The following is a 113,772-nucleotide window of genomic DNA, read 5'->3' as shown; positions in this document are numbered from 1 at the left end:
GCCCCCGGAACTGACCTCGGAGCGGTACCTGACCGAATGGCGGCCGGACTGGTTGTGGGTGGCGATTATTATCACCCTGGCCGTGACGTACCTGATTAGTGCGGTGAAACTGCGCCGCCGCGGAGACAAGTGGCCGGTGCTGCGCACCGCGTGCTGGCTTATTGGCCTGATGGCCCTGGCCTACATCACCTCCGGGGCGCCTGCGGTCTACGGCATGGTCCTGTTCAGCACCCACATGCTGGGGCACATGGCCCTGACCATGGTGGTGCCCCTGTTCCTGGTGCTTGGCGCGCCGGTGACCCTGGCGCTCAAGACCCTGGCCCCGCGCCGGGACGGCACCCGCGGGATCCGGGAATGGATCCTGATCGGAGTGCACTCGCGCTACTCGAAGATCATCACCAACCCCATCTTCGCGGCCGTGAACTTTGCCGGGTCCATTGTGATCTTCTACTACTCGGACCTGTTCGGCTTCGCCCTGCGCGAGCACGTGGGCCACGAGCTGATGGTGATGCACTTCCTGCTCACCGGCTACATCTTCATCCTGACCATGATTGGCATAGACCCGCTGCCCGCCCGGGCGCCGTACCCGCTGCGGCTGGTCATCCTGCTGGCCACCATGGCCTTCCACGCGTTCTTCGGCGTGGCCGTGATGGGCGGCACAGCGCTCATCCAGGCCTCCTACTTCGGCAACATGGCCCGGGAATGGGGCTTGTCGGCTCTGGCAGACCAGCAGCTGGGCGGGTCCCTGATGTGGGGCATCGGTGAAATCCCCACGCTTTTCGTCGCCATCGGGGTCGCTTACCAGTGGTCCAAGAGCGACGCACGGGAGACGCGGCGCTCCGACCGTGCGGCCGAGCGGAATAATGACGCCGACCTCACTGCTTACAACAACATGTTTGCAACACTGGCCCAGCATGATGCCAGGACCCAGGACCAAGGAGATCGTTAATGACTGAAACCGTGCGCGCCGGATACCGGGTGCGGGCCTCCGAGCTGGAGGGCCGGAACTGGCTGAACACCGGCGGCCGGCAGCTGAACCTTGAGGATCTGCGCGGCAAGATTGTGCTGCTGGATTTTTGGACCTTCTGCTGCATCAACTGCCTGCACGTGTTGGATGAGCTGCGGCCCCTCGAGGAGAAGTACTCGGACGTGCTGGTGACGGTGGGAGTCCACTCACCCAAGTTCGAGCACGAAGCGGACCCGGTGGCCCTGGCCGCGGCCGTCGAGCGCTATGACATCCACCACCCGGTCCTGGACGACCCCGAGCTGCTGACCTGGCAGGCCTACACCGCCCGCGCATGGCCCACACTCGTAGTTCTCGACCCCGAAGGCTACATCGTGGCGCACCTGTCCGGCGAGGGCCACGCAGCGGGCCTGGAATCGCTCGTAGCCGAGCTCGTGGCCGAGCATGAGGCCAAGGGGACGCTGCACCGCGGCGACGGTCCCTACGTGCCCGCAGAGCCCTCCGCCGGAGACCTGCGCTTCCCGGGCAAGGTAACCGCCCTGCCCGGCGGCACCTTCCTGGTGGCCGACACAGGCCACCACCGGCTGGTGGAGCTTGAAGCCGACCTGGCCACGGTCCGCCGCGTGATCGGCGAGGGCACCAAGGGATGGCGCGACGGCGACGCTGGCGCGGCACGCTTCAACGAGCCCCAGGGTGTGGCCCTGCTGCCCGCCGATGTGGCTGCGCAGGCCGGGTACGACGTCGTTGTGGCGGACTCCGTGAACCACCGCCTGCGCGGGGTGAATATGGCAGCAGGAACGGTCACTACGCTGGCCGGCAACGGCGTGCAGCGGCTGCTGGACGCCGGGAACCAGTCCAAGGCCGGTGCCGCCGAGGCGGCCACCGCAGAGGACGCGGCTGGGGCAGGCAGTGTTCCGGCAGATGCTTCCGACCTGCTTGGCGCTGATCCGCTGAATGTTTCGCTGTCCTCTCCGTGGGACCTCGTCTGGTCCGCGAAGCTCGGCCGCCTGGTGGTGGCCATGGCCGGTACGCACCAGATTTTCAGTTTCGACCCCGCGACCGGCGGGGTAGCCGTGCTGGCGGGCACCGGATTGGAAGGACTGCTCGACGGCGCAGCCACGGAGGCCTGGTTCGCCCAGTCCTCCGGACTGGCCGAGGACGCCGACGGGAACATCTGGGTGGCTGACTCTGAAACCTCGGCCCTGCGCCGGCTGACGGTGGACGCCAACGGCAGCGTTCAGGTGGACACCGCCGTCGGCGCCGGCCTGTTCGACTTCGGGTTCCGCGACGGCGAGGCGTCCGAGGCCCGTTTGCAGCACCCGCTGGGCGTGGCGGTGCTGCCGGACGGTTCGGTGGCCCTGGCGGACACCTACAACGGCGCCGTGCGCCGCTATGATCCGGCCACGGGCACCGTCTCCACCCTGGCCCGGGGACTGGCCGAGCCGTCGGACGTCCTGGTGGACAGCAGTTCCGCCGAGCCGCTGCTGATTGTGGTCGAAGCGAACCGGCACCAGCTGGTCCGCCTGCCTATCCCGAAGGACGCCCAGTCCGTGGACGAAGGTGCCCGCCAGACGCAGCGGCCCAAGACCGCCGTGGCTGCCGGCCCCCTGGCTCTGACCATCCGCTTCGCCGCCCCCAAGGGGCAGAAGCTGGATGACCGCTGGGGCGACCCCACGCAGCTGAAGATTTCCGCCTCCCCGGAGGAGCTGCTGGTCTCCGGCGGCGGCACGGCCACCGGCCTGACCCGCGAGATCGTGCTGTCGGACCAGGTGAGCGGGGGAGTCCTGCACATCACCGCCCGCGCGGCGGCATGCGACGGCGAGCCAGGCGGTGAAATCCCCGACCACGCTGCGTGCCACATGTACCAGCAGGACTGGGGAATCCCGGTTGAGGTGCAGGCTGACGGCGAGTCCGCGCTGGTCCTGGACCTGCGCGGCCTGGACTAAGTCAGTCCACCTGGGGGGTTACGGACACCTCTTCGCCGTCCACCCGCAGGGCAGCGTTGAAGGTGAAGCCCTCCTCGGCCACCAGCGGGCTCTTGGCTCCGGTGAAGAGGTCGATCTGGGTGGCCGTGACCCGGGCCGTGCCGGTCAGCGGGCTCAGGACCCAGCGGCCCTCGGTCTGCGTCAGCTTTACCTGGGGGTATTGCGCAATGCTCCACTTGATGGGCTGGTCCACCCGGTTGTTGGTCAAGTGGTAGAACGGACAGCCCGGGGGAGCCAGGCGGTCCGCGGCGGTGCACTCGTCCAGGAACGCGCGGATGCTGGTGTCCACCTTGGAGATCAGGTCCTTGGTGGCCTCGGGGGCCAGATTCAGCTGTTCCTCGGACTCCGCGGTCACCACCGTGTGCTGCTCGGGGGCCGCCAGATACGGGCTTTCATAGGAGGCCGCCACCCGCGAGAGGGGGAAAGCGGCAAACGTGTTCACGCCCTCGGGCAGCGTTACCCGTACACCGTTGAGGTTCGCTTCCCGCAGTGCGGGGGCATTGACCTGCACCGTGGGCAGGGCTGACGGGACAAACTCCCATGTGTCGAAGAACATCCAGTGTTTTCCGGCGTTCTCGAGGACAAACCCGGTGGTGCCCTCCGTGCCGTCGTACGCATAACGCACCGGAACCTGGACGCGGTCCTCGCCGAGGTCTTCGGGTTCGCCGACCTCCAGCACCTCCAGGCCCTTGACCGAGGCACGGAGTCCATCGTTGTCCAGCAGTGCGGCATTGGCCTCGGGGACCGAGGCGTGGAGCAGCCCCAGGGCCTGCCCGCCCTCGCCGTCGGCCACCGTCTGCAGATAGGCGCGGATTTGGTGTTCCGGGCCGTACGCCTTCGCGTTCACGAAGTAGACGGCGACGACGGCGGCCGCAATGGTGAGCATGAGGGCAAGCAGCCAACTGGCCACTGCCTTGATTACCGGTGATGTTCCCTGCACCGGTATTACGTTACCTGCCCGAGGCAGCGTTGGCCGGATCGGTTCCCCGGTCCGGCCAACGTGTCAGGCGCTGCCGCAGCGCTCTTATGCAGCCCTGCGGGGGCAGCGGGAGGTCAGGACGCGGCGGGAACGTCCTCGCGTGCTGCGGCAATCTCCTCGGCACGGGCGGCGTTGGCTTCCTCGGTCAGCTCCGCACCGGCGGCGGCATCCCGGGTGAGGTTATCGCCCGTCTCGGGATCGAAGAGATGTACCTTGCGGGTGTCCAGCCACAGTTCGGCGTCGCGGCCGCCGCGGATCCTACTGGCGGCGTCGAGGGTGACCACCACCTGCGGCCGGAGCTCGTCGGCGTCCATGTCCCGCGCCAGGGCGTCCAGCAGTTCACGCACCTCGGGCGTGGGATCGAAGTGGATGTACCCGTACTGCTCATTGCCCAGCCACTCAGTGTGCGTGATGGGCGCGGTGAAGGTGGAGCCGTGCTCCAGTTTGTGTCCCTCCACAAGCGACGCATCCTCGAAGAACTCCGGGCGGATACCGACCAGGACAACCTTCTTGCCTGCTGCCTTGGCTGCCTTCTCTTCCGGAATACGGATATCGCCGACGGCGGTGCGCAGCACCCCGTTCTCCAGCGTGGCGGGCAGGAAGTTCATGGACGGGGAGCCGATGAACCCGGCCACAAAGAGGTTGATGGGCTGTTCGTAGAGTTCCCGCGGGGATGCCACCTGCTGCAGGATGCCCTTCTTCAGCACTGCCACCCGGTCCCCGAGGGTCATGGCCTCGGTCTGGTCGTGGGTCACATAGATGCTGGTTACGCCCAGCCGGCGCTGCATCTGGGAGATCTCCGAGCGCATCTGGCCGCGCAGTTTCGCGTCCAGGTTGGAGAGCGGCTCGTCGAACAGGAAAGCATCGGCCTGGCGGACAATGGCCCGTCCCATCGCCACCCGCTGCCGTTGCCCGCCGGAGAGGTTGGCCGGCTTGCGGTCCAGGTGCTCGGTCAGCTCCAGGGTGGCGGCGGCATCGGTGACGAGCTTCTTCACCTGCTCGTCGTTGTACTTGCCCTTGTTCAGGCGCAGCGGGAACGCAATGTTTTCGTACACGGTCAGGTGCGGGTACAGGGCATAGTTCTGGAAGACCATGGCCAGGTTGCGGTCCCGCGGCGCCTTGTCGTTGACGCGCTGGCCGTTGATCAGCAGGTCGCCGGAGGTAATGTCTTCCAAGCCCACGATCATGCGCAGCAGGGTGGACTTGCCGCAGCCGGACGGGCCCACAAGGATGACGAACTCGCCGTCGGCAATATCCAGGCTGACGTCGTTGACGGCCGGGAAACCGTCGCCGTACTTCTTGACGAGGTGGTTAAGAGTAATAGATGCCATGGTTGGGATCCTTTTCTTTCATCCGGGTACCGAAGGGACTAGCCCTTGACGGCGCCCTGGGTTAGGCCGGAGACGATTTGGCGCTGGAACGCAAGCACCAGGACAACTACGGGAATGGTGACGATGATGGCCGCCGCCGAAATGGCTCCTGTGGGCTCCTCGAACTGGGAAGCGCCGGTGAAGAACGCCAGGGCGGCGGGAACCGGCCGGGCTGCTTCGGTGGAGGTCAGCGAAATGCCGTACACGAAGTCGTTCCACGCAATGAAGAACGCGATGATCGCCGTCGTAAAGACGCCGGGCGCCGCAAGCGGCACGATGGCCTTGCGGAACGCCTGCCACGTGGTGGCACCGTCCACCTGGGCGGCCTGTTCCAGTTCCCACGGGATCTGCCGGAAGAACGCTGCCAGGGTCCAGATGGAGATCGGCAGGGTCAGGGACAGATAGGGAATGATCAGCCCGAGCCAGGTGTCGTAGAGGCCGATGTTGCGCCACAGGTTGAACAGCGGGGTCACGATGGAGATCACCGGGAAAATGGATACGCCCAGTGCCGTGGTCAGCACGAGGCGCTTGCCGGGGAAATCCAGCCTGGCAATGGCGTACGCGCACAGGGTGGCCAGGATGACGGCGACGAACGTGGCAATGAGGCAGATGCCGATGGAGTTGCGCAGGGCACTCAGGAACAGGCCCTGCGCGTCGCCGACCAGGATCTGCTCGTAGTTGGTGGTTGACCAGGTGTTGGGCAGGAACGTCCCGGAGGTCAGGTCGCTCGGCAGCTTGAACGAGGTCGCAAAGATGGAGGCGACGGGGAAGAGCGCGTACAGGATGACCAGCACCGAGATGATGCCCCAGATCCACCGCCGCTTGGTTGGTGAGGATTTCACTAGTTACCCCCTCGTGCACCGGTAAGGTCCACCTTGAACAGTTTGATGGCGATGAAGCAGATGATGATCACGCAGACGAACAGCAGGACCGATACTGCCGAACCCATGCCGATCTCCAGGCGTGTGATGGAGGTCCGGTAGGCCAACAGCGAGAGCACTTCGGTGCCGTAGGCGCCGTTGGTCATGATGTAGACGTTGTCGAAAATGCGGAACGCGTCCAGTGCCCGGAACAGGACCGCCACCATGATGGCGGCCTTCATGTTGGGGATGATGACCTTGGACATGCGCTGCCACCAGGTTGCGCCGTCCACTTCGGCCGCTTCGGTCAGTTCTCCGGGCACCTGCGCCAGGCCGGCCAGCAGGAGCAGTGAAATGAACGGTGTGGTCTTCCAGATTTCCGATGCCATGATGACGAACAGCGCCGTCCAGGTGTCGGCGAACCAATTCAGGTCCGCGTCGATGCCCGGCACCCAGCTGAACCAGCTGTTGATGTAGCCCGAGTTGATGTCGAAGGCGTAGAACCAGGCAAAGGCGGAGACCACGGTGATGATGCCGTACGGCACCAGGATGGCGGTCCGCAGCCAGCCGCGGACGGCCTTCAGGGCGCTGTTCATGACCAGGGCCAGGGCAAAGCCGAGGATCAGTTCCACAACCACGGTGATGACCGTGATCAGGACGGTGACGCCGAGGTCCCGCCAGAACAGGCCGTCCGAAAGGATGGTGGCGTAATTGCCCAGCCCCACGAACTCACGGTCGGCAGGCGCGGTCAGGCGGTACTTGAACAGCGATTCCCACAGGGCCAGCAGGATGGGGTAGGCCGTGACGGCCAGCATGATGACGAACGCGGGCCCGGCAAGCCACAGGCCCAGCCGGCGTTCGGCTTTGGCCCTGTCGCTGAGGGGCTGCTTGACGGGACGGGTAGGTGCCGGGGCTTCCCGGGCTGCTTCGACGGAAGTGCTCACAGCAGTTTCTCCCCTCTAAGGACCTCGATGATGAACTCCTGGCTGGTGGCCGGTGTGGAATCCGGGTTTACGTCGCTCGGCGGTGTCCAGGTCTGCTGGATGCCGGTGGAGATTTCGTTGTAGTACGGGGTCTGAGGACGTGGCTTAGCCAGTTCCAGGGAATCCCTGATGGTGGGAGCCATCGGGAAGGTTTCCGTAACCGAGGGGTCGTTGTAGGCGTCTTCATTGGACGGCGGATTGCCGTTGGTGGCGAAGTACTGGGCCTGGTTCTCCGGGGAGACGATGCATTCAATGGCCTGGTAGGCAAGGTCAGGGTGCTGGCTGTTCGAGCCCACACCCAGATTGATGCCGCCCAGCGGAGGCGCGGTTTCTTCGCCTTCCGTCATGGCCGGATACAGGGTCCAGCCAATGTCGTCGATCAGCGTGTCCGGCAGGGCCCCTTCTTCCACCGACGCGTTGGTGGCCGGCCAGACGAAGGGGTAGTTGACCATAAAGGACCCCTGGTCACCCTGGAACTGGATCATGGACGTGTTTTCCGTCTGGGTGGGCAGCCCGGGCCCGCCGAGGCCCTCCTTGCCGATGGTGGAGACCACCTCTGCTGCCTGCTTGCCCGCTTCGGTGTCCAGGCCGAGCTTGAGTTCATCGGCCGGGGCGTCCGGGTTCTCCACGATGGTGCCGCCGGCCGATTCCACCAGTGCGTTGACCCAGACCGTCATTGATTCGGCACGGGCGCCCTGGACGCCGATGTACTTGTCCTGGCTCTTGGCGGCCTCGATGATCTGGTCCCAGGTCACCGGCTTGCTCATGTCCAGCCCCGCAGCTTGAGCGACCGACTTGCGGTACCAGAGGATCTGCGTGTTGGCCCAGAACGGCACGGCCACCACTTCGTCCTTCCACTTTGCGCCCGCGAGGGCGCCTTCAAGGACGCCCTGGGTGGTGCGCTCGGCGACGTCGGCGGGCACCGGGGCAAGGTAGCCCGGTTCCGCGTACTCGGGCACGTTGGGCGGATCAAGGCTCATGATGTCCATGCTCTTGTCGCCGGCGGCCAGGCGCCGGGCCAGCTGCTCCCGCTGGGACGCAGCATCGTTGGGCAGGAGGGACGTTTCAATCGTGTAGGCACCGCCGGATGCTTCGGTGCATTGCTTGGCCAGCTCCGCCTGGCCGCCGGCATCCGGGTTGATGTACCAGGTCAGAGTGGGTGCTGCGCCCTCATCGGTGCCGCAGCCGGTCAGGAGGGTCGCGCCGAGTGCCAAGGCAACGCCGACAGCGGCCCGGGCCCCTTTCCGGGTGCGCCCCCAGTGTCTTGCATCCTTTGGCATCGGTACTGTGCCTCCACCTCGTTGTAGGCGCGGGCTGCAGTACGGCCCGCGTGGCTGTGACTTGCAAACGAACTCTAGGAGTGACTCCCAGCAAACACTAAGCAGCAAGTGCTTTGACCATAGGCCTAGATAGTAATTTACGCCACAAAGAAACGTGCCAAAGCGCGTAGAACCTCAGGTCAGGAGGGCAGCGGCCAGCACCAGGACGGGCAGGGAAGCGACGGTGGTAAGCAGGACGGTGTCCTTCGCGACCAGCACCCCCTCGCCATACCGCGAGGCGGCCACAAAGACGTTTTGGGCCGTGGGCAGGGCTGCCGTAACGACGACGGCGAAGAGCAGGTGGCCTTCCATGCCGAGGGCAAAGCGGGCCAGCAGGTAGGCCAGCATCGGCTGCAGCAGCAGCTTGAAGCCCGAAGCGAGGATCACGTCGGCACGCCGCCCACCGCCGGCATCCAGCGGACGCGAGCCCACCAGGGACAGGCCAAAGGCCAGCAGCATGGCCGGCACCGCTGCGCCGGCGATCAGGGCCACCGGCTCGTGGATGATTTCCGGCAGCCGAAGGCCGGTGGCGGCCAGGAACAGGCCGATAAGCGAGCCCACCACAATCGGGTTGCGGATCACCTGCCCGGCGAAGACTGCCACCGAGGTGCGCCGCCCGCTGGTGGCGGAATCAAGCATCATCAGGAAAAACGGGGTGAAGAAGGCCAGCTGGAAAATCAGCACCGGGGCAATGTAGGCGGCGTCGCCAAGGACATAAACACAAATTGGAAGTCCGAGGTTCGCCGCGTTGACCAGGGACGAGGACATGGCTGACACCAGGGTTTCCGGCAGCGGCCGGCGCAGCCACCAGCGGGTGGCGAGGACGTACAGTCCGCCGGTGGCCAGGGCGCTGGCGGCAGCCACCAGCAGCGGCAGGGAGAAAACCGTGGGCAGGTCCGCGTCACTGAGCGTGGTGAGCAGCAGTGCGGGGGAGGCGACAAAAAACGCGAGCCGGCTCAGGACGGTCTGGGCGTTGTCGCCCAGTACCTTGAGCCGGCCGATGGCATAGCCGGTAAGGATGATGATCCATACAACGGCGAATCCGGTGAGTACCCCCAGCACCCGAAGCTGTTATCCCGCTTGGGCGGCGGAGCTCACGTTGTCGCCCGTGAGCTGGCTGTTGTCCAGGGCGAGCGGCGGACGCTCGGTGCCCTCGGTGACTGCTTCGGCCGGATCCGTGCCCAGCTCCAGGATGCGGTTGGCGGAATTCACGTGGACCACGGTGGGCACGAAGCTGCGGGCTTCTTCGGTGGTCATGTCGGCGTAGGTAATCAGGATGACGGTGTCGCCCACGTTCACCAGGTGGGCGGCGGCACCGTTGATGCCCAGCACGCCGGAGCCCCGCTCGCCTGCAATGGTGTAGGTCTCCAGGCGGGCACCGTTGGTGACGTCGACAATCGAGACCAGCTCGCCGGGCAGGATGTCCGCTGCTTCGAGCAGGTCGAGGTCGACCGTCACCGAACCCACGTAATGCAGGTCGGCATGGGTCACCGTAGCGCGGTGGATCTTGGACTTAAACATTTTCCGGTTCATCGCGGACAAGTCTACGCCGATTGCGGCGGACTTCGAGCCCCGGGGTTGACGGGGGCTCACAGGCAGGGAACGGAACGGACCCAAAGGGAGCGGGCGACGGGAATCGAACCCGCGTATCAAGCTTGGGAAGCTAGCGCTCTACCATTGAGCTACGCCCGCAGCGCCCGGAAGAATCCGGTGCAGTCCCTAACTCTACATGGAACCGCACGGTTGCCGAATTCGCAGTGCGGGGCTCTCACGCCTCGCGTGCGGGGCCGGTGTCCTGCGCTGAAGCCTGCGCAGCAGCGGAGTCGTCCGGACCGCCGCTGCGGGCCCGCTCAACGAGTTCACGCCACCGGCCCTTGACCTCGCGCTCGGGAATCGTGACGGCCTCCGGACCCACCGAGATTTCATAAATGAAGCGGTCCGGTTCACCGTCCACGGCTTCGGGCGGGTCCTGCAGGAGGGGCAGCCAGCGTTCCTGCGCCTCTTCAGGGGTGACCTGCGTGCTCCAGGTGCGCTGCATGCCCGCGAAGCCGCCGCTGCGCACTACAACCAGTCTCATACCATGACGTTAACCTCTTTCCATGCGGCCTGCACAGCAGAAGTTTCTTCGGCTCCGGCCCCGTACCGTTTTTCGGCAGCGGTAATCGTGGCTCCGGCGAAGACCGCGAAAGTGGCGTCCGGCGGGAAATTCCGCTCCGTAATGGTGTCGAACCAGATCTGGCCGGCACGCTCCCAGGCGTACCCGCCAAGTGCCGCAGCAACCAGGTAGAAAGCGTGGTTGGGGATGCCGGAATTGACATGCACTCCGCCGTTATCGGCCGTGGTGGATACATAGCCGTCCATGGTCCCCGGCTGCGGGTCCTTGCCGAGCACGTCGTCGTCGTAGGCAGTGCCCGGAGCCTTGAGGGACCGCAGTGCCTGTCCGCCCACCTGCTCGGTAAACAGTCCTGCACCCACCAGCCAGCTGGCTTCGGCCGCTTCCTGGCCCAGCAGTTTCTGCTCCACCAGGACACCGAAGACATCTGCCACGGATTCGTTCAGGGCGCCCGCCTGGTCCTGGTAGGTGAGCTGGGCGGTGTACTGGATCAGTCCGTGCGTCAGCTCGTGCCCGATAACGGTGAGGGATTTGCTGAAGCGCTGGAATACCTCGCCGTCTCCGTCGCCGAGCACCATCCGGGAACCGTCCCAGAAGGCGTTGTCGTAGTCGTGTCCGTAGTGGACGGTTGCCTCCAGCGAGCGGCCCGCGCCGTCAAGGGAGGAGTGGCCGAAGGCGTCGTTGAAGAGACGGTAGGTGGCGCCCAGCCCGTCATAGGTTTCATCCACCGCCGGATCGGAGGTGGGCGGCTGTCCCTCGGAGCGCACCACGGTACCGGGCAGTTCCTCCAAGCCGAGGGCGTCTGCAACGCTGCGGCGCAGTGAAGGGGCGAAGGCTGTTCCCGCTCCCCGGGCCGGTACCTGGTGCGGGATAGAGCGGACCGCAGCGATATTTGATTCGGCGGTGAGGGTGCGGCGTGCCGCCGCGGCCGCCGTCGCCCGGGCAGGGTCGTCGGCCGCAGCGAGGCGCTTGAGCATATAGGGCGGAACGATGGAACAGATCGAATGAGTAACGCTCGGCTTGGTCACGGTACAGCCCTCCATCTGTTGTGAGGTTCCCAAGCGTAGGCTCCACCACCGACACTGCAAGGGCTAGTACCGCAAAATGACCATCAAATGGCCGTAACGCAACCCAATCCGCCTAATTCGGGTCCGTCCGGCCCGGATTTAGCCCTCCGCTGACGCCTGCCGATCCGAACCGTCTGCATCTTCATCAGCCAGTTCGGACGCTGCGACCAGGGACGCAACAACGTCCGGACCGATTTCCAGTCCCACCTCATGGCCGGGGTTGACCGACATGCCGTATCCCGGGGCGATGCTGCGGATGGTCGCCTCGCCACTGGCCTTCACCACCACGGGAGCCGCTTCGCGCAGCTGCTGCGGAATCCGGTCGGCGGACGTGAAGGTTGCTGCCACCGAGTACTCCGCGTCCGGGGCTTTAAGGACCACGGCCTGGAAGGTGGCCGGGTCGTCCTCCTTGGCCAGGCGTCCCACGCTGAGCAGCTCGGAGGTCCAGATGACGGACATTACTTCACGGTTGCTGAGCCGTCCTTCACGGCCAGCGGTGATGGCCTCTTCCAGTGCTGCGCCGGGGGCCGGGGCATCCTCATGGGCAAGCGGCATCGCCGGGATTTCTGGGGTGTTGTCCGGTTCCATGGAAACTCCTTGGGAAGATCGGGGGGCAAAAACCCAAGTCTGGCATATCCGCCGGTTACCGTGGTGGGCATGGAACGCAATGAGAACACCCGCAGCCTCGAGCCCGGCATTGAACGCGATTTCAGCGACAAGATGAGCTACGGGTCCTACCTCGCCCTGGGCCAGCTGCTCTCGGCCCAGCACCCGGTGAGCCGGCCGGAGCACCATGACGAGATGCTGTTCATCATCCAGCACCAAACCTCGGAGCTGTGGCTGAAGCTGGTCCTGCACGAACTGCTGGCCGTCCGGACGCGGCTGCAGGAGGATGACCTGCGCTCGGCCATGAAGGGAATTGCCCGGATCAAGCACATCCAGCGCTCGCTGACCGAGCAGTGGTCGGTGCTGGCCACCCTGACCCCGTCCGAATACGCGCAGTTCCGCGGCGACCTGGGTGCTTCCAGCGGGTTCCAGTCCTACCAGTACCGGGCCGTGGAGTTCCTGCTGGGCAACAAAAACGAGGCCATGATCGCCGTCTTCCAGGCAGATCCGGAAGCACAGGCGCTGCTGTCAGGGCTGCTGACCCAGACCAGCATCTATGACGAGTTCATCCGCTGCCTGCACCGCCGGGGCTACGCCGTGGACCCGGCGCTGCTGGACCGGGACGTCCGCAAGGCCCACGTCTACAACGAATCACTGCTGGAGATCTTCAAGTACGTATATGAGAACCACGAAGCGAACTGGGACATCTACGAGGCCTGCGAGGAACTGGTGGACTTGGAGGACAACTTCCAGCTGTGGCGTTTCCGACACCTCAAGACCGTGGAGCGGACCATCGGCATGAAGCGGGGCACGGGCGGTTCCAGCGGTGCCGGCTTCCTGCGCCGGGCGTTGGAACTGACGTTCTTCCCCGAGCTGTACGCGGTGCGCACTGAAATCGGCCGCTAGGGGCATGCGCTATTTTTGAAGAGTGCTGATTTCTGACCGCGATATCCGAGCCGAGATTGCCGAGAACCGGATTGCCCTGGACCCGTATGACCCCGCGATGGTCCAGCCTTCCAGCGTTGATGTGCGCATCGACCGCTTCTTCCGGCTGTTCGACAACCACAAGTACGCCCACATCGACCCCTCGCTGGACCAGTCTGAGCTGACCCGGCTGGTGGAAGTTGACCCGGACGAGCCCTTTATCCTGCATCCGGGCGAATTCGTGTTGGGTTCCACCTATGAACAGGTGACCCTGCCGGACGACATTGCCGCCCGCCTGGAAGGCAAGTCCTCCCTGGGCCGGCTGGGGCTGCTCACGCACTCGACCGCCGGCTTCATCGACCCGGGCTTCTCCGGCCACGTGACGCTGGAGCTCTCCAACATGGCCACCCTGCCGATCAAGCTGTGGCCCGGGTCCAAGATTGGCCAGCTGTGCTTCTTCCGCCTCAGCTCCCCGGCTGAGTACGCCTACGGCTCCGGCCGGTACGGCAACCGCTACCAGGGCCAGCGCGGCCCGACGGCGTCGCGCAGCCACCTCAACTTCCACCGCACCGACGTCGGTGGAACCGACGGCGCCGCGGCGGAAGCCGCCGCTTCCTAGCCTGCCTGCCCCGCCCGGTCTCCGGACCGGGTGCGGGGGCCGGGGGAGCGGACCGGAAGCAGGACCAGCAGTCCCAGCAGCAGCACGGCCACGATGCCGATGATGCCGTAGCGCTGAGCACCGAAGATCACGATGCAGGCGGAGAACAGGGTGGGGGCCAGGAAACTGACGGCCCGTCCGGTGGTGGCGTAGAGCCCGAAGAGTTCCCCTTCCTTGCCAACAGGTGCCAGCCGTGCCAGGAACGCACGTGAGGCAGCCTGTGCGGGGCCTACGAACAGGCACAGCAGCAGGCCGAAGATCCAGAACGTGGTGTCCCCGCTCCACTGCAGCCCCAGCATGTCCTGGTTCCCCGGTCCCAGCACCACAACGGCGGTGCCGGCCAGGATCAGCCCGATGAGGGCCCCGATGATTACCGGCTTGGGTCCGGCCCGGTCATCGAGGAAACCGCCGATCACGGATCCGACGGCGGCAATTACGTTGCCGAAGATGGCGAACATGATCACCTCGGAGAGCTCCCAGCCGAATGTTCCCGCAGCGATCACGCCGCCGAAGGTGAACACGGCAGCGAGTCCGTCACGGAAGACGGCGCTGGCCAGCAGGAAGTAAATAGTGTGCCGGTCGGTCTTGTACAGGGCCTTGATGCGCCGGAACAGGAGCTTGTAGGAGGCCAGGAAACCGATCCGCGCCACGGCGTCCTGCCGCGGAACCTCCGGAACCGCGAACATCAGCGGAAGCGCGAAGAGCAGGAACCATACCGCGGAGAACAGGGCTACGGAGCGCAGGTTCAGGCCGTTCTCCGAGGTGACGCCGAACCAGCCGACCTCCGGCTGGACAAAGCCCACCAGCACCAGGGCCAACGCGGCGATGCCGCCCACGTATCCCATGGCCCAGCCGAGCCCGCTGACTTTGCCTACTGAGGCGGGAGTGGACACCTGGCTCAGCATGGCGTTGTAGTTCACGCCGGCGAATTCGAAGAAGAGGTTGGCCACTGCAATCAGGACCACGCCGAGGATCAGGTAATCGGGGGAGGGCAGCACCAGCCAGCACGCCGCCATCAGCACGCAGGTCAGCAGCGTGTTGACGGTGAGCCAGGTGCGGCGCCGGCCGCCGGCGTCGGACCGCTGTCCGGTAATGGGTGCCAGCAGCGCGACCGCGACGCCGGCAACGGCCAGCGCTGCGCCGAGCACCGCGGAGTTGTCATCCGTGTCCCCGAAGGCATTGGAGGTCAGGTAGACGGTGAAGACAAAAGTGGTCATCACCGCATTGAAGGACGCCGAGCCCCAGTCCCAGGCGGCCCATGCCGCTACCTGCTTCCACCGGGCGGCTTTGGAAGCGGGCGCCGCCCCCGCGGGCTCTTTATGTGTTCTGACACTCATGCGCAGAGCCTAACGGCAACCGGCATTTTCCCCGGCATTCCACGCCGCCGTGCGGCTGCTGGGTGTAGCGCCGGCGGACCCGAATAGGAAGGGATGTGTATGCCATGGGTAGAATGTATGTACGACCTTGACCGCCCCCTTGATAACTACAGCGATCACTACAGCCTTTAGCGCTGCACAATCGACGAGAGAGTCCGGGAGATCATAGTGCTTTTTGTGCTCACCGTTATGTTTACGGTGGCACTGGTTGCGCCCATATTTTTCCGGAAGGCTGGCCGGTCGGCGTTCTACGTGCTTGCCGCCTTCCCCGCGGCTGCGTTCGCCTGGCTGATGGCCACGTTCCCGCAGTACACCGGCGCCAACCAGACGCTCGCCTCGGGAGCCCCCAACGCCCCGCCGTCCGTGACCATCCCCTGGATTCCGGACCTGCAGGTGGAACTGGCCTTCCGGATGGACACGCTGTCAGCTGTGCTCTCCATCCTGATCCTCGGGGTAGGTGCGCTGGTCCTTTTCTACTGCGCCCGGTACTTCCGCCCCAATGATCCGAAGATGGGATCCTTCGGGGCCCAGCTGCTGGCCTTTGCCGCAGCCATGTTTGGCCTCGTGACGGCAGATGACCTGATCCTGCTGTTCATTTTCTGGGAACTGACCACCATCCTGTCCTATCTGCTCATCGGGTACGCGGCCCAGCGCCTCTCCGCCCGCCGGGCAGCGCTGCAGGCCCTGATCGTCACCACCTTCGGCGGCCTGGCCATGCTGGTTGGCATGATCATGCTCGGCTCCGCCGCGCATACCTACCGGATCTCCGAGATCATGGCGCAGGCACCGGAACTGGTGGGCTCGGGCATGCTGGTCAACGTCGCCGTCGCCCTGATGCTGGTGGGCGCCGTGTCCAAGTCAGCCCTGCTGCCCTTCCACTTCTGGCTGCCCGCCGCGATGGCCGCACCCACTCCGGTCAGTGCCTACCTGCATGCCGCCGCCATGGTGAAGGCCGGCATCTACCTGACCGCCCGGCTTGCTCCCGGCTTCTCCGAAACCGCGTTCTGGCACCCCATAGTGCTGGTGCTGGGCCTGGCCACCATGCTGCTGGGCGGCTGGCGTGCCCTGCGGCAGTACGACATCAAGCTGATCCTCGCCTACGGCACTGTGAGCCAGCTCGGTTTCCTGACCCTGGTGGTTGGCCTGGGCAGCCGGGAAGCAGCCGTCGCCGGGATGGGCATGCTGCTGGCCCACGGCTTCTTCAAGGCCACGCTGTTCCTGGTGGTCGGGATCATCGACCACAAGGCCGGCACCCGCGACATCCGCAAGCTCTCCGGAATTTTCCGGGCCGCACCGAAGCTGGGCGTAGTCGCCGTGATCGGTGCCGCGTCCATGGCGGGTGTGCCGCCGCTGCTGGGCTACGTGGCGAAAGAATCCATCTACGAAACCTTCGTGCACTACGGCGAACAGCAGGGCAGCTTTGCGGCCTGGCTGCTGCTGGCCGGCATTGTCGCCGGCTCCATCCTGACCTTCGCCTACAGCGCCCGCTTTGTGTGGGGCGCGTTCGCCGTCAAGAACGACTGTGCTGCCACCCCGTTCAAGGCCGTGCCCTGGTCCTTCCTGGGGGCTCCCGCAGTGCTGGCCGCCGCCACCGTGGTCTTCGGACTGTGGCCGGCCCCGCTGGATTCGGTGGTGTCCTCCTATGCCGGGCTCTTTCCGGCGGACGGGAAACCGACCCACCTGGCCCTGTGGCACGGGCTGACCCCGGCACTGGGACTGACCGTGCTGACCCTGGCCACCGGTACAGCGCTGTTCCTGCTGCGCCGGCAAATGGAGTCCTTCCAGCGGGACGTTGCCTCCCCGATTGACGCTGAGCGCTCCTACCGCGGCGCCATCGGTGTGCTGGACGACGTCGCCGTCTGGGTCACGGGCCGCACGCAGCGCGGTTCGCTCACCTTCTACCTGTTCGTCATCCTCATCATGGCGATCCTCACGCCCCTTTCGGCGCTCATCCTCCGCTCCGCGCCCATGCCCGAGAGCTTCCGCTGGTTCGACAACCCGCTGCAGGCCGTGATTGGTGCTGCCGTCATCATCGGTGCGGTAGCCGCAGCGCGCGCCAGCAAGCGTTTCCTGGCGGTGCTGATGGTGTCGGTGAGCGGCTACGGCATTGCCCTTATTTTCGCCCTCCAGGGGGCCCCGGACCTGGCGCTGACCCAGATGCTGGTGGAGACAATTGTGCTGGTGGCCTTTGTGCTGGCCCTGCGGTCCCTGCCGGCCCGGCTGTGGAAGCGCGAGCCCAAACGGCACCGTTTCCTGCGGGCCCTGCTGGGCATTGCGTTCGGTGCCTCCATGATTGTCTTCGCGATGTCAGCCATGGCGTCGCGGGTGGCCACCCCCATCTCCCTGGATTTCCCGCAGCTGGCGTACGAGGGCGGCGGCGGATCCAATATTGTCAACGTGACCCTCGTGGATATCCGTGCCTGGGACACCTTCGGCGAGATTTCCGTCCTGGCCATCGCCGCCACCGGTCTGGCGTCCCTGATTTTCGTCCGCGGACGCGGCGATAAGCGCCGCCGCGCCGAGGGCGTGGCCTCCGGTTCCGTGGACCGCGGCCGGGAGCAGTTCGCCTCCACCGGGCGCCGGCAGGCAACCTTGGCCCTGGCCCGCAAATTCTCCAGCGTGGGACGGGATGCCTGGCTGGTGGCCGGCCGGACACTGGCCCCGGAACGCCGCTCCATCATCTTCGAGGTGATTACCCGGCTGCTGTTCCACTCGGTCATCCTCTTCTCGGTCTACCTCCTGATAGCAGGCCACAACGCCCCCGGCGGCGGCTTCGCCGGCGGGCTCATGGCCGGGCTGGCGCTGACCATCCGGTACCTCGCCGGCGGACGGTTCGAGTTGGCCGAGGCGAGCCCCGTGAGCGCCGGAGCCCTGCTGGGCGGAGGCCTGGGCCTGGCGGCCCTGTCCGCTGCCGCGCCCCTGTTCTTCGGCGGGCAAGTCCTGCAGAGCGCCATCCTCAAGTTCTCCTGGCCGGTGTTTGGGGAGGTCAAGTTCGTCACCTCCACGATTTTCGACATAGGCGTGTACCTGGTGGTGGTGGGCCTGGTGCTTGATGTCCTCCGCAGCCTGGGTTCGGAAATCGATGAACGCAGCGAGGGCGACGACGGCGAAGACGAAGACATAGTGGAGGAACCGCAGATCATTGACCTTGGCCAGCGGCTCGACGGTGTTCCCGGCACGGGATCCCGGCCCGAAGAGGAAGAGGTGGCCCGGTGACCGTGAATATAACCCTTCTCCTGGTGATGGGTGCCCTGTACGCCTGCGGCATCTACCTGCTGCTTGAACGGAGCCTGACCCGGGTGGTGCTTGGCCTGGCCATGCTGACCAATGCAACGAACATCCTGCTGCTGGCAACCGGCGGCCCGGCAGGGTTGGCTCCCATGTTCAACAAGGACCTGGCCGCAGATGCCTACAACGACCCGCTGCCGCAGGCGTTCATCCTCACCTCGATTGTCATTTCGTTCTCCGTGACGGCCTTTATGCTCGGGATCATTTACCGGTCCTGGGTACTGGGCCGCCAGGACGAGGTCCAGGACGACATTGAGGACCGCCGCGTCGCCAGCCAGAGCAGCTTCGACGCGGAAGACGACGCCGATGTACCGGAGGACACCACGGAATTCACCCCGCCCGAAGAAGCCGAAGAGGCTCCCGGGTCCCAACGCGGCAACGCAGAGAAGGACCCGGAGGTGAACCGATGACTACAGCAAGCCTCGCGCCCCTGGCCGTCGTGCTGCCGCTCCTCGGCGCGGCCCTGGCCTTCATCCTGATCCGGCACCAGCGTTCCCAGCGGGTGGTCAGCGTCAGCATCCTGTCCGTGACGCTGGCACTGGAAGTGATTCTGCTGCTCTCGGTCTGGAACACCGGTGCCGTGGCGGTTAACCTCGGCGGCTGGCTGCCGCCGTTCGGAATCACGATGGTGGTGGACCAGTTCTCCGCCCTGATGCTGGTGGTCTCCTCGGCCATCAGCCTCGCCGTGCTCATTTACGCCGCCGGCCAGGGTATGGCCGACGGCGATGAAGACGGCCCTATTTCGATCTTCCACCCGACCTACCTGATCCTGGTGGCCGGCGTCTCCAACGCCTTCCTGGCCGGGGACCTGTTCAACCTCTATGTAGGTTTCGAGATCCTGCTGACGGCCAGCTATGTGCTGATGACCCTGGGCGGCACCACGCCGCGAATCCGGGCCGGAGTCACCTACGTGGTGGTCAGCGTGGTGTCCTCGCTGCTGTTCCTGATTGCCATTGCCATGATCTACGCGGCCACCGGCACGGTGAACATGGCGGATCTGGCCTTGAAGCTGGGGGAGCTGGATCCGGCGACGCAGCTGATGCTGCACCTGATGCTGCTGGTGGCGTTCGGCATCAAGGCCGCCGTCTTCCCGCTGTCCTTCTGGCTGCCCGACTCCTATCCCACCGCCCCGGCACCGGTGACGGCCGTGTTCGCCGGCCTGTTGACCAAGGTGGGCGTCTACGCCATGGTGCGGACAGAGACCCTGCTGTTCCCGGGAGACCGGATAAATACGCTGCTGATGGTGGTGGCCGGGCTGACCATGCTCGTGGGTATCCTCGGTGCCCTGGCCCAGACGGACATCAAACGTATGCTCTCCTTCACCCTGGTCAGCCACATCGGCTACATGGTGTTCGGCCTGGCAGTCGCATCCGTGGTCGGCATCGGCTCCGCTGTGTTCTACGTGGTGCACCACATCACCGTGCAGACCTCGCTGTTCCTGGTCACGGGCCTGATTGAACGCCGGGGCGGGACGGCCAACATGGACCGCCTCGGCGGGCTGGCGAAGCTCTCCCCGCTGCTCGCCGTGCTGTATTTCATCCCGGCAATCAACCTGGCCGGCATTCCGCCGTTCTCCGGGTTCCTGGGGAAGCTGGGCCTGATGCAGGCCGGCGTCGAGCTGGGCACCCCGCTGGCCTACGTCCTGGTAGCCGCGAGCGCCGCCACCAGCCTGCTGACGCTGCTGGTGATGGCCCGGGTATGGAACCGCGCCTTCTGGCGGACCCCGGAAGACGCCGTCCATCCGGATCCGATCCTGCTGGCCGTCGGGCCGGACGGTGCCAGCCTGCGCAAGTCGCAGGACGTCAGCGAACACACCACGGGCCGGTTCGCCCACCGGGACTCGGTGGACCTGCTGCCGCGCACCATGGTCTATCCCACCGTGGGCCTGGTTGCCCTGGGCGTCAGCCTGACCGTGCTCGCCGGGCCGCTGTTCTCGCTCAGCGACGGTGCCGCCCGGGACCTGCTGGAACGTACTCCGTACATCGAAGCGGTACTCGGGGAAGGAGCGGCTGACCAATGACGAAGGAAGCGCGCATGCGCAACCGCGCCCGTATCCCGCTGCTGCAGGAACTGCCGCTGCTGATCTGGCTGGTGTTCCTGTGGGGTGCCCTCTGGCAGGATTTCAGTGCCGGCAACCTGCTCTTCGGCACGGTGATCGCGTTTATCGTGGCGAATATCTTTTACCTGCCGCCGGTGGAGCTCAGCGGCCGGTTCAACCTGTTCTACGGCCTCGTCTTTGCCGGCCGGTTCTTCTACAAACTGGTGCAGGCCAGTTTCCATGTGCTCTGGCTGGCGGTTGTCCGCGGCCCGCGGATCCGCAACGGCGTGATCGGGGTGAAGCTGCGCAGCCGGTCGGACCTGCTGGTCACGGCCACGGGCCACGCACTGTCCCTGATTCCCGGCTCGCTGATTGTCGACGTCGACCGTTCCACCTCCACCCTGTACCTGCACGCCCTGGACGTGTCCACGGCTGAGCAGGCGGAGAAGGTGCGCGCCGACGTCCTGCAGGCCGAGGCGTGGCTGATCCGGACCATGGGCACCAAAGAGGAACTGGCTGCCCTGCGCGCCGAGAGTGATGAAACCCGTCAGCGGAAGATTGGAGGCAAGGCATGATGAACGTTGCCGTGGTGGTGGTGAGCCTCATGCTGGCCGTGGCCGGCGCGGGGGCGATTTACCGGATTGCCCGCGGGCCGTCGATCCTGGACCGGGTGCTTGCCTCGGACGTGCTGCTGGCCATTGTGGGCGGCGCCCTGGCCGTGGACATGATCGTCTACCGCAACTTGGACTACTTGGCCTTGCTGGTCGCCATTTCCCTGGTCGGTTTCATCGGGTCGGTAACGGTTGCGCGCTTCGTGACGGACAGGCGGTAGGGCCATGGACGAAACCGTGTACGACGCGATTGTCGCTGTCCTGATGTTCGGCGGGGCACTGATGTCCCTGGCGGCGGCCATCGGCCTGATCCGCTTCCCCGACCTGCTCAGCCGCATGCACGCTGCGTCCAAGCCGCAGGTGCTCGGCTTGCTGCTTTTCCTGCTGGCCATGGCCGTGGAGTTCCGCAGCTGGAAACTGCTGCCGGTCCTGGCCGTCGCATGGATCTTTATGCTGCTGACGGCACCTGTTTCCGCGCACATGGTGGGCCGGGCCGGGTACCGCACCAAGCACCTGCGGCCGGAACTGCTCGTGATCGACGAACTGGACGACGTCGTCGAGCGCGCCCAGCGATTGCTCCAGGACGCTGAGGCGGAGGCGCTCGAGGACGAAAACGAGGACCCGCGCGTGGACGACGATCCCGGCGAGGAGGAACCGGCCTACACCGGGGAACTGGACGACGACGAACTGCTGGCCGGCCGCGAACGCGAGGCCGGGTTAAGCAGCGGCGCCCAGCACCCGGGAAAGAATCCCGAGGGCTGAGCGCCGCAGGCGGTGCTTGGGCCGGCAGGCCGGGTCAGACGACCTCAGGGGTCTTCTGGTAGCGCTGGATGGCCCGCTGCGTGCCGCGGGTGGTCAGGACCCGGATGACCGAGCTGACGGCGCCGGACACCACGGCGAAAGCCACGGCAGCGCGGAGGCTGTTTTCCAGGCTGCCCTCGGCGTCCTTGGGCGGCTCGTTGCCCGTGGCCTTGGTCCAGACGAAATCCAGTACCTTGGCGGCCACGATTCCGGACAGGATACTGGCTCCGGTTCCGAGCAGTTTGAGGATCAGGTTCATGGGTACTCCTAGCTTCGGGCGTTTTTCCTAACCCTACGGTATCCGTTCGGTACCCCTGCGGGGAGCGGGCACGCGTGTGTAGAGTGGTACCGCAAACACACGACAGGGGAGCGCCCCCTCCGCACGGCCTTCGGGCAGCGGAGACAAGGCGCTGAGAGTGCGGACATCCGCAGACCCTCGAACCTGATCCGGTTAGTACCGGCGAAGGGAGTCGAGAGCTCAGGGAATTCCCGCCACGTCACGGCACCCGCCGGGGCACGGCAGGAACGGCACCGGCATTGCCGGCGCGCCACTACCCTCCCCTCCTGCTATCAGGAGGATATTCATGAACCGCTTTACTTCTGCTGCGGCACCGTCCGCAGCCAAGCCCGCAGCGCCGGCACGCACATGGCGTGTGGTGGACATTGTTGTTGCGTCCGTAGTGGCCGTGGCCGTGGGCGTCATTTTCTGGGCCTGGTCCCTCGGCTACGCCGGGATCAGTGCGCTGACCGCCGCGTTCCCGCCGCTGGCCGGCCTCTATACCGGCGGCTGGCTTATTGCCGGTGTGCTGGGCGGGCTGATCATCCGCAAGCCGGCGGCCGCGATCTACTGCGAAGTGCTGGCCTCGGCCGTGTCCGGTGTGCTGGGCACCCAGTTCGGCCTATCCGTGCTGCTCTCCGGCTTCCTGCAGGGCCTCGGTGCCGAACTGGTGTTCCTGCTGTTCCTCTACCGCCGCTTCTCCCTGCCCGTGGCATTGCTGGCCGGGCTGGGTTCGGGCCTGTTCCTGGGACTGAGTGAAAACGTTCTGTACAACGTGGAGTGGGCAGCTCAGTGGAAGCTGTTGTATGTCCTGCTCACTGCCTTCTCCGGTGCGGTCCTGGCCGGCGGACTGTCCTGGCTGGCGGTCCGGGCATTGGCACGGACCGGCGCTCTGGCACCCTTCGCGTCCGGACGGACAGGCAAGGCATAGCGGTGCGGTTTTTGAACGCCCGCCGCCGGGCTCCCGGCGCGGCCGCACCCCGGGTGCTGCCTTCCGCCGTCGCGCGGCGCAGCAGTCCCGCCGCCGTTACCGCCCAAGGCTGGGGGTGGCGGCACGGGGGCAGGGCCGGTGCCGCAGTGTCCGGACTGGACCTGTCGGTAGCGCCGGGGGAGCGGGTGCTGCTGCTCGGGGCCTCCGGCGCCGGAAAATCCACACTCCTGCATTCCCTCGCGGGCGTGCTGGGACCGGATACCGGTGGGGAGGAACAGGGCAGGATCTCAGTGGACGGTGTCCATCCGGCGGATCCCGCAGCCCGCGGCCGGACCGGACTGGTGCTGCAGGATCCCGATGCGCAGACCGTGCTGTCCCGTGTGGGGGATGAAGTTGCCTTCGGCGCCGAGAACCTTGCGGTCCCGGCCGGGGAGATCTGGCCCCGGGTGCGGGCCGCACTGGCCGACGTCGGACTGGACGTGCCGCTGGAGAGTTCCACTTCCGCTCTCTCCGGCGGGCAGAAGCAGCGGCTGGCCCTGGCCTCCGTGATGGCGATGGAACCCGGACTGCTGCTGCTGGACGAACCCACCGCCAACCTGGACCCGGCGGGCGTGGCGGAAATCCGCGACGCCGTGGTGCGGGTGCTGGACCGCACCGACGCCACCGTCATTGTGGTGGAGCACCGCGTGGAGGTCTGGGCGGACGTGGTGGACCGCGTGGTGGTACTGGCTGCCGGCGGCGGCGTCCTGGCCGACGGATCACCGGAGCAGGTGCTGGGGGATCCGGTGCACCGGAAAACCCTGGCCGCAGCCGGGGTTTGGCTTCCGGGCGCCCGGCCGGAGATTCCCGGCGGTGCGTGGGCCCCGGCTGCCGGCGGGAACCGGCTGCTGGCGGCCCGCGGGCTGGCTGCCGCCCGGACGGGCCGCGGACCTGCCGTGGTCACCGGGGCGGACCTGGCGCTGGACGCCGGAACCGCCGTCGGCATTACCGGACCCAACGGTGCCGGCAAATCCACCCTCGCCCTGACCATGGGCGGCTTGCTGCGGCCGCGGGGCGGAACCATCGCCGCCGAACCGTTGCTGGCCGGCACCGCTGCGCCCGAACCGCACCGGTGGACGTCGGCGCAGCTGGTGAGCAGGATCGGAACCGTGTTCCAGGAACCGGAGCACCAGTTCCTCACCAACACCGTGCTGGACGAACTGTCCTTCGGCCCGCGCCGGCTCGGGCTGGAAAAGGAGTCCGCGGCCCGGGTGCGGGAGCTTGCCGAACGGCTGCACCTCGACGCCCTGCTGGATGCCAACCCCTTCACGCTCTCCGGCGGGGAGAAGCGCCGGCTGTCCGTGGCAACCATGCTCGCCACGGCGCCGTCCATCCTGCTGCTCGATGAGCCGACGTTTGGCCAGGACGCCCGAACCTGGGCGGAACTGGTGGCCCTGCTGCGTGCCCAGCTGGACGATGGCCGGTGCGTGGTGTCGGTGACCCACGACGCCGGCTTCATCCAGGCGCTGGGCGCGCGGACCCTGCAGGTGGGCGGCGGAACGGTCCGGGACGCCGCCGCCGAGCCGGTGCCGGACCCGGCAGCAGGGCCGGCCGCGGACAATGCAACCGAGGTGCTCCGGTGAGCCGGGCGGAGATCTCGGCCGCGGAGTCCGGTGGAACGGCGCCTGGAGAAGACGCGGGCGCGCCCGTCCGCACCGCCGTTACTTTCCTGGCCCGCGCCAACCCGTTGTCCAAGCTCACGTCGGCGGCCCTGCTGACCCTGGCGGTGCTGGTCACCGTGGACTGGGTGAGCGCCGCCGTCGTCCTGGCCCTGGAACTTCTCCTGCTGCCGCTGCTGCACATCCGGGCGGGTACGCTCCTGCGGCGCATCTCGCCGCTGCTGGTGGCCGCGCTGATCGGGGCCTGGGGTACGGCGCTGTTGGCGGAGAAGACCGGGGCGGTGCTGTTTGCAGCGGGACCGCTGATCTTTACCTCCGGTTCCGTGGCCGCGGGTATTGCCATTGGACTGCGCGGGCTGGCCATAGCCCTGCCCGGGATCTACCTGCTGACCAGCACCGATCCCACCGACCTGGCCGACGCCCTGGCGCAGAAGCTGCGGCTGCCGCACCGCTTTGTGCTGGGCGCACTGGCGGCCATGCGCCTGGTGGGTTTGCTGGTCGAGGAATGGCGGACCATCGGGCTGGCCCGCCACGCGCGCGGCGCGGGGCCCGATGCCGGTGCGGCGGCCCGGCTGAAGGGTTTCGCCGGGCAGGCACTGGCCTTGCTGGTGCAGGCCATCCGCCGGGCCACGCGGCTGGCCGTGGCCATGGAGGCCCGCGGGTTTGGCGCGGGGGACCGGTCCTGGGCACGGACCTCAACGTTCAGCAGGATCGACGCCGCGGTGCTGGCCACGGGAGTGGTCGTGTCAGCCGCCGCGGTGGCAGCGGCGCTGGCGGCCGGCACGTTCAACTTCATCCTGACCTGAGCATCGGGGGCTGAGTGCTCAGAGTGCGGTGTCGGCCAGCTTCGCGAGTTCGCTGTTCAGGCTCTCGGAGAAAGGCAGCTCGCGGCCGTCGATGGAACGGACCGGAACCAGCAGCCGGATGCTGGAAGCCAGCCACACGCCGTCGGCCGCGAACAGGTCCTCCGGAACCATTGGGCCGTAGCCCAGTTCCCAGCCGGCAGCTTCGGCGGCCTTGAAGAGGGCGTCCTGCGTGGTTCCGGCCAGGATGCCGCTCTTCCGTTCGGGGGTCAGCAGGGTCCGGACACCGTCCCGTTCGCGGGCCAGCACCACCGTGGAGGTGGGTCCCTCCAGGACCTTGCCGTCCGAGGAGGTAAAAATGGCGTCATCGGCCCCGTGTTCCTTGGCGTAGCGCAGGGCGGCCATGTTCACGGCGTAGGAAAGCGTCTTGGCGCCCAGCAGCAGCCAGGGTGCCCGGGACGCGGCCATGCTGTCATAGCCGCGGTCCAGCAGCAGCACCTTAATCCCGTCGGTCTGCTGCCGCGCCGCGTCGGGCGCGGCGGAAACCTGCACCCACGCCGTGGAGGTCCCGCTGCCTTCCACGCCCCGGGTGGCCACCAGCTTCACCGCGGCCCGGCCCTGCGGCCCGGCAGCGCCCTGCCCGAAGTGCAGCGCCAATGCCGTGGCGATGGCCCGCTCCCAGGCCTGGCGTACCGGGATCTGCAGGTCCAGCAGCTGTGCCGAGGACGCCAGCCGGTCCAGGTGCGCGTCCGGTTTCCGGGGCACACCGTCCACGGCCAGCAGCGACTCGAAAATCCCGTCACCGCGGGTGACGCCCAGGTCGCTCACGAGCAGATGCGGCACCGCAGGATCGGCAGGGCGGCCGTCGGGGTACGCGGAATCCAGGAAAACCAGAACAGTCATGGCACCAGCCTAGCGGCGCGGGACACGCCCGGGACCCCCGTACCGATAGGCTGAGGGCAGGGTGCTGCTGGGAGGAGCTTGAGCGTGTGGTGGTCTCTGACCGGTTTTGACCTGTCCGGATGGACGGCGACCGTGCTGGCCGTGGTGGATTACGGTATCCGGATTATTGCGTTGGGCGTTGTTCCCGGCAACCGGCGTCCCACGACGGCCATGGCGTGGCTGCTGTGCATCTTCTTCCTTCCCATCCCGGGCATCATCCTCTTCTCCCTCTTCGGGAACCACCGGCTGTCGGACCACCGGGTGCGGCGGCAGGCGGAGATCAACCGGACGGTGCGCGAGAACACCAAGGAACTTGAGGCCGAGGGCAGTAATTACGGCGGACCGGAGTGGGTGCTCAACGCCGCCGAGCTGAACCGCCGGCTGGGGTCCTTCCCCACACTGGACGGCAACAAGGTCGACCTGCAGCGCGACTACGCGGAGTCCATCGACATGATGACCCGTGCGGTGGAAAAAGCCGCACGCTACGTGCATGTGGAGTTCTACATCATGGGCTACGACGCCCAGACCAGGCAGTTCTTCCAGGCACTCAAGTCAGCGGCTGCCCGCGGCGTCACCGTCCGGCTGCTCTTCGACCACATCGGCACCCTGCGGATCAAGGGCTACCGGAAGATGCTGCGCGAACTGCGCAACAGTGATGTCCAATGGCGGCGGATGCTGCCGGTGGAGCCCTTCCGGGGCCGCTGGCGCCGTCCGGACCTGCGCAACCACCGGAAACTGGTGGTGGTGGACGGAGCCGTTGCGTTCACCGGATCGCAGAACCTCATTGAGCCTGCCTACCACAAGGGCCGCAACCGCCGCTCCGGCCGCAAATGGGTGGAGCTGATGGCCCGGGTGGAAGGACCGGTGGTGGATGAGCTCAACGTCGTTTTCGCCACCGACTGGAACGCCGAAACCGATGAGAACCTAGAACGCGAACTCAGCCTGTACGAATGGACCTACGATCCGGGCAACGTGACCTGCCAGGTGGTCCCCAGCGGACCGGGCTTCAGCACCGAAAACAACCTGCGCCTGTTCGCGTCCCTGATCTATTCGGCCAGCGACCGGATTTCCATCACCAGCCCGTACTTCGTGCCCGATGACACCCTGCTTTACGCGGTGACGACGGCGGCCCAGCGCGGCGTGGAAGTGGAACTGTTCGTTTCCGAAAAGGGCGACCAGTTCCTGGTGGACCACGCCCAGCGCTCCTACTACGAGGCGCTGCTCCGGGCCGGGATCCGGATCTACCAGTACCCCAAGCCGCTGGTCCTGCACGCCAAGCACTTCACCATTGACAACGAGGTGGCCGTCTTGGGCTCCTCCAACATGGACATGCGTTCTTTCTCGCTGAACCTCGAAGTCTCCATGATGATGTTCGACGGCACCATCGTGGAACAGATGCGCCGGGTCGAGGACACCTACCGCGCCCTGTCCAAGGAACTGCTGCTGGAGGACTGGGTGGACCGCCCCCTCTGGCAGCGCTACATCGACAACGTGGCCCGGCTGACCGCCACCCTGCAGTAAGGAGCCCGCGCGGCGGCCAGCGCCGGCAGTTCAGGCAGCGCGGTCCAGCACGCCGAGGACCGACGCCAGCGCCGCTGCTGCATTGGCGTCCGGACCCACCATCCGCACCGCCAGGTCCGCGGCGGCGGACGCGTCGTCGTCGGCGGACCAGCGCCGCTCCTGCGCGGCCCAGCGCTCCCAGTGCGGGGCGTAGGTGCTGCCGTCGCGCTCCAGGGCGTACCTGCGGCGGACGGATTCCTCGCCGCCCACCCATACGGCGGTGTCCAGCATGCTGCGGGCCTCGCGGTGCGCGGCGCCCACCCCTTCGAAGACGACGGCGTCGGCCGGTTCGGTGCTCCGCCAGGGTCCGCGGCGTCCGGCTTCCCAGTCCCAGGCCTGCCAGCGGGCCGCCTGCCCCCGGGCGAGCGGACGCAGGACCTGCTCCCGGTAGTAGGCCATTCCCGATTCCAGGCCGTCCCAGCCGGGGTAAATGTCCTCGAGGTGGAACAGGCGCACGCTTCCGCGGCGGCTCAAGGCTGCGGCCACTTCGGTGGCGAGCGTCGTTTTGCCGGCTCCGGAGAAACCGTCGACGGCGATGAGCAGGGGTTTGCGGGAGTCTCCGGTGGAAGCTGCGGGCTCAGCGGTCATGGCGGCTTTCGCACCGGTTCGCCAGGAGCTGTTCCACATACTCCAGCACGCCCGGCACGGCGGCCGTGATGAGGGCGTAGGACTCCTCGAAGTCCTTTTGGTCCCCGTACCAGGGGTCCGCAATGCCCAGTTCCGCGGAGGGGTGCGGCCGGCCGGCCGGTGTCTGCAGGGCCGGGTCGAAGGCCCGCAGCATCATCACCTTGGCCCGGTCCGCCTGCGTGGGGGCCTGCAGCGACAGTTCCATAAAATGGCCGTAGTCCATGGCCAGGATCAGGTCACGTTCGGCGAACCATTCCGGCTGGAACCCGCGGGCCCGGAAGGCAGTGATGCCAGTATCCGGATAGCCGTGGCGCCGCAGTTCGGCCGCGGCCCGCTTATCCATCGGCTTGCCCGCTTCCCAGCCGCTCAGTCCGGCGGAGTCCACCGCCACTGCCGCCGGCTCTTCCCCGGCAACCGGCCGTTCCGCGGCGGCGTCGCCGAAGGCGCGGGCCAGCGCAAACTGGGCCATGGGGGAGCGGCAAATGTTGCCCGTGCATATGGTCTGGATCCGGAACATGCCTTAAATCCTACGCAGAACGCCGGCCTGCTCAGGCCCGGGCGAGCAGCTCGCCGCAGGGCATCAGGAACCAGCCGTCCGGTGCTGCGGCCCATTCCTGCCAGCCGGCGGAGAGCCGTTCCAAACCCTCCCGGTCCGCCAACCCGCGTTCGGAGGCCTGCTCGGCGAAGGCGGAATGCAGCACCCGCTCGGACCATGATGCGGCCAACCAGGCCCGCTGGTCTTCGGTCGCGTACAGCCAGTTGGAGGATGAGGGTGTCAGGTCCGTGAACCCTGCCTCCAGTGCCCAGGAGAGCAGGTGCCGCCCGGCGTCGGGTTCGGCCTGGTTGCCGCGGGCAATGTGCTGGTAGACCTGCATCCATTCGGCCAGCTCGGGAACCGCCGGGTACCAGCTCATGCCATGGAAATCGACGTCGCGCACTGCCACCAGCCCGCCGGGCTTGGTGACCCGGCGCATTTCGCGCAGGGCGGCCACCGGATCCGCCAGGTGCTGGAGCACCTGGTGGGCGTGGACCACGTCGAAGGTCTCGTCGGGGAAGTCCAGGTCATAAATGTTTCCCCCGGCGAAGGAGGCATTCGCCAGGCCGCGGGCGGCGGCCAGTTCGCGGGCCAGGACCAGGACGTCCTCAGAGGCGTCCAGGCCGATCACCACCCCGGGGGCTGCCAGTTCGGCAAGGTCCGCCGTAATGCTGCCCGGGCCGCAGCCGACGTCGAGCATGCTTATGCCCGGCTTCACTTCGGGCAGCAGATACGCGGCGCAGTCCTTCGCCGTGCGGACCGCGTGGGCGGACACCACGCTCTGGTGGTGGCCGTGGGTGTACGTTTCGGGACGCATAGCAGGACCCTACCGCCCTCCGCCCGCCGCAGGGAGCCAAAGCGCGACCGCGTGTTCCGCAAGGGCTCCAACCAAACTTGAGCCTCCTGCGCTCAAGTTTGTTGACAAAGAATCAGCTCTGAGTAAAGTTGAGTCCAGAACGCTCAATTGCTCTACGCGATGTCCAACGGAGGAAGCCATCCCGGTCCGGGAAGGGAACCGCCGCGGGAGAAGTCACGAAGATGCGGGTTTTTCCAAGGAAAGAGGAAGCAAATATGTCACGTGCAGTAGGTATCGACCTCGGAACCACCAACTCGGTCGTCTCGGTGCTGGAAGGCGGCGAGCCCACGGTCATCGCCAACGCTGAAGGCGGCCGCACCACGCCGTCGGTCGTGGCGTTCGCCAAGTCCGGCGAGGTCCTGGTCGGCGAGATCGCCAAGCGCCAGGCCGTCAACAACATTGACCGCACCATCTCCTCCGTCAAGCGCCACATGGGCACCGACTGGAGCGTGGACGTAGACGGCAAGAAGTACACCGCGCAGGAAATCTCCGCCCGCATCCTGATGAAGCTGAAGAACGACGCCGAGGCCTACCTCGGTGAGAAGGTCACGGACGCCGTGGTCACCGTTCCGGCCTACTTCAACGACGCTGAGCGCCAGGCCACGAAGGAAGCCGGCGAGATTGCCGGCCTGAACGTGCTGCGCATTGTCAACGAGCCCACCGCAGCTGCCCTGGCCTACGGCCTGGACAAGGGCAAGGAAGACGAACTCATTCTCGTCTTCGACCTTGGCGGCGGCACGTTCGACGTTTCCCTGCTGGAAGTCGGCAAGGACGAAGACGATTTCTCCACCATCCAGGTCCGCGCCACCGCCGGTGACAACCGCCTCGGCGGCGACGACTGGGACCAGCGCATTGTGGATTACCTGCTGAGCCAGGCCAAGGCCAAGGGTGCGGACCTGTCCAAGGACAAGATCGCCCTGCAGCGCCTGAAGGAAGCCGCGGAACAGGCCAAGAAGGAACTCTCCTCGGCCACCTCCACGAACATCTCCCTGCAGTACCTCTCGGTCACCCCCGAAGGCCCGGTCCACCTGGACGAGCACCTTTCCCGTGCCAAGTTCCAGGACCTGACCAAGGACCTGCTGGACCGCACCAAGAAGCCGTTCAACGACGTCATCGCTGAAGCCGGCATCAAGGTTGCCGACATTGACCACATCATCCTCGTGGGCGGTTCCACCCGTATGCCCGCCGTTTCCGAACTCGTGAAGCAGCTGGCCGGCGGCAAGGAACCGAACAAGGGCGTAAACCCGGACGAAGTTGTGGCCGTTGGCGCCGCACTGCAGGCCGGTGTCCTGAAGGGCGAGCGCAAGGACGTCCTGCTGATCGACGTCACCCCGCTGTCCCTGGGCATCGAGACCAAGGGCGGAGTGATGACCAAGCTGATCGAGCGCAACACGGCCATCCCCACCAAGCGCAGCGAGACCTTCACCACCGCGGATGACAACCAGCCGTCCGTGGCCATCCAGGTCTTCCAGGGCGAACGCGAGTTCACCCGCGACAACAAGCCGCTGGGCACCTTCGAGCTGACCGGCATTGCGCCGGCTCCGCGCGGTGTCCCGCAGATCGAGGTCACCTTCGACATCGACGCCAACGGCATTGTGCACGTGTCCGCCAAGGACAAGGGCACCGGCGCCGAGCAGTCCATGACCATCACCGGCGGGTCCTCGCTGTCCAAGGACGACATTGACCGGATGGTCCGCGAGGCCGAAGAGCACGCAGCCGAGGACAAGAAGCGCCGCGAGGCTGCCGACGTCCGCAACTCGGCCGAGCAGCTGGCCTACTCGGTGGACAAGCTCCTCACCGACAATGACGACAAGCTGCCCGAAGACGTCAAGACCGAGGTCAAGGGCGACGTCGACTCGCTGAAGAAGGCCCTTGAGGGCACGGACAACGACGACGAGGTCAAGAGCGCGTTTGAGCAGCTGCAGGCTTCCCAGACCAAGCTCGGCGAAGCCATCTACGCTTCGGCCTCCGCTGCCGGTGCTGAAGGCGCCCCGGGCGCCGGTGCGGCCGGTGACGGTTCCGCTGCCGGCAGCGCCAACGATGACGAAGACATCGTGGACGCCGAAGTTGTCGACGACGAAGAAAAGAAGTAATCATGCCGGCGGGTAACGAGCACGGGAACACTCCCGAAGGCGAAGAACCGGTAAGCGGCCAGGGCACGCCCGGCCAGGACGAGACGCAGGCCAACGGCGGCACCGGGGAGGAAGCATCGGCTTCCGCCCCGGCAGCCGGGGGCGACGCACTGTCCCAGGCGGAGCAGATCCTCAACAACGCCGACGTGCCGGCGCAGCCTGCTGCCGCCGGTTCGCCCGAGGCGGCGGAACTGCGCAACGACCTGCTGCGCCTGCAGGCCGAGTACGTGAACTACCGCAAGCGGGTGGAACGCGACCGGGATGTGGCCCGGGAAATGGCGGTAATCGGTGTGCTGAATTCACTGATGCCGGTCCTGGATGACATCGACGCCGCACGCCAGCACGGCGACCTGGCGGAGGGCCCCTTCGCCGCGATCGCCACCAAGCTGGAGAACACGCTGAAGACCTACGGCCTGGCCCGTATCGATGAGACCGGGGTGGAGTTCGATCCGAACATCCACGAGGCGCTCATCCAGCAGCAGAGTGCGGATGTCACGTTCGATACGGTGACGCAGATCCTGAGGTCCGGCTACAAGTCCGGCGACCGGGTCCTGCGTGCCGCGCAGGTGATTGTTTCGGTTCCGGAACAGTAAGCAGTACCGCGTCCGGGGCCGCCAGCAGGCGGCCCCGGACATTTCCATAGGCAGGTCCCGCAGCAAGCCGGGGCAGCAGCAGGTCCGGTGGCCGTGCTCGAAACGAGCGGGATCGGCAAATGAGGAAGGGGACGCCAATTGGCTAGTCAGGATTGGGTCGATAAGGACTTTTACAAGATTCTGGGTGTTCCCAAGGATGCGTCGGACGCCGACATTAAAAAGGCGTACCGGAAACTGGCACGGAAATACCATCCGGACCAGAACCAGAATGATGCAGACGCCGAGCGGATGTTCAAGGACCTTTCCGAGGCCTACTCCGTTCTTTCCGACGCTGAGGAGCGCCAGCAGTACGACGCCATCCGGGCAATGGGAAGCGGTGCCAGGTTCACGGCCGGCGGCCCCGCTGGTGCCGGCGGCGGCGCCGGCGGCGGTGCGGGCTTTGAAGACATCTTTGGCGGCCTGTTCGGCCAGGGCGCATCCCCGCGCGGGGGCCGGCGCACCACGTTCAACGCCGGCGGCAGCAACATTCCGCCCGAATTCGCCGACCTCTTCGGCGGCAGCGGGTTCGGCGGCGGCGGGTTCGGCGCCCCGCCGCCCACCAAGGGTGCGGACCGCACGGCCAGCACCACTATTTCCTTTGCCGGGTCGATCAACGGCACCGTCATCGGGCTGCGGGAACCCAGCGGGGAAGTAGTCGAAGTCCGGGTGCCTGCCGGCGTCAAGGACGGGCAGAAGATCCGGGTCCGGGGCAAGGGCCAGCCCGGTGCGGCCGGTCCCGGGGACCTGATGGTTACTGTGCACGTCACCCCGCACGACTTCTTCACCCGGGAAGACAACAACATCCGGATCCATGTGCCGGTCACCTTCCCCGAGGCCGCCCTGGGCGCGACCATCGAGGTGCCTACGCTGACCTCCGATACCGTCCGCCTGAAGGTGCCCGCCGGAACGCCGTCCGGGCGCACCCTGCGGGTCAAGGGCCGCGGCGTCCACACGTCCAAGGGCAACGGCGACCTGCTGGTGACCGTAGACGTCGCCGTGCCGTCCCACCTGAACAAGGATGCCCGCGAAGCCGTGGAAGCGTTCGCCGAAGCGACCAAGGGCGAGGACCCGCGAGCCTCGCTGGCAGCCAAAGCCCGGCTATAGCGTGCCGGTCGCCGGAGGGCGAACTTCCCGCGTTACTATTTCAACAGCCGTCAAGGAGGAACAATGGGCATAGATGCTAATGCGCCTATTTTTGTGATCTCCGTTGCCGCTGAGCTTGCGGAAATGCATCCGCAGACCCTCCGGCAATATGACCGGCTCGGCATTGTCCGGCCCAGCCGGGCGCCCGGCCGGTCACGCCGTTACTCCCAACGCGACATTGAACTGCTGCGCGAGGTCCAGAAACTGTCCCAGGAGGGCGTTTCCCTGGAGGGCATCAAACGCATCATGGAACTGCAGAACCAGGTCACCGGGCTGCGCCAGCGGATCGTGGAACTATCCACGGAACTGGATGAGGTCCAGCGCCGCAACCCGGACCACAGCCGGGTCTTTGCGGCCGGGCTGGCCGGCGACGTCGTTACCCTCAGCCGAGGACAGCGGCCGCCGGCGGCCGCCACTGCCGTGAAGCAGCTGGGCCTGGTCTCGCTGATGGAACGCCGAAGCCGGCTGCGCGCGCTTCCCGCAGGCAAGACTGCGCAGCGGAACTACGCCGACGACGGATACGTCCAGTCCCTGTAGCACTCCTCTTTAGGGGCGCAGTCCGGCGAGCAGTATGGCCAGCATGGGTTTCCTGTCCTCCGGGGTGCCCAGACGAACAGCATGCTCGATCCCGCAAACCAGGTGGGAGAGCTGCGGCAGGGTCAGTTCGCTGCGGATAATGCCCGCGGACTTGGCCCGGGCGAGCACAGCTTTGAATGCAGCGAAAATCTCCTCCTTTGCTGCCCGCACCCCCTCGGTTTCATCCTCCGGGGAAAGCAGGACGGATTGGAGTCCGCCGTCCTCCAGTTGCAGTTCGAGGGCCGCGCCGAGGTAGAGGGCAAGCGCTTCGCCTGGATCCGGTTCAGCTGCGGCACGGCGTGAAATCTCCTGCATCCGGCCCAAGGTGTCGGCCGTGAGTGCCTCCAACAGTGCCCGCATGGTCGGGAAATGGCGGTAGACCGTCCCTACCCCTACGCCCGCCTCCCGGGCGAGGTCATTCATCCGCAGCTCTTGGGGGTCATGCCGGCGGGCCACGTCCAGGATCCGTGATCGGCTGCGGGCGGCATCTGAACGAAGCGGTGGCATGGGTCCAGTGTAACTCAATCGGATGAAGTATCCGTTTCGTGTGCTAGGTTCTAAGCGGATAGATGATCCACTTAGATTCGAGAGGGCAATCATGACCTGGAACCCAGCCACCCTTCCCAGCCAGACGGGGCGCACATTTGTTATTACCGGGGCCACAGCGGGTATAGGATATTTCGCCGCCGAGCAGCTGGCCGGAGCGGGGGCACACGTTGTCCTGGCCTCCCGATCGGCTGACAAATTAGGCGCGGCCCAGGCCTCCATCCGGAACTATGTGCCGGAGGCCTCCCTCTCCGCGGTGGTGATCGAACTGGGTTCCTTCGCGTCCGTGGATGCAGCCGCAGGCAAAATTGCCGCGTTGCCCCGTCTGGACGGCATCTTCCTCAACGGTGGCGCCATGACCATGAACCGGCGAACCATGACAAGTGATGGGCTGCCGATCCTCCTGGGGACCCACGTTGCGGCCAGCGTTCGTCTGCTGGCGGGCATCCTGCCCCTGCTCTCGGCCACAGGGGAGACCGGCGGCAGGCTGAGCCGCGTGGTGCATGCGTCCACGGGATTTGTCGGGATCAAGCGGTACGGGCTGCAGGACGTGCGCGGCCTGCCATGGACCGGCATTGGCGCCTATACCAAGGCCAAGACGGCCACCGAGGTTTTCGGCCATGAACTCGACCGCCGGCTGCGTGCAGCGGGTCTCCCGGTGGCGTCAGTCCTCACCCGGCCCGGGGTGGGCGTAGATGCCAAAACACCGGAACGGGCGGGTGTCCGGGATGCTGCGACACCGTACCGGCGCAATCCCTACACACCGTGGGCACAGGGGAAAGACGCCGCGGCATACCCCGCCGTGCGCGCCCTGACCGATCCCGCGGTGCGCGGGGGAGAGTACTTCGCCCCGGAGGAGCGGCTGCGGGGAATGCCCGTGGCCGTGGAGCCCAACGCGCACACGGCAGGCCCGGATGAATCGCCGGAGCGGCTCTGGCTCCAGCTCGAAGACCTGGCCGGCGTGCAAATCCCCGGACTTGGAGCCCCGGCAACGCAGCCGGGCCTGCGCTAGCGCGGTCAGCGCAGCCGGCGGGCCCGAAGCACCACATCCTCGTTGTGGTGGGCGCCGGCACCGGAAGCTACGTGCCGCGGACGGGTCTCATGCACCTCGATCCGCCAGTCCCCGTCCAAGGCGGCGGCAATATCTGCGGGGAGCACATACTGGTCCAGATCGTGGCTGTGCCCGGCGTCGGAGGCCACGGCATGGTGCACCACCAGGAGCAGGCCACCGGGGGCGACCGCCTGCAGCAAGGCCTGTTCCGCGGCATGATCTGCTGTGCGCAGCAATGCCGGATACTGAGCCGACACCAGGTCGAAGGACGCCGCGGGGAGCTGGGCTTCGACCAGGCCGCTGTGCACCCAGGCGATCTGCAGGCGCTGCATTTCCGCCTGCCGTGCTGCCCGTTCCAGGGCTACGGAGGAAACGTCGAGTGCGGTCACGTCCCAGCCGCGGGCGGCCAGCCACAGCGCGTCGGCGCCTTCGCCGCAGCCGACGTCGAGTACCCGCCCCGGAGCCAGGGCAGCAGCTTCCGAGACCAAGGCACCGTTCGGCTGCCCGCTCCACAGGGCTTCACTGGCCGCGTAGCGCTGGTCCCACTCTTCTTCCACGCCTGCCGGTTCCGGCAGGGGAGGGGCAGGCTGCGGCGCGGGACGGGCGGCCTGATGCGGGGTGTTCGAATCCATAACTGAAGCATGCGCCGGCCACCGGTGCACCGCAAACCATGTTGCCGGACCGGCAACATGCCTGCAGTCGTCCATGTCCTCGTCGGGACTAGCCCGCCGGAGCGGGCTACTCCCGGGCTTCGGCCTCGGGCCGCAGCCGGATAAGGCGCTGCGGGCCGTCGTCGTCCAGTTCCACCAGGTCGCTGCGGGAGGAAAGGAAGTCGGTGAAGGACCGGAAGCCCAGCGGCTTTTCGTTGAAGGAGGGGTCCATACGCCGCATCTGGTTCTTTACCGTGCCTGTGTTGAGCCACTCGTCGTCGCCCTTGGCATGGCCGATCTTCAGTGCACGGACAAGCAGTTCGGTGGCAAGGGTCCGCGGGTCAATGTCTTCAGCGGTGTCCGGCTCCTCAAAGCGGGCGTCTTCGGTGTGCGAGAACATGGGCACCACGGTGAGCTTGCGGGCCTTGCTGGGGGTCTGGTCCATTGCCGCAGCAGGGGCCTTGGCGGATCCCGGTGCCGCGGCGACAGCCGCAACAATGCCGGGCAGGGAGTCATAATCCTCGAACTCGTCGCACGCGGCGGCCAGGGAGGTGCTGGTGGAACCGGCCACACCGATACCCACCACGAAGCGGCCCAGCCGCTTCGCCTTCTGGGCCAGGGCAATGTAGTCGGAATCCCCGGCCACAATGATGATGTGCGTCAGGTCCGGCAGCCGGAAAAGGTCTTCCACCACGTCCACGGCAAGCCGGATGTCGGCACCGTTCTTGGTGCCGCGCGTTGTGGTGGTGAACAACTGGGTGAGGTCCACCGCGCGGGACATCAGCTGCCGCTGGTAGCTGGCGTTGACGGGGACCGACCAGTCGGCGTATGCCCGGTTCACCACCAGGGTGCCGAAGGACGCGGCGAAGTCGATGATCGCATTGAAGTCCACAGTGGCAGCGGTGAGCTTCGCGGCAATATCGGGATCGGCATCCCGGTTGGTCTTGTCGAAATTGCGGATCCCGTCGCGCTGGAAGGCGTTCCGGCCGTGCAGTTGCTGGTAGCGCGAAATGACAATGTTGTCGAAGTCGATATAGAGGCCGACGCGTGCGTCGCTCGGTTCGGGCATGGTGCAAAATCCTTCTGGGCCGGCGGAGGGCTCACTGCCATCCGTACCACCAGTTTCCCGCCGCCGGTACTGCAAGGGCAAACCGGGGTCAAGGCGCAGTGCCGTCCGGCCCTGCCGGGGCACCGCCGAAGGAGCGTACTTCGCGGCCGGTTATCCGGCGGGGGCGAACCGCTGCTGGCCGATCACCGCCAGCAGGCCAAGCTTCTGCGCTGCCTCGCTGCGCGGGGCAGCAGTCAGCACCAGCAGGGCCTGGCTCTGGTCTTCGCTGTACAGGGTCTGGCAGTCGAGCTCGATTTCGCCCAGTTCCGGGTGCAGCAGCGTTTTGTGGTCGGCGAACCGGGTGGCCACCGCGTGGTCCTTCCATATTTCGGTGAACTCAGGGCTGCGCTTCTGCAGCAGGCGAACCAGTTCCCGCGCACGGGCCGAGTTTGCGGAAACTGCCACCCGCAGCCCGGCAACCTGGGCGCGGCCCTGCCGTGCGCGGTCAGCCGGCGGATAGAGCTCATGTTCAGCGGGATCGGTAAACCAGCGGTAAACGCTGCTGCGGGCGGGCCCGGTGAGCCGGGAATGGTCTCCCAGCAGTGCCATGGAAAGCCTGTTCTGCGCCAGTGTTTCCCCGAGCGCGGAAAGGATCAGCGCCGGCGTATCATCAAGCCGGTCCAGGACCCGCAGCAGGGCAGGGGCCACATGAGGGTCCAGGGACGCGCGGGGCGGCGGATTACGGTCAGCCAAACGGAAGAGGTAATCCCGCTCGTCGTAGCTCAGCCGCAGGGCCCGGGCCAGCGATCCCAGCAGCTGTTCCGAAGGCTGCGGGCCGCGGGCCTGCTCCAGCCGGGTGTAATAGTCCACGGACATCCCGGCCAGCGTCGCAACCTCGTCCCGCCGCAGCCCGGCCACCCGGCGCCGGGTCCCGGCGGACAGCCCGACGTCGTCGGGGCGCAGGGCATCCCGGCGGGATTTGAGGAAGTCGGCAAGTGTGGGGCGGTCCATGGCTCCATCATGGGCCACCGCAGCCGTTCTATACAGGGACCGGGAATCCTACGACAAACGCTCCTCTCCCGCCCGCCGCCGGCCGGGCCAACACTGGGGGCATGAACATTAACGGAAACACCATTTTCATTCCCGGTGCCACCTCCGGCATCGGCCTGGCCCTCGCCGTCCGCCTGCAGACTGCCGGCAACACCGTCATCATCGGCGGGCGGCGGACCGAGGTCCTGGAGCTGCTGGCCGCCGAACACGGCTTCGCGACCGTCGCCGTCGACACCACCGATCCGGCCTCCGTCCTGGCGGCCCGCGACACCGTGCTGGCCGGGCACCCGGACTTGAACGTGTTGATTGCCATGGCAGGAATCATGACCGGTGAAGACATGCGCAGCGAAAGCTTCCTCGCCGGAGCCGAGCGCCTGGTGGAAACCAACATCAACGGCCCGCTGCGGCTGGTGGCCGCGTTTATCGAGCACCTGCAGACCCGGCCGGATGCGGTGATCATGACCGTTTCCTCCGGGCTGGCCCATACCCCGCTGGCCAACACTCCGACATACAACGGCACCAAGGCCTTTATCCACCGGTTTAGCGAAGGCCTCCGGCTGCAGCTTGCCGGGACGTCCGTGCAGGTCATTGAACTGGTGCCGCCGGCGGTCCGGACCGAACTGATGCCCGGCGGCTCGGTGAACGAGCACTATCTCCCGCTGGATGCTTTCGCCGATGAGGTCATGGCCCTGCTTCAGGCCCAGCCCGATGCGCACGAAATCCTTGTCGAGGCCGTGAAGTTCCTGCGTTTTGCCGAAACCGAAGGCCGCTACGATGCGGCGGTCGCAGCGATCAATCCTGCGGTGCCGGCCTAGATCCGGCGGTAGGCGAGGTCGAAGATGAGCCGGCCGGCCTGGTGCGCCTTGTTCTCGAAGCTGGTGAGGGTGCGGCCCTCGAAGCGGGGAGCCCAACCGCCGCGCTCATCGACGTCGTCCTCCGGCACCTTGTTCTCGAGGCCTTCACGGTGCACCCGGGTCAGCGGACCCCGTTCGCCGGCCTGCTCGCCGGTATGCAGGTTCTCAAACTGTTCGGAGGCGTCCAGGACTTCGCGCATCTGTACGGCGTAGTCGGACCAGTCCGTGGCCAGCCGCCACGTGCCGCCGGGCACCAGGACCCGGGCCACCAGCTCGGCGAAGGACTCCTTGACGAGGCGCCGCTTGTGGTGGCGGGTCTTGTGCCAGGGGTCCGGGAAAAACACCCATACTTCGTCCACGGATCCGGCGGGGAGCATGCTGGTCAGCACCTCGGGGGCGTTGGCCTGCACCACACGCACGTTGGTCAGGCCCTTCTGCCCGATGCGCTGCAGGGTCTGTGCCAGGCCGGGCAGGTAGACCTCCACGGCAAGGAAGTCCTTGTCCGGGTTCTGCTCCGCGGCGTGCGTGACGGCTTCACCGAGTCCAGACCCGATTTCGACGACGAGGGGTGCGGTGCGCCCGAACTCCGCCGCGGCGTCGAACACGTACTCCGGATGCACCGAGGTATCGGCTTCCTCGCGCGGCACATCCACCACAAAACGGTCCGACAGTTCATCCCAGGCCTGCTGGCGGCGGCCCTGGAGGCGCGAGCCGCGCCGGACAAAGGAGACCGGAGAGCGGAAATGCCGGTCCTCGCCAGTTTCGGAGTCAACGTCGATGTCAGGGTCGGTGCCCTCGGCCTGCGGCAGGGCTGGTTCAGTAGTCATCACCGTTAATGCTATCGGCTGCCGGGGCCCCGGTTTTCACCGCTGCCGCCCGCCCCGATTAGGAAACTTTCCGTATTACGGTAAACTGTAGGGAGATGTTGGTCCTGCCACGGCCGCAGCCACAGGTTGCAGCCGTGTGTGTAAGCAGTCCAGCCTGCGTCGATGAACGCTTTCTTTTGTCCCGCCTGTTAGCGCGGTAGACACTGTCTGACTTTTCTTCGGCGAACCCCCGGCCCAAACGGCGTTGGGGGCCTCTTACCGAAAGTTGCCTGTCTTTAATGACCACTTTTGCTGCCCTTGGTGTGCCCAAGGCACTTGTTTCCTCCCTCGCTGCCGCCGGAATCGACGAGGCGTTCCCCATCCAGGTGGAAACCCTCCCCGACACCCTTAAAGGCCGCGACGTCCTGGGCCGCGGGCGCACCGGCTCCGGCAAGACCCTCGCCTTCTCCCTGCCGCTGGTCACCCGGCTGGCCGAGAACGAGGCAGCTTACCGCCGCCGTCCGAACCGCCCGCTGGGCCTGGTCCTGGCACCCACACGCGAACTGGCCACACAGATCAACAACGTGATTGAGCCGCTGGCGAAGGAACTGGGCCTGAACACCACCGTGATCTACGGCGGCGTGTCCCAGCAGCGCCAGGAAAAGGCACTGAAGGCCGGCGTCGACATTGTCATTGCCTGCCCCGGCCGCCTTGAGGACCTGATGAAGCAGAAGGTCATCAGCCTTGAGTCCGTCGAGATCACCGTGCTGGACGAGGCCGACCACATGGCCGACCTTGGCTTCCTGCCGGTGGTCCAGCGCCTGCTGGACCGCACTCCGGAAAAGGGCCAGCGGATGCTGTTCTCCGCCACCCTGGACAACGGTGTGGACAAGCTGGTCCGCCGTTACCTGTCCAATCCGCTGACGCACTCCGTGGATGAGCCGCAGGCAGCGGTCTCCACCATGGAGCACCACGTGCTGCTGGTCCAGGACCAAACGGCCAAGAAGCTGCTGGTCAAGGAACTGGCCGGGGGCCAGGGCCGCCGAATCATGTTCATGCGCACCAAGCACCACGCCCGCAAGATGGCCCAGTTCCTCACGGACAACGGCATTCCCACGGTGGACCTGCACGGCAACCTGTCCCAGAATGCCCGTGACCGGAACCTGGCGGAGTTCGCTTCCGGCGATGTCCGGGTCCTGGTGGCCACCGACGTCGCCGCCCGCGGCGTCCACGTGGACGACGTGGAGCTCGTAGTCCACATTGATCCGCCCACGGAACACAAGGCCTACCTGCACCGTTCAGGCCGTACGGCCCGCGCCGGATCCAGCGGAACCGTGGTCACGCTGACCCTCCCGGAGCAGAAGAGCGAGGTGTCGAAGCTGATGAAGGCTGCCGGCGTCGACGTTTCCATCGAGAAGGTCAGCCACAACTCCCCGTCCATCGCCAAGCTCGTCGGCGAACGCGCGGCTGTTGTGGAACCGCATGTCCGTGCCGCGCAGCTGGCAGCCAAGTCGCCGCAGCAGGGCGGCGGCCGTTCCACCGGCGCCAATGCCCAGCGCAAGCGCGCGGCCCGTTCCACCAGTGCACCCCGCGCCGGCGGACGCGGCGGCAACGGCGGACGCGGGCGGGTTTCCGCCGAACGTCCCGAGCGTACGGAACGCAGCGAACGCAACGACCGCGCTGCAGCCGGTGACGGCGGCCGCACCCAGCGTCCGGCCCGTGCCACCGAAGGACGCCGCGCCAGCGCCGGTGCTGCCACCGCTGCAGGCCGCAACCGCCGCCCCGCCACCGGCCAGCGTGCCGAAGGCGCCGGCAGCGGCCAGCGTTCCGGCGGCGCATCGGGCCGTCCGGCACGTGCCGCCGGTCCCCGCCGCGCCACCGCCCCGGCCTCCAACGAGCGCCGCTCCCGCTAAGGGTTCTGAGAAAAGAGGTCCCGCATCCACCGGATGCGGGACCTCTTTTTGTTTGCGTGCAGACCTATTCGGTGTACAGCCCCATGCCGCGCAGCACATTGCGCCGGGCGGCGTTGGAAATCAGGAACCGGCGCCCGGAGGTGACCTCCGGATCGACTCGGACAAAGGCGTTCTTAATGCCCGCCTGCCAGGGGAAAAGGGGAAGCTCCTCCGAAGCTATCAGCTCGGCGTTGTCCTCCAGCAGGGAAGCGGTGCCTTTGAGCACCACGCTCCAGGCGGAGGAAAGATTGTCGTCATAGCCGTCAATCTCAAACGCCACCGAACTGCCCGAAAGCGCCCCGGACAGCTTGGTGCCGGCGGCGGTCCGGAACACAACGGTGCCGTGGTCCACGGCGAAGTTCACCGGAAAAATCTCCGGGTGGCCCTCTACGACTACGGCCAGCCGGCCGAACCGGGCTTTCCGGATGTAGTCCCAGCACTGGCTGGAGGTGAGCTGGTCTGCGGCGGTTTCCCCGGAAGTCGGCATGGCGCCAGTGTAGGACAGGAAGGGCAGCGGGGCTAAGTAGGAACTGCGGGCGTGGCTGGAGCCGGTGCCGTGGCTAAACCCGGGCCGGTGGAGAACAATGGATGAATGCGCGCAATCCTCAACGTCATCTGGCTCCTGTTCGGCGGTATTTGGCTGGCGCTGGGGTATGCGCTGGCCGGTGTGATCTGCTGCCTGCTGATCGTGACCATTCCGTTCGGCATCGCGTCCTTCCGCATTGCCAACTACGCGCTGTGGCCGTTCGGCCGCACGGTGGTGGACCGGGGCGGCTTTACCGGACCGCTGAGCATGGTGGGTAACATCATCTGGCTGCTGCTGGCCGGCATCTGGATCGCCATCGGCCACGTGATGACCGCCATCCCCATGTTCGTGAGCATTGTGGGCATCCCGCTGGGCATCGCGAACCTGAAGATGCTGCCCATTTCCCTGATGCCGCTGGGCAAGGTCATTGTGCCTACGGACACCTGGCAGATCACCCCGTACACCGGCAACGCCTACCGCCAGCCCGGCTATTCGGGCCGGGCGGTGCCGGGGCAGTACTAGCCCCGGGCGCCGGTCAGGAACTGCTTCATCAGCGGGCCACCCGACGTCGAACCCCGTTCGCCCTGTTCCACGAACACCGCGACGGCCAGGTCACCCTGGATGGACAGTACCCAGGCGTGGGTCTGGGGCGGGTCCTCGCCGCCGAACTCCGCGGTCCCCGACTTAGCCAGCACAGGGTCGCCCGGCACGTCCAGCAGCATCTGTACGCCGCCCTCGGCGACGACGGCGCGCATCATCTCCCGCAGGGACGCAGCTTCCGCGGCGGTGAGCTTACTGGGAGCAGGGGCGGGGGCCGCCGATTCACTTGCTGACGGAGCAGCCGATGCCTTCGCCCCAGCCGACGGGTCGGCAGGCGCCGATGCGGCCGGGGCTGTCCCCTCTGTTCCCGCGACGGGACGGACCAGCGCCGGTGCCACCCGCTCGCCCTTGCTGATGGACGCTCCGGCCACGGCCATGGCCAGCGGCGAAACGAGGACTTCGCCCTGCCCGATCAGCGACGCTGCGTGGGCGGTGCCCTCGGCCTCCGCCGGAACCGATCCCAGGAACGCGGGCGTGCCGATGGCCGCGTCCACACCGATGCCCAGATCCGCTGCCGCATCCGCCAAGGCCTGCTGGGAAACCGTGTCGCGTGCGTTCAGGAAGGCCGTGTTGCACGAGTTGGCGAATGCCGTACGCAGCGGGATGTCTCCGGTTGCGTTGGCGGGGTAGCCGGGGACGTTGGCGAAGTTCCGCCCGTCAACGTTGAGTTCGGCCGGGCACTGGACCGTGGACTCCGGAGTGACGCCGTTGCGCAGCATGGCCAGGGCAGAGGCAGTCTTGAACGTGGAGCCGGGCGGATACTGGCCCAGCAGGGCCGTCTGCTGGCCTTCGCTGCCCGGCCCGTTGGCCACGGTGAGGATATCGCCCGTGGAAGGCTGGATGGCGACCAGGGCCGACGCCGAGGGCTCGCCTTCCAGGACTGCCTCGGCCAGCTCCTGCAGGCGGGGATCGAGGGTGGTCTGTACATCGGTGCCGGAAAGGGCGTCCGTGGCGAAAACGCCCTTGCTTCCGCTCGCGCTTTCGACAGTGATGCTCACTCCGTCGCTGCCGCGCAGTTGCTCGTCGTACTGCTGCTGGAGTCCTGAAAGGCCGGTCAGGTCGCCCGCGGAAAGCCGGCCCTCGGACTCCGCGATCGCCTCGGCGGTGGCCTCGCCTACGGTGCCGAGCAATGCCCGGGCGAAGCTCCGGGTGGGCGCCAGGATGCGCTGCGCCGGCAGCGCCGCGGCGCCGGGGATGGCTTCAACGCTCTGAACCGTGGCCGGTCCGTCCGCCTCGGCGCGCTGCACCAGCGCCTCCACGAACGCTTCCGGGCCGGACGCCTGCACCTGCGCGGTGTAGGCCTCGGGGTCCAGTCCCACCAGCGCGGCCAGCGCGGCGGCGGAGGAAGCCTCCTGCCCCTCCGGGACGTCGGGCTTGTTGATGCCGATCCGCAGCACCGGACGGGAAGTCATCAACGGCGCCCCGTTCCGGTCCAGGATGTCGCCGCGGGCGGGAGGCGGCACGGTCGCGCGGGCCAACCGGTCGCCGTCGGCCAGGGAATCGAACAGCACCGACGGCGCCCACTGGACCAGCCACTGATCATCCTCGCCGCGTTCGAGCCGGACAGTGCTTTCATAGTTCCAGTCCGGCCGCGAATCCCCGTTCACGTCCCAGGCATACCCAAGCTTGGCGGACGCGGTGTCCTTGTCATCGGGATCTTCGTCGACACCGGCCACGGTGACGTCCGGCCGCAGGGGCCCCATGTCGGCCAGCAGGGTCTGAAGCTCCTTGTTGATCTGGACCGGAGTTCCCGCCGTAAAGGCAGATCCTGACACATCCAGGTTGCCCAGGCCCTCGGCCAGGGTAGCGGCGGCGTCATCCGGTGACGGCTTGTCCGCCGAACAGGAGACAAGGCTCAGGGCCAGAGCGGCGACGGCGAGAACGGAAACGGGTGTGCGGTTTTTCCCCATCCCGACAGGGTACCTGCCTGCCCTCCCGAACCTGCGGATGTGGCAGGCCTGTTGTTATTCCCGCCGCTGTGCGAAGTCGGTTTCCCAGTTGTCCTTGGGAACCTGGTCCTCGGCGATGGAGGTGTTGCCCGGCACCTCGCGGTTCAGGTGCAGGAACTCCAGATGGGTCTCGTAATGGTCCAAAACATCGGTGATGACCTGTTCCTTGCTATAGCCCATGAGGTCATAGCCGTGGCTGCCCTCGAGGGAGAAAACCTCCATCCGGAAATACTTGGTTTCCGCTGACGCGTTGTGGGCATAGGACGGGGTATCGCACCGCACGGGGTAGATCTGGTATTTGAAGCCGCGCTCCTGCGCCATGCCCACCTGCAGGTCCAGATGGTGGATGCCGTACGGAGCCACCTCTCCTTCGCACAGTACGACGTCGGCGCCCCGCGCCTTCAGTTCGTCATGGACTTCCTGCAGGGCAGGCCGGGCGACGGTTTGCAGGAAGCGTTCGGCCTGCCGCGGACCCGGGTAGGTCATCACGCGGGAGAGGCGCTGGCGCCAGCTGAGGCCGCCGCGCGCGTCCAAGCCGCGTCCTGCGATGATGCTCGGCAGGGAAGCCCGGTAGCTGTCGGTCAGCGTGTTCTCTACCCGCAGGGCCTTATAGACCCCGAGCATGATGAACAGCAGGAGGATGGACAGCGGCAGCCCCATGATGATGGTGGCGTTCTGCAGCGTGGTCACCCCGCCGACCATCAGCATCGCGAGGGTAAGCAGGCCGGTGGCCACTGACCAGAACACCCGCAGCCACTTCGGCCCGTCGGAGTCGGCATCGCTGAGGTGGGAGGTGAAATTGGCCATCACCAGGGCGCCGGAGTCTGCGGAGGTCACGTAGAACAGCAGGCCGGTGAAGGTGGCGATCGCCGCCGTCGCCGGCGCCCAGGGGTACTGTTCCAGCAGTCCGTAGAAGGCGCGTTCGGGCTGGTTCATTGCCACCTCCCCGAACGCTGTGTTGCCGGTCATGACCAGGTCAAGCGCGGAGTTCCCGAAGATGGATATCCACAGCAGGATGAAGGCAAACGGCACGATCATGGTGCCGAGGACGAATTCGCGGATGGTCCGGCCCCGGGAGATCCGGGCCAGGAAGAGTCCGACGAACGGTGCCCAGGCAATCCACCAAGCCCAGAAGAACAGGGTCCAGGAACTCAACCAGGCATCCGGCCGGTCATAGGCCATGGTGTCCATGGTCATGGAGGGGAAGTTGCTGAGGACATCCCCGATGTTCTGGACAATGCCGTCGAGCAGGAAGTTGGTGTTGCCGGCGACCAGGACGAAAAGCATCAGCCCGACGGCGAGGACCACATTGAGCTCGGAGAGCCGGCGGATGCCTTTCTCCACACCGGAGACGGTGGAAATGGTGGCCATGATGACGGACAAGGCAATCAGGGAAACCTGCACCGTCAGGTTTTCGGGCAGTCCGAACATGACGTTCAGTCCATAGTTCAACTGCACCACGCCGATGCCGAGAGAGGTGGCAATGCCGAAGATGGTCCCCAGCAGGGCGGCAATGTCCACGCTGTGGCCAAGCGGACCTTCGATCTTCCTGCCGAAAATCGGGTACAGGGCCGAGCGGATGCTCAGCGGCAGGTTGTGCCGGTAGGCAAAGTAGCCCAGGGCCAGTCCCATCAGGGCATACAGCGCCCAGCCTGTTATGCCGTAATGGAACAGGGTCAGTACCAGGGCATTGCGTGCCGCTTCGGCAGTGCCGGGATCGCCGGCGGGCGGGGCCAGATACTGCGAGACCGGCTCGGAGACCGAGAAGAACATCAGGTCAATGCCGATGCCGGCGGCGAACAGCATGGCGGCCCATGTGAACATGCTGAACTGCGGCCTGGAATGGTCAGGGCCGAGCTTCGTCTTACCGACGCGGGTCAGGGCCGTGGCCAGGACAAAAATCACCACGAGGCTGACCACCAGGAAGTAGTACCAGCCCATGTTGACCGAAACCCAGCCCACCATGGAACCGATAACGGAATCGGCATTGCCGGAGGCCAGCATGGCCCAGAGGGCAATGGCGAGAATTCCGGCGGCCGAACCGATGAAAACCGTTGTATTAACCCGGGTCCGCGGAGCAGCGGTGTCCGCTTTCTCCGCTTCCGCGAGATTGCTCATTGAGGATCGATCCTTGGGTTGCTACGGAGCTTCAGGCGCTCCGGCAGCACGGGATGGCGGAGGCGGCCGCGGCGCGGCGTACACCTAGGCGTCCGCAGGCCAAACGGAGCGGGCGGGCACCCGGGGGACTGCAGCGCGACGCGCTGTCCGGAGGCATTTTCGAATCTACCAAAATGCCCGCAGTGCCTCGATTCCTTTGACCCGGCTCACACGGACATGGCAGGTGCAAGCCCAGGATGCCGGGCCAGGGCAGCCTTTCCGGCCTGTGCAGGGCCTGCTTTCCCTGCTACCGTTTTGGAGAAATGGCCCTCTTGTGGCCAACGACACAACTCGCTTCCAACTGGACACCTTCCGACGGCCCGAGCGGCGTCGACAGCCGCGCAAGGACCCGGATCGGGTGCCGGTTGTTCTACGGAGGAGTGAGCGGATGTCCGATTTGGACACGATTCTCAGAAGGACGGAGCGGTCCTTGGGCCGCCGGCAGATTCAGGCCGGCCACGCACTGATGGTTGTGATGGCCAGGGACATCGGGCATCCCATCGGAGAGGTGTGGTCCGCGCTGGCGGAGCCTGACCGCGTGGCTGAATGGCTGGCGCAGCCGGAGGGGGATTTGCGGAGGGGAGGAAACTACAGCCTGCCCGACGGATCCCATGGTGACATCCTGCGCTGTGATCCGCCCCGCCTGCTCACCGTGTCCTGGATCCGGGAAGGGGCAGCCCCTGCCGAGTTGGAGCTGCATCTGACGGCCGAAGACAGTCAGACCCGGATAGAACTGCTTTACGCCTCGGTCCGCAAGGGGTTTGCCACCACCGCGGCACCCGGCGGCGGGATCTGGACCGGCGGGGCGGGGTGGGAGTTCTTCCTGGACATGCTGGAGGAGTACCTGGGCGGCACCATCCCGCAAAAGCCGCCGGGACTTATGCCGGATTTGAAGATCGAAGGAGAGCTGGTGGACCTTTTCGACGCCCGGAACGAGAGCTGGCGCCGGGCTGCCGACGAGTTTGAGGCGGAGCGCGCCCCGTAGGAGACGCCGGCGCCGCCTTGGGACGGGCGCCCCAAGAGTGCTGTGGATAACTTTACTTTCAAAGTTGAGCTAACTAGACTCAACCTTGTTATATGACCAGCACTGAGGCTGAATATTGCTGAGGTTTTGAGGAGCCATCCGTGGACACCAAATTCACGAACAAGAGCCAAGAGGCGCTCTCGGCTGCGGCCATGAACGCCAACACTGCCGGTAACCCGCAGATCGAACCGTCCCACCTGCTCAAAGCCCTGATGGACCAGCGGCAGGGTGTGGCCGTGGCCCTGCTCAAGGCCGCCGGCGTGAATGTCGACACGGTGAGTGCTGCGGCCAGCAACGCCATTCACCAGCTGCCATCCTCTTCAGGGTCCTCCGTGGCCCAGCCGCAGTTCTCACGGCCCCTGCTCCAGGTCATCAGTGCCGCCCAGCACGAAGCGGAGCAGCTGGGAGATGCCTTTGTATCCACCGAACACCTGCTGCTGGGCCTGTCACTGGACAGCGGCCCGGCGGGCAAGGTGCTGCGGGACAACAACGCAGGGCATGACGCCCTGATTGCCGTGCTTCCATCCGTACGAGGAGACCGTAAAGTGACCAACGCCGATCCGGAGAACACCTTCCAGGCCCTGGAAAAGTTCAGTACCGACCTGACCGAGATGGCACGGTCCGGAAAACTGGATCCGGTTATCGGCCGGGACGCGGAAATTCGGCGCGTGATCCAGGTCCTCAGCCGCCGGACCAAGAACAATCCGGTACTGATAGGCGAGCCGGGGGTGGGCAAAACCGCCGTCGTCGAAGGCCTCGCCCAGCGCATGGTTGCCGGCGACGTCCCGGAAAGCCTCAACGGCAAGACCCTGCTGTCCCTGGACCTGGGCTCCATGGTGGCCGGGGCGAAGTACCGCGGCGAATTTGAAGAACGATTCAAGGCCGTGCTGGAAGAGATCTCCAATGCCGAAGGGCAGATTGTCACCTTCATCGACGAGCTGCACACGGTAGTGGGGGCCGGCGCCGCCGAAGGGTCCATGGACGCCGGCAACATGCTCAAACCCATGCTGGCCCGCGGGGAGCTGCGCCTGATCGGCGCCACCACCCTGGACGAGTACCGCGAAAACATTGAAAAGGACGCCGCACTGGAACGCCGTTTCCAGCAGGTTTACGTAGGCGAGCCCAGCGTTCCGGACACCATCGGTATCCTGCGCGGCTTGAAGGAGCGCTACGAGGCGCATCACAAGGTGGCCATTGCGGACTCGGCACTGGTTGCCGCCGCCACCTTGTCCAACCGCTACATCACGGGCCGCCAGCTACCGGACAAGGCCATTGACCTGGTGGATGAGGCCGCCTCCCGGCTGCGCATGGAAATCGACTCCGCTCCGGAGGAAATCGACGAGCTGCGCCGCGCGGTGGACCGGTTGACCATGGAGGAACTGGCCCTGGCCAATGAGACGGACGAGGCTTCCATGGAACGCCTTGCCGTACTGCGCGAGGACATGGCGAACCGGAAGGAACAGCTGGCAGCGCTCAATGCCCGCTGGGAAGCGGAAAAGGCCGGCCTGAACCGGGTTGGTGACCTCAAGGCAAAGATAGACGAGCTGCGCAGCCTGGCCGAAAAGGCGCAGCGCGACGGCGACCTCACGGAAGCCTCGCGCATCCTCTACGGCGAGATCCCCGCACGGCAGAAGGAACTCGACGCCGCCCAGCAGGCGGAGGCGAGCAAAAACGGGGAGGAAGCCCAGGAGCTGATGGTGTCCGAAGAGGTCACTGCGGATGACATTGCCGAAGTGGTGTCCGCGTGGACCGGCATCCCTGCCGGGCGGATGCTGCAGGGCGAATCGCAGAAGCTGCTGGACATGGAAGAGGCCATCGGTTCCCGCCTGATCGGCCAGACGAAGGCGGTGGCTGCGGTGTCCGACGCGGTGCGCCGCTCACGGGCCGGCGTCAGTGACCCGGACCGGCCCACCGGTTCGTTTATGTTCCTGGGCCCCACCGGCGTCGGCAAGACCGAGCTGGCCAAGGCGCTGGCGGACTTCCTGTTCGACGACGAACGGGCCATGGTCCGCATCGACATGAGTGAGTACTCGGAGAAGCACGCCGTGTCCCGGCTGGTGGGTGCCCCTCCCGGCTACGTGGGCTACGAGGAAGGCGGACAGCTGACCGAAGCGGTCCGGCGCCGGCCTTATTCCGTGATCCTGCTGGACGAGGTGGAAAAGGCCCACCCGGACGTCTTCGACATCCTGCTCCAGGTGCTCGACGACGGGCGGCTGACGGACGGCCAGGGCCGCACAGTGGACTTCCGCAACGTGATCCTGATCCTCACCTCGAACATCGGCTCCCAGTTCCTGGTGGACCCGGGCATGAACGACGAGCAGAAACGCGAGTCGGTGATGGCCATGGTCAACGCGAACTTCAAGCCGGAGTTCCTCAACCGCCTCGACGACGTCATCCTGTTTGATCCGCTGAGCTTGGAAGACCTGACGAAGATCGTGGACATCCAGGTCCGGGCGCTCGCGGCACGCCTCCACGAGCGCCGGCTGGTGCTGGAAGTGACCGACGCCGCCCGCGAGTGGCTGGCGCTGACCGGCTACGATCCGGCCTACGGTGCCCGTCCGCTGCGGCGCCTGGTGCAGCGGGAAATCGGTGACAAGCTGGCCCGCGGCATTCTGGCCGGGAAGATCAGCGACGGGGACACCGTGCTGGTGGACCGTGCGCCGGACGGGCTGGACGGCGACGGCCTGGTGGCCGAAACCGGACTCACGGTGGCTGCAGTCAGCTGACCGGGACCCGGCAGCGCAAGTAGAAACGAACGGCAACAAACGAACGGCGTGCGGCGGGCATTAGCCCGCCGCACGCCGTTTGTTTGTTTGTTGCTGCCGGTTAGTTGGTCCGGATCAGGGACTCCGTCAGTTCCTGGCCCTCGGGGCTGAATACAAAGCAGTCCAGCCGGCGGTCTCCGTTGGACCAGGTCTGCTCCGTGGGGATGGACTTGGCGACCTTGAGATCCGGGTAGGACGAGGCGCTATCGGCGTAGTCCACGGCGGCGCACACCTCGTTGACCCGGTCTTCCAGGGCGGCTGTGCCGGGGAAGTCGTCGCTGCCCTCGAACCGCTCCGATGCCACCAGCTGGGCGTGGTGCGGAGTCTCGCAGGTGACGACGTCGGCAGTGGAGTTCACGTCCTCCCAGTCCTGCAGGCAGGCGCCGGCTTCCAGGTCCACGGGGCTGACGTTTTCGCTGACCACCCCTTCGCCCTTGCCGTTAAAGACGAAGACCACCAGGAGGATGGCAACGACGGCGGCCAGGACTACGCCGCCGATCACCAGCAGCAGCTTGGTGTTGCGTCTGCCTGTGCCCTTGGCCGGACCTGCTGCGGTTGCGGGGGCCGGTGCCGGGGCACCCGGCTCCTCAACTGCCGGCATCTGGCCCGTGGCGTCTGCTTTAGGCTTCCGCGCGGCGCCGGCGGCAGCGGCAGCAGCCTGGCTTTCCGCCAGACGGCGGGAACGGCGGGTATCGCCGGTCGGAACCGAAGCCGTTGTTGGCTCCGGCTCGGGTGTGTCTTCGGCTTCAGCCTTGTCCTGCGCCGGCAAGGCATCCGTCACGGGCGCCGCTGCATTGATTCCGTGCAGCAGGCCGGGTGCATCCTTCGGCCCGGCGTCGGACCGGGCTTCGGACGGGGCATTCCCAGCCCCTTCCTCGGTGTCCTCAGCCGCGGGTTCTTCGACCGCAGCTTCTTCAGCCGCGGGTTCTTCGCCTACAACTTCTTCAGCTGCGGGTTCTTCGCCTACGGCTTCTTCAGCTGCGGGTTCTTCGCCTACGGCTTCTTCGGCCGCGGGTTCTTCGCCTACGGCTTCTTCGGCCGCGGGTTCTTCGCGTCCGGTCTCCGGCGAGCCCGGTCCTGCCTGCGCCGCGTCGGGGGCTTCGGGGTCCGTTTCGGCTGCTTCTTCAGCTGCGGGGTCAACCCGAATCTCTGCGCCGGCAGGAGCGGGCTCGAGACCGGAAAGCCGGCCCGCTTCGGCGGCATTGGCCTCCACGGCGGCTGTTTCGGAAGCCACGTCCTCAAGCTCGGCGGCCTCCACCGCGTCACTGCTCAGTGCCGGTTCGGCCAGGGACGGCTCTTCCAGCTCCAGCTCCTCGGGGGCCACTACCACCGGTTCCGGCGGCAGTTCCACGTCGTCCTCCATGTCCCCGGGTTCGTCCGCGGTGCTTTCGACGCCGGAACTTTCGGCGGACGGGTTGTCGCCGGCGCTTTCGGTTGACTGGGAGTCAGCATCAGCGCCCTCCGCATGCACGGCGTCATGCTCGGGTGCGGATTCCGCGGCTACAGCGTCACCTTCTGCAGTCACAGTGTCATCGTCTGCAGCCTCTGCGGGCACAGTGTCATCGTCTGCACGTTCTGCACGTTCTGCACGTTCTGCGGACTCGGGGGACCCGGTACCGGCAACCGCCTCGGAACTGTCGGCGCCCTTCCCTGCTCGTGTTGCCCTGTCCGCCAGACGGGAGAGGACGGCACCCACAGCCGTTGCAACGGCAGTCTTTTTTCCCGGTGCCTCATCGGCTTTCCCCGGCGTCTCATCGGCATCGGCGCCCGCTGGTTCGACCGGCTGCGCGCCCGTGTCGGCAGCAGCACCGCTGTCGGCGAAAGTGCGCTCCCACAGGCCTGTGTCGTGGCTTCCGTCGGCGGATAGCCAGGCAGGGGAGTCCGAATGCGCGCTCAGATCGGGGAAAGCAGTGGGGTTTCCTGCCTCCTCCGGTAGCGGAGAGTCCGCCCCCGGTGTATTTTTCTGATCGCTCATGGTGAACGGTGGTCCTCCCTGTAGGTGGCGCTGTGATGCGCCCCAAAACTGTATCTACCCCTGACTTTAGCCAATATTCGGGGGGCGGCGCAGGGGCAGGTGCAGGGGAGGCCGGCCTGATGTGCTCCCGGGGCAGCCCGGACGGAACTGCAGGGGGCACAAGGCGGCGGGAAAACATGTAATCTGTACTTACGACAAATTGACCAAATATTCCGAGGCCTCGTTCATCTGCCCGAACGACCCGCCTCCGGATCGACGCAAAAAGGGGGTCACGCCATGGGGCGCGGCCGTCAAAAGGCAAAAGCAACCAAGCAGGCACGGGAGATGAAGTACTTCACCCCTGCCACGGACTACTCGGCGCTCCAGCGTGAGCTTTCTGGACCGACGAGCCGTCCATCCAGTCGATATCCCGAGGAGCCGGCTGAGCCCGACTACTCGGCGTACGAGGATAAGTACGCGGATCAATTTGGCGACGATGACGATGATGAGGGCAATCGCCGCGCAGGCTAGCGGCAGCCTCAATACATTGGCCAATTGCCATCCTTTCAGCGGACCACCTTCGGGTGGGTCCGCTGATTGGCGTTAACGCCGGGCTTGCCGGGCGGCCGGACGCAGACGGCCCCGGACCGGGCGGTCCGGGGCGGTCCTGCTGCCTCGTCAGGCGTAGCTGCCGACCAGCCGCACCGCTCCGCCGTCCACGCCCTTGGCGCCCTGGACGAAGTCGACGTCGGGGCCGTCCGGCGCCTGGGCGTCGCCCACGCTGCCCATCACCCAGGCGGGCACTCCCAATGCAGCCAGCCGCCGCAGTGCGGCATCGGCGCCGCCAGCGTCCACAATCGCCACCATGCCCACGCCCAGGTTCAGGGTGCGTTCCAGGTCCGGCTGGGGCACGTTGCCCAGTTCGGCAATGAGCTTGAACACCGGCGGGAGTTCCCAGGTGGAGCGGTCCACTGTGGCCTGCAGTCCCTTGGGCAGGACCCGGGCCAGGTTGGCGGCCAGTCCGCCGCCGGTCACGTGACTGAAGCCGTGCACACCGGCTGCGTCGTACCGGGCCAGATCCAGGCAGTCTGCCGCGTAGACGCGGGTTGGCTCGAGCAGTTCTTCGCCCAGTGTCCGGCCCAGTTCCGAGACCTGGCGTTCCAACTGCCAGCCGGCGTGGTTGATCACGCGGCGGACCAGGGAATAGCCGTTGGAGTGGATTCCGGAAGAAGCCATCCCGATCACCACGTCGCCGCGGCGCACCCGGTCCGGGCCCAGCAGCCGGTCCGCTTCGACAACACCGGTAGCCGCACCGGCGACGTCGTACTCGTTTTCGCCCAGCAGTCCTGGATGTTCGGCGGTTTCCCCGCCCACCAGGGCCGTGCCGGCCACCTCGCAGGCGGCGGCAATACCGCGGACAATGCCGGCGATCCGCTCCGGCACCACCTTGCCGCAGGCGATGTAGTCCGTCATAAAGAGCGGCTCGGCGCCGACCACGACGATGTCGTCCACCACCATGCCCACCAGATCGAAGCCGATGGTGTCGTGGATGTCCAGCGCCTGGGCAATGGCCACCTTGGTTCCCACGCCGTCCGTGGACGTCGCCAGCAGCGGCTTGGTGTACGACAGCAGTTTGGATGCGTCATAGAGCCCGGCGAAACCGCCCACCCCGCCGAGGACCGAGGAATTGTGTGTGGCCTTCACCGCGGCCTTCATCAGTTCAACGGCTTTGTCGCCGGCTTCAACGTCCACCCCTGCGGAGGCGTAGGTGATGGAGGTGTCGGGCGCGTTCATACGGCCTCTTTCTTTTCGGAATCGTTGAGCAGGTTCTCGTATTCGCTGTCCGGGCCGGGGTCGCAGCCGTTGGCCCCGCTGCTCTCCGCAGGGTTCCCGGCGTCCGCTTCCAGGAGGTTCTTGCCCAGCCGGTCCGCGGAGGGCAGCTCGATGGGGTAAACGCCGGTGAAGCAGGCCGTGCACAGGCGTTCCCGCGGCTGGCGGGTCGCCCCGATCATGCCGTCTTCGGAGATGTAGGCCAAGCTGTCCGCACCGATGGACGCCCGGATCTCCTCCACGGCGGCTCCATTGGCGATGAGCTCGGCGCGGGATGCGAAATCGATGCCGTAGAAACACGGCCACTTTACCGGCGGTGAGGAGATTTTGACGTGGACTTCCACGGCGCCGGCTTCGTGCAGCATCCGAACAATGGCTCGCTGGGTGTTGCCGCGCACAATCGAGTCGTCCACCACCACCACGCGCTTGCCGCGGATCACTGATTCCAGGGCATTGAGCTTGAGCTTGATGCCCAGCTGGCGCAGGGTCTGGCTGGGCTGGATGAAGGTCCGCCCCACGTAGGAATTCTTGACGAAGCCGTGGGCGAAGGGGATGCCCGATTCCTCGGCGTATCCCACGGCGGCGGGTGTGCCCGACTCCGGCACCGGGATCACGATGTCTGCTTCCACCGGGTGTTCCCGGGCCAGCTGGCGGCCCATCTCAACGCGGGATTCGTAGACGGAGCGTCCGGCGATGGTGGCGTCCGGACGGGCCAGATAGACGTATTCAAAGACGCAGCCGGCCGGCGTCGGCTGCCCGAAAGTCCGGCTGCGGACGCCGTTATCGTCGATGGCAATGAATTCACCGGGCTTGATTTCCCGGATGAAGCTGGCGCCTACGGTGGCCAGTGCGGAACCTTCCGAAGCCACCACCCAGCCGCGTTCCAGCCGGCCGAGGACCAGGGGGCGAACCCCGTAGGTGTCGCGTGCCGCGTACAACGTGCCTTCGTCCATAAACACGAAGGAGAACGCGCCGCGCAGTTTGGGCAGCAGTTCCATGGCCGTGTCTTCGAGGGAGCGGCCGTCGCTGCCGTTGAGCAGGGCGGTGACCAAAGCGGTGTCTGAGGTGTTTCCCTGGGCTATTTCCCCGGAGCGGGGCCGGCCCTCGCGTTCGATGATCAGTTCATACAGTTCAGCGGAGTTGGTCAGGTTGCCGTTGTGCGCCAGGGCCACGGTGCCGGCGGCGGTGGCGCCCAGAGTGGGCTGGGCATTGGCCCAGTGCGACGCGCCGGTGGTGGAATACCGGCAGTGCCCGACGGCGATATGCCCCACGAGGGTGTTGAGCGTGGTCTCGTCAAAGACCTGGGAGACCAGGCCCATGTCCTTGTAGACGCTGATGCGGTTGCCGTCGCTTGTGGCGATGCCCGCCGATTCCTGCCCCCGGTGCTGTAGTGCGTACAACCCGTAATAGGTAAGCTTTGCTACCTCTTCGCCGGGGGCCCAGACGCCAAAGACTCCACAGGCATCCTGTGGGCCTTTTTCGCCGGGCAGTAGATCATGGGAAAGCTGTCCGTCTCCGCGTGCCATGAGAGCATTGTCTCACGCTGATAGATGCCTCACGTCCGTATGCGCACAACGTTACGCATGCCGCTGTTCGCTAGCTCTCCGGTTCGCCGGAATCCAGTCCCTCCACCGTGGCGCGGCGGCTCTTGCGCACGCTGAGCCAGTCAAGCAGCAGGGCCAGCAGGGCGCCCAGCGCCAGGCCCGGCATAGCGAACATCATGGTGAAGAAGCCCAGCGTTGCGGAGCGGGTGAACTCGGGATCCTCCGGGCCGCCGTAGGCGAGAACAATGGCGGCAATGAATCCGGCGATCACTCCCAGCGCCATAAAAGGGACAAAGCGTGGGGCGCGGCGGACCGTGATCTCGCGGCGCTCGGGGGTGTGCTGCATGCTTCGATTCTACCGGCCGTAAACACCCGGCCGCGTTCCCGGCGCTGAACAACCCGGCGCTGAACAGCCCGGCGCCGGACGGAAGGACCCGGCTGGGCTGCGGGCGGTCCGGCTGCGCGCCTAGCGGCTGGCCGGGAACAGCGGAAGCACGTCCGCAAGGTCGGCGCGCAGCCCGGATGCTGCGACCTTCCCGGCCGCGACGGCGTCGGCCCAGGTCTGCTGCCCGGTGGCCAGCGCAAGCCAGGTGGCGCCGTCGGTCTCGATGACGTTGGGCGGGGTGCCGCGGGTATGCCGCGGCCCGGCCACGCACTGCGTAACGCCAAACGGCGGAACCCGTACCTCCACGCTGTTGCCCGGAGCGCGGGCAGCGAGTTCCTCCAAGGCGTAACGCACCGCAGTGGCGGTGGTGTTGTGGTCAGCTCCGCCGCCGGCGGCGGCCCGCAGGGCAGACCGTCCGTCCTCGGCGGTGATCCGGCGCCGTGCCACCACTAGCCCAGCAGTGCGGTGACGGGTGCGCCCAGCCGGAGGCTGCCCACCGGGCGTCCGCCGCCCAGCACCGGCTGCATGATTTTTGCCAGGACCTTCTCCACGGCCAGCGGATCCACCGCGCCGCTGGCAGCGAGCAGCGTCAGGCCCACCAGCGAGGCGGCGCGGGTGCTGCCGTCAAGCATCTTCAGGGCCACCGAGGCGCCCGTCTCGGTGCCCAGCACCAGAACGCCCTCGGCGCCGTTCTTCGCGATGATGCCCAGGTCTTCCATCACAATGGTGTTCTCCCGGCCGTGCCCGTGGACAGCCCACGGGTAGTCCAGCATGGCGGTGGCCACGGTAGCGGCACGGGCGTTGCCGTGTTTGCCGGACGGAGCCTTGGCCAGCCGCCCGATGCCGCGTGCGAGCCCGGTCAGGGACACAGCGGCCAACGGCGCGCCGCAGCCGTCTACGGCCCAGTGCTGCACGGTCTCGCCGGTGAATTCCTCGATCACTTCGGCAATGCGCTGCTGCAGTGGATGCCGGGGATCCAGGTAGGTGGCGTGGTCCCAGTTGTTCTCGGTGCAGGCCCACAGGAACGCGGCGTGCTTGCCCGAACAGTTGAAGGCCAGACGCTGCGGCCCCTTGCCCTCCCGGATTAGTTCGTTGCGGGCCTCGGTGTCCTGCGGCCAGTCCTCGGGACACTGCAGGTGGCCTTCGGTGACGCCGGCCGCGGACAGCATCCCGCGCACCACGTCCATGTGCTCGCGCGAGCCCACGTGGCTCGCCGCGGCCAGTGCCACCTGCGCACCGCGCAACGGGACTCCGGCCTGCATGGCGGCCACAGCCTGGAACGGCTTCAGCGTGGAGCGCGGAAAGATGGGGGAAGTGATGTCACCGAGTTCGGTGACCACGGTCCCGTCGCCGGCCATTACGACGGCGGAGCCGATGTGGCGGGATTCAATGAAACCGTTGCGCTCAAGTACGGCCAGTTCAACGGCGTCGGACGCGGTAAAAGTTGCAGGCATGCCATTCAGTCTAAGCGGGTGCGGAGTCCGCGGGGGGCAAGCCGGCGATGACGGCCCCGGCACCGCCGTCGATCTTGCTGCCCCCCGCCGGTCCGCGGAGTGCGCTGCCTGCGGCGCCTGCCGCAGTTCCACTATCGGACGGGTGCCGGCTACCTGCAATGGTGCCCACGCATGCGGGTACCCGCGAAGCGCAAATAGGTAGCAGGCAGGTGGACTCAGGGGCCGGCGCGTCATGTGGGGGAGTTGCTTTCGGGGGTCCGATGCCAGCAAGTACCCTGAACTACTGTGAAGGTACTCGTTGTTGGCCCAGGCGGCCGCGAACATGCCCTTGTCCGATCCCTCTTAGCCGACCCGTATGTCCGCGAGGTCCACGCAGCCCCCGGCAACGCCGGTATTGCGCAGCTGGTTCCCGTGCACCCCGTGGATGCTGCTGATCCGCAGGCCGTGACGGAGCTCGCGCTCTCCCTCGGCTCAGACCTGGTGGTGGTCGGCCCCGAGGCGCCGCTTGCCGCCGGGGTGGCCGACGCCCTGCGGGAGGCCGGTGTCGCGGTCTTCGGCCCCTCCCGCGCCGCTGCGCAGCTGGAAGCGTCCAAGGCCTTCGCGAAGCAGGTCATGGCGGCGGCCAACGTCCCCACCGCCATGGCCCGGGTGGCCAAGACGGCGGATGAAGCCGCGGATGCCCTTGACACCTTCGGCGCCCCCTTCGTGGTCAAGGATGACGGGCTGGCCGCAGGCAAAGGCGTGGTGGTGACGGCGGACCGGGATGCCGCGCTCGAACATGCCCGGGCCTGCTTCGACGCCGGCGGGAGCGTGGTCATCGAGGAGTTCCTGGACGGTCCCGAAGTGTCCCTTTTTGTCCTCTCGGACGGCCGGCACGTGGTGCCGCTGGCACCAGCCCAGGACTTCAAACGCGTGTTCGACGACGACGCCGGACCCAACACCGGCGGCATGGGCGCCTATTCGCCGCTCGACTGGGCACCTGCCGGGCTCGTCGATGACGTGGTCCGCCGGGTTGCCCAGCCCACCATCGATGAAATGGCATCCCGCGGCACCCCCTTTGTGGGCGTCCTGTACTGCGGCCTGGCGCTGACCACCCGCGGCGTGCGGGTCATCGAGTTCAACGCCCGCTTCGGGGATCCGGAAACGCAGGCCGTGCTCGCCCGGCTGAAGACACCGCTGGGCGGACTGCTGATGGCAGCAGCAAAGGGCGAACTGGATGCCATGGAACAGCTCAAGTGGGACCCGCGCCCGGCCGTCGCCGTCGTGGTCGCCGCCGAAAACTATCCGGACGCGCCCCGTACCGGTGACCGGGTGCGCGGCCTGAAGAAGGCCGAACGGCTTGACGGCGTACACGTGCTGCACGCCGGGACACGGCTGAAGAAGGACAAGGTGCGCAGCGCCGGGGGCCGGGTGCTCGCCGTCGTCGGGCTGGGGGAGGACCTGGCCGCCGCACGGGAGCGTGCCTACGCGGGAGTGGACCTCATCCAGCTGGAGGGCTCCCAGCACCGCACCGACATTGCGTTGAAGGCCGCGCGGGGGGAAGTGCAGGTGCCCGAGGGCAGTGCCGGCGCCCGGCCGGAAGCAGCCATTGAAGGGGACCGGGCATGAACGGGCTGGGCTCGGCGCCCGAGCTGCCGGGCTGGCGGCACGTCTATTCCGGGAAGGTCCGCGATCTCTATGTGCCCGACGGCGAGGCGGAGGAAACCGGGGACGGCCGGGTCCTGGTGGTGGCCTCGGACCGGATCAGCGCGTATGACCATGTGCTCTCCAGCGTTATCCCGGACAAGGGCCGCATCCTGACCCAGCTGAGCCTGTGGTGGTTCGAGCAGCTGGCCGAGGTGCCCAACCACGTCCTGTCCGCGGACGAGGGCATCCCGGAGGCGGTTGCCGGGCGGGCAATGATCTGCAGGAAGCTGGACATGTACCCGGTGGAATGCATTGCCCGCGGCTACCTGACCGGCTCAGGCCTGGCAGAGTACCGCGCTTCACAGACCGTGTGCGGGCTGCCGCTGCCGGGCGGACTGGTCGACGGATCCCGGATTGCGCCGGCGGTCTTCACGCCGTCCGCCAAGGCCGAACAGGGCGAGCACGACGAGAACATCACCTACGAGGCCGTGGTGGATACAGTGGGTGCCGGGACGGCGGAGCAGCTGAGGTCGCTGACCTTGGACATCTATACCCGGGCCGAGGCCATCGCCCGGGAACGCGGCATCATCCTGGCCGACACCAAAGTGGAGTTTGGCCTGGATCCGGCAACCGGGACAGTCACCCTGGGCGATGAAGTACTGACCCCGGACTCCTCCCGGTTCTGGGACGCGGCCCTGTACGCCCCGGGACAGGCACAGCCCTCCTTCGACAAGCAGTATGTGCGGGACTGGCTTACCTCGCCCGCCTCCGGCTGGGACAAGGCATCGGACACCCCGCCCCCGGCGCTGCCGGACGACGTCGTGGAACGCACCCGCGCCCGCTACGTTGAGGCGTACGAGCGGCTGACGGGCAAAGCGTTCGTGTAGGAGCGTCCGGCCGGTGCCCTGCAGCCGCAGGGCGCCGGCAGCTGCCGCTAAGGCAAGAGAGCCCGCTCACCCATAAAAGTGTCCGCTTAACGCAAAAGGCTCCGGTCAGATTTCTCTGACCGGAGCCTTGCTGGTCGGGGTGACAGGATTTGAACCTGCGACCTCGTCGTCCCGAACGACGCGCGCTACCAAGCTGCGCCACACCCCGTAACCATTGTTTCGAAGGTCTTTGACCACCTCGCGAAGCAACTTTACAAGGATACTAGACAAACCCCGATTCTGCGAAACCGGCCTCCGCTGCCCCCGCCGGAGGCCGGTTTTCCGGGCCTGCGCCGGTCAGGAGTCGCGGGCCGTGAGGGTTAGCAGGACCGCTTCGGGGCGGCAGGCAAACCGCACCGGAGCGAACCGGGAGGTTCCGATGCCTGCGGAGACATTCAGGGGAACCCGGCGTCCCCCGTGGGCCCACGACGTGAGGCCTTTGGCCTGCCAGGTGGGCAGGTCGCAGTTGCTGACGAGGGCGCCGTACCCGGGAATGCACACCTGTCCGCCGTGCGTGTGGCCGGCCAGGATAATGTCGGCTCCACCACCGGTGAACTGGTTGAGCACCCGCTGGTACGGAGCGTGGGCAACGCCGATCTTTACTTCGGGTGCCGGTACCGCCGTACCGCCGGTGCTGTCGGCGTCGTCAAGGTCACGGAAGCCCTGGTACCGGTCGCGTTTGAGGTGCGGGTCGTCCACACCGGAGAAGTTCAGGCGCAGACCGGCCAGGTCCATAACGGTGCCGGTATTGGTGAGGTCCCGCCAGCCGGCTTCGCGGAACGCCCCGAAGAGGGAGCCGAACGGAAGTTCGTCCGGGGTCCGCTTGTGCTTGGACGGCCCGGTGAAATAGGTGAACGGGTTTTTCAGCACGGGCGCGTAGTAGTCGTTTGACCCCGGCACAAACACTCCCGGGAACCGCATCACCGGTTTGAGCGCCTCCAGCACCGGAGGCACCGCCTGAAGATGGCTGAGGTTGTCACCGGTGTTCACCACCAGGTCCGGCTCCAGGTCCGCCAGCCCCTGCAGCCAGCGGACCTTGCGGTCCTGGCCGGGAACAAAGTGGATGTCGGAAAGGTGCAGGACCCGCAAGGGCGCACTTCCAGCCGGAAGGACCCTGACGGTCTCCTCCCGGACGCTGAAGAGGTTGCGTTCAATAAAGCAGCCGTAGGCCAGCGCAGAGGCGCCGCTCGCAGCGACGCCCCCGGCCAGCCAAGCCGCTTTCCGTGCCGTTGACGCGAGGGGAAAAGCGGACACTAACCGTTCCCTCCGGCGCCGCCGCCACCGCCGCCCGGGTTGCCACCGTTGCCGTTGCCGTTGTTGCCGCCGTCGTTTCCACCACCGTTTCCACCACCGTTGTTGCCGGTGCCGTCACCCCCGGGAGCAGGAGCAGCAGGTGCAGGAGCAGCGGGCGTGTCCTTGTCAGCCGCGGGGGCTGCCGGAGGAGCCGGGACCGTTGCCTTCGGCTGCCCGCCGCCCATGATGCTGGCAGGCGGAGCGGTGAACGGATTCGCCGTGTACTGTCCGGCAATGCGCTGGATGAAGTTCTTCCACGACGGGCCGGCAATCAACGAACCGTCAATTTCGGGATAGACCCGGCCGCCGATCAGCTTGTCCGACATGGTGGTGTTGTTGGCTTTCCAGTTGCCGATCCATGACGCGGTTGCCATGCCGGTGCTGTAGCCCATGAACCAGGTCTGCGAACGGTAGTCGTTGGTACCGGTCTTGCCGGCCGTGGGGACGCCTACCTGGAGGTTCAGGCCCGAGCCGTTGGTCATAACCCGCTGGGTGGCCACGTTGACGCCCTGGGCAACTTCCTTGCGCATTACCTGCGAGCAGGACTGCTCCGGCACCGGGTACTCGGTGCCGTCGGCACCGGTCACCGATTCAAGGGCGATTGGCTTGCACATAAGACCCTCGGCAGCGAACGTCGCAAAACCGGTGGCCATGGACAGCGGCGAGGCGTCGCCGCCGCCGCCGAAGGTCGACGGCGGGTCCACGGAGAGCATCTCTTCTTTGCCTTCCTCACCCTTGCCGTTGTGGACGCCGGCGGCAAAGGCCATCTGCTGGTACTTGCACAGGTCGATCTCGCGGGCCTCGGCCAGCGTGATGGTGTTGTACGAGTTGGCGAGACCGTCCAGCACAGTGGTGGTCTTGTAGTTCTTGTCGCCGTAGTTGATGGGGGTCCACGGGTCCGTACTGACGTAGGCCCCGCCCTCGTAGCAGCTGGCGTTCCAGCGGGTTCCCACGGGGTAGGTCCGCTTGGAGCCGTTCAGGGTGGTGTTCAGGGTCCTGCCCGAATCAAGCCACGCAGCAACGGTGAAGGGCTTGTACGTCGACCCGGGCTGGAAACCGCCCAGGCCGTTGAGGTACTTGGACTTGTCGCCGTCCTGGTAGACGTCCACATTGAAGTTCTGGACCGAGTTGCCGGGCGCAAGTTCGGGCGTGTACCGGGTGTTCTGCGCCATGACCAGGATCTTGCCCGTCCCCGGCTCCACGCTCACCATGGAATGGCCGATCTCGGCGTCGGTGGAATCCGGGTTGGCAGTCTCGTTAATGGCAGTCTGCGCCGCGTTCTGGAACGTGGCGTTCAGGGTGGTCTTGATCTCCAGGCCGCCGCGCTGAAGCAGCTTCTCGCGGTCCTCGGGGGTATCCCCGAAGGCCTGGTCGTTGGTGATCAGCCGGGTGACGTAGTCACAGAAATAAGGGGCCTGGGCAGCACCCACGCAGTTGCTGGAGACCGGGGTCACGTTCAGGTCCAGCCCGGTGGCTACGGCTGCGTCGTGTTCTTCCTGCGTGATGCGGCCGGTTTCCAGCATGCGCTCGAGCACCAGGTTGCGGCGCTCCAGGGAGCGTTCCGGGTTCTGTTCCGGGCTGTAGTACGTGGTGCCGTTGACGACGCCGGCCAGCAGGGCGGCCTGCGGGATGGTCAGGTCCTTGGCGTCAACATTGAAGAAGTACCGTGCCGCCGCCTGGACGCCGTAGGTGGTGCCGCTGAAGGGAACAATATTGAAGTAGCCCTCAAGGATTTCGTCCTTGCTCAGCTCCTTCTCCACCGCAATGGCCAGCTTCATTTCCCGCAGCTTGTCGCCGTAGTCCTTGTTGCCGCTGAAAACGACTTCTTTGTCGTTCTGCCGATTGGTGTCAATGATGACGTTGTTTACGTACTGCTGGGTGATGGTGGAGGCACCGCGCGTGGTGTCGTTGGTGACATTGGAGACCAGTGCGCTGATGATGCCCTGCAGGTCCACGCCGCCGTGCTCGTAGTACCGGTCATCCTCGATGGCCAGGACAGCATTCACCATGTTCGGCGAGACCTGGTCCAGGGTCACCGGCTGGCGGTTCTCGTCATAGAGAGTGGCGATGAGCGAGCCGTCATTGGCATAGATCTTGGACGGCGTGGCCAGGGCTCCGCGCTGCAGCTCCGAGGGGAGCTGGTCGAAGAACTGAATGGAGCCGGAAGCGGCGGTGCCGGCTGCCGCGGCCGCCGGAACCAGGAGACCGGCTGCCAGGACTCCGCAAAGAGCACTGATGCCGAAGAACGCGACGAGCTTTCCGAGTGTGGTCGCCGTGTCGAAGAACGGTGATTTGCGTGCTGCCATGCGAGACAGTCTACAAGCACGTTACGCTTTCCCTTATGACCAAATGGGAATACTTCATTACACCACTTCCGCTTCACACGCCCGGGCAGGTCCTGAATATGCACGGGGACGAAGGATGGGAGCTGGTGCAGATTGCTGCCGCACCCAACGGCACGGGTTCCGTTGCCTATATGAAACGCGAAAAAGGCCAGTGAGCGCCGCTGCCGGTGCAGTATCGGCCGTTGAGATCCGGCTGAGGGAGCTGGGCCTGACCCTTCCCGATGTCGCAGCTCCGGTGGCTGCCTATGTCCCGGCGGTTATCACCGGCAGCCTCGTCCATACGTCCGGCCAGCTGCCGTTCGTGGACGGGACGCTTCCGGCAACCGGCAAGGTGGGTGCAGAGGTGGATCCGGCGGACGCCGCGTCGTACGCAGCGATCTGTGCCATCAACGCACTGGCGGCGGTAAAGGCGCAGATCGGTGATCTTGACCGCATCAGCCGCGTCGTGAAAGTTGTCGGTTATGTTGCTTCGGACCCTTCCTTCACCGGCCAGCCAGCCGTTGTGAACGGCGCTTCGGAGCTTCTGGGGAAGGTATTCGGTGCGGCCGGAACCCACGCGCGCTCCGCCGTCGGCGTTGCCGTCCTGCCGCTGGATGCGCCCGTCGAAGTAGAAATGATCGTGGAATTTGCCTAACTCGACTATCCGGCTCTTTCCGGTCGCGCCCGATCAGCGGGTAGCGGCCCAAAGCTGGTTCGAACGCTCCGACCGGACGCCGCGCAAACCGCGCCTGGCCTCCTCGGTGGTGCTGCTGCGGGACTCCCCGCGCGGTACTGAAACGTACCTCTCCTACCGGCGGGGCGAGTCCCCGCTGGGCAAGGTCGCCTTCCCGGGCGGCAGCGTGGAAGAGAACGACGACGCGCAGGCCACCTGGTTCGGGCCTGCGCCCGCCGCCTGGGCCAAGTCGATGGGGATCGACGATTCCCGGCTGGCCCGCCGGCACGTAGTAGCGGCTATCCGGGAACTGTTTGAGGAAACCGGAGTCCTGCTGGCCGGCCCGGATGAAGCCACCCTGCTGGAAAGCAACCGCGGCCCGGAGTGGATGGCGGCCCGCACCGCCATCGCCGCCCAGGACGCCTCTTTCCTGGAACTGCTCGGCAAGCGGGGCCTTGGGCTGCGGACGGACCTGCTGCGTCCGCTCTCCAACTGGCACAGCGCAGACTTTGCCCTGCGCCGTTTCGACACCCGCTACTTCGCCGCCATTGCTCCGGTTGGCCAGGACGCCACACTGCTGGAGGGCAAGGGCGTATGGGCCGGGTGGAAAGCTGCTGCCGACGTGGTCGCCGCACGCGACACCACTGCCCTGGGCGACGAAATCGGGCGTCCGGATACGCAGGGGTTGACCCTTGGCGAACTGGTGGTTCCCGCCGTCGAAATCACCCTTGAAAAGGTCGGTTCGGCACGCGGCTGCATCGCCTACCTGTCCAGCAGGCGGCCCGCTGCGGTCTACCGGCCGGAACTGGTGGAAGTGGACGGCGAACCGCGCCTGGCCGTAAATCCCGGCGGCGCCGCTGAAGGATCTTCTGCGCACGGACGTTGATGCTGCCGGATACAGCAACGGCGCCGGCCCCCATAGGGGTCCGGCGCCGTTCCTGTATCTCCTGCGTTTTAGGGCGTGTCCAACTGCCTAGCGCGAACGCTGCCGCAGCCGCTGGACGTCCAGGATGACCACTGCGCGTGCTTCCAAGCGCAGCCAGCCGCGCTGGACGAACTCAGCCAAGGCCTTGTTCACGGTTTCACGCGAGGCGCCAACCAGCTGGGCCAGTTCTTCCTGCGTCAGCTCGTGGGCTACCAGGATGCCGTCGGTGGCCGGACGGCCGAAGCGGTCCGCCAGATCCAGCAGCGCCTTGGCCACACGGCCCGGAACGTCGGAGAAAACGAGGTCGGCCAGCGACTCGTTGGTGCGACGCAGGCGGCGTGCCAGGGCCTGGAGCAACTGGACGGAAACCTCGGGGCGGGTCTCGATCAATGCCCGCAGGTTCTCGTGCCGGAGACCGGCAAGCCGGGTCTCCGAGACGGCGGTTGCCGTGGCGTTGCGCGGGGAGGGATCAAACAGTGCCATCTCCCCGAACAGCTCACCCGGGCCGAGGATAGCCAGCAGGTTCTCCCGCCCGTCAGGGGCTGAACGGCCCAGCTTGATTTTTCCGGAGACGATGAAATAGAGCTGGTCGCCCTGATCGCCCTCGCGGAAAACGGAGGCCCCGCGGGAAAGGTCGACCTCAGTGAGCTCTTCGGTCAGAGCGGCGAATACGTCGTCTCCCAGAGAGGCGAACAACGGCGCGCGGCGCAGTACCTCGATATCCATGAAATCTCCTGTAAATAGTGTTCTCTACCTATTATCTTGCCGCACGTCACGCGCCAGTGACACCTGAAGCACGTTTGTTCGCCTATGGATGAGAAAAAGAGAGCAGGCCCACGCACGGCTCCGAAGAAGCGGTAACGGGTTCTTCAGGTTGTACGGATAAACTCGTCAAACGCAGCGGCCAACCCCCGTCGAGCCGCCCGAACCCCCTTTTGGAGCTTTTAGTGCTCGGACTGACACTTCTGGACATCGTCCTGCTCCTTGTCCTGCTTTTTTACCTGGTGGCAGGGCTGCGCAACGGGCTGGTGGTGACCCTGGGGGGAATCGTCGGTTTCGTTGCCGGCGCCGTGGCCGCGTTCTTCGCCATCCCCCTCGTAGCGGGATGGGTGCCGGACAACGGCTGGCGGCTGACAGTGGTGATCGCCACCGCCGTAATCCTTGTCCTGATAGGGCATGCGGCTGGTGCGGCGCTGGGCGGAATGATCCGGCGGTGGCTGAATTTCCCGCCTCTTCGGGTCCTGGACCGGCTACTTGGCGGGGCCGCGAACCTGGTTGTTGCGGCCCTGGTGATGGCCATGCTGGCCTTCAGCGTCACGACGCTTGGCGTGCCGTACCTATCCCAGCAGATTGCCGGGTCCAAGGTGCTCAATGCGATTGATGACGGCACTCCTGAACAGGTCAAGACGTGGAGTGCGCAGATCCGTTCCTTTACGGTCTCCGAGGGATTGCCGACCATTCTGGACAGTGCGGCGCCGCAAACGGCGGTGCCGCCCAGCGCGGAAGTCAGCTCGGCAGCACTGGAAAAGGCTTCGGCTTCCGTGCTGAAGATCACAGGCACGGCCTACCAGTGCGGACAGAACCAGACGGGATCCGGGTTTGTGGTGGCGGATGACCGGGTGGTCACCAATGCCCACGTGGTGGCCGGCGTCAACGAGCCGGTAGTGGAAGTTCCCGACGGGTCCGTCCTGCCGGCCAGGGTGGTGTACTTCGACGCGGCCCGCGACCTCGCCGTGCTCGCCGTGGATGACCTGGACGCGGCGCCCATCCCGGTAGGCGCCCCGCTGCCGGACGGCACTACGGCCGCCTTTGCCGGTTACCCCGCCGGCGGGCCCTTCCGGCTCCAGGCAGCGAGTGTCGAAGGGCTTTCCGAGGTGGCCGTGCGTGACATCTACGGCACCTCACCGGAGGTGCTGGAGGTCTACACACTGGCAGCGAACGTCCAGCAGGGCAATTCCGGCGGACCGCTGCTGGACATTGACGGGCAGGTCGCGGGAGTCATTTTCGCCAAAACCACCGGGGACCAGCCCATCGGCTACGCCTTGTCCCTTGCCGAGGTGGGCCCGGTCATTGAGGACGCCCCCGGCTTCAGCAAGGCGGTTTCCGCCGGGTCCTGCACCGCCAAGTAGCGGCGGCCCCAACCGAACGCCACGCGCATAACGGAGCCGCAGGCTAACCGCGCCCTCCGGCCGTGCCGGTCACAGCCAGTCCAGGGACTGGCCGTGCGGGCCGGTCCGCGCCACCGGCGTGCCGTTGTGGTGCAGCACAAACAAACCCGGATCCGCGGAACCGGGCGGAGCGGAAAGTCCCGGCACCACGCCCAGGCCCTCATTGGAGAGCCAGTGCACCGGCCGGCCGGGAACGCCGAGGCAGCTGACAATGGTGTCGCGGAAAATTTCCCGGTCGCCCTCCGGCAGGTAGGCCAGGACCGCTGTGTGGAAAACAACGACGGCGGCCTCGGCCGGCGCAGCCTCAATCAGTCCGGCAATCTCGGCATTCAAGTCCCCGCGCACAATCCGGGCAGGGGAGTGTGCCGCTGCTTCGGCCGCAACCCCCAGCAGCCGGCGGCGTTCATCCATGCCCGGCCATATCAGGGCGTCCAGCCAAGCGAGGTCGGCCGGATCGGCCGGGTCCAGGGGATTAAGGTCCACTCCGGACCGGTGAATGATGTTCGGCACCGACGACGGCAGCGGGGGATTGCCAGTGGTCCGGCACGCCAGTACCCAGTTGTCCCGGCCCTGACCGTTGATGACGGCGCCGTCGTCGTACCGGTAGGCGTATCGGTCCGGATACAGGCACAAACCCGCGGACGCACCAACCTCGATCAACGCCAGCGGGCGTCCCTCGTCCCGGGCGATCCGTGCCAGCGACGGCAGGAGGACGGCGCAGCGGCGCGGCTCGTTGGTCTGCGTGCTGCGCCGCAGGATCACGTCGCGGATACCGTCCCACTCCTGGAGCAGGAAAGCGCGGAACCCGCTGTAAGTGCCGGCTTCCGCGCCCCGGCTGCGGGCAGCGGCCAGCACGAGGTTGGGTTGGCGCTTGTCCCGGGGAAGCCCGTCAATCAGCTCCAGCACCTTGGCGTCCCGGCTGATTTCCTCACACCACTGCTCGTAGACTTCCGAGGCGCCGCGGGCCTCGTAGCGGGCGAAGCGCGCATACCGCTGCGCCGTTGACGGGGCCTCAGCCACGCTCCGGCTCCAGCGACTCCGCCAGGTACTCCACAGCCATGCGGTAGCCGCTGATACCGGCGCCGCAGATCACCACGGAGGCTACCGCGGAGACGAAGGAGTGGTGCCGGAATTCCTCGCGACGGTGGATGTTGCTGAGATGTACCTCCACCACGGGAAGTTCCACGGCGGAGAGGGCGTCCGCGATGGCTACCGAGGTGTGGCTGTAGGCCGCGGGATTAATGACGATGCCCGCAGCCGTGCCCCGTGCCGCGTGGATGGCATCGATCAGGTCGCCCTCATGGTTGGACTGCACACAGTCCACGCTCCAGCCGCGGGAGGAGGCTGCAGCCATGGCCGCAGCCTCCACATCCGCCAGCGTGGAGTGCCCGTAGATTCCAGGTTCACGGGTGCCCAGGAGATTCAGGTTGGGGCCGTTGAGGACCAGGATGTTGCGTGTGCCGGCAGTAGTCATGGCTTAACTATGCCGGAGCGGATCCTGTCTTCTGCGGCGCAGCAGCCGTGTTGTGCTGCGTCATGTGACGCGCCGCCAGCGCGCCCGCGATGGTGATCAGGGACATCAGCGCCAGTACGACGCCGGGGTGCCACCAGGCGGCGCCGGTTGCATTGGAGAATACCTGGGTGACGGAGGGGGTGAAGCCGGAGAGGATGCCGGCAATGCTGTAGGCGAGGGACAGGGCCGTGAAGCCGGTCCGGGCCGGGAACAGGTCGGCCATGAGTCCGCCCAGTGCGGCCCAGGCCGCCGTTGGAGCTATCCCGCCGATCAGGATGGTCAGGATGTAGACCGGGGTGTTGGCGTTGCTGATGATGAAGTACAGCGGGAAGGAGATCACCAAGGTGGCAACGGCACCGGCCATGACCATCCGGGCGGAGCCGATGCGGTTGGCCAGGAAGCCGAAGGCCGGGATGGTAGCCAGCTGGAGCACCGATCCGACCAGCGCAGCGTTCAGGACAGTGGACTCCGACAGTCCCAGGATCTTGGTTCCGTAGGACTGGGTGTAGGTAGTCATCAGGAAGTAGGAGCCGATGCCCAGGAGGGCGGCGGCAGCAGCGACCAGCACTGCTGCCCACTGTGTGCGCAGTACCTCGAGCAGCGGGACCCGGGTTACCTGGTGTGCCTTCTCGACGCCCTTGAACACGGGGGTCTCGTCAATGGCCAGGCGCAGGTACAGGGCAATGCCCATGAAGGGGAAGGCCAGCAGGAAGGGAATGCGCCATACCCCGGCCTCCATGGCATCGTCCGGGACCTGCGTCAGCAGCAGGAAGATGCCGGTAACCAGGATGGTCCCCACCGGAGAGCCGATCTGGGGAATGGCCGCGTAAAGGGCGCGCTTGCGCGGAGCGGCATGTTCGGTGGCGATCAGGATAGACCCGCCCCACTCGCCGCCCACGGCCAGGCCCTGCAGCAGGCGCAGCAGCACCAGCAGCAGCGGCGCCCAGATGCCGATGGTGTTGTAGTCCGGCAGCAGGCCAACCGCACCGGTGGCAACACCCATCAGGATGATGGTCCAAATCAGCGAGGTCTTGCGCCCCACCCGGTCTCCGATGTGCCCGAAGAGGATGGCGCCCACCGGCCGGGCAATAAAGCCCATGCCCAGGGACAGGAAGGACAGCAGGACGCCTGTTGCTGCATCCACTTCCGGGAAGAAAATCCGGTTCAGGATCAGTGCGGCCGCGGTGCCGAAGACATAGAAGTCATAGGACTCCAGGGCCGTGCCGATAAAGGACGCCCCCGCTACCTTGCGGGCCATCTTGGAAGAGTGTGGTCCGGCAGGTGCGGCCGGTGCGAGTGAAGTAGACACGAGAAGGAATTCTCCTATCCGGCGCCGCTTTTCCCAAGCCCGTGAGGCGAAGGTCACATCGGCGTCAGGCCTGGGCCGCGGATTTGGGTTTTCCCGCGGTGATCCGGGGCAGGACCAGCGCCTCGCCGGCTGCCGCCAGTGCGGGCCCGACGGCGGTTCCGTCCTCCACATATCCGTACACCATGGCGCCGTCGCGCAGCATCAGCAACTGGTCGGCCAGGCTGTCCGCCTCCTGCACGCCGAGCAGGCGCAGCCGGCCGGCCACAAGTGAATGCAGCCACGCACGGTGCCCTGTAATGACCATGCGGACGGGATGCTCCGGGTCCGGGTACTCAGCCGCGGCATTGATGAAAGGGCACCCGCGGAAGCCGGGGGAGCAGGCCTCGGTTCCCATCACTTCTGCCAGCTGGCGCAGGCCCGTGCAGGGGTCCGGGTCAAGGGCTGCGGCCCGTTCCTGCATTCCTGCGGACTGCTCCTGCAGGTACGCCACCACCAGATCATCCTTGGAGCGGAAATACCGGTAGAAAGTCACTTTGGTGGTGCCTGCAGCAGCAATGATCTTGTCCGCGCTCACGGCCCGCACGCCCTCGGTGTAGAACAGGCTCGAAGCACTGCCGAGGATCCGCTCGCGTACCCCTGACGGTTGCGTGCCCATTGCTTTCCCCTCTTCCTTCACGGTATTCGGTCTGCATTACTTGCGGTAGACGTACTAGTTAGTCTACCTTGATCCTACAGACTTTCCCCACATAAGGAGTTCCCATGAGTGCTTTGTACACAGCTGCTGCCACCGCTACCGGCGACGGACGCAACGGAGAAGCCCGCACCAGCGACGGCAAGCTGGAGGTCAACCTCTCCACCCCAACCGAGATGGGCGGCTCCGGCGAGGGAACCAACCCCGAACAGCTCTTCGCCACGGGATACGCCGCATGCTTCCTGTCCGCGCTGAAGATGATTGCACGCGCGGAGAAGGCCCCCATTGCAGATGCTGCCGTCACGGCCGACGTCAGCATCTACAAGCAGGATGAAGGCGGCTTCAAGCTCGGCGTCGCACTGCACGTGGAAATGTCCGGCGTGGACGAGGCAACCGCGGACAAACTGGTCCAGGCAGCCCACCAGGTCTGCCCCTACTCCAATGCCACGCGGGGCAATATCGAGGTGGAGCTCGACGTCACCGTCGGCTAGTCCAACCCGCTCCTCAACACAGCAGGTGCCCTCCCCGGACCGGGGAGGGCACCTGCTGTGTTTTGCCGTCGGCAGGGCTTACCTGCGCAGGGACTCGGCGATCTGCTGCATCACAGTGTTATCCGCCAGCGTGCTGGAATCGCCGGCTTCGCGTCCTTCGGCCACATCCTTGAGCAGGCGGCGCATGATTTTGCCGCTGCGGGTCTTGGGCAGTTCGGGAACCACCAGGATGTGCCGCGGCTTGGCGATCGGCCCGATTTCCTTGCCCACGTGGTTGCGCAGAGTGGTGACAATGTCGTCGTCGTCCTTGGCGCTGCCGCGCAGAATAACAAAGGCGACCACGGCCTCACCCGTGGTGTCATCGGCCGCACCGACGACGGCGGCCTCGGCAACCGAGGGATGGCTCACCAGGGCGGATTCGATCTCCGTGGTGGAGAGCCGGTGGCCGGAAACGTTCATCACGTCATCGACCCGGCCCAGCAGCCAGATGTCGCCGTCCTCGTCCTTCTTCGCGCCGTCACCCGCGAAATACATGTTGTCGAACCGGGACCAGTAGGTCTCCTTGAACCGTTCCGGATCTCCCCAGATGCCGCGCAGCATGGCCGGCCACGGCTCCTTGATGACCAGGAAGCCACCGGATCCGTTGGGCACCGGCTTCCCCATTTCATCCACCACGTCCACCGAGATGCCCGGCACGGCTACCTGCGCGGAGCCCGGCTTGGTGGCCGTGACGCCGGGCATGGGTGCGATCATGTGCGCCCCGGTTTCGGTCTGCCACCAGGTATCCACGATCGGCGCCGGGTTTTCCTTTTTGCCGCCGTTGGCACCGATGACCTGCCGGTACCACATCCATGCTTCGGGGTTGATGGGTTCGCCCACCGATCCCAGCACCCGGATGGAATCCAGGTTGTACTTCTGCGGAATATCCCGGCCCCACTTCATGCAGGTACGGATGGCGGTGGGGGCGGTGTACAGGATGGATACCTTGTACTTCTCCACCAGTTCCCACCAGCGGCCCTGGTGCGGCGTGTCCGGTGTGCCCTCGTATATCAGCTGGGTGGCGCCGTTGATCAGCGGAGCGTAAGCCACGTAGCTGTGGCCGGTGACCCAGCCGATGTCCGCGGTGCACCAGTACACGTCCGTTTCCGGGTGCAGATCAAAGGTGTTGAGGTGGGTGAAGGCGGTCTGCGTGAGGAACCCGCCGGTGGTGTGCAGGATGCCCTTGGGTTTCCCCGTGGTGCCGGAGGTGTACAGGATGAACAGTGGATGCTCGGAGTCATGCGGCACTGCGGTGTGCTCGGTATCCGCGGTGTCCACGACGTCGTGCCACCACTGGTCCAGGCCGTCGTTCCACTGCACCGGCTCTGCGTTGCGGCGGACCACCACTACGTTTTCCACCGTGTGGCCCGGCTTGGCGAGGGCCTCGTCAACGGCGCCCTTGAGCATGCTGGGCTTGCCGCGGCGGTAGGAGCCGTCGGCAGTCACCACAAGCTTGGCTTCGGCGTCGTCGATCCGGCTGCGCAGGGCGTCAGCGGAGAAACCGCCGAACACCACTGAATGCACCGCACCGATCCGCGCGCAGGCCAGCATGGTGATGACTGCTTCCGGAATCATTGGGAGATAGACGGCCACCCGGTCGCCCTTGGCCACGCCGAGGGACTCGAAGGCGTTGGCCGCTTTCTTCACTTCTTCGGTCAGCTGGGCGTACGTGTAGGTCCGGGTATCGCCGGGCTCACCCTCGAAGTAGATGGCAACGCGCTCACCCCGGCCTTCTTCCACGTGCCGGTCCAGGGCGTTGTATGCGGCGTTGAGCTCTCCGCCTACGAACCACTTGGCGAAGGGGGCATCACTGAAGTCCAGTGCCTGGTCGAAATCCTTGTCCCAGGACAGCAATTCGCGTGCCTGCCGGGCCCAGAAGGCGGGACCGTCCGCTGCTGCTTCCTCGTAGAGGGACGGCTGGGCCACCGCAGACGCAGCAAATTCGGCACTCGGCGGGAAGCTCCGGCGTTCGTGCAGAAGGTTCTCGAAGGCGTCACCGTGCTTCTTCGCAGGGGACTGATCAGACATGTTTGAACCCTTTCACTTCGCAGAAATCCAGCACCAGGGGAATGGTGCCGGCTGCCATCCACACTATCGCCGGTTTCGAAGGGCTGTGTCCGGGCTCACACAAACAGTTGCAAAACGGCGTGAAAATGCGGTGAGCGGTATGTCACTGCCCCGGGGCGCGCCGCCACTCGGCTAGTCTGCCTCGCCGTCGTTGATTAGGCTGAGGGAAGGAAGCAACCGCCTTTGTACCGTAAATGCGGCCTACCGTTCCCGGCGGCCCGTCCACCGGTGCTGCGGTGGTGGTCGTGAATGGAGATCAGTATGAACAACCCCCCTGTTGAGAATGAGACCCGCGGCATGGCCGACGCTTCGCACACCGACGGGCCGTCCACGGCCGCGGGAGGGCGGGCACGTCCCGGTACCGCCGATGCCGGGGGCCAGGAAGCACTGTTCGGCCCGTTCAGCCTGCGTGACACCGTAGTGGGCGGATCTGTCCTGGTGATGCTCGTGGGCAGCATCCTCCCGTTCTTTACCGTCAGCTCACTCAGGTTCGAAGAGGACTTCAACCTCTGGAACGGGTTCTCCCTGTTCTTCCTGGGTATCGGCATCCTGCTGCCGCTGGTCGTTGCCGGGCTTTTCGCCGGCCGCCGGCTTGCTCCGGGCACAAAGCCCCGGGTCGGTTCGCTGTCCCTGGACCAGTTCGCCTCCGTGGTTGCTGTTTTGGCGCTCGCCTTCTTCTTTATCCAGACCGTTACCGATTTCGCCGTCGGTCCGCTGATCGCCCTCATCGGCTCCCTGGGCCTGGTGGCCGCGACCACACTCGCTCCGCATCTGCCGTTCTTCGCCAAGGAGTTCGAAGGCCGTCCCGAGCGCACCGCGGCCCCCATGGCACGTGAAGCGCTGCCGCTTCGCGCCCGCCCGGCACGGCCCAAGGCTGAAGCCCCCGCAGCACGCCGGTTCACCAACCCCATCCGCCGCAGCGACGCCGGAACCGGCCAGGCCGGTGCAGCGCACCAAGCCGAAGCCCAGCAGGGCCCTGCTGTTGCGGCCGGAGGAGGGGTTGTCGCAGGTGCCGCCGCTGGCGCTTCCGCCGCGGCGCCGCAGACCGCACGCCCCGCCGACGGCGTCCAGGCCGCCCAGGATGCGCACCCGGCCGCCCAGGCTCCAACCCCGGAAAGCAGCCGGCAGGAACCCTTGGCCGCCACCACGGTGAACCCGGTGGTTCGCGAGAGCGAAAACCCCGCCGCTGAAAATCCCGCTGCCGGAGCTGCCGCGGACGAGCCCGCTGAGCCCATCACCGCTACCCGCGACGAGTCCGAAGCCGTGGTGGAAGCGTTCTGGTTCGCTGTGGGAACCCCCCGCCAGATTGTTGACGAACGCACAGGACTGCCCCTGTTCATGTTCCACCCCGGTGACTGGGAACTGGGACTGGAAGACCGCGGCGATGAATTCCTTGTCCAGGACAAGCGCACCGGCCGCATCGGCGTGCTGCGCGACCTGAGCAACATCGAGCGGGTGGACGCGGACCAGTAAACCCTCCTCCGGCGTGAAAGCGCCGGAGGCCGGCCCGCAGTTTCGGCACTTACGGCAGCGGCAAATCCGACGCCGGATACAAAGCGCAGATAGAAGGACAAGCATTGGCGAAAGCAACCGGCAGCGATCCGTCCCTCCTTGCAACCAAGCGGAGGGCGCGGCGAATTAACCGGCTGCTGGGAGAGCTGTACCCGTATGCCGTTGCCGAACTGGACTTCACTAACGCGTTCGAGCTGCTGGTAGCCACCGTGCTCTCGGCCCAGACCACCGACATCCGCGTGAACGCAGTCACGCCCGTCCTGTTTGCCCGGTACCCGGATGCCCGGGCACTGGCGGAGGCAGATGAAGCCGAGCTGCAGGAAATCATCCGCCCCACCGGCTTTTTCCGGGCCAAGTCGGCCAGCGTCAAGGCGCTTTCCACCAAGCTGGTGGATGAGTTCAACGGCCAGGTCCCGGACCGGCTGGAGGACCTGGTGACCCTGCCGGGAGTGGGCCGAAAGACCGCCAATGTAGTGCTCGGTAACGCTTTCGGTGTGCCGGGGATCACGGTGGACACCCACTTCGGGCGCCTGGCCCGCCGGTTCGGCTGGACCACTTCCAAAGACCCCGTCAAGGTGGAAGAGGACGTTGCCGCTCTCTTTGAGCCCAAGGACTGGACGCCGCTCTCCAACCGCGTGGTCTTCCACGGACGGCGGGTGTGCCATGCCAAGAAGCCCGCCTGCGGTGCCTGCGCCGTCGCGCAGCTCTGCCCGTCCTACGGCGAAGGCGAGACGGACCCGGAGAAGGCCCGCAAACTGCTGAAATACGAATTGGCGCCCGGACGCGAGGAACTGCATGCCCGCATGATGGCGGCCGAGACCCGTGCCCAGCTGCGGGCCGCTGGCTTCGGGCTCGAAGCATGAGTGCACGCGGGGACCTCGAGGCGCTGGCCGCTGCAGTAGCCGCCGGGAAAACGTCCTTCAACGCGGACATGGACCTGCTGCGGCGCAGTGTGGACCCTGCCACGGCACGCCCGGCTGCCGTGCTGATCCTTTTCGGGGTCCTCGATGACAGGCCTGCGGACTTCTCCGCCGACGCCGTTCCGGACGATTTGGACGTACTGCTGATTGAGCGGGCGGCTACACTCAGCGACCATCCGGGGCAGGTGGCTTTCCCGGGCGGCTCCGTGGACGCTGCCGACGCCACCGCGGTGGATGCCGCGCTGCGCGAAGCGGAGGAAGAAACCGGGCTGGATCCGGCCGGCGTCCGCGTACTCGGCGAGCTCCCTGCCATCGGGTTGCCGGTCAGCAACTTCCTGGTCAGCCCCGTCCTGGGTTGGTGGGACAAACCCACCCCGGTGGATGTGGTGGACTACGGGGAATCTGCGTCGGTTTTCCGGGTACCTGTCGCTGACCTGCTCAATCCGGAAAACCGGCGCACGGCCGTCCTCCCGGGCCGCAAGGGTGCGCCCCGCACTCCCGCGTTCCTGGTCGGCGGGGTGCTGGTCTGGGGATTCACCGGTATCATCCTCTCCAGCGTGCTGGACGAATTGGGATGGACGCAGCCCTGGGACGAAACCCGGGAGGTTGTCCCCTCTCTGTAGCGCGGATTCCCGAAGCAACGGACTGTTACAGGGGGAAACCATTGGTTGTCAGTAGATCAAGCGCCGGGCTGCCACCCGCAGCAATGGCAGCATCGGCCGTGAAGAGCCGCTTCCGTACTGACATCCAGGCCATGCGTGCCCTTGCGGTGGGGCTGGTAGTGATGAACCACCTGTGGCCGCTTCGGCTGCCCGGCGGCTACGTCGGAGTGGACGTCTTCTTCGTCATTTCAGGCTTCCTGATCAGTTCGCACCTGGTGCGGGAGATCGAGGCCACCGGGCGGGTTCGCCTCCGGGTTTTCTATGCCCGCAGGGCCCGCCGCTTGTTACCCGCGGCCTTCCTTGTCTTAGCTGCCTCGATGCTGCTGGTACTGCTTTTCCTGCCCTATTCCCTCTGGATGGCAACGGCGCAGGAGACCCTGGCCAGCGTTTTCTACGGTGAGAACTGGCTGTTGGCGGCCAAAAGCGTGGACTACTCCGCGATGACCGAATCGGCTTCCGCAGTACAGCACTACTGGTCCCTGTCGGTGGAAGAGCAGTTCTACCTGCTGTGGCCGTTGGCGCTTATGTTGTTCGCGTTCCTGGCCCGCCGCCGCGGGCGGCCGGTCCGGCGAACGCTGCTGAGTGCAGTGCTGGCGATAGCAGTAGTGTTCCTCGCCTACAGCATCTATGTCACGGCCAGCTCCCCGGAGCAGGCGTATTTCGTGACGCCAGCGCGCGTTTGGGAGTTCGCCATAGGTGCCGCGGTAGGTCTGGCAACGCTGCAGCTGAAATCCTTCGCGCTTCGGAACGTACTGGCCATTGCCGGTTTCGGGCTCATTCTGGCCAGTGCCCTGACCTTTGGCGGAGAGACGCCCTTTCCCGGGTGGGCTGCCCTGGTCCCGGTCCTGGGGTCAGCCCTGGTCATACTCGCCGGAAACGGTCAGCGCCGGCTGGTTCATGATCGCGTGACCGCATTACCCCCGGTGCAGTTTGTGGGAAAGATTTCCTACTCCCTGTACCTGTGGCATTGGCCGCTGATCGTGGCGGCACCCTACGCTTTGGGTGTGGTCCCCACCGCGCCGTACAAGGCTGCAGTCCTGGCAGCAGCGGTCCTCTTGGCATGGCTGACCCAACGCTGGCTCGAGGACGCCTGGATCAACCCCCGTGGCCGGCACTCGGGCCGGGGGTTCCGCGCTCCTGTTGCCGGCATGGCAGCGGTATCGGTGGCCGCTGTCCTTCTGGGAGTATCCGGAACTGCCAAGGAAGAGCACGCCCTGGACTTGGCGGAGGCATGGGCGTCCGGCCCGTGTTACGGCATCGCTGCTTTGGAAAACCGGGAGTGCGGCGACCCGTATGCCGTTCCGGTTGGCCTTCCGCACATGGGCAAGGCCAACGAGTACTGGACAATGCCCGAGGTTTGTGCGGAGGCGAAAGACGAACTGCTTGAAGGCGGTGAGCCGGCGGTGTGCGACTTTTCCGGGGGAAACCCGGAGGCCCAAAACGTGTGGATGGTCGGGGACTCGCACGCCCAGCACTGGCAGGAGCCTGTCCTGACGCTCGCCAAAGAGCGCGGGTGGAAGGTCAGCCTCAGTTATCTTGGTGCGTGTCCGCTGCTCGATGCCCCCATTGAGTCCTTCGAAGGCAAGGGATCACATCCGGATCACGTCGAGGCGTGCCGGCACTGGGGCCGGGTGGTAACGGATGCTATTGAAGCGGACTCCCCGGACAAGGTCTTTGTCAGCATGTTTGTAGGCGGGGAAATCGTTAACGACGGGACCGGAGAACCGCAGGGCGAGCAATACATCAATGCCCTCACACGGGACTGGAAGCGCTGGACGGACGCCGGGATCATGGTTGTTCCACTCGTGGACCCGCCCCTGAACGGGATGGTGCGTGATCCCGAATGCCTTTCCCTGAACGCATCCTCGCCGCAGGAATGTGCCGTTCCCCGGGAGACGGCAGTGGGGCCTGACTTCTTCCTTCAGGCCGCCGAGCGGATGGGAACGGACAAGGTTCGGGCAGTGGACCTGACCGAATACTTCTGTGACCTCCACAGTTGCTATTCGGCGGTGGGTGGCGTAGCCGTGTACTACGACGCGAACCACGTGAACGCGCAGTTCTCGCGGCAGCTGGCGCCCAAAATAGCGGCCGTGGTGGATTAACCCGGGCCGCCTACTTGGCATCCGCGTAGGAATCGACGGCTGTGACCAGCACCGGAAATTCCAGCGGAATGGGACCGAACAGCAGCCGGGTGGCGGCAGCGGCGGCGTCGGACACCAGGGCGCTGACCTCCTCGACCCGGGGAGCCGGCACATGCAGCATCACTTCGTCGTGCAGGAAAAAGACCAGCTCGCCCGCGGGGGAGTCCAATGACGCCGCACGCAGCCTGCGCCGGATCTCCGCCAGCCAGCACAAGGCCCATTCCGCCGCCGTGGCCTGGACCACGAAGTTGCGGGTGAACCGGCCCTGGGAGCGGGCGAGGGAGTCCGCGCGGCGCTGTTCTTCTGCGCTGGTGCTTTGCTGGGCACGAAGCCAGCGTTCTGAAACGGGCGGCGAACTCCGGCCCAAATGGCTGCTGACTACACGCCCCGCTTCTCCGGCGCGCGCACCGCGTTCCACCACGTCAATCGCACGCGGATAGGACCGGGTCAGGGCCGGCATCAACCGTCCTGCTTCGCCCGAAGTGGCCCCGTACATGGCGCCGAGCATCGCCATCTTCGCCTGTCCCCGGTCCCCGTTGAAGTTCTGGTCGGCAATGCCCTGATACAGGTCCTTGCCGCGGGCTGCTGCCGCCAGGGCGGAATCCTGCCCGAGCGCCGCCAGCACCCGCGGTTCCAGCTGGGCAGCGTCTGCCACTACCAGCCGGTGCCCGGGGTCCGGACGGACGGCATCGCGGACCGTCTTGGGAATCTGCAGGGCACCGCCGCCGCGGGAAGCCCAGCGGCCGGAGACGACACCGCCCACCACGTACTCGGGCCGGAACCGGCCATCCCGGACCCAGTTATCCAGCCAGGTCCAGCCGTTGGCGGTGAGGAGGCGGGACAGTTTTTTGTACTCCAGCAGCGGTTCGATCGCCGGATGGTGATGCTGCTCCAATTCCCAGGAACGCGTGCTGCGTACTTCTATGCCGGCCCGGTGCAGGGCCCTTAGCAGCTCCTGGGGCGAATCGGGGTTGAAACCGGGGTTGCCCAGCAGCCGGCGCAGCTCTGCCGCGAGTTGTTCAAGACGTTCCGGCCGTGCTCCTTCCCGCGGCCGCGGACCGAGCGCATCTTGGAGCATCGCTTCGTGGATGTCCCGCCGCCACGGTATCCCCGAGCTTTCCATCTCCACTGCGATCATTCCGCCGGTGGACTCTGCCGCGGCCAACAGGTTCAGCCTGGCCGGGGACGAGGACCGCGCCACTGCGTCCAACTGGTCGGCCAATTCCGCCGCCAGTTCGCCGGCAGTGCTGTGGGCGCTCCCGGCCGCGGCGCCGTCGGGAGCTTCGAGCGTGTCGAAGATGGAGGTCTGGTCCGGCGAGGCCTGTACGGGCAACAGCTGCCGCGGTACGGGATCCTCATCCGGCGCCTGTGTCCGGAGCTTCTCCGTGTAAGGGGTTGCCGGTACGGATTCGGCATAACGGAGGATGCCGCGTACGAGGGCCAGGTCATGGCACCGTTCCACCGTGATTCCGGCCGCCAGCATCCGGCCATAGACGCCTCGGGCCGATTCCCAGACCCAGCGCACCGGTGCCGAGCCGCGGTGTGCCTGGTCGAAGTGCCGCACCGCGGCGGGCAGGTCCGCGAACGGCACAACGACGGCGGGAGCCGCGGGAACGCCGGCGTCGTCGGTTTCCTGCAGCGTCCAGGAGCCGGCCGGCCCATCGGCCCAGTCGACACCTGTGCCGGGCGCGAGGACGATGTACATGCCTCTATTCTCACCCGGATCAGTGCAGCACCGGTGCGCCGTGTCCGGGCGGAGCCCCGCAGGCTAGTCTTACCGGATGGGCGAACCACGGATCGATGGACCGGATTTAATGCTCCGGGAACTCAGCGGTGGAACCACTCCGGCGCAGGCCTCCGGGTTTTTTGATTCCCTGCCGCCGGTGCGGGTTCAGGAGCTTACGGGGTCCTGGCAGGGAGCGGAGGTGCCGACGTCGCACCCCCTCGACGGCGTCCTGACCCGGCTCGGCTGGTACGGCAAGCAGTTCGACGGACCTGACGACGCCCACCCTCTGCTGTTTGCCGGCGGCGACGGCGGGCCGTTCGACGTTAACCCCTGGTTCGTGCCGCTGGGCACGGTGCTGCGGCTGGGGCCCCTGCTGCGCCAGCCGGCGGCGGGCCGCGCACTCCGCCCCCTCCTGCAGCTGGTCCGGACGCGGAAACCACGGGCCCGCCTGCGGATGGTGGAGTACCGCGGCGTACTTTCCGCGGCCATGGTTTACGACTCGCAGCCCATCATCGATTCGTTCCGGCGAGTCAGTGGGAACACACTCCTGGGCGCCATGGACTACCGCGGCCCGCAGGGCCCCTTTATGTTCACCCTTCGAAGAAGCGGCTAGCCGCTCCGGGCCGGCTGATGCCGTGCGGCGGCATCGGGCGCATGTCCGATAGGGCAGACTGGACTGTCACCTTATACGCAGGACGGAATCCCTTGATCACTCTTCAGCAGGACAATGACGGCTTCATTCGGATGGACCGGCACTTTCCGCGCTCCGCGGCCATCCGCATCATCTTCAACGACGGTTCCGCTGAGATCTGCACAGGCGCCCGGGTGAACGAGGCCTACGACGACGCCGTGGCCGTTTTCCGGGAGAAGAACCACCTTGATGCCAAGGGCTTTTCCCGCGTCCGGAAACTGCCGGCCAACTCCAAGATCAATGCTGTGCCGGTTTCACCTGGGATGGGCCAGCAGGAACCTCAGTAGAAACTTCGGAAAGCGCCTCCGGTGACGGGTCCGGGAGCGGCTCCGGGGACGGCGCCGTCGGGCTGGCGGAGCGGAAGTGCCCGATGATCAGCTGCAGCAGTTCCGGCACCGCGGCGGCATGGAAGTAATGCCCCATGCCGGGCATGGTCACGTGGCGTGCACCCGGGATCGCCGCCGCCGTGGCCTGGCCACCGCTGGGATGCACAATAGGGTCCCGGTCGCCGTGGATCACCAGTGTGGGCACCCCGATTCCGGCCAGGTCGGCGGTGCGGTCCTGCGAGGCGTGGATTGCGCCCAGTTGCCGGGCCCGGGCGTGCCCGCGGTCGGGGTAGGCACCCCGCTCCCATGCCAGGGCGGCCAGCGGGCCCTCGACGGCGGGATCGGCCGGATTGGCCCGGCCGGACAGGTGCCGCATCATGCCCACCCGCGCGCGGACGAACTCCTCCCGGGTGCGGGGTGGGCGCTGTGCGAACCGGACCTTGGTGGACAGCGCCGCGGCACCGACCTTGGGTGCGCCCGTGGTCGAAATCAGGGAGGTCAGGGTCAGGGTCCGCGCCGGATGGCGGGCCGCGAAAGTCTGGGCAATCATCCCGCCCAGTGACATCCCCGTCACGTGTGCCCGGGCCACTTGGAGGTGGTCCAGCAGCCCGGCGACGTCGTCGGCCATGTCCTCGATCCGGTAGGCGCCGGGCATGGGCCGGGCGAGCGCCTGATGCAGCAGGGTCGGCACAGGGGTGTCCATTCGGGTGGAACGTCCGGCATCCCGGTTATCCAGGCGGATCACCCGGTAGCCAGACGCTGCCAGCCCGTCCACGAGCGCCGCGGGCCAGGCGGTCAGGTCCAGCCCGAGACCGGAAACCAGGACTACCGGCTCACCATCCTCCGGGCCGTCCACGCGGAAGCACAGCCGCACCCCGGAGGCGAGGGTGGCAAAACGGTCCGCACCCGGACCGGCTTCGGCGCCCGGGCGTTCCGGCCCCGTAAAACGCAGGTGTTCGTCCGCCAAGACGCCGTTCTGCAGGTCCCGGCGGTCCGCCAGGAAGTTCATGGTCATCAGCCACGGTGCCTGCGTGCCCTGACGCGGCAGGGACGCCAGGCTGCGCTGGACATAGCCGGCCCCGAAATCCAGGAGCGGGCGCGTTTGGAGCGCTTCCGGCGCCACCGGAACCGCCGCGGTGTAACCGTGCCGGTCCATGGACGTCAGCAGACGGGAGAACCACTGGGTCAGCAACCCCACCTTCAGGGTCCAGGCCGCATTGGTGTAACCGATGGCGAAGGCCATGTTGGGGATGCCGCTGAGCATCACTCCGCGGTAGGCCACGTGCTCGGGCAGGTGCACTGGGGCACCGTCCAGGCGCAGTTCCATGCCGCCCAGAACCTGGATGGTGAACCCGGTGGCGGTCACGACGACGTCGGCCTCCACCTCTTCGCCCGATGCCAGCCGGAGTCCGTGTTCCGTGAATCCGGCGAGCTGCCCGGTCACCAGCGCAGCGTGGCCGCCGCGCAGGGCGGCGAAGAAGTCGCCGTCCGGCACTGCGCAAAGCCGCTGGTCCCAGGGTTGGTAGGGCGGGTTCAGATGGGTGTCCAGATCGAACCCCGGCGGCACTACCCGGGACTGGATTTTACGGATGGCCTTCCGGGCCAGGTTTGGCCAGCGCTGGCAGAACGCCCAAATAGCCCGTTGCCGGCGGGCACTGATCTCGGCCATGATCCGGCCGGTGCGCTCAGGGCCAACGACGCCGCGCAGCCGGCGGGCAATGGGGTCCTCCGCCGGTATGGGCAGGATGTAGGTGGGGGTCCGTTGGACCATGGTGACCTCTGCTCCGAGCGTGGCCAGCGCCGGTACAAGCGTGACCGCGGTGGCGCCGCTGCCGATCACGGCGATCCGCTTTCCGGCCGGGTCCAGGTCCTCCGGCCAGTGCTGCGGATGCACAATCCGGCCGCGGTAATCTTCGCTGCCGGGAAGGTCCGGCGTGTATCCCTTGTCGTAGCGGTAATAGCCGGCGGCATTGAAGATCCAGCGGGCGCTCAGGTGCAGGAGTTCCCCGGTCCCCACCGGTTCGGGCCGGGTGCCGTCGGGACCTGGTTCCGGTGTCCGCATCATCTCCACCGTCACGTTCCACCGTGCATCGGCGCTGGACCAGTCCGCCGCTACCACCCGCTGGTGGTAGCGGATCAGGGTGTCTACGCCGTATTCGGCCGCTGTCTCTTTGAGGTAGCTCAGGATGCTTGGTCCGTCGGCTATGGCTTTCTCCTCCCGCCAGGGGCGGAAGTCGTAGCCGAAGGTATACAGGTCCGAGTCGGACCGGATCCCCGGGTAGCGGAACAGGTCCCAGGTCCCGCCGGCCCGGCTCCGGGATTCGAGCAGGGCCACGGAGCGGCCGGGATGGTCCTGGCGAAGGCGGCAGGCCGCGCCGATGCCGCTGAGGCCGGCACCGATGATCAGCACGTCCAGGTGTTCCGGGCTGTCTGCGGATGGATAGTGCGTGGAGTTTTCGGGTGCCATGGTGATCCGTTTCCTTGTCCGCGGGGTCCTCTGCCTGCGCCGACCCTACCGCCGCCGGCGGACATTTCGTGCAGGATTCCGGGTAGGGATTTCCTACACGGGAGGTTCGGGATCGTATTGGATGCCGCGCCGAACCTGTTTGGCCCGTTCTTCTCCGGCCAGCCGGCGGACCAGGTGCAGGGCCATGTCAATGCCGGCGCTGACCCCGGCACTGGTGACCACGTCGCCGTCGTCCACCCAGCGGTCCCCGGACCGGATTTCGATGCTGGAATCCCATGCCGCGAGCCGGTCCAGTGCATCCCAGTAGGTCGTTGCCGGGCGGTCGGAGAGCAGGCCGGCAGCGGCGTAAACCAGGCTTCCCGTACAGACACTGGCCATCAGGGGGACCTTGACCCGCAGGGCCCGCATCCAATCCAAGTGCTCCGGATCCGCTGCCAGCGCCCGGGTGCCGTGTCCGCCGGGGTGCAGGAAAACCTCAAAGTGCGGGGCTTCAGCCGCGGAGAGCTGCGGCGTCAGAAGCATGCCCTTGGCCGCAGTGACCGGGGCACCGTCGGCGGACAGCAGGACGACGTCGTATCCGTCTTCGGGGAAGACCTGGGTCCAGTAGGCCAGGACTTCCCACGGACCGACGGCGTCGAGTTCTTCCACGCCGTCAAAGAGCAGTATGCCGATGTGCTTCATGCCGGTCATCCTGCCAGTGCCGCCGGTGAAAGCAGGGAACGACACAGCGCCGGGGCAGGCTCCGGCGGCCTGCGGCGGTTCCCGGAACCGGAACCTGGTCCCTCTCTTCCTCCACATCCGGAACCGGGACCGGGTCTGGCTGCCCGGCCGGTGCCTCGCCCCCGGGCAGGAACCGGGACTGGCACGGTGGGTGCCATGGAAAAGGATCACGGCTTGGCTCAGGACTTCTTAGGGGCGGGCTTCTCAGGGGCGGGCATCTCAGCACCGGACTTCCCAACGGCGGACTTCCCAACGGCGGAGGCCGCAACGGGACGGAGCAGGCTGAGGCCGGCATCTGCCGGGAGGCGGGGCAGGCGGCTGCGCGGAGCCATTGCCCGGGAACGCGGTCCGGTGGTGCTGGTGTCCGGGGACCAGGAACTGCAGGACGAGGTGGCCCGCTTGGCTGCGGCGGCCGGGGTGGAGATCACCACGGCCGGCAGCGTCCCGGCTGCCGTGGCCCTGAAGCCGGATGCGGTGCTCGTGGGATCCGACTACCTGCGGAATTCCGGAAACAGCTCCGGTGCCGGATTCGGTGCAGCCTTCCCCTCCGGAGCAGGGAAAGCGGAAATTATTGTGGTCGGACTGGCAGCGGATACCCAGGTCTGGGAGGCCGCCGCCGGGAGCGCCGCGGCACGCGTTGCGATCCTGCCTGCCGCAGCAGCCTGGCTTGCCGGCTATTTGGGCCGGGGCAGGGCAGGCCCCGGCGGTCTGGTCGTAGGGGTGTTGGGTGGCTGCGGCGGTGCAGGGGCGTCCACCGCGTCCTGCTGGATCAGCTCCGCGGCTGCGGAAGCCGGCGAATCGGTCCTTCTGATCGATGGAGACCACTGGGGAGCCGGATTGGAGTGGGGATTGGGGACCGCTGAGGCGGAGGGCATCCGCTGGCCGGACCTTGCAGGGCTGAGCGGGACCCTCAACCCCGTCCAGCTGGCTGCCGGGCTGCCTGCGGTGGCAGGGTTTTCGCTGCTCGCCCGCGGCAACGGCGAACCGTCCAGGGACGGCGGCGTTGTCCTGGCCGTTATGGATGCGGCCCGTCGGGGATACGGCGTAACCGTGTTGGACCTGGGCCGCTCCACGGGCCTGGAATTCCTGCTTCCCTTCTGTGACCAGGTGTTGCTGGTGGTTCCTGGACGCGCCGGCGGCATCCTCGCGGCGCGGTCGCTGCAGCCGGATTTGGCCGGGACACCGGTGCAGGTGGTGGTGCGCGGACCGCTCGCGGACGGGTGGGACGAACAGCGGGTAGCCGAAGCCACAGGGTACCCATTGGCCGGTTACCTGCCGTTCCAGCGGGGCATGGAGCAGGCCGCGGAGAACGGGCGCATCCTGGCCGGCCCGGCCCGGCGCAGGATCGCCGTGGCGTCGCGGCGGATCCTCGCGGAAACCTTGATGGCCGGGAGGGCCGCGTGAGTCCCGGGAGTAGCGGAGGCCGCTCTGCTGCCTTTCCGGGCAGGGCGTTCCCAGGTGCTGCATTCCCCGGCGCAGCGGTCCCGGTGGGTCCCGATCCGTTGCTCAGCCGCGTGCGGGACCGGATCCTGGCGCATCCGGAACCGGTCACGGGGGCACGGCTGGCGGAGGCGGTCCAAGCCAGCGGCCGGCTGCTGGGATCGGAGGGAACCCTGCAGGCTGTGGACCGGGTCCGCGCCGAACTCCAAGGCCTTGGGCCGCTGCAGCCCCTGGCTATGCTGCCGGACGTCAGTGACATCCTGGTCAACGGCCCGGACCGGGTGTGGGTGGACGCCGGACACGGGCTGGAGCTGACCGGGGTTCGCTTTGCCGCAGACTCCGATGTGCTGGCACTCGCCACCCGACTGGTTGCCGCGGGGGGACGGAGACTGGACGACTCGTGCCCCTGCGTTGACGTCCAATTGCAGGGTTACCGGGTTCACGCGGTACTTCAGCCTGTCTCCACGGGGTCAACCCTGCTCTCCATCCGGATCCACCGTAACCGCGCCTTCACGCTGGCTGAGCTGGGCCGCGGCGGCACCATGGACGGCCGGTGTGAAGCGGTGCTTCGGGAAATTGTGCGGCGCCGGTTGAACTTCCTTGTCAGTGGGGCCACCGGTTCCGGCAAGACCACCCTGCTCTCCACGCTGCTGTCCCTCAGCGGAGCGCAGGAACGGCTGGTGCTCGTGGAAGACGCCGCGGAGCTGGCTCCGCTGCACCCTCACGTGGTTGGCCTGCAGAGCAGACACGGCAACGTGGAAGGCAGCGGGGTGCTGGAGCAGGCGGAACTGGTCCGCCAGGCCCTGCGCATGCGGCCGGACCGGCTGGTGGTGGGCGAATGCCGGGGCGCTGAAGTCCGGGAGCTGCTGGCCGCCCTCAACACCGGCCACGACGGGGCGGGCGGAACCATCCATGCCAATTCGGCTGCGGATGTGCCTGCCCGGCTGGCCGCCCTCGGTGCTCTGGCCGGCATGACGCCGGAGGCGGTAGCGCTGCAGGCAGCCGCGGCCCTGGACGTTATCATCCACCTGAAACGGGAAACCAGTCTCCGCGTGGTGTCCGAGGTAGCGGTACTGGCGCTGGAGGACGGTGTGCTGAAGGCTGTTCCGGCGCTTGTCCGCGCAGGCGGGGAATACCGGCAGGACAAAGCGTGGGAGCAGTTGCAGCAGCGGCTGGCGGACCGCTTGGCCGGCGGTGCCTGCTGATGCCCGGAGCGCGCCGGACCCGGCATCCGGAAGTGCGGCCGTGACCGGACTGACCCTTGCCGTGCTGCTGTCCGGGGCCGCCTTCCTCGTATGGGGCAGGTCGGCGCCGGCCCGGGAGATTCTTGAAGGCAAGCCTCTTCACGGTTCGGCCGTGCGGTTGCAGCGCGCCCGGCCTGCGGACCCGGACCCGGATGCTCCGGCACTGCTTGTCCGTGAGCTTGCAGGACTGTTATCAGCGGGACGGTCCGCGCAGCGTGTATGGGCTGACGCTGCCTCCTTGTACACCGCGAAAAACCCGGCCGGCGGCCGGATACATCCTTTCCTGCCGGTGCTCCAGGCCGCCGGGGCAGCAGCAGCCCTCGGTTTGAGTCCGGTTGCCGTCTTCGCTGACGCTGCTGTGCGGGACAGCGGACGGCGCGGCGCGGGACGGTGGCGGGCCGGACGGAAAGCCGGCACTGCGGACCGGCCGCCGGCAGGCGGCCGGCTGGACGGGGCCGGGCAGGTCGGGTTGCTGTGGGCCGGCCTGGCCACCTGCGTTCGGGTGTCCGAACGCAGCGGTGCCCCGCTGGCCGCCGTCCTGATGCGCTACGCAGGGCAGTTGGACGATTCCCGGGATGCTGCCGCGGACCGGGCAGCGGCGTTGGCCGGACCGCGGGCTACGGTCCGGTTGCTGACCTGGTTGCCGGCCGGCGGGATGGGACTTGGTTATCTGTTGGGCGGCAATCCGCTGCAGATACTGGCGGGGACGCCGCTTGGATGGGTCGCGGCGGGTTCTGGCTGTGGTTTGTGGCTGGCCGGGTACTTATGGTCGGGCTGGATAGTGCGAAGGGCGGCCGACCCGGGGGAATCGGCGGACCAGCGATGAACGGACTGGCAGTGTTCGTCCTTCTGGCCGCTGCCGCAGTCCTGCTCCTGGCGCCCGGAAGGGGCTTGCCGGGCATCGGCCCAGGCCCGAGTGCCGCCCAGCCGAACACGGAGGCGGGTGTCAGTGATCCGGCCCTAATGCTGGATTTGGTGGCGGCGATGCTCAAAGCCGGACAACCGCTGTCCTCCGCCCTGGCGATACTCGCCGAAGGTGTGGACGCTTCCACCGCACGGTGCCTTAGCCGCCTGCTGGGTGCCTCCAGCCTCGGGGCTCCGTGGGAGACCGCATGGCAGCTTGCCTGCAGCGAGGAGGCAGGACCAGCCGGAGCCGGGACGGAACCGGTATCGGCGGCCTTCCTTGCCCTCGGGCCCGCACTGCGCTTCACCGCGACAACGGGGGCACCGTCGGCGGCCGTCATCCATTCCCACGCTGATGCCATGCGCCGCCGGCGCCGGGCGGAAAGCAAACGGCGTGCCGCCACTCTCGGGGTCCGGCTGGTCGTGCCGTTGGGCCTGTGTTCCCTGCCCGCCTTCGTCGCCCTGACCGTGGTGCCGCTCCTGCTGTCCCTGGTCCCGGGGTGGCAATAACCGTCCTTCCTCGAACGCTGCTTTCCTTCCTCCACAGCAGGCAATCGGGGAGCCGTTGTCCTTGTGCGGGACGCGGGCTCCAGCGGCGCACGACGCCGGAAGGCAGGATCGAAGTTCCACGGAACTGCAAGCAGGAGGAACACACCATGACACTGAATCCGCCGGTCGCACCGCCGAAACCGCTGGCCGCACCGCTGATCCCGCCCGCTATGCACCGCTTGCCCCAAGCCCCGCACCGTTTGCCGCTGCCCGCATCACGGTTGACAGTGTCCGGACCGCTGCGGCAAGAACGGTTGGCGCCGGATGCTGCGGACCGGGCTGGAGCGAACGTGCGCCCGGCGCCCGGTGCACGCTCCGGCTCCCGCTGCAGCAATCCGGAGTCCAACGGCCGCCACGGCGTGTACCTTCTGTCCACCCCGCCGGCAGCTCCCAGCCGCCCGCTTTCGCTTATGAAGCCCGCTGATGCTCCGGCCGCTCCGAATCCGTCGCCTCATCCGTCTCTTTCGTCTCGTTCGGCTGTTCCCGCGTGGACGGACCGGGAGGCGGGGATGGCCACCGCGGAATATGCCATTGCCACCCTCGCTGCGGTTGCTTTTGCCGGGCTGCTGGCGGTTGTACTCGGCAGCGACGAAGTGCGGTCCATGCTGGTCTCGCTGATCCGGTCCGCACTGACCCTTGGGTGAGGACTGGTGTGAGGACTTGGGTGAGGACAGGCGTGAGGGCAAGGATGCGGGCCAGGGCTGCGGAACCAGACCGGGCTGCGGAACCAGACCGGGCTGCGGAACCAGACCGGGCCGCGGGAGACCGAGCCGCGGGAGGCCGGACCGCGGGAGGCCGGGTACTAGGCGACCGTGGCGCAGTGACGGCAGAGTTTGCGGTGGCGTTGCCGGCAATCGTGCTGGTACTGGCCGCCGGGCTGACCGGAATCGCAGCCGGTGTGACGCAGCTGCGGTTGGAGGAGGCGGCCCGGGCAGCGGCTCGGGAGGTGATGCGGGCAGACAGCTCCGCTGCCCAGGCAGCGGCGGCGAGGGTGGCCGGTCCGTCGGCGGAACTGGTCCTGTCCGGGGAAGGACCGTGGATCACGGTGGAAGTGCGCAGCGCCCTGTCCTTGCCCTTGCTGAACATGCTGCCGCTGGAGCTCTCCGCAGATGCCGTGGCCTTTCCCGGGGATGGAGGCCTGCCCGATGGGGTTCCGCGCTGAGACCCCGGAGAAAGCCGGAGAAGCAGACGTCCGGGACAGGGGAGCGGGAACCGTCGCTTCCATTGGGATCTGTCTGGTGCTGGTGGGGGCTGCCGTGTTCGGCCTGGTTATGGTTCAGGTCTCGGTGGCGGCCATCCGGGCCGGTGCAGCAGCCGACCTGGCCGCGCTCGCCGGTGCCGACGCACTCCGCGGGCTGGGCCCTCCGGGACCCGTCGGCGCGGGAGCCAGCGAAGACGCCTGCGAGGTAGCGCGGGGCGTGGCGGCCCGGAACAACGCGCGGCTCGCCGACTGCAGGGCCGATGCCGGCCGGGGCACGGTCACAGTGCGGGCAGAGGTGCTGGTGCCCGCACTTCCAGTCCCGGCAGCGGCCGCCGCACGCGCAGGGCCGCCGGAATGAGGGCAGCAGGCGTCTTGGGGCAGTCCTCCAAGGATGCCGGGCTCCGGTAAGCGTCCCCCTCGCCCACACCAAGGGAGCGTCCCCTGCACCCGGGGGGTAGCGCCCCTGTCCCTCCGGCTAACTCAGCGCGAGCGCCTCGTCCGGGGCATGTTTCAGCAGAACGTCCAGGAGCGTGACTGCGCCCTTCTTGTCCAGGGGGTTGTTCTTGTTGCCGCACTTGGGGGACTGCACGCAGGACGGGCAGCCGCCCTCGCACTCGCAGGCCCGGATGGCGTCCCGGGTCGCCGCCAGCCAGATCCGGGCGGCGTCGTAACCACGTTCGGCGAAACCGGCTCCGCCGGGGTGGCCGTCATAGACAAAGATGGTGGGTTTCTCCGTATCGGCGTGCAACGCGGTGGACACCCCGCCAATGTCCCAGCGGTCGCTGGTGGCCACCAGCGGCAGCATCCCGATAGAAGCGTGCTCGGCGGCGTGCAGCGAGCCGGGGAAGTCAGCAGCAGCCAGTCCGGCCTCCAGCAGGAAGCGTTCATCAATGACGAACCACACGGCCTTGGTGAACAATTCCTTGGCTTCCAGCTCCAGCGGCTCCTCGCCCAGGATTTCGTTCGAAATCAGGGCCTTGCGCTGGTAGGAAACCACCTGCGTGGTCACCTTCACCGTCCCGAAGCAGACCTGGATGCCGTTCCACTCCTCGGTGCGCTCCGTCTCCAGCACCTCAACTTGGGTGATGTCCCGGGCCTGGGTGTAGAACTCCGGGTTGGTGCGGGTAACCATGGCGCAGTGGTCGGCCTCGTTGAGCTCGTCCACCAGGAAGGTAGTGCCCTGATGGACGTAAATCGCCCCGGTGTGGGCCTGGTACTGCGCCTGCGGGGAATCCATGGTGCCCAGCAGGGTGCCGGTTTCGGACTCCACAATGTTGATCGGCCCGCCGCCGGCAGCACGCAGGTTCACCATGGATGCCGCGCTCTCCGGATGCGTCCAGAACCAGCCCGAGGGTCGTTTCCGCAGATACCCCTGGCCCACCAGCTGCTCCAGCAGTCCGGCGGCGGTGGGACCGAAGAGCTCCCGTTCGTCCGGGGTCAGCGGCAGCTCCGCAGCCGCCGCGCACAGGTGCGGGCCAAGCACATACGGGTTGGACGGGTCGAAGACAGTGGCTTCCACGGAAATATCGAAAATAGCTTCCGGATGGTGCACCAGATAGGTGTCCAGCGGGTCGTCGCTGGCGACAAAGGCCGCCAGCGCGTCCTGCCCCGAGCGCCCGGCCCGCCCGATCTGCTGGAAGAGGGAGGCCCGGGTTCCCGGCCAGCCCGCCACGAGCACGGCGTCGAGCCCGGAAATGTCGATCCCCAGTTCCAGGGCCGAGGTGCTGGCGATACCCAGCAGCTCCCCGCTGCGCAGCCGCCGCTCCAGCTCGCGCCGTTCCTCCGGCAGGTAGCCGGAGCGGTAAGCCGCGACCCGTCCCGGCAGCGACGGGTGCACCTCGTCCAGCAGCCGCCGGGTGATGGTGGAAATGGTCTCGGCTCCGCGGCGCGATTTGATGAAGGCAATGGTCCGCACCTGCGCGGAAACCAGGTTCGCCAGCAGGTCCGCGGTCTCGGCCACCACGGTCCGGCGGGACCGGGCGCCGTTTTCGCCCTTCAGCTCGGTGAGCTGCGGTTCCCACAGAGCCACCGTGGTGGACCCGTGCGGGGAGCGGTCCTCGGTGACCGCCGTGGCCGGGGCGCCGATCAGCCGGCTGAAGGACTGCTCAGGGTCCGCGGAAGTGGCGGAAGCACCGATAAAGACCGGGTTGGAACCGTAGTACCGGCAGATCCGCCGCAGCCGGCGCATCAGGTTCGCCACGTTGGAGCCGAACACGCCGCGGTAGCTGTGCGCTTCGTCGATGATGACGTACTTCAGGCGGCGGAAGAACCGCGCCCACCAGGCATGGTTGGGCAGCACCCCGAAGTGCAGCATGTCCGGGTTGGCCAGCACCAGGTTGGCGTGGTCCCGGATCCAGCGCCGCGCACCGGTGTCAGTGTCGCCGTCGTACGTCTCGGCCCGCACGGTCGGCAGCTTCAGCGACTTCACCGCTGCGAGCTGGTCGGCGGCCAGGGCCTTGGTGGGAGCGAGGTAGAGCGCGACGGCGCCGGAAGGCTCCAGTGTGGCGCGGTCATCGAGGGAGGTCCGGTGGATGGCGTCCACTACCGGCAGTTGGTAGGCCAGGGACTTCCCGGAGGCGGTGCCGGTGGCGATGATCGTGTGCCTGCCCCCGTGCGCGGCGTCGGCGGCCTCCATCTGGTGCGCCCACGGTTCCTGGATGCCCAGGTTCCGGTAGGCGGCGACGACGTCGGGATGCGCCCACTCGGGCCACGGTGCGGTGACTGCCCGGCGGGCTGGAATCTGATGCACATGCATCAGCTGTTCCGGCTCTGCGCCGCCGCCCAGCAGCGGAATCAGGGAATCATGTAGGGCCACGAGCCCATTCTCCCACCGGCGAACCGGAGCCGGACCATGTTCACTGCAGGGGGAACCTCCCCTCAAGCCTCCGCTCATGCCCGGCCCCTGCACCCCGGGCCGGAACAGCGGGACGTCAGAGCCGCGGCTCGAACATCACGACGCTGGCCAGCGACTCCCAGCCGAGGTACCGGTACAGTTCCTGGCCGTCCATGGACGCGACCAGCAGTCCGGAGTCGGCGTCGTCCTCGAGCGCGAGGGCGGTCAGCGCCCGCATCACGTAGCTGCCCAGCCCCATCCGGCGGAACCCTGGCTCGGTGACGATCCGGTCAAAGACGGCGTGGCCGTTCACCACGGCCACTCGTCCCTGCGCAATCGGCGTGCCGCCGGAGAGCACGGTCACCGATCCCACGTTGTCCTCATGGGCGGTTTCCGTCTCGAAGTCTTCCCAGGGCAGGACCGGCGCCTCGATGTCCTGGTCGGACATATCGGCGATCATCAGCACTTCGTCGGTGGAGCGGACCTGGAGACCGTAAACGGTGGCGGCACCGTAAATCTCGTTGACCCGCGTGGTGACGATGGTGAACAGCCGGGTGGGGCTGTGCCGGGCGGAGGAAGCCAGGGCGGCAAACTCGTCGTGGGAGGGCTCAAGCGCGAAATACTCCCAGTCGTTGGTCCGGTCATGGAGCAACGCGGCCGGAAAACGGCCTTCATGCCGCGTCCGGTAACCACGTGCCTGTGCCCAGCCGGAGACCCAGGTCTCCAGCAGATCATCGTCCAGCGCTCTCATAGATGTACATTAGCGGGCACCTGTAGGGAAAGGTATGCGGGCCCGGGGAAAATGGGCCATCCTCCGGCGGTCTACCCTTGTCTTGTGGCACTGAACCGAATTGCACTGTATTACGCTTTCACCCCTCTCTCCGATCCCGACGCCGTCCGGCTGTGGCAGCGCACGTTGTGCGAAAAGCTGGGCCTGCGCGGGCGCATCCTGATCTCCCGCGACGGCATCAACGGCACCGTGGGCGGAGACCTGGACGCGGTGAAGGCCTATGTGAAGGCGACGCGGGAATACCCCGCCTTCAAGAAGATGGACGTGAAGTATTCCGAGGGTTCCGCCGAGGATTTCCCGCGGTTGAGCGTGAAGGTCCGCGACGAGATCGTGAGCTTCGGCGCACCCGGGGAGCTGAAGGTGGACGAGAACGGCGTGGTGGGCGGAGGCACCCACCTGCGTCCCGAGGAACTCCACGAACTCGTGGAGCAGAAGGAAAAAGCCGGTGAGGAAGTGGTGTTCTTCGACGGCCGCAATGCCTTCGAAGCGCAGATCGGCAAGTTCAAGGGCGCAGTGGTTCCGGACGTGTCCACCACGCACGACTTCATCAGCGAACTCGAGTCCGGCAAGTATGACGACCTCAAGGACAAGCCCGTAGTCACGTACTGCACCGGCGGCATCCGCTGCGAGGTGCTCTCCAGCCTGATGGTGAACCGCGGGTTCAAGGAGGTCTACCAGATGAAGGGCGGCATTGTCCGGTACGGCGAGACCTACGGGGACAAAGGCCTCTGGGAAGGCTCGCTGTACGTTTTCGACAAGCGGATGCACACCGAGTTCACCGACGACGCCGTTACCATCGGCCGCTGCGTGCGCTGTGAGGCGCCCACGAGCAAGTTCGAAAACTGTTCCAATCCGTCCTGCCGCAAACTCACCCTGTACTGCGCGGACTGCGCCTCCGATCCGTCCACCCTGCGCTGCCCGGACGGCTGCGGCGAGTGACCCGCCGCTGACCGGCCGCTGACCGGCGAGTGACCCGCCGCCGCGGCGGCAGGGGCCTCCGCACTACTTAGGCGGAGCCTAATAAACCTGTGTACTTCCGGCACCCCCGCTGTTACTGTCCCGCACACGGGCCGACGGCCCGCGGCAGGCCCGAACGGACCCGGCACTTCGCCGGACGGACCGGGGACGGGCGCGGCTCAAAGCGGGGGAGTGTTGACGTGGCGGACGCAGCAGTAGACGAAGGCAACAGCCAAACCGGAGACGGCCGGACGGCAGTTCCGGAGCCCGCTGACCGGGCAGCAGCACCCCGGGGCGGGCCGGAGCACTGGGACCGGCTGGTGGACGTCCTGGTGGTCGGCACCGGCGCCGCCGCCCTGACCGCGGCGATCACCGCCGCCGACGAGGGCCTGGACGTCCTCATGGTGGAAAGCACCAAGCTCTGGGGCGGCACCACCTCGATTTCCGGCGGCGGGCTGTGGATGCCCAACAACCCGCTGATGAAGCAGGCCGGCGTGGAGGACAGCCAAGAGAACGCGCTGACCTATATGGAAGAGGTGATCGCCGACGTCGGTCCGGCCTCCTCGCGCGAACGCAAGCTCGCGTTCCTGCGCACCGTGCCCGATGTGGTGACCTTCCTGGGCGGCCTGGGCGTGCAGTGGATGCGGTCCAAGGACTACCCGGACTACTATCCGGACCGGCCCGGCGGCATGGTGGGGCGCTCACTGGAAGTGAGGGCCTTCGACACCAAGCTGCTGGGTCCCTGGTTTAAGCAGTCGCGTCCGGCCGCTTCCGGCATCCCGGCCCCGCTGGCCACCGACGATGTATGGGAACTGTCCCGGGCCTGGTCCACGCCCAGCGGCTTTATCCGGGGTGCCCGGTTTGTCTTCCGCACGCTCGGCGGGCTGGCGCGCGGCAAACGGCTCTACGGGCTGGGCGGGGCGCTGGCCTCGTCGCTGATGTACATCGTCCGTAACCAGCAGACCCCGGTCTGGCTGTCGGCTCCGCTGGTGGACCTAATCCAGGACGACGACGGCACGGTGCTGGGCGCCGTCGTCCGCCGCCACGGCCGGGACGTGCGTATCCGGGCGAGGCGCGGCGTGGTGCTGGGGGCCGGCGGTTTCGCCCGCAACGCGCAGTGGCGGGAAAAGTACCAGGGCCTGGAGAAGGAGTATTCATCGGCACCGGAGGGGGACCTGGGGCAGGCCATCGATATTGTGGCAGCCCGCGGGGGAGCGCTTGCCCTAATGGACGATGCCTGGTGGGGGCCCACCTGCGTGGGGCCGAAAGGCGAGGTCACTTTCACCCTCGCCGAACGCTCCATGCCCTTCTCGCTGGTGGTGGATGCAGCCGGCAACCGGTTCCTGAACGAGTCCGAATCCTACGTGGACTTCGGACACCACATGCTCGCAAACAACCGCAAGGTCCCCGGGGACCCGGCGTGGCTGGTCTTTGATGCCCGGCACGCCCGCCGCTACCTCTTTAACGCACTGCTGCAGGGCCGCCGCGAATGGAAGAAGCAGGGCCTGCTGCTCCAGGACGAATCCCTCACGGGCCTGGCGGAGAAAATGGGTGTGCCGCCGGCTGCCCTGCAGGCCACCGTGGAGCGGTTCAACGGCTTCGCCAAGACCGGCATCGACGAGGATTTCCACCGCGGGGACACCGTGTACGACAACTACTACAGCGATCCGCGGGTCAAGCCCAACCCGAACCTCGGACCGCTGGAGAAGGGGCCGTTCTCCGCCGTGCGCCTGTACCCCGGAGACCTGGGCACCAAGGGCGGTTTGCTCACGGATGCCGATGCCCGGGTGCTGCGGGAGGACGGCAGCGTGATGTCCGGCCTCTACGCGGCCGGCAACACCACGGCGTCGGTCATGGGCCGCACATATCCCGGGGCGGGGGCCACCATTGCCCCGGCCGTCGTCTTTGGCTACCGTGCCGCCCGGCATGCGGCGGTGGCGCCCGCTGCCGGAACGGCATCCGAAGGGCAGGCCGCTGCGCTCCCATCAGCACACTCCACGGGTTCCGGCGGCACCTCCGCGGAGCCGCTGGAACCGGCGGCAGGATAGGGAAAAGCATAGGAAAGGGTCCGGCTGAGGCCGGGTGCCGCCGGAGTCCGAGCAGGCGCAGCCGGGCCCTGCACGGACTGCGGCCCGCACGGTCATAGACTGGGTTTGTGACTGATTTCTCTTTCGTGCCCTCCGCGCCGCGCAGCCGGGATACCTGGCTGCTTAAGGCGCTCGCCGCCGACCTCGGGGAGGCGGGCTACACCGTGGACGGTGTGGCAGGGTTCCTCGGCGAGGAAGCGTCTGCGGCCCTGCAGCGGGACCAACTGGTGCCGGCGCTGCTGGCCTGCCGTGCCGCGGCCGATGCGGCAGAACCGCGCCGGGTAGCACTGCCGGTGCTGCTCTGGCTGCTGGGGGAGACCGTGGAGCGGGCACAGCTGGATGCTGCCATGCCGCGCACGGGCACCGAAGGCCTGCTGGAACTCGGGCTCATTGAGCGCGGCCTCATTTTCGGCACCTTCCGTGCGGCGGTGGACCTGCGGCCCTACGGCGCTGACGACGGCGGCACGCCCACCGAGGGGAACCCCGACGCTGATCTATGGGTCGCCAGCGACCTGGGCAGCCACCAGCGCCCCGGCGTGCTGCGCCGCGACCATGTGCTGGGCATCGGCCAGGCCTCCCTGAGCCTTGCGCAGCTCACGGTGCGCAATCCCGTGGGCCGGGCCCTGGACCTCGGCACCGGTTGCGGTATCCAGGCTTTCCACCTGCTCCGCCACGCGGACCACGTCACCGCCACCGATGTGTCCGAACGCGCGCTGGGCTTCGCCCGCTTCAACCTGATGCTCAACGCCGCCCAGCTGGACATCGACCCGGACCAGCCGGAAGACCGGTTCACGCTGCGGCTGGGCAGCCTGTTGGAGCCGGTGGCCGGCGAGAAATTCGACCTGGTGGTGTCCAACCCCCCGTTCGTCATCACGCCGCGCACGGGCGCCGGCTCTGAAGATGACCGCTTCACCTACCGCGACGGAGGGCTTGCCGGTGACGGCATCGTGTCCGCGCTGGTTTCCGGTCTGGAGCAGGTGCTGCGTCCGGGCGGCACCGCACAGATGCTGGGCAATTGGGAGATTCCTGCCGGCGAGGAGGAGAACTGGTATGCGCGCATCGAGCAGTGGCTGCCCGAGGGCACCGACGCCTGGGTGATCCAGCGCGAGACGCTGACCCCGGCCGAGTACGCCGAAATGTGGCTGCGGGATGCTGCCCAGGGCCGGGACCGGGAGCAATACACGGCCGCCTATGCCGGTTACCTGGCAGACTTCGCCTCGCGCGGCGTCGGGTCTGTGGGCTTCGGCTCACTGTGGCTGCGCCGCCGGCGCAAGGCCGGCGCCGAACCGCTGCGCCGGTTCGAGGAGATCACCCATCCCGTGGAGCAGCCCATGGGCCCGCACCTGGACGCCGCGGTGCGGCGTTTCGACTGGGCGGGAGCGCAGGCCGATTTGTCTTCCGCGCATCTGACCGTGGCCGACGACGTGACCGAGGAACGCCACCAGCGTCCCGGCGCCGAACACCCGGGTGTGATCCTGCTCCGCCAGGGCGCCGGGCTGCGCCGGACCAATCTGATGAGCACGGAGCTCACCGGCTTCGTTTCCGCCTGCGACGGCGAGCTGTCCGTCGGGCAGATTACCTCCGCCCTGGCAGCACTGCTGGACCGCTCCGATCCTGAGTTCGGCTCCGACCTGGTCCGGGAAGTGCGTAATCTGGTGGTGGACGGCTTCCTCGTTCCGCTTTACAGATAGGTCCCGGCCGATCCTGTTGCAGGTCAGTGCCGGCGGTGCTTTATGGTTACCCTAGTGCTGGGGCATCGCGCATACTGTCTGTGGATGAACCGGACTGTGATGGCCGGGGCGTGGATGCACCGGACACCCAGGGCGCAAGGCGTCCCCGATAATTTTGAACCCCGTTACGTAGGAGAACAGTGCCAGTTAAGGCAACGGACAAGAAGACCGGCAAGAAGAAGCTTGTAATTGTCGAGTCTCCGGCCAAGGGCAAGACCATCGCCGGGTACCTGGGCGAAGGCTTCGAGGTGACGGCGTCGATGGGGCACATCCGCGATCTTCCGCAGCCCTCCGACCTGCCCGCAGAGCTGAAGAAGACAGCTGTGGGCAAGTTCGCCGTGGACCTCGACAAGGACTTCGAGCCGTACTACGTGGTGTCCCCGGACAAGAGGAAAAAGGTGGCCGAGCTCAAGGCCGCCCTGAAGGACGCCGACGAGCTCTATCTCGCAACTGACGGTGACCGCGAGGGCGAAGCCATTGCATGGCACCTGCTGCAGGTCCTCAAGCCCAAGGTGCCCGTGCACCGCCTGACTTTCCCGGAAATCACCCGCGAAGCCATCCAGCGTGCGCTGCTGGAAATGCGCGACGTTGACGTGGCCATGGTGGACGCCCAGGAAACCCGCCGCATCCTTGACCGGCTGTACGGCTATGAAATTTCCCCCGTGCTCTGGCGCAAGGTGGCCCGCGGCCTGTCCGCCGGGCGTGTTCAGTCCGTTGCCACCCGCCTGGTGGTCGAACGCGAGCGGGAACGCATGGCGTTCCGCCCGGCGTCGTACTGGGACCTGGTGGGCGCCTTCGCCACCGAGGCTGCCGAGAGGTTCAAGGCCCGCCTCGTGGCCGTTGACGGCGCCCGCGTAGCCACCGGCAAGGACTTCACCGACCGCGGGGAGCTGAAATCCAAGACCGCCGTGCACCTGGACGAAGCCTCGGCCGTGTCCCTGGCCGCCGGCCTGGAATCGGCTGCGTTCACGGTCCGCTCCGTGGACACCAAGCCCTACACGCGCCGTCCGGCCGCTCCGTTCACCACCTCCACCCTGCAGCAGGAGGCCGGCCGTAAGCTGCGCTTCTCCTCCCGAGTGACCATGCAGGTGGCCCAGCGGCTGTATGAAAACGGTTACATCACCTATATGCGTACGGACTCCCCGGCGCTGTCGGACCAGGCGATCAACGCCGCCCGCCGGCAGGCCTCGGAACTGTACGGCCCCGAGTACGTGCCCGAGGCCCGGCGCGTGTACAAGGGCAAGTCCAAGAACGCCCAGGAAGCCCACGAAGCCATCCGGCCCGCCGGTGACTCCTTCCGCACCCCCGCCCAGGTGGCGTCCTCGCTGCGCGGCGATGAGTTCCGGCTGTACGAACTGATCTGGAAGCGCACCGTCGCCTCCCAGATGGCCGACGCCAAGGGTTCCACCGCCTCCGTGCGCATCGGCGCAGTTTCCACCGACGGGCGCGACGCCGAGTTCTCGGCCTCCGGTACGGTCATAACCTTCCGCGGTTTCATGGCCGCCTATGAAGAGGGCCGCGACGCCGTGCGCGAGGACGACGACGCCGAGGGCACCGAGGGTGCGCGCCTGCCGGTGCTGAAAGCCGAGGACCGGCTGACCGCTGCGGACATTGCCGCCGGCGGCCACGAAACCTCCCCGCCGCCGCGGTTCACTGAAGCGTCGCTGGTGAAGATGCTCGAAGAGCTCGGCATCGGCCGTCCGTCCACCTACGCCGCCACCATTTCCACCATCATGGACCGCGGCTACGTGAGCAGCCGCGGACAGGCCCTGGTGCCCAGCTGGATTGCGTTCTCCGTGGTCCGCCTGCTGGAAGAGCACTTTACGGACTACGTGGACTACGACTTCACCGCAGAACTCGAAGAAGACCTGGACCGCATTGCCCGCGGCGAAGCCGGACGCGTGGAATGGCTGAACCAGTTCTACTACGGCGACCGGGTTGAAACCGGCCTGCACACCATCGTGAACGACCTCGGCGAAATCGATGCCAAGGCCATCAACTCCATCGAAATTGCCGACGGCATCATGCTGCGCGTGGGCAAGTTCGGTCCCTACCTGGAGCGCCCGCTGCCCGCGGACGCCCCGGAGGGAACCGAGCCGGAGCGGGCGAACGTGCCCGAGGACCTTGCCCCGGACGAACTCACCGCCGAAAAGGCCATCGAACTGATGGAGACGGCGGCTCCCGAGGAACGGGTGCTCGGCACCGACCCGGAGACCGGGCGGACCATCGTGGCCCGCAACGGCCGCTACGGTCCGTACGTGATCGAGCTGATCCCGGAGCCCACCGAAGAGGACCTGGCCAACCAGCCGGTGGAGTACTACAAGAACGGCAAGCCCAAGCCGCCGAAGAAGCCCGTGAAGGCGAAGCCGCGCACCGGTTCGCTGTTCAAGTCCATGAGCGTGGAGACGGTCACCCTGGAGGAGGCGCTGAAGCTCATGAAGCTGCCGCGCGTCCTGGGTACCGACGCCGAGGGCAACGAGATCACCGTGCAGAACGGCCGTTTTGGGCCGTACCTGAAGAAGGGTTCCGATTCGCGCTCCATCGGTTCGGAAGAGGAGATCTTCACGATCACCCTGGAGCAGGCACTGGAGATCTACTCCCAGCCCAAGCAGCGCGGCGGCCGGCAGGCAGCGGCTCCGCTGGCCGAGTTCGGTGTTGACCCGGTGTCGGAGAAGCCCATTGTGGTGAAGGACGGCCGGTTCGGCCCCTACATCACAGACGGCATCACCAACATCACGGTGCCCCGGTCCACGGCCATCGAGGAACTGACCCGCGAGCAGGCGATCGAACTGCTCGCAGAGAAGCGGGAGAAGGCCCCGGCCGCCAAGAAGCCGGTGCGCAAGCGGGCGGCTCCGAAGAAGGCCGCGGCGAAGAAGTAGGGGACGGGTAGAGTCCATAATGGAAACATGCGCCTAGGCGTCCTCGACATAGGGTCCAATACCGTCCACCTGCTGCTGGTGGACGCGCGTCCCGGTGCCCGCCCGTCTCCCTTCGCCTCGCACAAGCGTCCCCTGCAGCTGGTGTCCTATTTGGACCCCGACGGCGCGATCAGCGAAGCGGGGCAGGATGAGCTGGTCGGGTTCGTCAGCGAGGCGTGGGACTTTGCCCGCCGGCACGGCGCCCAGGACCTTCTGGCGTTCTCCACGTCGGCCATCCGGGAATCAGCCAACGGTGCCGAGGTCCTGGCCCGGGTGCACCGCGAGACCCCCGTCCGGCTGGAAGAACTGTCCGGCGGCGACGAAGCGGCCATGACGTTCCTGGCTGCCCGCCGCTGGTACGGCTGGGGAGCGGGAACCATCCTGGACCTGGACATTGGCGGCGGCTCCTTCGAGATGGCGATGGGCCATGATGAGCTGCCCGAGATTGCCCGGTCCCTGCCCCTGGGCGCCGGCCGCCTGACCCGGGACTGGCTGCCCGATGACCCGCCCACCCCCAAGAGCATCAAGAAGCTGCGCAAGTACATCCGCGGGCTGGTCGGCGACGCGGCGGAGGAGTTCGCCGCCGTCGGGCGCCCGGACCTGGTGACCGGAACATCCAAGACCTTCCGCTCGCTTGCGCGCATTGCCGGGGCCGCGCCGTCGGCCGCCGGACCTTTTGTGCCCCGCCGGCTCACGCTGGAGGACCTGTCCCTCTGGACCAAGCGGCTGGGAGCGATGAGTTCCCGGGACCGTGCGGAACTGGACGGGGTCTCCGCGCTGCGGGCACCGCAGATGCTTGCCGGGGCACTGGTAGCCCAGGCCGCCATGGAAGCCTTTGACGTGCCCGTCCTGCGGATCTGCCCCTGGGCGCTCCGCGAGGGCCTAATCCTGCGGCGTTTCGATACGCTGCGGTTTGAAACCACCGGGGACCTTCCCCGCGGCCCCGCGGAAGGCGAGGAGTTCCTCGTCCCTGCGGGAGCCGCTCCTTCCACCAACGGAAAGCACAGCTGAAAATGACTCCGTCACCTTCCGCCGTCCCCTCGACGGCCGCCGTGCAGCCGCTGACCGCACCGACTGAAATCCCGGTCGCGCTTTCGAGTGCCTCCGTGTATCCGCTCTCGGTGCACGATGCCTTCGCCGTGTCCCATGACCTCGGCTATGACGGCGTCGAAATCATGGTCACCAACAGCTCCATCAGCCAAAACCCGGACACCCTCCGTGACCTGAGCGAGCGGTACCAGCAACCCATCCTCGCCATCCACGCACCCACCCTGCTCCTGACCCAGCAGGTCTGGGGCAAAGCCTGGACCAAGATTGAGATGTCTGCGGCCATGGCTGCCGAGGTTGGTGCCTCCACCGTGGTGACGCACCCGCCGTTCCGCTGGCAGACCGGTTATGCCGAGAACTTCGCCGAAGGGGTCAAGACCATCGCGGAGCAGTACGGGGTCACCATCGCGGTGGAGAACATGTACCCGTGGCGCGTCCGCGGCCGTGAGGCGAAGGCATACCTGCCGCATTGGAACCCGGTTCCGGAACCCTACGAGCACGTGACGTGGGACTTCTCCCACGCAGCGATTGCGGGCATGGACTCCTTTGAACAGATCCGCAAACTCGGTGACCGGCTCAGCCACGTCCACCTGACCGACGGAACCCCCAACGGCAAGGATGAGCACCTGCTCCCGGGCGAAGGTACGCAGCGCTGCGCCGAAGCCCTTTCCTACCTTGCCGGCGCCGGCTTCAAGGGTGTGGTGGCCATCGAGGTCAGCACCCGGAGAAGCAGGGGAGCAGGGGAGCGCGAAGAGCAGCTGAAACAGACCCTGGACTTCGCCCGGGAGCACCTGCGTCCCAAAGCGCCGGTCGGCGGCCCCAGCAGCAGTCTCGGCGCCTGACCGGTCCGTGGAAGGTCCATGACAGAATCGAAGCCATGGACAGTGCATCGAATCCCCGACTGGCATTTTTGGGCTGCGGCTCAATGAACGAAGCGATCCTTGGCGGGATCCTCGCGGGCGGACTGCCCGCTGAGCAGGTCACCGCCACGGTCCGGCGCCCGGAGCGGGCGGAAGAGCTGCGCGCCGCGCACGGCATCACGGTGCTGGCCGGCGGCGAGGACGCCGAGTCGAACCGAAAGGCCGTAGCGGGAGCGGACCTGGTCATTGTGGGCGTCAAACCCGTGGGGGTGGCTGACCTGCTGCGCGAAGTCGCTGACGCGCTGCCCCGGGGCGCCGTCGTGCTCAGCGTCGCCGCGGCCGTACCGCTGGAGCTGATGGAATCACTGCTTCCTGCCGGACAGCCGGTAGTCCGCGCCATGCCGAACACGCCGTCCCGGCTGGGCCGCGGCGTCGTATCCATTTCTGCCGGCACCTCGGCCGGCTCCGAAGCGATGGAACTGGCCCGCCGGGTCCTCGCGGCCACCGGAACAGTGGTGGAGGTGCCCGAGGAACAGGTCGACGCCGTTTCCGCCATCAGCGGTTCCGGCCCGGCGTACGCGTTCTACCTGGCTGAGGCGATGGCGCGTGCCGGTGTGGAATTGGGCCTGGACCCGGACCTTTCCGCCCTGCTCGCACGCGAAACGGTCGCCGGTGCCGGCTACATGCTGGCCGAGCCCGACGCCGACGCCACGGCCCTGCGCCGCGGCGTCACCAGCCCCAACGGCACCACGGAGGCAGCCATCAAGACCTTCGACGAGCGCGGCCTTCCGGCCATCATCGAAGCCGGTGCCCGGGCAGCGACGGCCCGCGCCGAAGAAATCACGAAGCAGTTGACGGCTTAGCCCTGGCCCGCTGACTTGCCTCCGGGCGGTCGATTACGCCTTTGCATCCGCCGGGTCCGGCCGCTGCAAGTCCAGCACGGCGCCCCGGGACCCTGCGGTTTGTCGTATTCCCTGCGGATTGTGGCATTCCCTGCGCCGCGCAGCGCGGGGAATTGCACAAAACGAGGGGTTTCACCCAAACCGCAGGGTTTTCCGGGAACGGCCCGCATCCCTGAGGTTCGGGGCTCTTCGTTTCCGGTCGAATGGCCTCACAGTTGGTGCGCTTCGCCCCGAGGGGGCGTTCCGGTAGCACCCTGCAGATGAGACGGGGAGAAGACCCGTACCGCCGCAGGGTGTGGCGGAGGCGGCTTTAATATTCCAAGCGAGCTCTGCGAGCGAGGAATTTCGTTGCCGCCGGAGCCACGCCCGAAGGCGGTAGCCGAGCCGGAGCCACGCCCGAAGCCGGTAGCCGAGCCGGAGCCACGCCCGAAGGCGGGAGCTGAACCGGCGCCACGCCCGAAGGCGGGAGCCGAACCAAGCCACCGGCGGGGAACCAGACCCTACGGCCGTGCCGCGAACCGCTCGAGCAGATCGACGTGCCCGGCCACGATCAGGGTGTCCCGGCTGGAGACTTTGGTGTCCGGCTGGGCGTAGGTGAAGTCCTCGCCCGGCGACTTCACGCCTACCACGGTCACTCCGTACTTCGCCCGTACATTGGCCTCGCCCAGGGTGAAGCCCTGCGTCTCCTTGGGCGGGTACATTTTCACGATGGCGAAGCCGTCGTCGAATTCAATGAAGTCCAGCATCCGGCCGCCCACCAGGTGTGCTGCGCGGCGGCCGGCGTCGGCCTCCGGGTAGATGACGTGGTTGGCGCCGATCCGGGTAAGGATCTTGCCGTGCGCCGGAGTGATGGCTTTAACCCAGAGGTGCTCGATGCCCAGGTCCACGAGGTTCACGGTGATCAGCACGCTGGACTCGATGGAGGTGCCCACGCCCACGACGGCGGCGGAGAAGTCCTCGGCGCCCAGCTGCTTGAGCGCCTCGATGTTGGTGGCGTCGGCCTGCACCACGTGGGTGAGGATGCCGGAGGCTTTCTGCACCAGCGCGGGGTCGCGTTCCACGGCCAGGACTTCGCGTCCCTGCCGGACCAGCTGTTCGGCGGTAGCGGCACCGAAGCGGCCCAGGCCGATCACCAGTACCGGGGCGTTGTGTGGAGGTCTGTCAGCCAATGATCGGCCTTTCTTCGGGGTAGTGGTACAGGGTGTTGCGCTGGCGCACGGCCAGGGCCGCGGCAAGGGTAATGGTGCCGACGCGTCCGGCGAACATCAGCAGGGAGAGCACGTACTTGCCCGACGGCGGCAGGACCTCGCTGAGGCCCGTGCTGAGGCCCACGGTGGCAAACGCGGAGATCACTTCGAACAGTACCGGCTGCAGGGTTTCGTTGGTGATGACCAGCAGGGCGAGCGTGGCTACGGAGACCAGGGTGGCGCCCAGGATGGTCACCGAAATGGCCACCCGCATGGCGCTTTGCGGGATGGTCCGGCCAAAGGCCCGGACGTCCGAGTCGCCGCGGGCTTCGGCCACCACGGCCAGGAACAGCACGGCAATGGTGGTGACCTTGATGCCGCCGGCGGTGGAGGCCGAGCCGCCGCCGGCGAACATCAGCATGTCGGTGACGAGCAGGGTGCTGGAATCCAGGTCCGACATGGAGACGAGGTTGAACCCGCCGGAGCGGGTCATGACCGAGGCGAACAGGGAGTGGATGATCTTGTCCGAGAAGGACAGGTCAGCGATGGTGCGGGTGTTGAACCATTCGAAGGCACCCCACACCACTGCTCCCACCACCAGCAGGATCAGGGACACCAGGACGGTGAGCTTGGTGTGGAGGTTCCATTTGCTGAGGCGGTGGCGGGTCCGCAGCAGGACCATGATCACCGGGAAGCCGAGGGAGCCAATGAACACCCCCAGCATCAGCGGAACCAGGATCCACAGGTCCTCCTCATAGGGGACCAGGCCGTCCGAGTGCGGGGTGAAGCCGGCATTGTTGAAGGCTGAGATGGAGTAGAACACCGCGTGCCAGATTGCCTGCCCGAAGGATTCGCCCAGGATCATGAACCGCGGCGCCATGGCCGCGGCCAGGGCCAGTTCAATGACGACGGCGGTGCTGAAGACAATGCGCAGGAGGTGGCCTACTTCGCCCAGCCGCCCGGTGTTCATGCTTTCCTGGGCGAGAAGCTTGCCGCGCACGCCCAGGCGCTTGTTCACGGCCAGCGCCAGGAGGGAAGCGAGTGTCAGGATGCCCAGGCCGCCCACCTGGATGGCGATCAGGATCAGCACCTGCCCGAACGTTGACCAGTAGGTGGCCGTGGAGACCACGGTCAGGCCGGTGACGCACACAGCCGATACTGCAGTGAACAGGGCATCGTGCAGGGGGGTGGCCTCGCCGCTGGTGGAGGCCACCGGCAGGCTCAGGAGGGCGGTAAAGAGCAGGATGACCAGGGCGAAGACCGTCAGTGCCAGGCGCGCCGGACGGCCGCTGACCATGTTGTCGACGAATTCGCGGGCTGCGGAAAGGAACGAACGTTCGCTTCGGGGGTTCATTTGCAGGAGTGGCTGCCGAGGAAGTGCCATGGTCTCTTGGTTCCAGTTTCCGTTCTTGTCCGCGGTGATTCAGCACAGCAACCATAATCCAGCAGAGCGCGCTAAAGGGTTTGATCCGGCAGCCGGGCACGGACCCCAATATCAGAGTAACCCCCGGATCACGTACCCTGTCTGCATGATCAGTTCCGGGCTCAGCCTTCCCGTCATGCCAACGTGCATTGTGTGGGATGAATCGCTGCTGGCCTACAACTTCGGTGCAGGCCATCCCATGAGCCCGCACCGGTTGGACCTCACTGCACGGCTGGTCCGGGAACTGGGGCTTTTCGACGTGGAGGGCGTCCGTCTGGAACAGCCCTACGTTGCCGACGCCGCGGACCTGCTGACCGTGCACAGCTTTGATTACGTCAGTGCCGTGCAGGCCGCAAGTGCCGATCCGTCGGACTGCAATGCGGCCATGGGCCTTGGCACCGAAGACAACCCGGCCTTTGCAGGCATGCATGAGGCCAGCGCACGGCTGGTGGGCGGTTCGCTGGCGGCCGCGGACGCCGTGCTTTCGGGCAGTGTGCTGCACGCAGTGAACTTTTCCGGGGGAATGCACCATGCCGGCCGTGAGAAGGCGGCGGGGTTCTGCGTGTACAACGACGCCGCGGCCGCCGTCGCGCGCCTCCTCGACCGGGGCGTGCAGCGGGTGGTGTACATCGACGTCGACGCCCACCACGGCGACGGAACGCAGAACATTTTCTGGGACGATCCCCGGGTGATGACCATTTCGCTGCACGAAAGCGGTTTGACCCTTTTCCCCGGCACCGGGTTCGCCAACGAGACCGGAGGAAAGGGCGCGGAGGGCACGGCCGTGAACATCGCCCTTCCTGCCGGCACCACGGACGCCGGCTGGCTGCGGGCCTTCCACGCGGTGGTTCCGCAGCTGACCGAGGCGTTTGCCCCGGAAGTGATTGTCAGCCAGCACGGGTGCGACAGCCACAAGGACGATCCGCTGACCAACCTGCGCATCAGCGTTGAGGCGCAGCGGCAGGTTGCGCTGACCATCAGTGACCTGGCCGGCCGGCTGTGCGAAGGCCGCTGGATTGCCACCGGCGGGGGCGGCTACAACGTGGCATCCGTGGTGCCCCGCTCCTGGGCCCTGCTCATTTCCGTGGCCGCCAACGGGCGGGTGCGTCCCTCAACGCCCGTGCCCGCGGCCTGGCGGGACTACGTGCTGGAAAAACACGGTGTCAAATGCACGGACGTCATGGGGGACGGGGCGGACCTGTGGTGGCGTTCCTGGGAAGTGGGATACGACCCAAATGACGGGATCGACCGCACGGTGATGGCCACCCGCAAGGAGCTTTTCCCGCTGCACGGGCTGGATCCCTGGTTCGATTAGCTGAGCCCGAAGATGCCCGGGCACCCGTATGCGGTTAGGGTAAATCCATGGTCTGTGACGATGTATTTGCTGTAATCGCGGAAGGCACCCGCCGCGAAATCCTCGGTGCCCTGCGTACCGGGGACAAGTCCGTAGGGACGCTGGTGGAGGAGCTGGAGGTCAGCCAGCCCACGGTGTCCAAGCACCTGAAGGTGCTCCGCGACGCAGGACTCGTCACCATGCGCGCTGAAGGGCAGCGCCGTTATTACTCGCTGCAGGCCGCCCCCCTGGAGGAGCTCGTGCTCTGGCTGCGGGCCTTCGAACTGTCTTCCCTGAGCGGGCATACACCGCGCCTGGCTTCCGTGGGAACCGCGCGCACCACCGCGGCGGCGGCTGCCGCCGGTGCCCTCGTTCCCGGTGCTGCGGAGGCCCGTCCGCTGCCCCTGGACGCCGGTGTCCAGAACCTGGGCCGTACCGTCGGCCGTGCTGCAGAGCGTGCCGCGGACCTGTTCGGACAGCTGCCCAAATTCCGCCGCCGCCGCCCGTAGGGGTGACGTGCGGCCCGTTCGTTACGCGCGCATCGCGTCAGGGCACCCGCCGGACTAGCGTAGTGCTGACGGTGCCCCGACGCATAAGGAGCAGGACATGGAACGAGTACTCACCCGTGTGCGCGACGACGTTTTCCGCCGCAATCCCGGCGAAACAGAGTTCCACCAAGCCGTGGTGGAGGTCTTCGATTCGCTGGCGCCGGTCTTGCGCAAGCACCCGGAGTTCGCCGAAGCGGCTATCCTGCAGCGCATCTGCGAGCCGGAGCGGCAGATCATCTTCCGGGTTCCCTGGGTGGATGACAAAGGTGCGGTCCAGATCAACCGCGGCTTCCGGGTGGAATTCAATTCGGCGCTGGGGCCGTACAAAGGCGGGCTGAGGTTCCACCCGTCCGTCTACCTGGGCATCATCAAATTCCTCGGGTTCGAGCAGATTTTCAAGAACGCGCTTACCGGCATGCCCATCGGCGGCGGCAAGGGCGGCTCCGACTTTGACCCGCGCGGAAAGTCCGACGCCGAGGTAATGCGCTTCTGCCAGTCCTTCATGACCGAGCTGTACCGGCACATCGGGGAGTACACGGATGTTCCGGCAGGGGACATCGGCGTGGGCGGCCGGGAAATCGGCTATCTCTTCGGGCAGTACAAACGCATCACCAACCGCTACGAATCCGGCGTGCTCACCGGTAAGGGCGTGAGCTGGGGCGGGTCCCTGGTCCGCCCCGAAGCCACCGGGTACGGCGTGGTGATGTTCGTGGAGGAAATGCTCAAAACCAAGGGCATGAGCTTGGACGGGCAGCGGGTGATCGTCTCGGGATCCGGCAACGTCGCCATCAACGCCATTGACAAGGCGCAGATGCTGGGCGCCAGCGTGGTGGCCTGCTCCGATTCCTCCGGGTACGTGGTGGACGAGAAGGGCATTGACGTACCGTTGCTGCGGCAGATCAAGGAAATCGAACGCGGGCGAATCTCCGAGTACGCCCAGCGCCGCGGACACTCGGTGAAGTATGTGGAAGGCGGGTCGATCTGGGACGCGGGCGCCGGCGTCGCCCTGCCCTGCGCCACCCAGAACGAATTGGACGAGGACAACGCGCTGGCCCTGATCCAGTCCGGGGTCCGGGCGGTGGCCGAAGGCGCCAACATGCCCTGCACCCCGGCGGCCATTTCGGCGTTCCAGGGCGCCGGCGTGCTCTTTGGACCCGGCAAGGCAGCCAACGCCGGCGGGGTGGCAACTTCGGCCCTGGAAATGCAGCAGAACGCCAGCCGGGATTCCTGGTCCTTTGAGCACACCGAGCGCCGGCTGTCCGAAATCATGGTGAACATCCATGAGCGCTGCGCGCGCACAGCGGAGGAGTACGGAGCGCCGGGCGACTACGTGGTGGGCGCGAACATCAGCGGGTTCGTCAAGGTGGCCGATGCCATGCTGGCCCAGGGAGTTATCTAGCTGTTCCGTTCCTGCCGGGCATCGTGGAGGGAAAGAACTTCCACTATGGTTACTCCAGCCACTACAGTAGGGACAAACGGGGCCGGACTCACGTCGCCGTGGCGTATTACGCGATGTCTTTCAGCTCAGTATTCTCCAATGCCGGGCTGCGGGAGCGGCAGCTAATGAGCAAAGGGACAGGGATAAATGGCAGACGAGGGAAACTTCTCGGATGTGCGGTTTCTGACGGTGTCGGAAGTCGCCGATGTCATGCGCGTTTCCAAAATGACGGTCTACCGGCTGGTCCACTCAGGTGAGCTGCCGGCGGTCCGCTTTGGCCGGTCCTACCGGGTTCCGGAGTCGGCCGTGCAGAAGGTGCTTCGAGACGCCGTCATTGACCGGCGTTCCGACACCGCGTGAGGAAGCAGCACGCCAGCGGTTCCATGCTGTCAATTACCGCAGCGCCGACGCTGTACCCTGTTAAGGAACGTTTTAATCGTCGCAAGTAACTACCGGCGTGCACTCCCTGCGGCCCTGGGCCGCAGGGGATGGATACCGGTGACTCCTAATTAGTTTGTGAGGACTCTGTGGGTTCAGTAATCAAGAAGCGCCGCAAGCGTATGGCCAAGAAGAAGCACCGCAAGCTGCTTCGCAAGACCCGCCACCAGCGCCGCAATAAGAAGTAACCACTTCTCCGCGACCGCTGTCAGCGTCCCGTGCAGTTTGCCGGTCCGCTGTGGCAGAGCCCGCCAGTCTTCCGGGACGGCGGGCTTCGGCTTTTAAGGCGTGTTTCGGCTCAGCGGCCGCGGACCCGGGTGAAGCCCCGCCAGAGGCCGTAGGCGGCGCCGGCCACGGTTGCGGACTTCAGGCCCAGGGTTGCTGCCCTGCGGCCGGAGCGGAAGTCATAAACGGGCCAGTTGCGTTCGCGGGCGTGACGGCGCAGCCGGGCGTCCGGGTTGATGGCTACCGGATGACCCACCATGCTCAGCAACGGAACGTCGTTATAGGAGTCGCTGTAGGCCCAGCAGTTTTCCAGCTCCAGGCCTTCCTTTTCCGCCAGTGCCAAAACGCCGTCGGCCTTGGCCTGCCCGTGGAGGAACTCGCCCACCAGCCGCCCGGTATAGAGGCCGTCGGTGACCTCGCTGACCGTGCCCAGGGCACCCGTGAGGTTGAGCCGCGACGCGATCACCGAAGCGACCTCCACCGGGGTTCCGGTCACCAGCCATACCGGCCTGCCGGACTTCATGTGCTGCTGGGTCAGGGCGCGGGTGCCGGGCCATATTTTTGAGACGATCATCTCGTCGTAGACCTCTTCACCAAGCGTGCGGACATCTTCCGACGACAGTCCGATGGCGAAGGCCAGTGCCGCGTCCCGGACCGAGTGGACGTCCTTGAGGTTCTCGCCCTGGAGCATGAAACGCAGCTGCTTGCCGGCAAAGCCGGCGGCTTCCCGCAGGGTAAAGACTTTCCGCTGGTGCAACTTGCGGCCCACATGGAACAGGCTGGCTCCGCGCATCAGCGTGTTGTCCACATCGAAGAAGGCCGCCTCGCCCGGCTTGCCCGCTGCAGACGTGGTCCCGCTGGCTCGGACTGCGGTGGATCGGGGCATATTCCGAGTCTACGCAAATCCAGGCCCGGGCGCGGAAATCGCGAGGTTTGGCGCTATTTTGGAACTATGAGCGAATCCGCCGGACCCGAAGTTGTCCTCCTGACCCGACCGGGCTGCCACCTGTGTGAAGAGGCCCGGTTAGTGCTCAAGCGCGTGGGCGGGGAACTGGGCGTGCCATGGCAGGAGCAAAATGCCGAGGAAGCCCCCGAACTCGCGGCCCGTTTCGGCGAGGAGATACCGGTGCTGTTCATCGACGGTGTGCAAAGGGATTTTTGGACCATCGATGAAACGCGCCTCAGACGGCTGCTGGGGGCATGATGATGCCGGAAGAAGCCCGCTCAGCCGAGGAGCAGACCGCTATGGAACGGGAAACCGCAAACAGCGACCAGGCCCCGCCGGCCGCCAGGCCCGGAACCCAGCGGCATATCCCTCCGGCGTCGCTGGCCCGCCTGACCATTTATCTGCGTGCCTTGTCCGTGATGCTCGCTGACGGCATAGAGCGGGTGTCCTCCGAGGAGCTGGCTGAGGCAGCGGGAGTGAACTCCCCGAAGCTGCGCAAGGACCTCTCCTACCTGGGCTCCTATGGGACCCGGGGGGTGGGATACGACGTGCCGTACCTGAGCGGGCAGATCTCTGCGGCCTTGGGACTGACGCTGAACTGGCGGGTGGCGATAGTGGGTGCAGGCAACCTGGGGCGTGCACTGGCCGGCTATCCCGGTTTCGGCAGCCGCGGCTTCGAAGTGGTGGCCCTTTTCGATGCGGACCAGATGGTAATCGGCCAGGAGGTCGGCTGGTTGAAGATCAGCCCCATCCAGTCGCTCGAAACCGTGCTGGTGAAAACGCGGGCGAACATGGCGGTGCTCT

General features: G+C 66.7%; 104 protein-coding genes, 2 tRNA genes, 1 pseudogene and 1 riboswitch (2 of these 108 cut by a window edge). Of the genes and pseudogenes, 59 read left to right on the top strand and 48 right to left on the bottom strand.

Features of this window, described 5'->3' with window-relative positions:
• Together QNO06_RS14710 and QNO06_RS14705 are read left to right on the top strand one after the other, a co-directional pair.
• Positions 1-949: the 3' end of a bifunctional copper resistance protein CopD/cytochrome c oxidase assembly protein gene (locus QNO06_RS14710; protein WP_442860143.1), read on the top strand. The gene continues 1,262 nt to the left of window position 1, outside the view; the window shows 949 of its 2,211 coding nt (coding positions 1,263-2,211); its start codon lies beyond the left edge, outside the window; the stop codon is at positions 947-949.
• The gene (locus QNO06_RS14705) at positions 949-2,910 is read left to right on the top strand and encodes an NHL domain-containing thioredoxin family protein (RefSeq protein WP_227911788.1); all 1,962 of its coding nucleotides are present in this window, start codon (positions 949-951) and stop codon (positions 2,908-2,910) included. Before QNO06_RS14710 ends, QNO06_RS14705 begins: the two co-directional genes overlap by 1 nt.
• A 1-nt stretch (position 2,911) precedes the next feature.
• On the opposite strand, the gene QNO06_RS14700 is transcribed toward QNO06_RS14705, so the two are convergent.
• The 11 genes from QNO06_RS14700 to QNO06_RS14650 all read right to left on the bottom strand — a co-directional run bounded on the left by QNO06_RS14700 (position 2,912) and on the right by QNO06_RS14650 (position 12,228).
• On the bottom strand, positions 2,912-3,889 hold the full coding sequence (locus tag QNO06_RS14700; protein ID WP_227911787.1) for a hypothetical protein: 978 nt from the start codon (positions 3,887-3,889) through the stop codon (positions 2,912-2,914).
• A gap of 113 nt (positions 3,890-4,002) precedes the next feature.
• Positions 4,003-5,259, bottom strand: a complete 1,257-nt coding sequence (locus tag QNO06_RS14695; RefSeq protein ID WP_227911786.1) for an ABC transporter ATP-binding protein — start codon at positions 5,257-5,259, stop codon at positions 4,003-4,005.
• Positions 5,260-5,297: 38 nt separating this feature from the next.
• Positions 5,298-6,140: a carbohydrate ABC transporter permease gene (locus QNO06_RS14690; protein ID WP_227911785.1), complete on the bottom strand. Its 843-nt coding sequence runs from the start codon at positions 6,138-6,140 to the stop codon at positions 5,298-5,300.
• On the bottom strand, positions 6,140-7,102 hold the full coding sequence (locus QNO06_RS14685) for a carbohydrate ABC transporter permease (protein WP_227911784.1): 963 nt from the start codon (positions 7,100-7,102) through the stop codon (positions 6,140-6,142). The genes QNO06_RS14690 and QNO06_RS14685 overlap by 1 nt, the downstream gene beginning before the upstream one ends.
• Positions 7,099-8,421, bottom strand: coding sequence for an extracellular solute-binding protein (locus QNO06_RS14680; protein WP_227911783.1), 1,323 nt, complete (start codon positions 8,419-8,421; stop codon positions 7,099-7,101). Before QNO06_RS14680 ends, QNO06_RS14685 begins: the two co-directional genes overlap by 4 nt.
• A 174-nt stretch (positions 8,422-8,595) precedes the next feature.
• Positions 8,596-9,522, bottom strand: a complete 927-nt coding sequence (locus QNO06_RS14675; RefSeq protein WP_227911782.1) for an AEC family transporter — start codon at positions 9,520-9,522, stop codon at positions 8,596-8,598.
• Between the two features lie 9 nt (positions 9,523-9,531).
• The gene (gene panD, locus QNO06_RS14670) at positions 9,532-9,993 is read right to left on the bottom strand and encodes an aspartate 1-decarboxylase (RefSeq protein ID WP_227911781.1); all 462 of its coding nucleotides are present in this window, start codon (positions 9,991-9,993) and stop codon (positions 9,532-9,534) included.
• Between the two features lie 88 nt (positions 9,994-10,081).
• Positions 10,082-10,152, bottom strand: a tRNA-Gly gene (locus tag QNO06_RS14665).
• Between the two features lie 76 nt (positions 10,153-10,228).
• Positions 10,229-10,537 carry a protealysin inhibitor emfourin gene (locus QNO06_RS14660; RefSeq protein WP_227911780.1) on the bottom strand — a complete coding sequence of 103 codons (309 nt, stop codon included), beginning with the start codon at positions 10,535-10,537 and terminating at the stop codon, positions 10,229-10,231.
• Positions 10,534-11,550, bottom strand: a complete 1,017-nt coding sequence (locus tag QNO06_RS14655; protein ID WP_227912400.1) for a M4 family metallopeptidase — start codon at positions 11,548-11,550, stop codon at positions 10,534-10,536. The genes QNO06_RS14660 and QNO06_RS14655 overlap by 4 nt, the downstream gene beginning before the upstream one ends.
• A 189-nt stretch (positions 11,551-11,739) precedes the next feature.
• Positions 11,740-12,228 carry an SseB family protein gene (locus QNO06_RS14650; protein ID WP_227911779.1) on the bottom strand — a complete coding sequence of 163 codons (489 nt, stop codon included), beginning with the start codon at positions 12,226-12,228 and terminating at the stop codon, positions 11,740-11,742.
• A gap of 69 nt (positions 12,229-12,297) precedes the next feature.
• Here QNO06_RS14650 and QNO06_RS14645 point away from each other — a divergent pair, with 69 nt between their 5' ends.
• A complete protein-coding gene (locus QNO06_RS14645) occupies positions 12,298-13,152 on the top strand; it encodes a tryptophan 2,3-dioxygenase (protein WP_227911778.1) in 855 nt (284 codons plus the stop codon).
• Positions 13,153-13,174: 22 nt separating this feature from the next.
• Positions 13,175-13,789, top strand: a complete 615-nt coding sequence (gene dcd / locus QNO06_RS14640; protein ID WP_227911777.1) for a dCTP deaminase — start codon at positions 13,175-13,177, stop codon at positions 13,787-13,789.
• Here dcd and QNO06_RS14635 read toward each other — a convergent pair.
• Positions 13,786-15,165, bottom strand: a complete 1,380-nt coding sequence (locus QNO06_RS14635; protein WP_227911776.1) for an MFS transporter — start codon at positions 15,163-15,165, stop codon at positions 13,786-13,788. The two genes, dcd and QNO06_RS14635, sit on opposite strands and share 4 nt — an antisense overlap.
• Positions 15,166-15,372: 207 nt before the next feature.
• Between QNO06_RS14635 and QNO06_RS14630 the strand changes: the two genes are divergently transcribed.
• The 6 genes and pseudogenes from QNO06_RS14630 to mnhG form a co-directional block, all read left to right on the top strand.
• Complete coding sequence (locus tag QNO06_RS14630) at positions 15,373-18,420, top strand: Na+/H+ antiporter subunit A (protein ID WP_227911775.1); 3,048 nt, start codon at positions 15,373-15,375, stop codon at positions 18,418-18,420.
• On the top strand, positions 18,417-18,902 hold the full coding sequence (locus tag QNO06_RS14625) for a Na(+)/H(+) antiporter subunit C (RefSeq protein WP_227911774.1): 486 nt from the start codon (positions 18,417-18,419) through the stop codon (positions 18,900-18,902). The genes QNO06_RS14630 and QNO06_RS14625 overlap by 4 nt, the downstream gene beginning before the upstream one ends.
• A complete protein-coding gene (locus QNO06_RS14620) occupies positions 18,899-20,512 on the top strand; it encodes a Na+/H+ antiporter subunit D (RefSeq protein WP_227911773.1) in 1,614 nt (537 codons plus the stop codon). The genes QNO06_RS14625 and QNO06_RS14620 overlap by 4 nt, the downstream gene beginning before the upstream one ends.
• Positions 20,509-21,105, top strand: coding sequence for a Na+/H+ antiporter subunit E (locus tag QNO06_RS14615; RefSeq protein WP_227911772.1), 597 nt, complete (start codon positions 20,509-20,511; stop codon positions 21,103-21,105). The genes QNO06_RS14620 and QNO06_RS14615 overlap by 4 nt, the downstream gene beginning before the upstream one ends.
• Positions 21,102-21,362 (top strand): MrpF/PhaF family protein, encoded by a 261-nt coding sequence (locus QNO06_RS14610; RefSeq protein ID WP_227911771.1) that lies wholly within the window; start codon positions 21,102-21,104, stop codon positions 21,360-21,362. The genes QNO06_RS14615 and QNO06_RS14610 overlap by 4 nt, the downstream gene beginning before the upstream one ends.
• A 4-nt stretch (positions 21,363-21,366) precedes the next feature.
• A pseudogene (gene mnhG / locus QNO06_RS14605) lies at positions 21,367-21,708 on the top strand (monovalent cation/H(+) antiporter subunit G); the annotation flags it as partial.
• Between the two features lie 229 nt (positions 21,709-21,937).
• Here mnhG and QNO06_RS14600 read toward each other — a convergent pair.
• Positions 21,938-22,201, bottom strand: coding sequence for a DUF4235 domain-containing protein (locus QNO06_RS14600; RefSeq protein ID WP_227911770.1), 264 nt, complete (start codon positions 22,199-22,201; stop codon positions 21,938-21,940).
• A gap of 94 nt (positions 22,202-22,295) precedes the next feature.
• Positions 22,296-22,428: riboswitch (TPP riboswitch) on the top strand.
• A 98-nt stretch (positions 22,429-22,526) separates the two neighbouring features.
• Between QNO06_RS14600 and QNO06_RS14595 the strand changes: the two genes are divergently transcribed.
• From QNO06_RS14595 to QNO06_RS14585, 3 genes are all read left to right on the top strand, one after another.
• Positions 22,527-23,150 (top strand): ECF transporter S component, encoded by a 624-nt coding sequence (locus QNO06_RS14595; RefSeq protein WP_227911769.1) that lies wholly within the window; start codon positions 22,527-22,529, stop codon positions 23,148-23,150.
• Between the two features lie 53 nt (positions 23,151-23,203).
• On the top strand, positions 23,204-24,772 hold the full coding sequence (locus QNO06_RS14590) for an ABC transporter ATP-binding protein (RefSeq protein ID WP_227912399.1): 1,569 nt from the start codon (positions 23,204-23,206) through the stop codon (positions 24,770-24,772).
• An 86-nt stretch (positions 24,773-24,858) separates the two neighbouring features.
• Positions 24,859-25,614, top strand: a complete 756-nt coding sequence (locus QNO06_RS14585) for an energy-coupling factor transporter transmembrane component T family protein (protein WP_227912398.1) — start codon at positions 24,859-24,861, stop codon at positions 25,612-25,614.
• An 18-nt stretch (positions 25,615-25,632) separates the two neighbouring features.
• Here QNO06_RS14585 and QNO06_RS14580 read toward each other — a convergent pair whose 3' ends face one another.
• Positions 25,633-26,514 (bottom strand): aminodeoxychorismate lyase, encoded by an 882-nt coding sequence (locus tag QNO06_RS14580; protein ID WP_227911768.1) that lies wholly within the window; start codon positions 26,512-26,514, stop codon positions 25,633-25,635.
• 84 nt (positions 26,515-26,598) lie between these two features.
• Between QNO06_RS14580 and cls the strand changes: the two genes are divergently transcribed.
• Positions 26,599-28,074 carry a cardiolipin synthase gene (gene cls, locus QNO06_RS14575; RefSeq protein ID WP_442860142.1) on the top strand — a complete coding sequence of 492 codons (1,476 nt, stop codon included), beginning with the start codon at positions 26,599-26,601 and terminating at the stop codon, positions 28,072-28,074.
• 30 nt (positions 28,075-28,104) lie between these two features.
• Here cls and QNO06_RS14570 read toward each other — a convergent pair whose 3' ends face one another.
• The 3 genes from QNO06_RS14570 to QNO06_RS14560 are packed head-to-tail and all read right to left on the bottom strand — an operon-like array spanning position 28,105 to position 30,092.
• Positions 28,105-28,701, bottom strand: a complete 597-nt coding sequence (locus tag QNO06_RS14570) for a nucleoside/nucleotide kinase family protein (RefSeq protein ID WP_227911767.1) — start codon at positions 28,699-28,701, stop codon at positions 28,105-28,107.
• Positions 28,691-29,257: a low molecular weight protein-tyrosine-phosphatase gene (locus QNO06_RS14565; RefSeq protein ID WP_227911766.1), complete on the bottom strand. Its 567-nt coding sequence runs from the start codon at positions 29,255-29,257 to the stop codon at positions 28,691-28,693. Before QNO06_RS14565 ends, QNO06_RS14570 begins: the two co-directional genes overlap by 11 nt.
• Before the next feature lie 31 nt (positions 29,258-29,288).
• Positions 29,289-30,092 (bottom strand): class I SAM-dependent methyltransferase, encoded by an 804-nt coding sequence (locus tag QNO06_RS14560; RefSeq protein ID WP_227911765.1) that lies wholly within the window; start codon positions 30,090-30,092, stop codon positions 29,289-29,291.
• 254 nt (positions 30,093-30,346) lie between these two features.
• Here QNO06_RS14560 and dnaK point away from each other — a divergent pair, with 254 nt between their 5' ends.
• The 4 genes from dnaK to QNO06_RS14540 all read left to right on the top strand — a co-directional run bounded on the left by dnaK (position 30,347) and on the right by QNO06_RS14540 (position 34,575).
• The gene (dnaK, locus tag QNO06_RS14555) at positions 30,347-32,224 is read left to right on the top strand and encodes a molecular chaperone DnaK (protein ID WP_227911764.1); all 1,878 of its coding nucleotides are present in this window, start codon (positions 30,347-30,349) and stop codon (positions 32,222-32,224) included.
• Between the two features lie 2 nt (positions 32,225-32,226).
• Complete coding sequence (locus QNO06_RS14550; RefSeq protein ID WP_227911763.1) at positions 32,227-32,856, top strand: nucleotide exchange factor GrpE; 630 nt, start codon at positions 32,227-32,229, stop codon at positions 32,854-32,856.
• 138 nt (positions 32,857-32,994) lie between these two features.
• Positions 32,995-33,999, top strand: a complete 1,005-nt coding sequence (locus tag QNO06_RS14545) for a DnaJ C-terminal domain-containing protein (RefSeq protein WP_227911762.1) — start codon at positions 32,995-32,997, stop codon at positions 33,997-33,999.
• A gap of 63 nt (positions 34,000-34,062) precedes the next feature.
• Complete coding sequence (locus tag QNO06_RS14540; RefSeq protein ID WP_227911761.1) at positions 34,063-34,575, top strand: heat shock protein transcriptional repressor HspR; 513 nt, start codon at positions 34,063-34,065, stop codon at positions 34,573-34,575.
• 9 nt (positions 34,576-34,584) lie between these two features.
• Here the strand turns inward: QNO06_RS14540 and QNO06_RS14535 are convergent, their stop codons facing one another.
• The gene (locus QNO06_RS14535; protein ID WP_227911760.1) at positions 34,585-35,121 is read right to left on the bottom strand and encodes a TetR/AcrR family transcriptional regulator; all 537 of its coding nucleotides are present in this window, start codon (positions 35,119-35,121) and stop codon (positions 34,585-34,587) included.
• A 91-nt stretch (positions 35,122-35,212) separates the two neighbouring features.
• On the opposite strand from QNO06_RS14535, the gene QNO06_RS14530 reads away from it, so the two are divergent.
• Entirely contained in the window at positions 35,213-36,172 is a 960-nt protein-coding gene (locus tag QNO06_RS14530; protein WP_227911759.1) for an SDR family NAD(P)-dependent oxidoreductase, read from the top strand.
• Positions 36,173-36,177: 5 nt separating this feature from the next.
• Here the strand turns inward: QNO06_RS14530 and QNO06_RS14525 are convergent, their stop codons facing one another.
• The 3 genes from QNO06_RS14525 to QNO06_RS14515 all read right to left on the bottom strand — a co-directional run bounded on the left by QNO06_RS14525 (position 36,178) and on the right by QNO06_RS14515 (position 38,920).
• Entirely contained in the window at positions 36,178-36,843 is a 666-nt protein-coding gene (locus QNO06_RS14525) for a class I SAM-dependent methyltransferase (protein WP_227911758.1), read from the bottom strand.
• Between the two features lie 106 nt (positions 36,844-36,949).
• A complete protein-coding gene (locus QNO06_RS14520) occupies positions 36,950-37,930 on the bottom strand; it encodes an NYN domain-containing protein (RefSeq protein ID WP_227911757.1) in 981 nt (326 codons plus the stop codon).
• 150 nt (positions 37,931-38,080) lie between these two features.
• Entirely contained in the window at positions 38,081-38,920 is an 840-nt protein-coding gene (locus QNO06_RS14515; protein ID WP_227911756.1) for a helix-turn-helix transcriptional regulator, read from the bottom strand.
• Positions 38,921-39,021: 101 nt separating this feature from the next.
• Between QNO06_RS14515 and QNO06_RS14510 the strand changes: the two genes are divergently transcribed.
• Entirely contained in the window at positions 39,022-39,774 is a 753-nt protein-coding gene (locus QNO06_RS14510) for an SDR family oxidoreductase (protein ID WP_227911755.1), read from the top strand.
• Here the strand turns inward: QNO06_RS14510 and trmB are convergent.
• On the bottom strand, positions 39,771-40,640 hold the full coding sequence (gene trmB, locus QNO06_RS14505) for a tRNA (guanosine(46)-N7)-methyltransferase TrmB (protein ID WP_227911754.1): 870 nt from the start codon (positions 40,638-40,640) through the stop codon (positions 39,771-39,773). The genes QNO06_RS14510 and trmB overlap by 4 nt on opposite strands.
• 278 nt (positions 40,641-40,918) lie before the next feature.
• Between trmB and QNO06_RS14500 the strand changes: the two genes are divergently transcribed.
• Positions 40,919-42,532, top strand: coding sequence for a DEAD/DEAH box helicase (locus QNO06_RS14500; RefSeq protein ID WP_227911753.1), 1,614 nt, complete (start codon positions 40,919-40,921; stop codon positions 42,530-42,532).
• A 64-nt stretch (positions 42,533-42,596) separates the two neighbouring features.
• Here the strand turns inward: QNO06_RS14500 and QNO06_RS14495 are convergent, their stop codons facing one another.
• On the bottom strand, positions 42,597-43,058 hold the full coding sequence (locus QNO06_RS14495; RefSeq protein ID WP_227911752.1) for a pyridoxamine 5'-phosphate oxidase family protein: 462 nt from the start codon (positions 43,056-43,058) through the stop codon (positions 42,597-42,599).
• A 105-nt stretch (positions 43,059-43,163) separates the two neighbouring features.
• On the opposite strand from QNO06_RS14495, the gene QNO06_RS14490 reads away from it, so the two are divergent.
• Entirely contained in the window at positions 43,164-43,619 is a 456-nt protein-coding gene (locus tag QNO06_RS14490; protein WP_227911751.1) for a YccF domain-containing protein, read from the top strand.
• Here QNO06_RS14490 and QNO06_RS14485 read toward each other — a convergent pair.
• Positions 43,616-45,607, bottom strand: coding sequence for a penicillin-binding transpeptidase domain-containing protein (locus QNO06_RS14485; protein WP_227911750.1), 1,992 nt, complete (start codon positions 45,605-45,607; stop codon positions 43,616-43,618). The genes QNO06_RS14490 and QNO06_RS14485 overlap by 4 nt on opposite strands.
• 54 nt (positions 45,608-45,661) lie before the next feature.
• Positions 45,662-47,764, bottom strand: coding sequence for a choline BCCT transporter BetT (betT, locus tag QNO06_RS14480; protein ID WP_227911749.1), 2,103 nt, complete (start codon positions 47,762-47,764; stop codon positions 45,662-45,664).
• 427 nt (positions 47,765-48,191) lie between these two features.
• On the opposite strand from betT, the gene QNO06_RS14475 reads away from it, so the two are divergent.
• Both QNO06_RS14475 and clpB read left to right on the top strand, forming a co-directional pair.
• Positions 48,192-48,788: an SRPBCC domain-containing protein gene (locus QNO06_RS14475; RefSeq protein ID WP_227911748.1), complete on the top strand. Its 597-nt coding sequence runs from the start codon at positions 48,192-48,194 to the stop codon at positions 48,786-48,788.
• Positions 48,789-48,928: 140 nt separating this feature from the next.
• Positions 48,929-51,553 (top strand): ATP-dependent chaperone ClpB, encoded by a 2,625-nt coding sequence (gene clpB / locus QNO06_RS14470; RefSeq protein WP_227911747.1) that lies wholly within the window; start codon positions 48,929-48,931, stop codon positions 51,551-51,553.
• 100 nt (positions 51,554-51,653) lie between these two features.
• Here the strand turns inward: clpB and QNO06_RS14465 are convergent, their stop codons facing one another.
• Positions 51,654-53,567, bottom strand: a complete 1,914-nt coding sequence (locus QNO06_RS14465; RefSeq protein WP_227912582.1) for a septum formation family protein — start codon at positions 53,565-53,567, stop codon at positions 51,654-51,656.
• Between the two features lie 276 nt (positions 53,568-53,843).
• On the opposite strand from QNO06_RS14465, the gene QNO06_RS14460 reads away from it, so the two are divergent.
• Positions 53,844-54,077: a DUF3073 domain-containing protein gene (locus tag QNO06_RS14460; RefSeq protein ID WP_227912583.1), complete on the top strand. Its 234-nt coding sequence runs from the start codon at positions 53,844-53,846 to the stop codon at positions 54,075-54,077.
• A 147-nt stretch (positions 54,078-54,224) separates the two neighbouring features.
• Here QNO06_RS14460 and purM read toward each other — a convergent pair whose 3' ends face one another.
• The 5 genes from purM to QNO06_RS14435 all read right to left on the bottom strand — a co-directional run bounded on the left by purM (position 54,225) and on the right by QNO06_RS14435 (position 58,759).
• Entirely contained in the window at positions 54,225-55,340 is a 1,116-nt protein-coding gene (gene purM, locus QNO06_RS14455) for a phosphoribosylformylglycinamidine cyclo-ligase (protein ID WP_227912584.1), read from the bottom strand.
• A complete protein-coding gene (gene purF / locus QNO06_RS14450; protein WP_227912585.1) occupies positions 55,337-56,902 on the bottom strand; it encodes an amidophosphoribosyltransferase in 1,566 nt (521 codons plus the stop codon). Before purF ends, purM begins: the two co-directional genes overlap by 4 nt.
• Positions 56,903-56,972: 70 nt before the next feature.
• On the bottom strand, positions 56,973-57,266 hold the full coding sequence (locus QNO06_RS14445) for a hypothetical protein (protein ID WP_227912586.1): 294 nt from the start codon (positions 57,264-57,266) through the stop codon (positions 56,973-56,975).
• Between the two features lie 120 nt (positions 57,267-57,386).
• Positions 57,387-57,752, bottom strand: a complete 366-nt coding sequence (locus tag QNO06_RS14440; RefSeq protein ID WP_227912587.1) for a sterol carrier family protein — start codon at positions 57,750-57,752, stop codon at positions 57,387-57,389.
• 2 nt (positions 57,753-57,754) lie between these two features.
• A complete protein-coding gene (locus QNO06_RS14435; RefSeq protein WP_227912588.1) occupies positions 57,755-58,759 on the bottom strand; it encodes an asparaginase in 1,005 nt (334 codons plus the stop codon).
• Positions 58,760-59,044: 285 nt separating this feature from the next.
• On the opposite strand from QNO06_RS14435, the gene purD reads away from it, so the two are divergent.
• Positions 59,045-60,367 (top strand): phosphoribosylamine--glycine ligase, encoded by a 1,323-nt coding sequence (gene purD / locus QNO06_RS14430; RefSeq protein ID WP_227912589.1) that lies wholly within the window; start codon positions 59,045-59,047, stop codon positions 60,365-60,367.
• Entirely contained in the window at positions 60,364-61,272 is a 909-nt protein-coding gene (locus QNO06_RS14425) for a phosphoribosylaminoimidazolesuccinocarboxamide synthase (RefSeq protein ID WP_227912590.1), read from the top strand. The genes purD and QNO06_RS14425 overlap by 4 nt, the downstream gene beginning before the upstream one ends.
• A gap of 131 nt (positions 61,273-61,403) precedes the next feature.
• On the opposite strand, the gene QNO06_RS14420 is transcribed toward QNO06_RS14425, so the two are convergent.
• The 3 genes from QNO06_RS14420 to QNO06_RS14410 all read right to left on the bottom strand — a co-directional run bounded on the left by QNO06_RS14420 (position 61,404) and on the right by QNO06_RS14410 (position 64,910).
• A tRNA-Pro gene (locus QNO06_RS14420) sits at positions 61,404-61,480 on the bottom strand.
• 128 nt (positions 61,481-61,608) lie between these two features.
• Positions 61,609-62,565, bottom strand: coding sequence for a metallophosphoesterase (locus tag QNO06_RS14415; RefSeq protein WP_227912591.1), 957 nt, complete (start codon positions 62,563-62,565; stop codon positions 61,609-61,611).
• Positions 62,565-64,910 carry a transglycosylase domain-containing protein gene (locus QNO06_RS14410; RefSeq protein ID WP_227912592.1) on the bottom strand — a complete coding sequence of 782 codons (2,346 nt, stop codon included), beginning with the start codon at positions 64,908-64,910 and terminating at the stop codon, positions 62,565-62,567. The genes QNO06_RS14415 and QNO06_RS14410 overlap by 1 nt, the downstream gene beginning before the upstream one ends.
• A 35-nt stretch (positions 64,911-64,945) precedes the next feature.
• On the opposite strand from QNO06_RS14410, the gene sp36 reads away from it, so the two are divergent.
• The 3 genes from sp36 to QNO06_RS14395 are packed head-to-tail and all read left to right on the top strand — an operon-like array spanning position 64,946 to position 66,487.
• Positions 64,946-65,104, top strand: coding sequence for a Sp36 family protein (sp36, locus tag QNO06_RS14405; protein WP_227912593.1), 159 nt, complete (start codon positions 64,946-64,948; stop codon positions 65,102-65,104).
• On the top strand, positions 65,101-65,583 hold the full coding sequence (locus QNO06_RS14400; protein ID WP_227912594.1) for a RidA family protein: 483 nt from the start codon (positions 65,101-65,103) through the stop codon (positions 65,581-65,583). The genes sp36 and QNO06_RS14400 overlap by 4 nt, the downstream gene beginning before the upstream one ends.
• Positions 65,576-66,487: an NUDIX hydrolase gene (locus tag QNO06_RS14395; RefSeq protein WP_227912595.1), complete on the top strand. Its 912-nt coding sequence runs from the start codon at positions 65,576-65,578 to the stop codon at positions 66,485-66,487. Before QNO06_RS14400 ends, QNO06_RS14395 begins: the two co-directional genes overlap by 8 nt.
• Before the next feature lie 87 nt (positions 66,488-66,574).
• On the opposite strand, the gene QNO06_RS14390 is transcribed toward QNO06_RS14395, so the two are convergent.
• On the bottom strand, positions 66,575-67,252 hold the full coding sequence (locus tag QNO06_RS14390) for a Crp/Fnr family transcriptional regulator (RefSeq protein WP_146360700.1): 678 nt from the start codon (positions 67,250-67,252) through the stop codon (positions 66,575-66,577).
• A gap of 221 nt (positions 67,253-67,473) precedes the next feature.
• Here QNO06_RS14390 and QNO06_RS14385 point away from each other — a divergent pair, with 221 nt between their 5' ends.
• On the top strand, positions 67,474-68,655 hold the full coding sequence (locus QNO06_RS14385; RefSeq protein ID WP_227912596.1) for a MarP family serine protease: 1,182 nt from the start codon (positions 67,474-67,476) through the stop codon (positions 68,653-68,655).
• Positions 68,656-68,724: 69 nt separating this feature from the next.
• On the opposite strand, the gene QNO06_RS14380 is transcribed toward QNO06_RS14385, so the two are convergent.
• The 4 genes from QNO06_RS14380 to QNO06_RS14365 all read right to left on the bottom strand — a co-directional run bounded on the left by QNO06_RS14380 (position 68,725) and on the right by QNO06_RS14365 (position 72,171).
• The gene (locus tag QNO06_RS14380) at positions 68,725-69,714 is read right to left on the bottom strand and encodes a DUF2332 domain-containing protein (RefSeq protein WP_227912597.1); all 990 of its coding nucleotides are present in this window, start codon (positions 69,712-69,714) and stop codon (positions 68,725-68,727) included.
• Positions 69,707-70,168: a type II 3-dehydroquinate dehydratase gene (gene aroQ, locus QNO06_RS14375; RefSeq protein ID WP_227912598.1), complete on the bottom strand. Its 462-nt coding sequence runs from the start codon at positions 70,166-70,168 to the stop codon at positions 69,707-69,709. Before aroQ ends, QNO06_RS14380 begins: the two co-directional genes overlap by 8 nt.
• Before the next feature lie 7 nt (positions 70,169-70,175).
• Positions 70,176-71,516, bottom strand: coding sequence for an MFS transporter (locus tag QNO06_RS14370; RefSeq protein WP_227912599.1), 1,341 nt, complete (start codon positions 71,514-71,516; stop codon positions 70,176-70,178).
• Between the two features lie 64 nt (positions 71,517-71,580).
• The gene (locus QNO06_RS14365; protein ID WP_227912600.1) at positions 71,581-72,171 is read right to left on the bottom strand and encodes a TetR/AcrR family transcriptional regulator; all 591 of its coding nucleotides are present in this window, start codon (positions 72,169-72,171) and stop codon (positions 71,581-71,583) included.
• Positions 72,172-72,275: 104 nt separating this feature from the next.
• On the opposite strand from QNO06_RS14365, the gene QNO06_RS14360 reads away from it, so the two are divergent.
• Positions 72,276-72,698: an organic hydroperoxide resistance protein gene (locus tag QNO06_RS14360; protein WP_227912601.1), complete on the top strand. Its 423-nt coding sequence runs from the start codon at positions 72,276-72,278 to the stop codon at positions 72,696-72,698.
• A gap of 78 nt (positions 72,699-72,776) precedes the next feature.
• Here QNO06_RS14360 and acs read toward each other — a convergent pair whose 3' ends face one another.
• Positions 72,777-74,765 (bottom strand): acetate--CoA ligase, encoded by a 1,989-nt coding sequence (gene acs, locus QNO06_RS14355; RefSeq protein ID WP_227912602.1) that lies wholly within the window; start codon positions 74,763-74,765, stop codon positions 72,777-72,779.
• A gap of 300 nt (positions 74,766-75,065) precedes the next feature.
• Between acs and QNO06_RS14350 the strand changes: the two genes are divergently transcribed.
• From QNO06_RS14350 to QNO06_RS14335, 4 genes are all read left to right on the top strand, one after another.
• Positions 75,066-76,277 (top strand): phosphatidylinositol anchor biosynthesis protein PIGW/GWT1, encoded by a 1,212-nt coding sequence (locus QNO06_RS14350; protein ID WP_227912603.1) that lies wholly within the window; start codon positions 75,066-75,068, stop codon positions 76,275-76,277.
• An 89-nt stretch (positions 76,278-76,366) separates the two neighbouring features.
• A complete protein-coding gene (nth, locus tag QNO06_RS14345) occupies positions 76,367-77,179 on the top strand; it encodes an endonuclease III (protein ID WP_227912936.1) in 813 nt (270 codons plus the stop codon).
• Positions 77,176-77,859, top strand: a complete 684-nt coding sequence (locus tag QNO06_RS14340) for an NUDIX hydrolase (RefSeq protein ID WP_227912604.1) — start codon at positions 77,176-77,178, stop codon at positions 77,857-77,859. Before nth ends, QNO06_RS14340 begins: the two co-directional genes overlap by 4 nt.
• 98 nt (positions 77,860-77,957) lie before the next feature.
• Positions 77,958-80,000, top strand: a complete 2,043-nt coding sequence (locus QNO06_RS14335) for an acyltransferase family protein (RefSeq protein ID WP_227912605.1) — start codon at positions 77,958-77,960, stop codon at positions 79,998-80,000.
• 10 nt (positions 80,001-80,010) lie between these two features.
• On the opposite strand, the gene QNO06_RS14330 is transcribed toward QNO06_RS14335, so the two are convergent.
• A complete protein-coding gene (locus tag QNO06_RS14330) occupies positions 80,011-81,744 on the bottom strand; it encodes a bifunctional 3'-5' exonuclease/DNA polymerase (protein ID WP_227912606.1) in 1,734 nt (577 codons plus the stop codon).
• Between the two features lie 109 nt (positions 81,745-81,853).
• On the opposite strand from QNO06_RS14330, the gene QNO06_RS14325 reads away from it, so the two are divergent.
• Positions 81,854-82,378: a DUF4334 domain-containing protein gene (locus QNO06_RS14325; protein WP_284162468.1), complete on the top strand. Its 525-nt coding sequence runs from the start codon at positions 81,854-81,856 to the stop codon at positions 82,376-82,378.
• Between the two features lie 92 nt (positions 82,379-82,470).
• On the top strand, positions 82,471-82,743 hold the full coding sequence (locus tag QNO06_RS14320; RefSeq protein WP_227912608.1) for a hypothetical protein: 273 nt from the start codon (positions 82,471-82,473) through the stop codon (positions 82,741-82,743).
• Here QNO06_RS14320 and QNO06_RS14315 read toward each other — a convergent pair.
• The gene (locus tag QNO06_RS14315; RefSeq protein WP_227912609.1) at positions 82,694-85,249 is read right to left on the bottom strand and encodes an alpha/beta fold hydrolase; all 2,556 of its coding nucleotides are present in this window, start codon (positions 85,247-85,249) and stop codon (positions 82,694-82,696) included. The genes QNO06_RS14320 and QNO06_RS14315 overlap by 50 nt on opposite strands.
• Before the next feature lie 93 nt (positions 85,250-85,342).
• The gene (locus QNO06_RS14310; protein WP_331460627.1) at positions 85,343-85,930 is read right to left on the bottom strand and encodes a DJ-1/PfpI family protein; all 588 of its coding nucleotides are present in this window, start codon (positions 85,928-85,930) and stop codon (positions 85,343-85,345) included.
• A 195-nt stretch (positions 85,931-86,125) separates the two neighbouring features.
• On the opposite strand from QNO06_RS14310, the gene ssd reads away from it, so the two are divergent.
• From ssd to QNO06_RS14275, 7 genes are all read left to right on the top strand, one after another.
• Positions 86,126-87,373, top strand: a complete 1,248-nt coding sequence (ssd, locus tag QNO06_RS14305) for a septum site-determining protein Ssd (protein ID WP_284162467.1) — start codon at positions 86,126-86,128, stop codon at positions 87,371-87,373.
• 98 nt (positions 87,374-87,471) lie between these two features.
• Positions 87,472-88,614 carry a TadA family conjugal transfer-associated ATPase gene (locus QNO06_RS14300; RefSeq protein WP_231708717.1) on the top strand — a complete coding sequence of 381 codons (1,143 nt, stop codon included), beginning with the start codon at positions 87,472-87,474 and terminating at the stop codon, positions 88,612-88,614.
• Positions 88,615-88,891: 277 nt separating this feature from the next.
• On the top strand, positions 88,892-89,479 hold the full coding sequence (locus tag QNO06_RS14295) for a hypothetical protein (RefSeq protein ID WP_284162466.1): 588 nt from the start codon (positions 88,892-88,894) through the stop codon (positions 89,477-89,479).
• Positions 89,476-90,066, top strand: coding sequence for a type II secretion system F family protein (locus QNO06_RS14290; RefSeq protein WP_227912614.1), 591 nt, complete (start codon positions 89,476-89,478; stop codon positions 90,064-90,066). The genes QNO06_RS14295 and QNO06_RS14290 overlap by 4 nt, the downstream gene beginning before the upstream one ends.
• Before the next feature lie 146 nt (positions 90,067-90,212).
• The gene (locus tag QNO06_RS16990; protein ID WP_349774812.1) at positions 90,213-90,749 is read left to right on the top strand and encodes a DUF4244 domain-containing protein; all 537 of its coding nucleotides are present in this window, start codon (positions 90,213-90,215) and stop codon (positions 90,747-90,749) included.
• A gap of 176 nt (positions 90,750-90,925) precedes the next feature.
• Positions 90,926-91,267: a TadE family type IV pilus minor pilin gene (locus QNO06_RS14280; RefSeq protein WP_227912615.1), complete on the top strand. Its 342-nt coding sequence runs from the start codon at positions 90,926-90,928 to the stop codon at positions 91,265-91,267.
• Complete coding sequence (locus QNO06_RS14275) at positions 91,251-91,664, top strand: Rv3654c family TadE-like protein (RefSeq protein ID WP_227912616.1); 414 nt, start codon at positions 91,251-91,253, stop codon at positions 91,662-91,664. Before QNO06_RS14280 ends, QNO06_RS14275 begins: the two co-directional genes overlap by 17 nt.
• Before the next feature lie 117 nt (positions 91,665-91,781).
• Here QNO06_RS14275 and QNO06_RS14270 read toward each other — a convergent pair whose 3' ends face one another.
• Together QNO06_RS14270 and QNO06_RS14265 are read right to left on the bottom strand one after the other, a co-directional pair.
• The gene (locus QNO06_RS14270; protein ID WP_227912617.1) at positions 91,782-94,121 is read right to left on the bottom strand and encodes a DEAD/DEAH box helicase; all 2,340 of its coding nucleotides are present in this window, start codon (positions 94,119-94,121) and stop codon (positions 91,782-91,784) included.
• 115 nt (positions 94,122-94,236) lie between these two features.
• Complete coding sequence (locus tag QNO06_RS14265; protein WP_227912618.1) at positions 94,237-94,890, bottom strand: GNAT family N-acetyltransferase; 654 nt, start codon at positions 94,888-94,890, stop codon at positions 94,237-94,239.
• Positions 94,891-94,974: 84 nt separating this feature from the next.
• On the opposite strand from QNO06_RS14265, the gene trhO reads away from it, so the two are divergent.
• From trhO to proC, 7 genes are all read left to right on the top strand, one after another.
• Entirely contained in the window at positions 94,975-95,868 is an 894-nt protein-coding gene (trhO, locus tag QNO06_RS14260; RefSeq protein ID WP_227912619.1) for an oxygen-dependent tRNA uridine(34) hydroxylase TrhO, read from the top strand.
• Between the two features lie 218 nt (positions 95,869-96,086).
• Positions 96,087-97,934, top strand: coding sequence for an FAD-binding protein (locus tag QNO06_RS14255; protein ID WP_227912620.1), 1,848 nt, complete (start codon positions 96,087-96,089; stop codon positions 97,932-97,934).
• A gap of 107 nt (positions 97,935-98,041) precedes the next feature.
• Positions 98,042-99,664 carry a DUF7059 domain-containing protein gene (locus QNO06_RS14250; RefSeq protein WP_227912621.1) on the top strand — a complete coding sequence of 541 codons (1,623 nt, stop codon included), beginning with the start codon at positions 98,042-98,044 and terminating at the stop codon, positions 99,662-99,664.
• 179 nt (positions 99,665-99,843) lie between these two features.
• A complete protein-coding gene (topA, locus tag QNO06_RS14245; RefSeq protein ID WP_227912622.1) occupies positions 99,844-102,582 on the top strand; it encodes a type I DNA topoisomerase in 2,739 nt (912 codons plus the stop codon).
• A gap of 27 nt (positions 102,583-102,609) precedes the next feature.
• Entirely contained in the window at positions 102,610-103,632 is a 1,023-nt protein-coding gene (locus tag QNO06_RS14240) for a Ppx/GppA family phosphatase (protein WP_227912623.1), read from the top strand.
• A 2-nt stretch (positions 103,633-103,634) separates the two neighbouring features.
• Positions 103,635-104,510, top strand: coding sequence for a sugar phosphate isomerase/epimerase family protein (locus QNO06_RS14235; protein WP_227912624.1), 876 nt, complete (start codon positions 103,635-103,637; stop codon positions 104,508-104,510).
• A gap of 35 nt (positions 104,511-104,545) precedes the next feature.
• Positions 104,546-105,391: a pyrroline-5-carboxylate reductase gene (gene proC, locus QNO06_RS14230; RefSeq protein WP_227912625.1), complete on the top strand. Its 846-nt coding sequence runs from the start codon at positions 104,546-104,548 to the stop codon at positions 105,389-105,391.
• Positions 105,392-105,930: 539 nt separating this feature from the next.
• Here the strand turns inward: proC and QNO06_RS14225 are convergent.
• Both QNO06_RS14225 and QNO06_RS14220 read right to left on the bottom strand, forming a co-directional pair.
• Positions 105,931-106,599 carry a potassium channel family protein gene (locus QNO06_RS14225; protein ID WP_227912626.1) on the bottom strand — a complete coding sequence of 223 codons (669 nt, stop codon included), beginning with the start codon at positions 106,597-106,599 and terminating at the stop codon, positions 105,931-105,933.
• Complete coding sequence (locus QNO06_RS14220) at positions 106,592-107,971, bottom strand: TrkH family potassium uptake protein (RefSeq protein WP_227912627.1); 1,380 nt, start codon at positions 107,969-107,971, stop codon at positions 106,592-106,594. The genes QNO06_RS14225 and QNO06_RS14220 overlap by 8 nt, the downstream gene beginning before the upstream one ends.
• A 175-nt stretch (positions 107,972-108,146) precedes the next feature.
• Here QNO06_RS14220 and QNO06_RS14215 point away from each other — a divergent pair, with 175 nt between their 5' ends.
• From QNO06_RS14215 to QNO06_RS14195, 5 genes are all read left to right on the top strand, one after another.
• A complete protein-coding gene (locus tag QNO06_RS14215; RefSeq protein WP_227912628.1) occupies positions 108,147-109,355 on the top strand; it encodes an acetoin utilization protein AcuC in 1,209 nt (402 codons plus the stop codon).
• Positions 109,356-109,402: 47 nt separating this feature from the next.
• On the top strand, positions 109,403-109,882 hold the full coding sequence (locus QNO06_RS14210; protein WP_227912629.1) for an ArsR/SmtB family transcription factor: 480 nt from the start codon (positions 109,403-109,405) through the stop codon (positions 109,880-109,882).
• Between the two features lie 97 nt (positions 109,883-109,979).
• Positions 109,980-111,320, top strand: coding sequence for an NADP-specific glutamate dehydrogenase (gdhA, locus tag QNO06_RS14205; RefSeq protein WP_227912630.1), 1,341 nt, complete (start codon positions 109,980-109,982; stop codon positions 111,318-111,320).
• A 186-nt stretch (positions 111,321-111,506) separates the two neighbouring features.
• The gene (locus tag QNO06_RS14200; RefSeq protein WP_227912631.1) at positions 111,507-111,719 is read left to right on the top strand and encodes a helix-turn-helix domain-containing protein; all 213 of its coding nucleotides are present in this window, start codon (positions 111,507-111,509) and stop codon (positions 111,717-111,719) included.
• A gap of 167 nt (positions 111,720-111,886) precedes the next feature.
• Positions 111,887-111,985 carry a 30S ribosomal protein bS22 gene (locus QNO06_RS14195; RefSeq protein WP_003792170.1) on the top strand — a complete coding sequence of 33 codons (99 nt, stop codon included), beginning with the start codon at positions 111,887-111,889 and terminating at the stop codon, positions 111,983-111,985.
• A gap of 110 nt (positions 111,986-112,095) precedes the next feature.
• Here the strand turns inward: QNO06_RS14195 and QNO06_RS14190 are convergent, their stop codons facing one another.
• Positions 112,096-112,908, bottom strand: coding sequence for an HAD family hydrolase (locus QNO06_RS14190; RefSeq protein ID WP_227912632.1), 813 nt, complete (start codon positions 112,906-112,908; stop codon positions 112,096-112,098).
• A 66-nt stretch (positions 112,909-112,974) separates the two neighbouring features.
• Here QNO06_RS14190 and QNO06_RS14185 point away from each other — a divergent pair, with 66 nt between their 5' ends.
• Both QNO06_RS14185 and QNO06_RS14180 read left to right on the top strand, forming a co-directional pair.
• Complete coding sequence (locus QNO06_RS14185; protein ID WP_227912633.1) at positions 112,975-113,226, top strand: glutaredoxin family protein; 252 nt, start codon at positions 112,975-112,977, stop codon at positions 113,224-113,226.
• Positions 113,227-113,267: 41 nt separating this feature from the next.
• Positions 113,268-113,772: the 5' portion of a redox-sensing transcriptional repressor Rex gene (locus tag QNO06_RS14180; protein ID WP_227912634.1), read on the top strand. It continues 218 nt past the right edge of the window; 505 of the gene's 723 nt are visible here — the first part of the coding sequence; the start codon lies at positions 113,268-113,270; its stop codon lies beyond the right edge, outside the window.

The organism is Arthrobacter sp. zg-Y20 (assembly GCF_030142075.1).
Taxonomy (GTDB): domain Bacteria; phylum Actinomycetota; class Actinomycetes; order Actinomycetales; family Micrococcaceae; genus Arthrobacter_B.
This window is presented reverse-complemented; position numbering and strand designations above follow the sequence as displayed.

What these genes read in the sequence shown, in the direction of transcription:
- QNO06_RS14705 (WP_227911788.1), top strand. Translation starts at nt 949, where the DNA reads ATGACTGAAACCGTGCGCGCCGGATACCGGGTGCGGGCCTCCGAGCTG.
- QNO06_RS14695 (WP_227911786.1), bottom strand. Translation starts at nt 5,259, where the DNA reads ATGGCATCTATTACTCTTAACCACCTCGTCAAGAAGTACGGCGACGGT.
- QNO06_RS14680 (WP_227911783.1), bottom strand. Translation starts at nt 8,421, where the DNA reads ATGCCAAAGGATGCAAGACACTGGGGGCGCACCCGGAAAGGGGCCCGG.
- panD (WP_227911781.1), bottom strand. Translation starts at nt 9,993, where the DNA reads ATGAACCGGAAAATGTTTAAGTCCAAGATCCACCGCGCTACGGTGACC.
- QNO06_RS14660 (WP_227911780.1), bottom strand. Translation starts at nt 10,537, where the DNA reads ATGAGACTGGTTGTAGTGCGCAGCGGCGGCTTCGCGGGCATGCAGCGC.
- QNO06_RS14655 (WP_227912400.1), bottom strand. Translation starts at nt 11,550, where the DNA reads ATGCTCAAGCGCCTCGCTGCGGCCGACGACCCTGCCCGGGCGACGGCG.
- QNO06_RS14650 (WP_227911779.1), bottom strand. Translation starts at nt 12,228, where the DNA reads ATGGAACCGGACAACACCCCAGAAATCCCGGCGATGCCGCTTGCCCAT.
- QNO06_RS14645 (WP_227911778.1), top strand. Translation starts at nt 12,298, where the DNA reads ATGGAACGCAATGAGAACACCCGCAGCCTCGAGCCCGGCATTGAACGC.
- QNO06_RS14635 (WP_227911776.1), bottom strand. Translation starts at nt 15,165, where the DNA reads ATGAGTGTCAGAACACATAAAGAGCCCGCGGGGGCGGCGCCCGCTTCC.
- QNO06_RS14620 (WP_227911773.1), top strand. Translation starts at nt 18,899, where the DNA reads ATGACTACAGCAAGCCTCGCGCCCCTGGCCGTCGTGCTGCCGCTCCTC.
- QNO06_RS14615 (WP_227911772.1), top strand. Translation starts at nt 20,509, where the DNA reads ATGACGAAGGAAGCGCGCATGCGCAACCGCGCCCGTATCCCGCTGCTG.
- QNO06_RS14610 (WP_227911771.1), top strand. Translation starts at nt 21,102, where the DNA reads ATGATGAACGTTGCCGTGGTGGTGGTGAGCCTCATGCTGGCCGTGGCC.
- QNO06_RS14600 (WP_227911770.1), bottom strand. Translation starts at nt 22,201, where the DNA reads ATGAACCTGATCCTCAAACTGCTCGGAACCGGAGCCAGTATCCTGTCC.
- QNO06_RS14595 (WP_227911769.1), top strand. Translation starts at nt 22,527, where the DNA reads ATGAACCGCTTTACTTCTGCTGCGGCACCGTCCGCAGCCAAGCCCGCA.
- QNO06_RS14580 (WP_227911768.1), bottom strand. Translation starts at nt 26,514, where the DNA reads ATGACTGTTCTGGTTTTCCTGGATTCCGCGTACCCCGACGGCCGCCCT.
- QNO06_RS14570 (WP_227911767.1), bottom strand. Translation starts at nt 28,701, where the DNA reads ATGACCGCTGAGCCCGCAGCTTCCACCGGAGACTCCCGCAAACCCCTG.
- QNO06_RS14565 (WP_227911766.1), bottom strand. Translation starts at nt 29,257, where the DNA reads ATGTTCCGGATCCAGACCATATGCACGGGCAACATTTGCCGCTCCCCC.
- QNO06_RS14560 (WP_227911765.1), bottom strand. Translation starts at nt 30,092, where the DNA reads ATGCGTCCCGAAACGTACACCCACGGCCACCACCAGAGCGTGGTGTCC.
- dnaK (WP_227911764.1), top strand. Translation starts at nt 30,347, where the DNA reads ATGTCACGTGCAGTAGGTATCGACCTCGGAACCACCAACTCGGTCGTC.
- QNO06_RS14550 (WP_227911763.1), top strand. Translation starts at nt 32,227, where the DNA reads ATGCCGGCGGGTAACGAGCACGGGAACACTCCCGAAGGCGAAGAACCG.
- QNO06_RS14540 (WP_227911761.1), top strand. Translation starts at nt 34,063, where the DNA reads ATGGGCATAGATGCTAATGCGCCTATTTTTGTGATCTCCGTTGCCGCT.
- QNO06_RS14535 (WP_227911760.1), bottom strand. Translation starts at nt 35,121, where the DNA reads ATGCCACCGCTTCGTTCAGATGCCGCCCGCAGCCGATCACGGATCCTG.
- QNO06_RS14530 (WP_227911759.1), top strand. Translation starts at nt 35,213, where the DNA reads ATGACCTGGAACCCAGCCACCCTTCCCAGCCAGACGGGGCGCACATTT.
- QNO06_RS14525 (WP_227911758.1), bottom strand. Translation starts at nt 36,843, where the DNA reads ATGGATTCGAACACCCCGCATCAGGCCGCCCGTCCCGCGCCGCAGCCT.
- QNO06_RS14520 (WP_227911757.1), bottom strand. Translation starts at nt 37,930, where the DNA reads ATGCCCGAACCGAGCGACGCACGCGTCGGCCTCTATATCGACTTCGAC.
- QNO06_RS14515 (WP_227911756.1), bottom strand. Translation starts at nt 38,920, where the DNA reads ATGGACCGCCCCACACTTGCCGACTTCCTCAAATCCCGCCGGGATGCC.
- QNO06_RS14510 (WP_227911755.1), top strand. Translation starts at nt 39,022, where the DNA reads ATGAACATTAACGGAAACACCATTTTCATTCCCGGTGCCACCTCCGGC.
- trmB (WP_227911754.1), bottom strand. Translation starts at nt 40,640, where the DNA reads ATGACTACTGAACCAGCCCTGCCGCAGGCCGAGGGCACCGACCCTGAC.
- QNO06_RS14500 (WP_227911753.1), top strand. Translation starts at nt 40,919, where the DNA reads ATGACCACTTTTGCTGCCCTTGGTGTGCCCAAGGCACTTGTTTCCTCC.
- QNO06_RS14495 (WP_227911752.1), bottom strand. Translation starts at nt 43,058, where the DNA reads ATGCCGACTTCCGGGGAAACCGCCGCAGACCAGCTCACCTCCAGCCAG.
- QNO06_RS14490 (WP_227911751.1), top strand. Translation starts at nt 43,164, where the DNA reads ATGCGCGCAATCCTCAACGTCATCTGGCTCCTGTTCGGCGGTATTTGG.
- QNO06_RS14485 (WP_227911750.1), bottom strand. Translation starts at nt 45,607, where the DNA reads ATGGGGAAAAACCGCACACCCGTTTCCGTTCTCGCCGTCGCCGCTCTG.
- betT (WP_227911749.1), bottom strand. Translation starts at nt 47,764, where the DNA reads ATGAGCAATCTCGCGGAAGCGGAGAAAGCGGACACCGCTGCTCCGCGG.
- QNO06_RS14475 (WP_227911748.1), top strand. Translation starts at nt 48,192, where the DNA reads ATGTCCGATTTGGACACGATTCTCAGAAGGACGGAGCGGTCCTTGGGC.
- QNO06_RS14465 (WP_227912582.1), bottom strand. Translation starts at nt 53,567, where the DNA reads ATGAGCGATCAGAAAAATACACCGGGGGCGGACTCTCCGCTACCGGAG.
- QNO06_RS14460 (WP_227912583.1), top strand. Translation starts at nt 53,844, where the DNA reads ATGGGGCGCGGCCGTCAAAAGGCAAAAGCAACCAAGCAGGCACGGGAG.
- purM (WP_227912584.1), bottom strand. Translation starts at nt 55,340, where the DNA reads ATGAACGCGCCCGACACCTCCATCACCTACGCCTCCGCAGGGGTGGAC.
- purF (WP_227912585.1), bottom strand. Translation starts at nt 56,902, where the DNA reads ATGGCACGCGGAGACGGACAGCTTTCCCATGATCTACTGCCCGGCGAA.
- QNO06_RS14445 (WP_227912586.1), bottom strand. Translation starts at nt 57,266, where the DNA reads ATGCAGCACACCCCCGAGCGCCGCGAGATCACGGTCCGCCGCGCCCCA.
- QNO06_RS14435 (WP_227912588.1), bottom strand. Translation starts at nt 58,759, where the DNA reads ATGCCTGCAACTTTTACCGCGTCCGACGCCGTTGAACTGGCCGTACTT.
- QNO06_RS14425 (WP_227912590.1), top strand. Translation starts at nt 60,364, where the DNA reads ATGAACGGGCTGGGCTCGGCGCCCGAGCTGCCGGGCTGGCGGCACGTC.
- QNO06_RS14410 (WP_227912592.1), bottom strand. Translation starts at nt 64,910, where the DNA reads ATGGCAGCACGCAAATCACCGTTCTTCGACACGGCGACCACACTCGGA.
- sp36 (WP_227912593.1), top strand. Translation starts at nt 64,946, where the DNA reads ATGACCAAATGGGAATACTTCATTACACCACTTCCGCTTCACACGCCC.
- QNO06_RS14390 (WP_146360700.1), bottom strand. Translation starts at nt 67,252, where the DNA reads ATGGATATCGAGGTACTGCGCCGCGCGCCGTTGTTCGCCTCTCTGGGA.
- aroQ (WP_227912598.1), bottom strand. Translation starts at nt 70,168, where the DNA reads ATGACTACTGCCGGCACACGCAACATCCTGGTCCTCAACGGCCCCAAC.
- QNO06_RS14365 (WP_227912600.1), bottom strand. Translation starts at nt 72,171, where the DNA reads ATGGGCACGCAACCGTCAGGGGTACGCGAGCGGATCCTCGGCAGTGCT.
- QNO06_RS14360 (WP_227912601.1), top strand. Translation starts at nt 72,276, where the DNA reads ATGAGTGCTTTGTACACAGCTGCTGCCACCGCTACCGGCGACGGACGC.
- acs (WP_227912602.1), bottom strand. Translation starts at nt 74,765, where the DNA reads ATGTCTGATCAGTCCCCTGCGAAGAAGCACGGTGACGCCTTCGAGAAC.
- QNO06_RS14350 (WP_227912603.1), top strand. Translation starts at nt 75,066, where the DNA reads ATGAACAACCCCCCTGTTGAGAATGAGACCCGCGGCATGGCCGACGCT.
- QNO06_RS14340 (WP_227912604.1), top strand. Translation starts at nt 77,176, where the DNA reads ATGAGTGCACGCGGGGACCTCGAGGCGCTGGCCGCTGCAGTAGCCGCC.
- QNO06_RS14330 (WP_227912606.1), bottom strand. Translation starts at nt 81,744, where the DNA reads ATGTACATCGTCCTCGCGCCCGGCACAGGTGTCGACTGGGCCGATGGG.
- QNO06_RS14325 (WP_284162468.1), top strand. Translation starts at nt 81,854, where the DNA reads ATGCTCCGGGAACTCAGCGGTGGAACCACTCCGGCGCAGGCCTCCGGG.
- QNO06_RS14315 (WP_227912609.1), bottom strand. Translation starts at nt 85,249, where the DNA reads ATGGCACCCGAAAACTCCACGCACTATCCATCCGCAGACAGCCCGGAA.
- QNO06_RS14310 (WP_331460627.1), bottom strand. Translation starts at nt 85,930, where the DNA reads ATGAAGCACATCGGCATACTGCTCTTTGACGGCGTGGAAGAACTCGAC.
- ssd (WP_284162467.1), top strand. Translation starts at nt 86,126, where the DNA reads ATGGAAAAGGATCACGGCTTGGCTCAGGACTTCTTAGGGGCGGGCTTC.
- QNO06_RS14290 (WP_227912614.1), top strand. Translation starts at nt 89,476, where the DNA reads ATGAACGGACTGGCAGTGTTCGTCCTTCTGGCCGCTGCCGCAGTCCTG.
- QNO06_RS16990 (WP_349774812.1), top strand. Translation starts at nt 90,213, where the DNA reads ATGACACTGAATCCGCCGGTCGCACCGCCGAAACCGCTGGCCGCACCG.
- QNO06_RS14275 (WP_227912616.1), top strand. Translation starts at nt 91,251, where the DNA reads ATGGGGTTCCGCGCTGAGACCCCGGAGAAAGCCGGAGAAGCAGACGTC.
- QNO06_RS14265 (WP_227912618.1), bottom strand. Translation starts at nt 94,890, where the DNA reads ATGAGAGCGCTGGACGATGATCTGCTGGAGACCTGGGTCTCCGGCTGG.
- QNO06_RS14240 (WP_227912623.1), top strand. Translation starts at nt 102,610, where the DNA reads ATGCGCCTAGGCGTCCTCGACATAGGGTCCAATACCGTCCACCTGCTG.
- QNO06_RS14235 (WP_227912624.1), top strand. Translation starts at nt 103,635, where the DNA reads ATGACTCCGTCACCTTCCGCCGTCCCCTCGACGGCCGCCGTGCAGCCG.
- proC (WP_227912625.1), top strand. Translation starts at nt 104,546, where the DNA reads ATGGACAGTGCATCGAATCCCCGACTGGCATTTTTGGGCTGCGGCTCA.
- QNO06_RS14220 (WP_227912627.1), bottom strand. Translation starts at nt 107,971, where the DNA reads ATGAACCCCCGAAGCGAACGTTCGTTCCTTTCCGCAGCCCGCGAATTC.
- QNO06_RS14215 (WP_227912628.1), top strand. Translation starts at nt 108,147, where the DNA reads ATGATCAGTTCCGGGCTCAGCCTTCCCGTCATGCCAACGTGCATTGTG.
- QNO06_RS14210 (WP_227912629.1), top strand. Translation starts at nt 109,403, where the DNA reads ATGGTCTGTGACGATGTATTTGCTGTAATCGCGGAAGGCACCCGCCGC.
- gdhA (WP_227912630.1), top strand. Translation starts at nt 109,980, where the DNA reads ATGGAACGAGTACTCACCCGTGTGCGCGACGACGTTTTCCGCCGCAAT.
- QNO06_RS14200 (WP_227912631.1), top strand. Translation starts at nt 111,507, where the DNA reads ATGGCAGACGAGGGAAACTTCTCGGATGTGCGGTTTCTGACGGTGTCG.
- QNO06_RS14190 (WP_227912632.1), bottom strand. Translation starts at nt 112,908, where the DNA reads ATGCCCCGATCCACCGCAGTCCGAGCCAGCGGGACCACGTCTGCAGCG.
- QNO06_RS14185 (WP_227912633.1), top strand. Translation starts at nt 112,975, where the DNA reads ATGAGCGAATCCGCCGGACCCGAAGTTGTCCTCCTGACCCGACCGGGC.